Origin of the sequence: Terrimonas ferruginea DSM 30193 (assembly GCF_000425585.1) — a bacterium.
In the GTDB taxonomy this organism is placed as follows: domain Bacteria; phylum Bacteroidota; class Bacteroidia; order Chitinophagales; family Chitinophagaceae; genus Terrimonas; species Terrimonas ferruginea.
In genome coordinates, this window is sequence record NZ_KE384400.1 from 1 (window position 1) to 84,153 (window position 84,153).

An 84,153-nucleotide genomic window follows, 5' to 3' on the forward strand; every position below is an offset into this window, starting at 1 on the left:
TCGCTGTCCAGGATCTTTTGGTAAAAGCTGTTGAGCTCACGCTGTATGGAACGGGAAAGGCCCTGCACTAACAGAACAATCAAATGAACAAAGGTCAGCTTGCGATCACGGACAAATCCATTCCGGCCGGATTCTGTACGGCAGTCGCTAACAAATTGTTCATTATGTAATTTTTGAGTTAATTCATTGAGATAGGTTACTCTAAAAACAGGTTCGCTATTCAATACCCCCCTGTAATCCTATCCTAAAAATAACAAACTTTTTCTCTACTTAACACCTGTCAAAGAACTTCAGCCTTAAGGAAACGACATTGATTCACCATTCACCATTGACTCCCGAGACTTCGGGATGACGGTTCACGATTGACGCCTTTTGAATTTTTACTTTTGACTTTTGAATTAAAAAAAATGCTGCCCCGCTTTTTCCGGAACAGCATTATCCTTTATCTGGCAAGAAAGAAGAGACTTTATAGCGCAAAACCCGCCGACACCTGGAACGCCTGGCTGCGCCATCTGTCCTGGTTGTCGATGTCGTTGATATTATTCAGCCCCACCACATAACGGCCTGTGATACGCAGCGCACTCAACTTCAGTTGCACGCCGCCAAGCAGGGCCAGGTCGCCTTTGGTGAAGGCATCGCCGCCATTTTCCAAAAAGTTTTTGTCCTTATTCATCAATATACTGAATTGCGGACCGGCCTGCAGGTGAATAGGCCCCAGCAGTTTGTAATCGAGCACCAGCGGAATGGAAAGGTAATTGATCTTTACTTTGGATTGATCAGAGTTGAACACCCCTTCGTAAATGTCTTTGTACTCGCTTGACACAGTACCGGTGTATTGATTGAACAATACTTCAGGGTTGATGCTGAACTTACGGCCGACACCTATTTCGGCAAAGCCACCCAGCAGGTATCCGTACTTGAATTCATCTTTGAATGATTTGCCTTCGATCTTGTTGATGTTGGCACCGGCACGAACGCCGATATGAAATTGTGCCATGGCAACTTGTGAACATAACACGGCTGCGAGCAGCGGTAAGAGGAGCTTCGTTTTCATTGTCTGTGTTTTTTTTGTTTGCGTTATCAATACGATACCACCCGTAAGGTTAGCTGATTAAACAACCTTCAACATTTTGCTAAAACAGCAACAGCCTGTTCTTTATTGCGGCCGTTTTGTGAAGAATTATCTAAAAAGCATTCCCGGGTTTGTCACAGGACAATCCAACTTTTGCTTTACCCCTATTTATGTTTGTTAAAAAATCGTTGCAGTGAAACGACTAAGAAAATTCAAGCAGTGTGATCTCTGGAAGAATCCCTACCCGTCCCGGATAACCGATAAATCCGTATCCGCGGTTCACATATAAATGTTGTTTACCCGCTTCATACGTGCCCGCCCATTGCTTGTATACATATTGAACGGGACTCCATTTGAAACCAGGCAACTCCACGCCAAATTGCATACCGTGCGTATGCCCGGAAAGGGTAAGATCGATGTCTTTATAAGAAGGCAGTACTTCGCTTTCCCAATGCGAAGGATCGTGACTCATCAGTATTTTAAATGGTATTGCTTCCGAGCCTGCGTAGGCTTTGGATAAATTTCCATAGGTCTGAAAACTCTTCCTGCCGCTGATATTTTGCACCCCGATCAAGGCAATTTTGTCTTCGCCGCGTTCAAATACCACGTGTTCATCCAACAGCAAACGCCAGCCAAGTTTTGCATGAATTGTTTTCAGTTCATCAAGGTTGGCTTTTTTGGCTTCCGCATTTTCCCACTGCGCATAGTCTCCGTAGTCATGGTTGCCCAAAACGGAATACACGCCCATCGGTGCATGGAGTTTGTCGAACACATCCATGTAATCTTTCATTTCCTCCGCAATATTATTTACCAGGTCGCCGGTGAAAAGGATGAGGTCAGGTTTTAATTCCAGTACTTTTTGTACACCGCGCATGACCGCTTCCTTGTCGGTAAAACTTCCCGAATGAATATCCGACAACTGCACCACGCGCAGGCCACGGAAAGCCTGGGGAAGATTGGCGAAATCGAGCGGCACTTTATGTATCCGGTATTTGTATTTGTTGCCAAAACCATAAATGAGTGTGGCAAAAAGCCCGGAGCCGGCGGCAATGCCAAGCCAGCTCATGAACACTGAACGTGAAATGCCGGTTCCCTCCTGCAACTCTTCACCTTCGGTATTGCGGAACAAAAGCTTGGCAGCGATCCATTGGATGCCGCGGCGGATATCATCGATCAGCAGGAACAGGGCCGCGATTACTTTGGCAAAAAACAGCCCGATGACGATAGCAAAAATGGTGGAGCGGAGAAAACGGCTTTGCTGGGAAAACTGGAAATAGGGCAACAGCAGCAAGACGATCAGCGCCGCCGCAGAAATGCTCCAGTAAGCGGAATAAATGATGAGCCGCGTGCGTTGCCCGGCCGGTTGGGCCAACAGCCGCACCGCCTGGAAAATATAAATGTCCAGCAGGATCATCAGGCCTATCAATATCCACCAGAAAGGAGTGTTGCGCATGGGTCGCTCTTTTAGTTGCTGCCGCAAAAAACAACGATATGCGGCAGATTGTTGGCTTACAGACCGCTAAAAATGATAAAAGATTGCCGCCGGTAAGCCGGAAAGGGACAAAAATAGGCGTATCAGTCAAGGAATTATCCTTTTTTCCCGGTTTCCGGTGGTCCGGTTCACGAAAGCTTGGTCCGGCCCTTTTTTAAGCCCCGGAATCCCATTACATTTGCATTTCATCAATTTCCCATTTTCTGTCTTTAACATCCGCAGGCGGGCAATAGCTTATGGCAAGAATCATCGGCGTAGCAAATCAAAAAGGAGGCGTAGGCAAAACCACTACCGCTATCAATCTGGCGGCTAGTTTTGCCGTACTGGAATACCGGACCCTGCTGGTGGACGGTGACCCTCAGGCCAACAGTACTACCGGCGTAGGCTTCGACCTGCACAACATTACCCAGAGCCTGTACGATTGCATGATCAATCAGGCTACCGCGCGTGATGTGATCCTTAAAACAGAAATTCCCAACCTCGATCTGATCCCTTCGCATATCGACCTGGTAGGTGCCGAGATCGAAATGATCAACTACCCCAACCGGGAAATGGTGCTGAAAAATCTGCTGGAAGCCGTCCGGGAAGATTACGATTTCATCGTGATCGACTGCTCTCCTTCCCTGGGTCTCATTACCGTTAATGCCCTGACTGCTTCGGATTCAGTAGCCGTGCCCGTGCAGTGCGAATTCTTCGCCCTGGAAGGCCTGGGAAAACTGCTCAACACGATCAAGATCGTGCAAAGCCGCCTCAATCCCGCCCTCGTGATCGAAGGTATCCTGATGACGATGTACGATGGCCGCCTCCGCCTCTGCAACCAGGTGGTGAGCGAAGTAAGAAGACATTTCGACGAACTCGTTTTTGATACCATCATCCACCGTAACTCCCGCCTCAGCGAAGCACCCAGCGTGGGTAAACCGGTTATCCTTTACGACGCCAACAGCAAAGGCTCCGTGAACTACCTCAACCTGGCAAAGGAAATATTGCAAAAGAATAACCTGACCAAAATGTCGCAGGAGGAGCGTATCCTGGAACTGTAGACCTTCCCGTTAACACATGACCAAGCCCAAACAAAATAAAGACATGCTCGGCAAAGGGATCCGTTCCCTGTTGCAAGGCATCGATTCAGATCTGAAAACCGGTTCCGGTAACAATGCTGCTTTGAAACCCGCCGCCGTGGAAGCAGCCACCGCTACTTCCCGCGTGCCGGTAGGCGATATCGAAACCAACCCCAAACAGCCCCGTCACGATTTCGACGAACAGGCGCTGAAAGAACTTTCCGAATCGATCAGGCTGCATGACATCATTCAGCCGATCACCGTTTCAAAACTTCCCACGGGCAAATACCGCCTCATCTCTGGTGAACGCCGCTGGCGCGCCTCGCAGATGGCGGGACTGAAAGACGTGCCTGTTTACATCCGCCAGGCCAATGACGTGCAACTGCTCGAACTCGCATTGCTGGAAAACCTGCAGCGGGAAAACCTCAACGCGGTGGAAGTAGCACTCAGCTACAAACGGATGATGGATGAACTCGGTTACACGCAAGAACAAGTGGCAGAACGCATGGGCAAAGACCGCAGCACCGTAGCCAACTTTATCCGCCTGCTGAAACTGCCGCCGGACATTCAACTCGCCGTGCGCCGCAACGAACTGAGCATGGGCCATGCACGCGCGATTATCAACGTAGACACCGTAGACAGACAGCTTTATATCTTCCGCCAGATCCGCGACAACGGATTGTCTGTACGCCAGACGGAAACGCTGGTAAGAAATCTTTACAAAGAGAACGGCACTGTTAAAAAAACGGCAAAAACACAGCTCCCTGCTGCGTATCAGCGGATTCAGGATAAATTAGCATCTCAATTTGAAACAAGAGTGAAAGTGAAACATGCCCGCAACGGAAGCGGACAGATCACCTTCGATTATTATTCGCTGGAAGAGTTCAACAAGTTGCTGAAACACCTGAACATTTCTGCGGACTGATCACCGTCATCATGCGTCTTCGCAGCTTACATCATATTATTTTACTGTGCCTGCTTTTTGCTGTCACTCCGCTTGCGTTGAAGGCGCAAACGCGTGCCGACTCGGCGCGGGCCATGCGTGACTCCACCACACCAGAAGGAGTATTCTCCGGCAAACCTGCAGACGTTGTAGACTCAACCGGTAAAGTGGTAAAGAAAGGACGTATTCCCCGTGTGGCTGCTATCCGCTCTGCTGTACTTCCCGGTCTGGGACAATTGTACAATGGTAAAGTATGGAAAGTGCCTATTGTGTATGCCGCACTCGGCGTTACCGGCGGCATATTTGTTTACAACCTCAGGTGGTATAACCGTACACGTTTCGCTTACAAAATATTACAGGAAGAAGGAACAGGCGCTTATGAAAAAGTAGCTCCCAAGCTACAGGCGCTTGTGCAGAATAACCGCGGTGAAACCCTGCGTTATTACCGCGACTCCTATCGCCGCGATATCGACTACTCCGCCGTATTCTTTCTCATCGCCTGGGGATTGAACGTGGTAGACGCCTCTGTCGACGCGCACCTCAGCACCTTTGACGTATCTCCCGACCTGAGCCTCCGCATCAAACCCGGTTACAGTCAGATGGCAGGTACTACGGGGTTGAGCCTGGTGTTGAACATCCGGTGATAATTAGACAATTTGAAAATTTGATGATTTGATAATTGAATTCAATAAGCGAAGCCATTTTCAAATTATCAAATTTTCAAATCGTCTAATTGTTATTTTTACGCAGTAAAAATAACGCTCAATGAACATCGCACTGATCGGATATGGAAAAATGGGCAAAGCTATTGAAGCCATCGCCCTGGAACGAGGACACCAGATCGTTTTGAAAATAGATGAAACCAATGTTGCCGATCTGAATGCGGAAAAACTCGCCGCCGCCGACGTGGCCATCGAATTTACCGGGCCGCACAGCGCCTTCGGTAACCTGATCAAAACAATTGACGCTAACACACCCGTTATCTGCGGATCTACCGGCTGGACCGAACGCCTCGGCGAAGTGGAAACCAAAGTGAAAGAACACAACGGAAGCTTTCTTTACGCCAGCAATTTCAGTGTAGGTGTCAATCTTTTCTTTGAACTCAACCGCAAACTGGCCTCGCTGATGGCTACTCACCCCGAGTATAGCGTGAGCCTGGAAGAAATTCATCATACGCAGAAAAAAGATGCGCCCAGCGGCACGGCCATTACCCTGGCGGAACAGTTGATCGAAAACCTGGGCGGCAGCAAACAGCAATGGGTCAATGAACCTTCTGATAAACCGGAAGACCTTTTCATCAAAAGTCTCCGCGAAGACCCGGCACCCGGCACACACACAGTACGCTATCAATCCCCTGTCGACGATATTGAAATCATCCATACAGCGCACAACCGTACGGGTTTCGCTACAGGCGCCGTGCTGGCCGCTGAATTCATAAAGGATAAAAAAGGTATCTTTAGCATGAAGGACGTGCTGGGGATCTGAGTAAGGTTTCTCCGGCAGGCCCGGAAACCAAACAGCCATCACCTTGATACCAAAATTGACCTGTGCGCTGCTCTGCAGCCTGCCATTACTCCTGATTGCCCAAAACGCCCGTCCTGTCCTCGACAGCCTCGAAAAAGTGGCTGCCGGTCAGACCGATTCCACGCTCGTTAAAACCTACAACGAACTTACCTGGCAATACCGTAACGTCAACCGCGACAAAGCCATCAATTATGGCCGCAAAGCCCTGACGCTCGCACGTGAGGTCAACTACCAGGCCGGCGTGGCACAGGCGTACAACGATCTCGGTATTCTTTATTTCGACAATGAACAGTACGACAGCGCATTGTTGTTATACAAACAATCCGCCACCATCCGCGAACGCCTCAACGACCGCGCGGGCATGGCCGGACTCTACAATAAGATCGGCATCCTCTACCAGAAACAGGGCATCCTCGACGAAGCACTCGACGCGCAACTAAAGGCACTGAGTCTTTACGAAGCATTAGGCAACAACAAAGGCATTTCTTATTCCCTCACCAATATTGGTATCCTTCAGCAAAACCTTGGCCGCTATGCAGAAGCGATCAGTTACCAGGAACGTGCCGTTGCCCTCAAAGAAAAAACAGGCGATCAATACGGACTAGCCGGCTCATTTGTAAACCTCGCCAACGTTTATGTAATAAAAAAAGAATACACGCGTGCGGAAAGCTATTACCAGAAAGCGCTGGACATCTGTCGCAAACTGGACGACAAAGAATATTTGTCCAGCACACTGAACAACCTCGGCAATCTTTATCTCACCATGAACGAAGGCGGTAAAGCCATTCCGCTGATCAATGAATCGCTGCAGCTTCGCCGTGAAATGAAAGACACCAAGGGCATTGTCAGTTGTCTCAACAACCTTGGCGACATTTACACCACCCAGGGGCAATATGATACGGCTTATGTATTGTTACAGGAAGCGTTGCGCCTTGCACGCCCCGCCGTCAACTGCCGCCCGGAGTTACAAAAAGTATATCTCTCCCTTTCCTCCTGGTACGAGAAAAAAGGCGATCCGGTGAAAGCACTGGAGATGTATAAATACCACGCCGCTTACAAAGACTCTTTATTCTCCGATGACCTCGGCGACCGCTTTGCCGAACTAGAAACAAGATTCCGCATGCTGGAAAAAGAAAAGACTATTCAGCAACAGCACTTCGATTTGCAACAAAAAGAATTTTCGATCACCCGCCGCAACTATTGGATTGCCGGCATTTCGGGTTTGCTGTTGCTGGGCGGACTATTGGCTTATTCAGGATACCGCCGTTACCGGCTTAAGCAAAAAGCCGCCATGCAACAGGCATTGCTGCAACAGCAGGACATTGCCACGCGCGCCGTGATGGAAGCGGAAGAAGAAGAACGTAAACGTATTGCCCGCGACCTGCATGATGGCGTAGGGCAAATGATGAGTGCGGCTAAAATGAATCTCTCCGCATTTGAAGCGGCCATCCCGGAATCGCGTGCCGAACAAAAGCAATCCCTCAACCGCATCATAGGGCTGGTAGACGAAAGCTGCCGCGAGATCCGGCATGTATCACACAACATGATGCCACATGCCCTGCTAAAAAACAACCTCGCCGAAGCCGTGCGCGATTTCGTGGAAAAGATCGACAAAAACAGGTTACAGGTACATCTCTACACCGAAGGATTGGAAGAACGGATAGATGCCAATGTGGAAACCGTTTTTTACCGTGTGCTACAGGAGTGCGTTAACAACGTGATCAAACACGCCGGAGCCACCACGCTTGACATTTCCCTGATCCGCGATAAAGATGGCATCAGCGCCACGATCGAAGACAATGGAAAAGGTTTTGATACCAGCCGCCGCGGCGTATTCGATGGCATCGGTCTGAAGAACATCGTCACACGCGTGGAATACCTGCGCGGCACCGTGGATTTCGACTCCGCACCGGGCCGCGGAACGCTCATTGCCATTCATGTACCTATTGGATAATGACTACCCGTCATCATATCATCCTTTTTTTCATCACCGCCTTTTTTTTCCTGCAAAAAGCAAATGGCCAGTCGCGCACGGCCTATACCGATTCATTGATCCTGCAGAGCCAGCAGGTAAGAAAAACTGATGCCGATGCGGCATTGGAATTGGCAAGAAAGGCACTCGCCGAAGCAGACCGTATCGGTTACAAAAACGGACAGGTACTGGCATTGCAGGCTATCGGCGCGGCCTACAATGTCAATGGCAGCTTTGAACTATCCCGGAAATACTACACACAGGCGTTGGAAGTGATCGGCGATCAAAAAAAAGACACCCTTCGCTCCCGTTCCTTAATGGGCATTTCCACCAGTCTCTGGCACCAGGGAAAATATGCCGAAGCACTGGAATACGGATTCCAGGCACTACGGTTGGCCGAACAACAGGAATACAATGTATTTAATATCGCTTCCGCCAAACTCGGCATCGCCATGGTATACCAGACGCAGGAAAAATTACCGCTTGCCGAGAAATACGTACAGGAAGCATTAGTACTGCTGAAAGAAGACAATGCCCCTGCACTTTTATTGAACGGATTGCACACGCTCGCCAACATCTACGGCATGCAGGGAAAAATCAAAGAGGCATTTGCACTGGACACGGCAGGCATCGGTATTGCCACACGAACCAACAATGACTTTGCCAAATCACTATTCTATGATAACATGGCGAACTGCTACCTGTTTGGTTCTCCACCCGACTATACAAAAGCCAGCGAATACTTCCGCAAAACCCTGGCGATCGATTCGCTTTTCGGGAACCGGAAACAGATGAGCGACAGTTATAAAAACCTGGGAATGGTACTGGTGGCGCAAAAACAACATGCTGCTGCGCTTCCTTATTTCTTCCGTTCTGCAGAACTGGCGCAGGCCGCAGGATTCCGCCAGGGCGCGCAGGAGACCTATAAACAATTGGCCTCGACTTACCAATTATTGGGAAAAGATAAAGAAGCGCTCGGTATGCTGGAACACAGCATGCGCTTAAAAGACAGCCTGATCAATACCGCCAGTGAGAACAGGATTGCAGAACTGCAGGCGTATTATGAAACGGAAAAACAGAAACAGACCATTGCCCTGCAACAGACAGCAATCAGCCGGAAAAATTATCTCATCATTGCCACCTCCCTTGCGCTGTTATTACTTTTGGTGACGGGTTACTCAGTTTACCGTCTTTACCGCCGGCGTCAGAAAGCCGCACTGCAACGGACCTTACTCGAGCAACAGGAATTAGCCATGAAAGCCGTAATGGAAGCCGAAGAAAAAGAGCGGCAACGGATTGCCCGCGACCTGCACGATGGCATCGGACAAATGATGAGTGCCGCCAAAATGAATCTTTCCGCGCTGGAATCGCAACTCAATATTCCCGAGGCTTCACAACAGGCCTCACTGACAACAGTAATGAACCTGGTTGACGACAGTTGCCGCGAACTGCGGCATGTGTCGCACAATATGATGCCGCATGTGCTGATCAAAAACAACCTGGCACTTGCACTTGGCGATTTCACCGGCAAACTGGATAAGAAAGATCTCACGATCAACCTTTATACTGAGGGACTCGAACAACGCCTGGATCCTGCCACCGAAACGGTTTTCTACCGCGTAGTGCAGGAATGTGTGAACAATGTATTGAAACATGCCCATGCCACCAGGCTGGACCTTTCCGTAATCCGCGACCAGGAATCGCTGAGTGCCACCATTGAGGATAACGGACGCGGTTTTGATCCGGGCGATCCCAAAACGGCCGGAGGCATCGGCTTGTCCAACATCCGCAGCCGTATTGCCTACCTGAAAGGAACCGTAGACATCGACAGCAGCCCGGGAAGAGGAACATTGATCGCAATACACATACCTTTAACAAATCAGCAACAGTAATTTTTTTCACCAATGCATCCAGAGAGAGTATTAAGTGATAAGTAGTAAGTTGTAAGTAGACAGCCGGTTTTATGCCAAATGCAAAAGTTAAAAATAGAAGAGAAAACAAATAGCCCTGTCTCACATTCACTTATTCACTCATTGACTTATTGACCTATTCATTCATTGCCCATTGACCACAACACACGCATGAAACAGACCAAAATCACCCTGGCTTTAGTAGACGATCACCAGATCGTGATAGACGGATTGATGTCTTTGCTGAAAGGACATGACCGCTTTCGTTTTGCCTTCGCTACTACGCGTCCCGCAGAAGTGCTGGACCAGCTTTCTTCACAACCCGTGGACATTTTGCTGACCGACGTGATGATGCCCGGATTGCCCGGCAACGAACTGGCACGCCAGGTGAGACAAAAATTTCCGGACACACGCATCCTTGCTTTGTCGATGAGCGGCGAAGGAGATGTGGTCAATGAAATGATCAACGATGCCGATATATCCGGTTATGTACTGAAGAATATCGGCAAACAGGAACTGATCGATGCACTGGAGAAAATTGCCGGCGGCGGTATTTATTTCAGCGATGAAGTGATCGAAGAACTCAAACGCACCAGCGAACGCCGTAAGCAGGAGAAGCAGGTTCACCTGACCGAAAGAGAAATAGAAATTATCCGCCTGATAGAAAAAGAATACAACAACCGCCAGATAGCGGAAGCCTTATTCATCAGCGAACGCACAGTAGAAACACACCGGAAAAATATTTTCCGGAAAACGGATACCAACAGTGTGATCGGGCTGATCAAATATGCTTATGAGCACAAACTGATCTGATACAAATAAGATCAATTACATCCCAGCAGCTCACATAATTTCTTGTTGAGGTCTTCGCCACGCAGGTCTTTGGCCACAATCTTTCCATCAGGGCCGATGAGCAGGTTCTGCGGAATGCTTTGCACCTTGTACATCTTCGCTACTGCATTATCCCATTGTTTAAGATCGCTTACATGTGTCCAGGTAAGATTGTCGGCATGAATAGCATCGACCCAGGATTTCTTCTGGCGATCGAGTGATACGCCCAATACGGTGAAATTTTTGTCGCGGAAACGATTATAGGCCTGCACCACATTGGGATTTTCGAGGCGGCACGGGCGGCACCAACTGGCCCAGAAATCAATCAACACATATTTGCCACGAAAGGAAGAAAGGGTAACAGGATTATCAAGTGTATCGTTTTGTGTAAAATCACGCGCAATGCTGCCGATGGCAGTCGTTTTGCCTTCTTCAATGGTTTGTTTCAGATACGAACCATACATATTATTCATCGCCATCGGCTGCAGGCGATTAACCCTTTGCTCGAGTTGATTGATATCGGGATTGAGGTTGATGGTGGCCAGCAGAATAAAGGCACTCACCGGAGAACCGGGACGTTTTTGTATAAACGCATCGATCTCTTGTTGAATAGCCCCGGTAAGCTGGTTAGCAGATAGCTGCAAACTATCGCTGCGTTCACCGGCCTGCATGCGCATTCCGATTTTATTCAATTGCTCGAAATAAGGAACAAAAGTCGTTTCAAACGCTTTAAATCCGTCCTGCACCGCTGAACCGATAATGCTCCAGGATGCGGGTTTTGTATAATCACCTTTGATGGCTATGGTGCTGTTGTCAAAAAATACATTGGATTTTTTGTCGCTACCCACGCTCAGGATGAGCAATTTGGGCTCAGCTAACTCTCCCTTCAGTACAAACGCGCCTTTCAATGATTTTGCCTTTGCAACGGTATCGTTGGGATTGTTGATATCGGCCAGCCAGATGGGTGTATTGTCTGGCAGGTTGGTCATTTTACCACTAACCGTCATTTTTTTCTGGGCAAATGCTGCGAAGGGCAGCAACAGAAGAAGTGTGAACAGGCTTTTCATATTCATTCAAAAGTCAAAATTAAAAATTCAAAAGTCATTCGCTGAGTCTCAGGAGTGAATGGTCAATCGTGAATCTTTGCGACTTACTTCTTTGCAGCTTCACTTGAGAAAGTCGCTGATTTCACGCAAAGGCACATAAGGAGCAAAGACGCAAAATATAACCTTATACCTTATACCCTACACCTTACACCTTACACCTTATACCTTACGCCTTTTACCTTGTGTGCAAAGATAACTATTTTCCTCCCCCTGCCACCGAGCGGACAAATGCGCGTGTTGTTTCAAGTGAATCTTTCTCTTTTTCAAACGATTGTATAAATGCGGTGCCGATAATCGCGCCGTTGGCGTACGTACAGGCTTTTTCAAATCCCGCTTTGTCGCGGATCCCAAACCCGATCAGTACCGGGTTCTTCAACCGCATTTCTTTCAACTGGCGGAAATAATCTGCCCGTTCATCCAGTGTTGCTTTCTGCCCCGTAGTGGAGGACGACGATACGGCATACAGAAAACCACTGCTCAATTCATCCAGCTTGCGGATACGCTCCGGCGAGGTTTCAGGCGTTACCATAAATACGAAATCCAGGCCGTGACGGTTGAGGATCGCGCTGTATTCTTTTTCAAATTCATAAACCGGCAGGTCGGGAAGAATGAGTCCGTCTACGCCTACGCGCGCAGCTTCTGCACAGAATTTTTCAAATCCGTATTGCAAAACGGGATTCATGTATCCCATTAATACAACGGGTACGGATACGCGGCTGCGGAAATTTTCCAATATTGAAAAAAGCTTCGCGATGGTCATACCGTTTGCGATGGCAACGGATCCGGCTTCCTGGATCACGGGGCCATCAGCCAGCGGATCGCTGTAAGGCATGCCGAGTTCTATCATGTCGGCGCCCGATTGCTCCAGCGCTTCCAGTATATCGACGGTCGTTTCCGGATGCGGGTAACCTGCAGTGCTGTAGATGCTGAGAATATTTGCCGGTTTGCGTTGAAACAGTTCACTGATCCTGCTCATGTTATTCATTTGGGCGACTGTTGCGCCATGTGATCCATATAAGTTTGCATGTCTTTGTCTCCTCTCCCGCTCAGGCATATTACCACGCGGTCAGATGGCTGCCATGTCAATTGTTTCAGCGCCGCCAGTGCATGAGCACTTTCCAATGCGGGAATGATGCCTTCGAGCCTGGCCAGTTCAAACGCTGCTTCCAGCGCTTCTGCGTCTGTTGCACTCAGTGCTGTTGCGCGTCCCGTATCGAAAAGATGAGCGTGCAGCGGGCCGATACCGGGATAATCCAGGCCAGCGGAAATGCTGTGCGGTTCTACTACCTGTCCGTCTTCCGTTTGCATCAGCAGACTCATACTGCCATGTAAAATTCCGGGACGGCCAAGTACGGAAGTAGCGGCTGTTTTGCCTGAATCGATGCCACATCCTGCGGCTTCCACTGCGTATAATTTTACTGCTGCCTCTTCGAGGAAATGATAAAATGCTCCGGCGGCATTGCTTCCGCCACCAACGCAGGCTATCACATGTGTAGGCAATTCGTTTCCTGTTTTTTCCAGTAATTGTTCTCTCACCTCGCGGCTGATCACACTCTGAAAACGCGCCACCATATCAGGATAAGGATGCGGACCTACGACGCTGCCGATGATATAGTGCGTATCAACGGGATTGTTGATCCAGTCGCGGATGGCTTCGTTGGTAGCATCTTTGAGCGTTTTGCTGCCCGATGTGGCAGGGATCACCGTGGCACCGAGCATTTTCATGCGTGCCACATTGGGCGCCTGTCGCTCGATGTCCTTTTCTCCCATATACACAATACACTTCAATCCTTTCAATGCACACACGGTAGCGGTAGCCACGCCATGCTGTCCGGCACCTGTTTCCGCTATGATTCTTTTTTTGCCCAGACGTTCAGCCAGCAATATCTGGCCAATGGTATTGTTGATCTTGTGCGCACCGGTATGACACAAATCTTCTCTTTTGAGGTAGATGGTAGTGCCAAAAGCTTCACTTAACCGTTGCGCATGATAAAGCGGTGTGGGACGGCCTGCGTAGTCATGCAGCAGGAGATCCAGTTCGTCCTGGAATTTTTTATCGTTGAGTACTTCGGTATAGGCTGCCTGTAATTCGGCCACATTGCGGTGCAGCATTTCGGGAATGAAAGCACCTCCGTATCGTCCGTAATAGCCCTGTTGATCGGGAAAAGTATAACGGGCCTGTTCTGCATTTTTTTTCATGTCTGAAATAGTTTTCTTGCTGCACAAATCTTACGCTTCTTTTCGCATGGCCGCGCGGCGCATTTGCGACGCCGTTTCGGGTCCCAGGTATTTTTCGATCCGGTGATGAATGAGGTAAATGACGGGCGTAAGCAATACTGCCACGCAAAATTTATAAATATAATTCCCGATACAAATACTCATGACCAGCCCCAGCGACCAGGGTTGTCCCTGTCCTGCAGATACCCTCGGGCCTATGTAAAAAGCGATAAAGAGCACCACAAAGCTATCTACAAACTGCGAAACAACCGTGGAACCGGTCGCCCGCAGCCAGATATTTTTTTCTCCGGTAAACTCCTTGATCCGGTGAAACACGAATACATCGAGTAATTGTCCTACCAGGAAGGCCACCAGTGAGCCGATGATGATCCAGGAACCCTGCCCGAAAATGGCATGGTAGGCTTTGTCGGCATCGGGTACATTCTGCGCCGCATAATTCCCTACCCAGAAATCGGCCGGTGTCAGGTGGATGGCGCCCTGGAACATCACAAACGCATAAGCGATCAATGCCACCGTGAGCAGCGACAGGAAACGCACGCCTTTCATCCCGTAGTATTCATTGATGATATCGGTCATGATGAATACCACCGGCCACAGCAGCACGCCCGCAGTGAGGTTAAAGGAAAAGTTGTGCCCGAGAATGGAAAGGTCCAGCGGCTGGAAGCCGAATGTTTTTTCCAGGGAAAACAGCTTTACGCCCGCCACTTCGGCAATCAGCGCATTTGCAATAAAAAAACCACCCAAAATGAGAAAGAGCCGCGTGGGTTTATGCTTGATTATAGTATGGATCATTGATATAAAATATGTATACGAAGAGTAAGATCAGGAAAAGAAGGTTGGCAATGACCAGCCAGCGGGGAATAATATCCGTCAGTTTGCGGCGGATCAGCAGCGTACCGGCATAACAGACGATCGTTATGGGCACGATTATCAGCCCCAATACGTAACCGATCATGATGATGGTAGACGTGATCACTTCGTCACCCGACCAGTTGCGGATGAGCAAGGACAGTGAAAAAACAAAGAAAACCCCGCAGATAAACGCTACCCGGGATAAAAATAATAGCCAGCGCATGGGCATTTTTGGTGTAAAATAGCATTATTTTGTCAGCCTGAAAATGAAGACGAGGGATACCTTTGTCACTATGCCGCTGAGGCGTGGTTGCCGGGTCCCCGGTTCAAAAAAACAGCTCATGAAACAACCTCTTGTTAAGAAAGCTCTCCCTCACATCCTTGCGGTCCTTATTTTTTTGCTGGCGGCAGTCATTTTCTGCAAACCGGTTCTTGAAGGTAAAGTGCTCAACCAGCACGATATCGTTGGCTGGAAAGGCATGGCGCAGGATGCACTTCAGTATAAAGAAAAAAACGGGCACTTCCCGCTGTGGAACCCTACCCTGTTCAGCGGTATGCCCAATTACCAGGTAGCCATGGAAGGCAAATCGGTGTTACCTGATTTCAATACCATCTTTTCGCTCGGGTTACCCAAACCCATGAACTATTTCTTCCTGGCGGCCGTATGCTTTTACGTATTGTGTGTGGTATTGGGCGCCAATCCCTGGATCGGTGTGGCCGGTTCGCTGGCTTATGCCTTTTCCACTTACAATCCGATTATCATCGGTGCGGGTCATGAAACGAAAATGCTGGCCATTGCCTATATGCCATTCCTGCTCGCCGGCCTGCTGCTGATTTATCACAGAAAATATTGGCTTGGCCTGGCGCTCACCACCCTGGGAACGATGCTCGAGTTATCATCGAACCATCCGCAGATCAGCTATTATTTCTTCCTGGCAGCGGCGGCGGTCACCGTCGGTTACCTGGTGGTATGGATCAAAAACCGCGATTGGAAACATATCGGTATCGCTTTTTCCATTACAGCCATCGCTGCGGTGGCAGGCGTCAGTATCTGCACCCTGTCCATTCTTACTTCGTCTGAATATGCCAAAGCAACCATGCGCGGTGGTAAAAGTGTAGAGATCAAAGGTGATACGGTAACCGCCGTTAAAACGGCCGGCCTCGATCCGGATTATGCCTTCCGCTACAGCATGAAACCCGCAGAACCGCTGGTAATGCTGATGCCCGGCGCATTTGGCGAAAGCTCCGGTAAACCGGTCGGTGCCGGTTCCAACGTTGCAAAAAAACTCATCTCAGCCGGAGTACCTGAAGGACCTGCCGAGCAGGTATCCGAACAACTGCCCGCTTATTGGGGCGGTATGTCCGGTCCCGGCGAAAGCACTTCCGGCCCGCCCTATGTAGGTGCAATCATTTTCCTGCTGGCCCTTATCGGTTTTGTGGTAGTTAAACATCCGCTGCGCTGGGGACTGCTGGCCGCGTCGATCATTGCCGTTGTACTCGCCTGGGGGCAATTTTTCTATGGCTTTAACCATTTCCTGCTCGAAAACCTGCCGCTGTACAACAAATTCCGTGCTCCGTCGATGGCGCTCGTGATCACTGAACTTACGCTGCCGCTGATGGCCGTGCTTGCCTTGCAGCAACTGTTCTTCACCACCACGCCTGAAGAACTCCGAAAAAAACTCAAACCGATCCTGTATACACTCGGTGGGCTCACGGCACTGCTGGCCATCCTCTACCTGATGATGGACTACAGCGCGCCGATCGACCAGCAACTGCTGGAAAATAAATGGGACAATTCAGGTACCGATGTGGTGGGACGTGCCGTTGTCTCGGGCCTCAAAGCCGATCGCAGCAGCATGTTCGGCGGACAGGTACTGCGCACAATTGGCTTCATGATCCTGGTGTTGGGTGCCTGCTGGTTGTATATGAAAAAAATACTCAAGCCTGTATTTATTGTTGCAACGCTTGGTGTGGCAACCATGATCGACCTGTTTGTGATCGATGGCAGATACCTCAACGACGAGATCAGTTATGTACCAGCGGACGAATTGCAAAGCGCCAACTTCACGCCTACTGCTATCGACAATCAAATACTCCAGGACAAAGATCCTAACTTCCGCGTGTACAACATGCGCGGCGACCGCTGGTTTGAAGCGCAGACATCTTATTTCCATAAATCGATCGGGGGATATCACCCCGCCAAACTGCGTCTGTACCAGGATATCATCGAGCGTTACCTTTCGCAAAGCACGAATCCGGAGATACTGAACATGCTGAATGCGAAATATGTGATTGCCCAGAATCCGCAAAACGGACAGCAAATGCTGATGCCTAATCCGCAGGCCTATGGACATGCCTGGCTGGTGAAGAATGTGAAAACGGTAAAAGACGAAGTGGAGGCCTTGCAGGCCATTGGCAGCACACAACTGAAAGACACGGCTATCGTTATTGCTGATCAGGCTGCAGCCATTCCGCAACCATCATGGGATTCTCTCTCGTCTATCCGTTTGACCAAATACGACAACGATGAAATTGAATACGCAGTGGAGGCCAACGGCCCTCAGTTTGCGGTATTCAGCGAAATCTATTACCCATATGGCTGGAATGCCTATATCGATGGACAGAAAACGGCTGTTGTCCGTACCGATTACCTGCTCAGAGGCGTACCGCTTCCTGCAGGCAAACACACGGTAAAACTGGTATTCGAACCTGAATCTTATAAGAAAGGAGTTAAGATTTCTTATATCGGTTCGTGGCTTATCCTGTTGCTCGTAATTGGTGGGGTATTCCTCCATTTCTGGCAGCAACGCAAACAAAAAACTACAGCTTGATACGGGTAGCATCCCTGGTATCTTATAAAATTTTGCCGGCTAAAACCGGAGGCCAACGCGCAATTACGTTGTTGCTTAGCTATCTGTCGCAACGTGTATCGCTTACCTGTTATGGTACTGACGACAACGAAACAGCACCCGCGCCGCCGTTCACCTTTATCCCGTTTTTCGGCAGCAGCCGTCTGCGCTATATCAATCCGCTTAATTTCTTCCGCATGCGGAAAGAGATACGGCGCACGAAAGCCACTCATATTTTACTCGAACATCCTTATTGGGGATGGCTGGGCATCCTCTTGCAACTATCTACCGGAGCACAGCTTGTGGTACGGTCCCACAACATCGAGTCGCTCCGTTTCCGGAGCATGGGACGTTGGTGGTGGCAGATATTAAAATGGTACGAACGGTTCACTCACCGCAGGGCAAGACTCAACTTCTTCATCACCGAAGAAGACCGGCATTATGCCTTACAACATTTCGGACTCAATCCCGCAAAATGTGTGGTGATCACCTATGGCACCGGGCAAACAGTTCCACCCTCACTGGCTGCGCGCCGGGCAGCAAAAGCTATGATCTGTGCCCGGCATCAACTGAATGCTTCAGCCCCTTTGTTTTTTTATAACGGCACCCTCGATTATCTCCCTAACCGCATTGGGCTGGATATGATCATTGATAAAATAAGTCCGGCGCTTACCGCAAAAGGTTTGGCACACACGGTGCTGGTGTCAGGAAGTAAACTCCCTTCGTCCTACCAGGAAAAAATGCAGCAGGGAAATGTCCGCTACACGGGATTTGTACCGGATATCGAATCCTATTTCCTCGCAGCAGATGTTTTCCTGAACCCGGTGATGGGTGGTGGTGGCATTAAAACAAAATTGGTCGAGGCATTGGCAGCCGGCACTACATCCGTATCGTTCACCAACGGAGCCTTTGGTATTCCGGTTAACATTTGCGGAGAAAAACTGCGGGTTGTCGAAGACGGAAATATTAATGCATTTATTGATGCCGCAGAAGAATCAACGCGGCAGGAAGAACAACTGATGCCGCAACAATTTTATGATCATTTCAGTTGGGAAGCTATTGCAAAAAAAGCAACGGAAAGCCTTCAGAGTACCTTGTAGAAAAAGGGCTTGTTGCTTACGATGCGGGGCATCAGCCTCCACAAACGAAACATATTTCCCGTAAAGCCAGCGGCATCGGAAAAATGCAGGAAAGGATTGCGCAGGCGCAAAAGGTTGTGCAGAAATCCCAGTGGCCAGTACAGCAAAGCAGCGCCACTATAACATATCAGCAAAAATAAAAACCAGCCCGCACCAAACTCTTTCCGCACCCGCAACATGTTTGACACCATCATCTGCAACCCTTTGCGGTTCGACAAATGATAATACCCCTTCTGGGTGTCACCGAATGCCTGACCTGAAGATTGTCCTTCGAGGTGCATCACGCGATATTGACCGAAGAGACAAAGCTTGCCGGTTTTCCGAAGCCTGCTGCACCATTCAGTTTCCTCTGCGTATAGAAAAAAATCTTCGTCGAGTAACCCAGCCTTCGAGATGGCTGCCTTTTTTACCATCAGAAAAGCGCCGTTGATCCAGTCTACTTCTACCACTCCTGTCGCCTCGGGCACATGCGGCTTGGCTACTTTTATACGACCAGCGATCCATTTCAACAGATTACCTACATAAGGCAATGGCAGCAACAGGTTCAATCCGCCTTTCATCGCATAACTTCCCGATATCTGCGGCTGGCCGTTTGCAAAAATCAATTGCACGCCACAGGCAGCATAATTGCTGGCAGAAAAATCAATGTAACATTTCTTAACGGCTTCTTCCAATACCAGGGTATCGGGGTTGAGCAGGAGTACCGCCTCGCCGTTTGCCATGCGGATGCCGGCATTGTTTGCCCTGGCAAAACCGGCATTATAGCCCATATTGATCCAGCGTACTTCGGGAAACGGCAAGGTGATCATTTCCCTGTCCTTATCATTTTCATCGTTGTTCACTACAATGACCTCGAAACTTATACCGCTGGTCTGCGCGTATATGGTCCGCAAACAATCCAGTAAAAGTCCGGAGGACCGGTAATTGACGATAATGATGGAAAGATTCATTGATTGGCGAAGGAAGAGAAGCTCCCATATTTGGGAATAAAACAATTACTTTGCAATAATACCGCAAAAATCATTAGCGCATGCAATTTTCGACGGAGCCGCTTGTGTCGATCATCATCCCCTGTTACAATCACGGAGCTTATATCCGCGATGCATTGCAAAGTATTCTTGATTGCGAAGACAAGCACCTCTGCGAAGTGATCATCATAGACGACGGCAGCACAGATCAGCCAACCATTACCGAACTGGAAAAATTAAAAGCGGAAGGCTGGACCGTGATCTCACAGATCAACCAGGGACTCAGTGCTGCACGTAACACGGGCATCGCGCACGCCAAAGCGCCCTTCATACTCCCACTTGATTCCGATAACAAAATAAGAAATGCCTATCTCCGTGCTGCCGCTATTATGCAGCAGGATAACAAGATCGATGTGATCTATGGAGATGCCTGGTATTTTGGTTTGAAAGATGGCCGCTGGACCAACCTGCCGTGGAGCCTGCAACGCATCATGCTCAGCAACCACATTGATGCCTGCGCGCTTATCCGTGCAAGTACCTTACGCGAAGCAGGCGGATACGATACCAGGCTGCGGTTGGGATACGAAGACTGGGATCTCTGGCTCCGTTTATCTTTCCGCGGATGTGGTTTTTATTACCTGCCTGAGATCTGTTTTGATTACCGCGTGGTAAAGGGATCGATGGTACGCAGGCTTACCGGTAAAAAGGAACGTTCCAACTCGGTACTCGAGCAGATGTACGAGTTGCATAAACCTTACATGGATCCCGCGGCAATAGAAGATTTTATTTTGAAACAATACCGGAAAAACCCGGTAAGCTACAGCTTCAAACTTTTTCTCAAGGCTTACCTTCCGGGAGTTTATGGCTATCTGTATAAAAAGAACCTGGTACGCAAATACTTTTAATGAATGAGTAAGAGTGAAGCCCGCACAGCGCAGTTAAAAAGACTGGATAAATATACTACCAATCTCAACGATCCTTATTACCTGCATTATAAGTTCCTGTTTGCAGATATACAACAGGCTGTAACAACTTATGCCAATGGCAAGGTATTGGACATCGGTTGCGGCAACAAGCCTTACCGGGATATGTTCCAGGGTCGCAGCGAATCCTATACCGGCTGCGATATTGTACAGTCTTCTGCCAATGAAGTGGATATTATCTGTCCCTGTACAGATATACCCGTAGAAGACAACAGCATGGATACGGTTTTCAGTACGCAGGTAATGGAACACGTAGCGGAACACGGCAAGCTGTTGTCAGAAGCATTCCGCATACTCAAACCCGGTGGCCATATCATTCTTACTGCCCCTATGTATTGGGAACATCACGAAGTGCCGTACGACTTTTTCCGCTTCACACGTTACGGCATGGAGCACCTGTTTCGCACAGCAGGTTTCGAGATCGTTGAAATAAAAGCCAATGGAGGAAAATGGGCGCTTACAGGGCAGGCATTACTGAACAATCTCCGTTCGACTTTGTACAGGCCGAACAAATCTTTCAGACGCCGGTTCTTTAAGGGAGTATTTGTGCTGTTTCGTGTTAAATGGCTGATCAACCTGTTCTTCGGCTTCCTCGAAAAAACGGACAAGGACGAACAAACCACGCTCAACTTTCTGGTTGTGGCTCGCAAACCCTGATGGTTGTTCAGTCGAGAAACCTCCTTGCTAAAAGATTATAGGTCGTGTCTTCGCTTTTTATTTTCTCCGGCGTCAGATGTTGCAGGTATTGATCCCATGAGTGCGATTCCCAAAGGTGATGTACATACGCTTTGCTGAAATACCGTTTCTTTTTGAACAGGTAGGTCATGCCCAACCGGTTGTATACGGGATAATGAAATGCATAAGGACCCGCGATCGTCAGTAAGCCGGGATTTTCATCTGCCAGTCGTTGCGGCAGAAATACCGAATGTTCTCCCCAATATTGGTCACGGCCTTTGGAACGGAAACTATGATAACTGTCGAGCCAGCGGTTAACGAATTCGCTGTCCGGTTCGCTCAGCATAACGGCATTACAAAGCCCTTCCACTTTTGCGCCGGTAAAAGCTTCTGCATTCATCCGGCGGAGACCGGTGAGGATACGCAGCAGATGATGATCATAAAAAACGTACTTGGGTTTGAATTGCTGACCGATCACAAAAGAAGCATTCAGAAAGGGAGACAGAGGCCGTACGCAAATCGTGTCGAGATCAAGATAAATGCCGCCATGCTTTTGCAGCATCTGCAACCGCACCACATCACTCTGATGGGCCACATGGTAAAGACGATTGCCGAAAATGGATTGCGGCGCTTCGATCTGGTTAAGCGTGAGAAAAGGTTTGATCTTGTTCCACCACTCGCCTTTCGGCTCGTATTGGTAATGAAAAAAAACAGTCTTGGGCTGGTTGACATCAATGGCGGAACGGATGGCGAGATAATGCACCAATGAAAAAGGTTTGCCGCCAAAGTCCGGCGACATGCCGAATATAAAATGAAAAATTCCTGGGATCATGCTACCGGTTCAAATAAATAATCGATTTCCAATACTCTCGTAATGCGGTATCCGAGTTCCGTCATTAACGGAATAATCTCTTCGTTGAGCATTTTCTTTTCCATGCATTCGATCTGAATGACGGGCCTGAAACGTGTGATCACCTGCCTGGCGCCTTTGATCACTTTGGGTTCAAATCCCTGTACATCCATTTTGATAAAATCAAGTCGCTCCAGTTGGGGCAACAGCAGCGCATCCAGCGTCACTACTTCAAAACTTCCGCTGCTGTCTTCTTTCAAAAACAAACCGCCATAGTTCACCTGTTTCTTCTTTCCGGAAATAACAATATCATCCTGGAAGTCGGCGCTTGCCCGGGAAGGCTGGTCACCCAAAGCATATTTATACGGCACGATCACGTCCTGTGCATTGTTCAAGGTTACATTTTCCTGTAACAAAGCATATATTTTTTCCTGCGGCTCAAAAGAATAAACCCTGGATGCTCCGCATATCCGCGCATAGTATACGGCGTGATTGCCGATATTGGAACCGGCATCGATCACTACACCACCGGCAGGAATCTTATCGCGCAAAGCTTCCAGATCGTGAATATCGAAAAAAGTATTGCGGCTGAGTATCGTGAAAGAAATGAAATCACGCGGGTCGGGCACTTTTATTAAGATGTCTTTCCCTTCATACTTAAACCGGACGATCTGGCTTTGGTGATCAAAACCGGGATTTTTCAACGCCTGCTTTACTTTTTGTTCAAACTTGGATTCCTCAATGCGGTCTTCGAGCGCTTTTTTCAGCGGACGAAGGCTGCGGGCAAGTGAGGTGACTATTTTTTGCAACATAAATTTTCTATAAAATGATTTTCCGCGGATGGCCTTCTTTACGGTACAGGAAATAACGTGCCGGCTCGTAGTGCGCCTTCAGGTTACCCGGCTCCATAAAATGATCGTTGAGGCAATCGTTGCGCACGAAGAAAGCATTTACACCGGCAAGGCTGCACCCTACAAGACTATAGTCTTTCGATGTTGCCAGCCTGTTGAGTGCCGCCAATGAAGCGCCGAAATAGCTGCTGCCGTCCCATGTCTGGTCGGCGGCATAAGGCACTACAAAATCCACGCTCGGCGGAAAGATGGCATTGTATTCCATACAAACAACACGTGGGCGGAATGCTTCGATCGCCTGCCATACATAATAATCATTGCGGTCGATATCTATGGAAAGCAGATCTGGCTCGGCCGGCACACCTGCCTCTGTAAAGAGCGATTGAATATTTTCGGCAGTAATGAAGCGGTTGAGCAAGGTGAGCGCACCATTTTTCAACACATCGCTGAAACTGTGGCGGATAGTAGCGGCGCTTTGCTCATTTCCTTCAATCCACAAACCTTTCCAACCTTTGAATAGCAATAACGAGGAGTTACACTCGATCCCTGTTTCCACGCCAAACTCCACGAAATAGCGGTTGGTGTCACCTATGCGGTTAAAAATTTCCTCCAGAATTCCGTCTTCACCATATTGGGAAAATGCCTGGTATTCAAAACGGGTGAGTTTGCGGGGATCAGTGTATTTCGGATCCTCACGCAACTGACGTGCAATATAATCTTCTATCAGAACAGATCTTACCACCGTGTCACTGCTGGAAAATTCCCTGTTCAGTATTTTTTCAATTTTTTGCTTGATGGCCATTCCGGCTTTTTTAGGGTCCCAAAAATAGGACAAATAGCCTTGCATTCAGACAGGATATCAAATGTGTATGAAAGTGGCTACAGCAGCAGATTCCCGGGATTTACGTAGCTTCGCGAGCAAGCCTTTTTACAGCATCAACCGAGCCAACCACCATCATGCAACGATCCAGTCGCCTGTTTGTCGTACTTTTTTGCCTCAGCTTTTTTGTGCCGTTGTCACCCAAAGCGCAATATGCGGACATGGGTACAGGCGTACTTCGTAACCAGATCTGGTGGATTGACTGGGCCGGATTTACCATGACAGAGGGCGCCACCCGGCAGTTCAGAACCGATGATGGCCTTGATGTAAGTATTCGTTTTACGGCATTGACTAATCCTGTTGTAGTGCCCAATGTGATGAATACCTGGTCGGGATCGGTGCTTCACCTGCTTTACAACTTCAGCAATCCGGCCATATACCCGGCATTGATGAAATACAATCACACCGGACCTATTATTAACAGTGAATGGACCATGGAAATCACCGTTACACGCAACGGGCTTCCGGAGCCCTTTACGCTGGTGGCTGCCGATGCCGAAGCCAGTACGGTGAATGAAGTGACCATCTTCACGACCAACGGCTCTCCATGGACCACGCTTGAATTTTTCCGCAACTCCACACAGACGTCCAATCCGCTGAGCGGTTGTGGTACGCAAGTAGTACGTTCCAGTAATACACATAGCGGCCTGCCGCAGAACGGTCAAAACCCTATCCTGGCAACGCTATCTTCCGCAGGAGGTCAGCTCTCGGTTAAAACAAAAATGGAAAACACGGTAAATGGGGGAATGGCCGTGGCATACGGTATTTTTTCCGCAGTTGACCGTGGTGATCTGCCTGCATCATATGGCTTCGCACAACACCGTATTTCCTACAATGCGGTTAACGGATGTAATTTCATGCCACCCTTTCCCGCCATTATGCCCGGAAATAAGTTGTATATGGGCGCCGTACCGCCGGATGCCGATAATGTGCAGACAGCCGACGATAACACGGTTGGCATGGACGAAGAAGCCGTCGGCACCTTTCCCGTTTACGATGGAAGCGGAAGCTATTCGATCACTATCCCATTGAATAATACGACAGGCGGCACCGCGTATCTTACCGGATGGCTGGACGCCGACCTGAGCGGCAACTTCACGGCAAACGAAGCCGCGACTGCCGTGGTGGCCGCCAACAGTACTTCGGCCACCCTTACCTGGACGGGATTACCCGTACTCATTCCGGATGGCGCCGTTACCCGGTTTGCCTTCAGGTTCCGGCTAACTACCAACCAGGCCGAAAGTCTTTTACCCACCGGCTCCACCGTGGATGGAGAAGTAGAAGATTACCTTATCACACGCAGAGAATTTACCGGAAGCGACTGTACATTGAGTGAAACAGACTTTGGCTTCAGCCAAAGCTTATGCAATCCGCTGGAAATACAATTCAACAGTTATACCGCAGGCAGCGCCACCTGGGATTTTGGCGATGCAACGACAGGCTCGGGCACCAGTCCCACACACCAATTTGCCGATTACGGCACCTACAGTGTAACGCTGGAAATCCGTCCGTCACCAAGCTGTGTTTTGCGTGCACAAAAAAATATCACGGTTGACATTACCCGCGACAGCGTGATCGTGACTAACGACACCGTCTTTTGTGTAAACACGACCGGTCAACTGAATGCATTAGAGGCGCTGGATTATTGTTGGTTTCCGGCGACCGGTCTTTCCGCGACCAATATTGCCAACCCTGTGGCCAGCGCCCCGGCCACTGCCACGACTTACTTCCTGCACGCACGCGTAAAAGGTAATAACCTGATCCGAAACGGTGATTTCGAACAAGGCAATACTGACTTCTATTCGCAATATAATTATGTTACACCCAATACCAGTGAGGGGCAATACTATGTGTCATCGAATCCGCGCAACTGGAATCCGGGATTATCGAATTGTACAGATCATACAACCGGATCGGGCAACATGTTACTGGTAAACGGCTCACCGGCATTGAACCAGGTTGTATGGCAACAAACAGTAACAATTACGCCCAACACCAATTATGCTTTTTCAACCTGGATACAATCGCTCTCCGCTGCGAATCCTGCGCAACTGCGTTTTTCCATTAACGGGCAGATCGTGAGTAACCTGATTGCCGCCGGCACGTTATGTTCATGGAAACAATTTTTCGTAAGCTGGAACTCCGGCGCTAATACATCGGCTATTATTTCTATCGTCAACCAGAATACGATCGCTGCGGGAAATGATTTCGCTTTGGATGACATCAGCTTTGCGCCCGTGCGTATTATCCGCGATTCGATCGTCATTGATACGGAGACCCCATCTGTCACTGCTACCGGCAATGGTACAATTTGTAAAAATGAAAGGACACAGCTTTCGGCAAGCGGCGCTTCCACTTATTTGTGGTCGCCGGCAACAGGACTCGACGATGCCACTATTGCCAACCCTGTAGCAGCGCCCTCAAGCACGACCGTATATTCCGTTATCGGCACAACTGCACGAGGCTGCACTGCCACTGATCAGCTAAGCGTGAATGTATTGACACCACCAGCCATAACTATAACAGCGGATACCACGATCTGTAAAAACACCGCGGTTCAATTGCATGCAAGCGGAGGTGTCACTTATCAATGGACACCGGCGGCCTCATTGACCAATGCACTGTCGCCAGATCCGGTGGCGAGCCCCGGACAACAACCGACACGTTATATAGTGGAAGTAACGGATGCCAATAACTGCAAAAACAAAGACTCGGTAGACGTGAGCATCCGGCCTGACCCTGTATTTGCCATCACAACCCCATCGGTCATTTGCCAGAAAGACACCATATTGCTGACTGCCAGCGGCGGTCATCTATACCAATGGCTACCCGCACATACACTGCAACATTCAGACGAGGCTATTACCAAAGCTTTTCCCTTGACGACCACTCATTATACCGTCAACATAACTGATACGGTCTGTCATGAATCGGCCATGTTATCTACCGTTATTGCCGTAAACAACCTTCCTTCCTTACGACTTGAAAAAAGCAATGATATTGACTGCATACGGGGATCAAGTCAGTTGACTGCAGCAGGCGCCTTTACCTATTCCTGGACACCGGTCAATAGTTTAAGCAATCCTTCATCCGCAAATCCCATTGCCACACCTTTATTATCCACCATGTATGTGGTAAAAGCTACTGATAGAAACAACTGTTCTGCCTACGATTCCATCAAGGTTGATATACGCACGGACGTGGAGGGCATGTACCTGATGCCCACCGCTTTCACGCCCAATGGCGACGGCCTTAATGATTGCTATGGTATAAAATGGTGGGGATTGATTGGCAGCCTGGATTTTTCCGTTTACAATCGTTGGGGAGAGAAGGTCTTTCAAACCAGTCATCCCAATGGTTGCTGGGACGGACGATTCAAAGGTCAACTACAGGCAGGCGGTGTTTATGTATACCAGATCCGCGCGCAAACGTTGTGCGGTACGATTGTCCGGAAAGGAACTTTTGTGCTGATACGTTGAGAAGTGAATGGTCAATGGTGAATAGTGAATGGTGAGTACAGACCGCCCTTCTGGAGCCTCAGGGGCCACCATGTATTTACTTCACACAGCAGTTTTACCTTCTCTTTTGAATTTTGACTTTTGAATTTTGAATTTTTCTACGCTTCCACCGGCTGCTCGTTGTCTTTTTTCAGGTAAGAAAGAAAAAGTTCCAACCCTTTGCGTTTGCGTTCGTCGAGCTGGTAGCTGAGGTTAAGCGTATAATATTTGCGCAGGTCATAGACCGGAAACGGGTTGGCAGCAACAATCTCGTCGATGCGCGGGATGCCCGCCGCATTCGCTTCATTGAAACGTTGCACAAAAGATGCCGGCAAAGATTTCGTACTTACCCACGCCGCAAATACAAACGGCAGCCCTGTGATCGCGCGCCATTCTGCACCCAGGTCGTAAATATAAGTGGAAATAAGCCGCTGCTCAAGCGCGCGGTCGCCGATCACCAATCCCGCCGTAGTGCCTTTTATTTCTTCGCGGTAGGATTCATCTTCCGCCTGAATGATTTCAGGAAAAATGCCCCAGGATTCGCGCATCAGCCATTGCAACAGCGCAACGGATGAGCGGCTTTGATAATCGAGGTACACGCGGGTGATTTCATTGAGCGGCACTTCGCTGAACAAACAAACAGAGGCCACTTCGCCTTCGGTGCCGATGCAGTAGTCGCCGATGATATGATATTCGCCCAGTTGAGGGATCACCGCCACCGGCACGAGCCCCAGATCGATCTCGCCGGTTTTGAGCTTATCGGCCAGCCTGGCCGGAATATCTTCAATCAGTTCGATGTCGTTTGACAAAGCCGTATGTTGCAATCCGTAGATCAACGGACGGGTATTGCGATAACTGACAATACCTACTTTTATCTTCTTGTCCAATTCTGTTATTTTTGCGCTGCAAAGATAAGACAAACCGGAAGCAGGACAGTTCTCCCCGCTTCTGTCGTTAACACAACTAAAATCAAGACCTTGGAACTTTCTCCCCTTACCGCAGTTTCCGCCATCGACGGCCGTTATCGTAACCAGGTACACCACCTGGACGAATATTTTTCCGAATATGCCCTGATGAAATACCGGGTTTGGGTAGAAATAGAATACCTGCTTTTCCTGGAAAAAAAGAAAGTGATCAAACTCGCCGTGCGCACGCAAAAAGCTTTGCGTCAGCTTGCTGCGGATTTTGGTCCCGATGATGCACAGGAAATCAAGCGCATCGAAGCCACCACCAACCACGATGTAAAAGCCGTTGAATATTTTATCAAAGAGCGACTTGAAAAAAATGGCGGAGCAGCCGCCCGCGAGTGGGTACACTTCGGTCTTACTTCGCAGGACATCAACAATACGGCGGTTCCCCTTTCGTGGAAACATGCCCTCGAATACGAATACCTGCCTGCTGTACTGAACCTGCAAACAGCGCTGCGTGTGGTGGCCGATAACTGGCGTGATATTCCGATGCTTGCCCATACGCATGGTCAGCCCGCAAGTCCTACGCGTCTCGGCAAAGAAATCATGGTATTTGTAGAACGCCTCGGCAACCAGATAGAGCAATTGCTGCATATTCCTTTCACCGGAAAATTCGGCGGAGCCACCGGTAACTTCAATGCCCACCATATCGCATTTCCCAAAACCGATTGGGTGAAATGGGGAAATGAATTTGTAGAAAGCCTGGGACTGCAACGCCAGCAGTTCACCACACAAATCGAACACTACGACAACCTCGCCGCACACTTCGATTGCATTAAACGCATCAACAATATCCTGCTCGATTTCTGCCGTGACATCTGGTCGTATGTATCGATGGAATATTTTAAACAGAAGACAAAAAAGGGTGAAGTAGGCTCATCGGCCATGCCACACAAAGTAAACCCGATCGACTTTGAAAATGCCGAAGGCAACCTGGGCATGGCTAATGCCCTGTTTGAACACCTGACGGCCAAACTTCCCGTGTCCCGCCTCCAGCGCGACCTCACCGACTCTACCGTATTGCGCAATATCGGCGTGCCGCTGGCACATACCTTACTGGCTATTAAATCCATCGAAAAAGGATTGAACAAGCTGGTAGTGAATGATGCACGCATCTACCAGGACCTGGAAGACAACTGGCCGGTTGTGGCAGAAGCGATACAAACTGTGTTAAGAAAGGAAAATTTCCCCAATCCTTATGAAGCGTTGAAAGAACTGACACGTGGTAAAGAGAAAATTGATAAAAAGGCTATTCACAGCTTTATAGATGGTTTGAAAGTGACCGCTGAACTGAAAAAGCGGCTGAAAGCCATCACCCCTCATAACTATACCGGTATTACGGCATCTTACTGATTCCACGGGCATACTATTTGAAAGGGTATTGAATAAATACCCCTTTATGAAATGCCTGCTGGTTTTGTTGCTCGGAATTGCTGCGCTGGGATTTTCCTGTGAGAAGGATAATGACCCCAGTGACAACGCCATTGTACCGGGCCGGTATATCGGCACCTTCAGCCGCAGCGGCGGCGACACGGCCAATGTGATCATGGACTTTTCGGCTGAAGGATATTTCCAGGGCAGCAGTAACCAACCGCAATATCCCGCAGTTTGCAGCGGCAGCTACCGTACAGATGGCACCAGCCTTTTCGTAACCGACTCCTGTAGCTGGACTGCCAATTTCGACTGGACGCTCATCTTCAGCGGTGAATACCAGTTTGAGCGCCAGGGCAATCAGTTGCGCATCTGGCGCAGATCCGGCACCATTACCGATGAATACCGGATCGGCATCATGAGCCGTTGAGTTATTTTTTTCCACAAAAAAGCGTTTCCCCTCATTCCCTCGTACATTTACGTAGTTATTTAACGCTACGCATCCAACCCTATACAAAATCTCCCCCATAGCCAGCTAACTCCCCCGTCAGATTATTAAAGTCCTCTATTGTGTCGTTTGTTTTCCTGTAACCGGGAGAAATCGCCGTCCTCTGAACAGACCGGAACGCTGTATCTATTCAAAAACTATATATAACTCATCTATGAAAAGAAATCTACTCTTTGTATTGCTGATGGCTGTCGGTATCGGTAAGGCTTTTGCCCAGCCGTCGCAACCGGTACTTCCCGATTGTGCAGGCACTGGCTATGTAGTGCTCAACCCGCAGACAACTACGCCTTCCAGCACGCTTTATTCCATCAATTCAAGTGGCACCGTAACGGCAATCGGTTCCGGCACCGGAGCGGCTTCATTGAATGCGCTGGGTATGGATGCGCGTCCGGGTAAACGTTACCTGTGGGCGATGAATGCACCGGCTCCCAGCACCAACACCAACGCATCTTTGTACAGAATTGGTGGCGATGGCGTGGCCGCGCTTTGGGGCACGATCAATACCCCTTCGGGAAATGCACTCGCGAAAGCCGTTGTTTCCTTTGCGGCTGACATCAACCCGTTAACCGGCGAATATTTTGTTCCGGCCGTAACGGTAACCAATCTTTTCCCACTGGCCTACACGTTTTATCTCGGTCGCTTCAACATCGACAACGTTCCTTTCGGTGGCAGCATAACCCCCACTTACACACCGATCACGATCAGTGGCGGCTGCAGCGCAGCCTTCAATGCATTTGTTGCGGCAACGGTTGCTTATGCCTTAAATCCGGCCAACACACCCGAACCTTCAGGATTGTTCCAGGACCTGGCGCTGAATCCACAGAAAACTCGTTTGTATTCCTTCTTCGGTGTAGAAAACCAACTCTTCTACATCGATCTGGCAACCAATACAGCGGTTTGTTCCTCTGCTCCGGCTTCCAACATCACGAATGGTTATGCAGGTTGCACCGGTGCCACCACCTGCGAAATGGGTGGGATGTATTTTGGCGGAGACGGTGTGCTGTATGCACTGCAGGTTGACCGCGGACGCACTTATTCAGTAGACATCGCTACAGGCGCACTCACGCTGTTGCCCGGCACTTATGCCGCCGACAGCCGTGGCGATGCAACAGCCTGTGTGGCATCACCCAATGCACCATTGCCTGTTAACTTCACTTCCTTTACCGCTACTCCGCGTCAATGCCGTGCCTTGCTGCAATGGAGCACCGGTTCCGAACAAAACAATGCACTCTTCGAAGTGGAGGCCGGCACCGATGGCATCAACTTTACTTCTGTACAACGTGTAACAGGCGCCGGCAACAGCCAGACCACGCGTCAGTATGAAGCGGATATCCTGCTGCCTGCTGCACAAAGTTTTGTACGCATCCGTCAGGTTGATATCGATGGACGTTCGAGCTACAGCAATACACTGCGTGTGCAGGGCGAATGCGGTAACGACTGGACAGCCAGTCTCGCCGTTTACCCGACAGTAGTAAACCGCAGCAGCGAAATTTCCCTGCGCTTCAACAACAATAACCCGGCCCAGTTCAACGTAACTTTGTCAAATGCGGCAGGTGCGCGCGTGGCAACATGGAGCCGTGCGGTCAATAGCGGCAGCGGACTTATACTGCAATTGCCCATGCCTTCTTCCTTGGCTACAGGTGTATACTATCTGCAAATAGCCGATCAGAACGGTCAGCGCAAGACCGAGAAGCTGATTGTACGGTGATAAGTAGTAAGTAATAAGTTTTAAGTATAACAGCCCGGAGCAATAAAGAAAGAGGTTCGTGTATCACGAACCTCTTTCTTTATGTCATTCACCATTGACGATTCACGATTGACCATTGACGATTGACGATTGACGATTCACCATTGACGATTCACGATTCACCATTCACTCCTGCTTGTGAATCTCACTCGTAAAATGAAACTCAATATCCGGATTGTTGGTACGCTCGGTGTTGAGGAACCACTCGCTTTGCGCCAGGTAAACGATCTGCCCGTCCTTGTCTTCGGCGATATTGGCCAGTTTGAAACGCGCGAAATCTTCGAGCTTTTTCTTGTCATTGCTGGTAAGCCAGCACGCTTTGTAAAACGGAAGACTGTTGAATGTAACAGACGCACCGTATTCATGCAGTAAGCGGTACTGGATCACTTCAAACTGCAGTTCACCCACACAACCGATGATCTTCTTGTTGCCACCGAACTGAGTGAATAACTGCGCCACACCTTCGTCGGTCAACTGCAACAAGCCCTTCTCCAATTGTTTTGTCTTCATCGGGTCTTTGTTCACTACTTCCTTGAATATCTCGGGAGAGAAGGAAGGAATACCGGTGAAATAAAAATCCTCGCCTTCGGTAAGTGTATCACCGATCTTGAAGTTGCCGGTGTCGAACAAACCCACCACATCGCCGGCGTATGCATCTTCGATGATGCTTTTGTCCCGCGCCATGAAGGAGTAAGGATTACTGAAACGCACTTCTTTATCGAGACGAACGTGATGAAAATATTTGTTACGCTCAAACTTACCGGAGCAAACGCGGAAGAACGCGATCCGGTCGCGGTGCTTGGGATCGAGGTTGGCGTGAATTTTAAATACGAAACCGCTAAGTTTGGTTTCTTCCACGTCTACGATGCGTGTGCTGGTTTCGCGGCTGCGCGGGGTAGGTGCAATGCGGATAAATGTATCCAGCATTTCCTTTACCCCAAAGTTGTTGATGGCACTGCCGAAAAACACAGGTGCCACTTTGCCCGCGAGGTATTCTTCTACGTCGAGCTCACCATGTACACCGTCTACCAGTTCCACATCCTCACGGAGTGAAGCCGCATCTGTATCACCAAGTTTCTGATCGAGTACGGCGTCGTTGAGATCGCTGATGGAAAAACTGTCTTCATCGCCGCCTTTGGTGTTGGCCGTGAAAAGCAGGAGGTTTTTATCGTGCAGGTTGTATACACCTTTGAAATCCTTGCCGCTGTTGATGGGCCAGGTCATGGGATGTAAGGAAAGGCTGAGTTCTTTTTCAATTTCTTCCAGCAGGTCAAAGCGGTTCTTGCCGTCGCGGTCCATTTTGTTGACAAACACGATCACGGGTGTATCGCGCATGCGGCACACTTCCATGAGGCGGCGCGTCTGGTCTTCTACGCCATTCACACTGTCCACTACCAGGATAACACTATCCACAGCCGTGAGCGTGCGGTAAGTATCTTCCGCAAAGTCTTTGTGACCCGGCGTATCGAGCAGGTTGATGAGAATGTTATTGTATTCGAAGCTCATTACGGAAGTGGCCACGGAGATACCCCGCTGACGTTCAATTTCCATAAAGTCGCTGGTAGCGTGTTTCTTGATTTTGTTGCTCTTAACGGCACCCGCCACCTGGATGGCACCACCAAAAAGCAGAAACTTTTCTGTCAGCGTTGTTTTACCGGCGTCAGGGTGACTGATGATGGCAAACGTGCGCCTGCGTTGTATTTCGTTGTGATATTTCATAAAAACCGCGCGAAGATACGCAATATGGAATTGTCAATCGTGAAACGTGAATCGTCAATCGTCAATGAGTGATTGCTCAATAAAGAATAAGGCTGTTTTCACCTTAAACCTTATGCCTTATGACTTCACCCTTATACCTTAGGCTTTATGTCTCACACCTTCCTGAAGAGAGCTCCAAAAAGCGTATCCGCTTTATGCGTATAGCCGCTAAACAACCGGCTGTCAACGCATTCCCAGCCGGATTGGGCGTTCATGAAAGCCAGTTTCTCCTCGTTTTCGCGGTGAAAAACAGAGCAGGTGATGTAGAGCAGAAAACCTTCTTTTTTCACCGACGGCATTATTCTTTCCAGGATTTGCTGCTGCCGGGCGGCATAAGCATCGATCAGTTCGGGTTTGAAATAATACAATTGCTCCGGTGTACGCCCCCAGGTACCGCTGCCCGTGCAGGGTACATCGGCCACCACACAGTCAAATTGCTGCGCCGGCAGATTGGCAGATGGATTGGTGAGGTCAGCCACAAAATCGCCGTATTGTTTTATCCCCGCTTCGCGGAAACGCTCGCGCAGGTTGTGCAGAATGGAAGTCCGGATATCGGAAACGGTCAGTTCAATGTTGGGAAAATAATCATGCAGCAGGATCGACTTTCCACCGCTGGCAGCGCAGCAATCCCATACCTGCCGGGGCCGGAATATCTCGATTCCGCGTAGCCAATGCCCTATCTCCTGCGAACTGCGGTCTTGTATCACCACATCGCGGTTGATCTTCAGCAGGTCCTGCAATGCCGAACTATTAGGCAGGGCCAGGCAATCTTCATGTATTACCGCATAAGGCAGGCCTGCGTTGGACAAAACTTGTTCAACAACTTTCTTACGTCCCGGCCGTATGCGGAGGAACAGGTCAGGCTGTACCATGTGTGACGCGGGAAAGGTTTCTTCATCCAGCCCGTTGCTCCATTTCTCCCGCCAGGGAAATATATCTTCCGGATGGAAGGCAGTACCTGTTAACGTGATTTTTTCCGCTAAAGAAACATGTACGTGTGGGGCCCATTCAGGTTTTAATTCAGTGAGCAGTGCATCGGGGGTTGTGACGGAAAAAAAATACGCCGTGAGCAAACGCTCCGTCTCCGGCATTTCGCGCAGCGCATGTCCCAGGCGGAACCACGCATAACAAAGCTGGCCGATCTGGCGCCGGTCCCGCGACCCGTATTTTTTCTGTTTGGAAAAAAACTTCTTCAGGAAGGACGCAAAAGGCTCCCCGCCGTCGTATTGACGCAGGATATCAACCGAAGTATTGATATAGGAATAATAGCGACTCATCGCGGGCTATGACCGTCTCAGAGCTCGAGCAGCGTGCGTACCGGATCTTTGCCGAACAACAACAGCTCGGGATTCTCCAGCAATTCCTTCACGCGTACCAGGAAGCTCACCGATTCGCGGCCGTCGATAATACGGTGATCGTAGCTCAGTGCGATATACATCATCGGACGTACCACCACCTGGCCATTGATCGCCATCGGACGCTCCTGGATCTTGTGCATACCGAGGATCGCAGATTGAGGAATGTTGATGATCGGCGTACTCATCAGCGAACCAAATACACCACCATTGGTGATGGTGAAAGTGCCACCGGTAAGTTCTTCCGCAGTGAGCTTGCTGTCGCGGGCTTTGTTCGCCATCTCGATCACTTTCTTCTCAATGTCTGCCATGCTCAGGCTTTCCACATTGCGGATCACCGGTACGGTCAAACCGCGGGGTGTGCTCACCGCAATGCTGATGTCGGCATAATCGTGATAGATCAGTTGATCGCCGTCGATATAAGCATTCACAGCGGGCCACTCGGAAAGAGCAACTGCACAGGCTTTGGCGAAGAAGCTCATGAAGCCTAGGCCAACGCCGTGTGATTCTTTGAATTTGTCTTTGTATTTGGTGCGGATTTCCATGATGCGGCCCATGTCCACCTCGTTGAAAGTGGTGAGCATCGCAGTGGTATTTTTTGCATCTACCAGGCGGCGGCTGATGGTTTTGCGCAGGTTGCTCATCTTTTCCGTGCGGGTGTTGCGCGTGAAAAGTTCGCCTCCGTCAAATGATTTGCGCCCGGGATTGGACAATGCGGCCAGTACGTCGTCTTTCAGGATTTTTCCTCCGGCTCCTGAGGCAGATATGGTAGAAGGATTTACTTTTTTGTCGGCAATGATGGCAGAAGCTACCGGGGTAGCTTTTACATCGGCGGGCTTGGCAGCAGGCTGTTCAGCCTGTTGTGGCCTGGACGCTTCAGTTGCTTTGGGTGCTTCAGCAGGTTTTGCAGCGGGCGCCTCTTCCTTTTTTTCTGGTTTGGCAGCAGTTTCGTCGATAGTCGCCAGCAGATCCCCGATTTTGAGGGTATCACCTTCCTGGGCGCCGGTTTTCAATACACCAGCCTGTTCCGCATTTACCTCAAAAGTGGCTTTTTCACTTTCCAGCTCCGCAATCACTTCATCGCGCTCCACATAATCGCCGTCTTTTTTGGTCCATTTGAGCAGGGTTACTTCGCTGATCGATTCACCAACCGTAGGAACTTTTATTTCTATCGCCATACTTACTGTTTTGAATGCGGCAAATTTCGTTAAAAAAAGTGAACGAACGCACTTTCTTATGAAATCCTTATTTTTAAGTTCAGCGTTCAGATTCAGCTCTGTATATGACCAAAACACCTATCCTGCTCTTGTTGTTCATTTCCCTGCTTTTTGCAGGCGGTTTGCATGGCCAGCAGTACGGGTTTCAGAACTACGCTTTCAGAAACGGCCTGCCCAACAACGTGGTCAAGTCCATCGGCCAGGATAATCTCGGTTTTCTTTACTTCGGCACCAACAGCGGTCTTTGCGTATACGATGGCAGTACGCTCCTGCCCGTCAATCTTCCCGGCTCCGGCGACCTGCAGCCGGTGTTCCGCATCAAACCGCTGGGACCTGCCCAGTTGTGGATCAATCATACCGGCAACAAACACCTGCTGATGGCGGAAAAGGGCAACCTTCATCAGACTATCCTGAAAAACAGGGTAGACGTCAACAACATCTACACCGACCTTGGACGTGATACGATTCTCTGCACCGATGCCGGTCTGTACAAACTGCGGGGCACACAAACCGAGGCCATTGTTACCGGCCTTGCCGACAAGGCACGCATCGTGCATTTCCTGCTGCCGGTTGGCAATAACCTGCTCGTGGGCCGCAAAGGTTTTCCGGTAGGGCTCATCGATCGACAGCATTTCAACAAACTCGACGAAACCGTCGAGTCCATTTCGGTTACCGATATGGCTCCTGCTGCCGACGGCGATGTATGGCTGGGCACCGACTCCAGGGGTTTCTGCCGCCTCGACGGCAAGGCGCTGGCTGCCGGTAAAATCGTTTTCAAAGCGCTTCCCCCTTCCATCGCATTCCTGGCGAACGAAGATATTTTTTGTCTCACCACCAATCCGGCCGACGGCAGCCTGCTGATCGGCACTACACACTATGGCATCGTCATTTATCACCGCGATGGCAGCTCTTCCATGATCAACCGGCAGAATGGACTGTCGGCCAATGCTGTCCGTTGCGTGTTCATCGACCGCGATCAGAACTGGTGGGTGGGGACCAATTTCGGGGTAGACAAACTCAACAATACCGACCTCATCGTTTATGGCCGCAACAACGGTATCGAAGCTGGTAACATTCACTATACCTGTCCCGACGCCACGGGACGCATCTGGTTTTTTGGCCGGGAAAAATTGTATTACATGGATGGCGACACTGCCCGCGTGGTCAACTATCCTGCCGGGGTTGAAACTATTCCGCTTGGCGTTGCCGTGATGCCGCAACAAATCTGGGTCAGCACACCGGAGCATATTTTTACGATACGTACCAATGGTGTCAAACCTTCTGTTACACCTGCCCGCAAAGTTCCCGAAACCTATCACCGCATGATTACCTGGGACGACCGCACCGTCATTCTGGGCGGCCGCCATTCACTTGCGTTGATGCACGACGAACAAATCGTTCCATTGAGCGACACCATCGAAGACGTACGCTCACTGATGAAAGACCGCTTCGACCGCTTGTGGGTTGGTACGTTCTCCGATGGCATTTACCGTATTGCCCTGGAAAAAAAGAACAATAAATACGAAGCCCGTTTACTAAAACGCATTCTCGACTCCACGAGTTCTTACAACCGTTTCCTCACCATTATGCAGAGCCGCGAAGGCGATGTGTATGCGGGAACACGCTTCGAAGGTTTGTATATTTTCGGCATCACACCGGATAGCGTCACACGTAAAGCCGTGTTGACCACGCGTGAAGGATTAAGCAATAATTTCATCACCTGCATCGCCCAATCTGCCGACGGCAGCGTATGGGTGGGAACCAATACGGGATTCAACCGCATCAGACCATTGGCAAAAACCTACAGGGTGAGTAATGTGAGCAAACATTACAGTTTCAATAATCACATCAGCAGCATGTTTACCCAGGACGGTTTTTTATGGGCTGCAACCGATGTTGGCGGAGTGAAAATGAAAATGCATGAAGAGAAGAGATATGATCTGGATATCTATATCAAGGAAATCACTTTTCCCGACAGCATCATCAGTATTTATGCGCGGGACACTTCGTTAACATTTAGCCCGCAACGCAATTCATTCAGTGTATCCTTTACGGCTCCTTTTTATATTAACGAGCAACAGACCGGTTACCTGTACCGTTTGCTGCGCAATGGCAAAGGCGACTGGATGCGGCTGCATGGCAATCACAGTATTAACTTCACCTCACTGGAATCCGGTGACTATGTGCTGGAATTGCGGCCGGTTTCTTTTGCCGATCAACCGTCGAGACATACGGCGCGTCTCGCGTTCAGGATACAAACCCCTTTTCACCGAACGGGTTGGTTTATCGGCATGGTAGCGCTGGTGATCTTATTGCTGGCATATGCCTTCTACCGTTATCGTATCCGCGGGTTGAAAAAACTATATGAAGTGCGGGATCATATTTCCCGCAACCTGCACGACGAGATCGGTGCCACGCTCAGCAGCATCAATATTTACAGCGATGTGGCTCGGAAAAAAGTAGAAGCGGAAAGTGAAGCACGTTCGTTGCTCGACCGGATTTACAAAGGATCGTCGCAGGTGATGGAAAGCATGAACGATATTGTGTGGTATGTAAACCCGCAACACGACTCATGGGATGACATCATCGTGCGCATGCGTGAGTTTGCCATACCGGTGCTGGAAGCGCGTGAAATAGATGTAAGATTTGAAGCCGATGAAAAATTGCTGACGCAAAAATTATCGATGGAGCAACGGAAAAATGTTTACTTCATTTTCAAAGAAGCTGTCAACAACATCGTAAAATATTCCGGCACTGCCGAAGTGGACATCCGTTTGTTCCGCCAGGCACAGGCCATTCATCTGGCGATCCGCGACTATGGCAAAGGCTTCGATATGCAAACGCGTTCATCGGGCAATGGTCTCAGAAACATGCGGCAACGTGCGGCCGACATGAAAGGTGAGATCAATATCGACAGCAAACCCGGCGAAGGCACTACTATTGACCTGGTTGTACCACTCACTTGAATTAGGGATAGTATGTGACAGGTCAATCATCTATTTTTGAAAGACATGAACCAGCAAATCATCCAGGTTGTCGTGTATGACGACAATGAATTCCGGAGAGAGAGTCTAGCACTGCTCATCAATGGAACAGAGCATATCCGTTGTACGGGTACGTTCCCGGATTGCAGCAATGTGGTTCGTGATATTGAACATCTTCAGCCGCATATAGTGTTGATGGATATCGATATGCCGGGTGTGGACGGCATCGAAGGTGTGCGGTTGATCCGGTTGCATTTCCCGCATATCCAGATACTGATGCAAACGGTATTTGATGATGATGAAAAGATATTCGCGTCGATCTGTGCCGGCGCTTCTGGTTATATTTTAAAGAAATCCACCCCGCAGCAGATACTGCAGGCGATTGAAGACGTACACAATGGCGGTGCGGCCATGACGGCCTCCGTGGCGCGCCAGGTGATCCGGGCATTCCGGGAAAACACCTTTATTGAAAACAACGAGCGCATTGACCTCTCTCCCCGCGAGCGCGAAATACTCGGCTGCCTGGTGAAAGGGCTAAGCCATAAAATGATTGCTGCGCAATGTTTTATCAGCATTCATACGGTTAACAGCCATATCAAAAAGATCTACGAAAAATTACATGTTAATTCGGTGGCGGAAGCGGTGGCTAAGGCGTTGAGACAGCGGCTGGTGTGAGGTGAATCGTGAATATACAGCCCGGCTGTTAACTTAATACTTATTACTTAATACTTACAACGGCTGTTTAACTTCCCCAATATCCCCTGTTCACGCGATTGTCTGCAGCAACGGCAATTGTTACCTTACACCCTACTTCGGCAACCCTTAACCATTCTTATCCGGCCGGCGGGACTTATTCCCGGGTAACCAACATCAACATTCTGGCAAACTCAACGGAACGTTTATTGCCAGTCCTCCGTCGGCCGTTTCCTTGTACTTGTAATTCATATCCCGTGCGGTATCCCACATGGTCTTGATCACGGCATCCAGCGACACTTTCGCAAAATCAGGTGTGCTTTGCAAAGCCAGTTGTGAGGCCGTAATGGCTTTGATGGCTCCCATGGTGTTGCGCTCGATGCACGGTACCTGCACCAGTCCGCCAATGGGATCGCAGGTCATACCCAGGTGATGCTCCATGGCAATTTCGGCGGCCATCATCGCCTGACGCTGCGTGCCGCCCATCGCTTCCGTGAGCGCCGCCGCCGCCATCGACGACGATACGCCGATCTCTGCCTGGCACCCGCCCATGGCGGCAGAAATGGTTGCTTCTTTTTTGAAAATGCTTCCGATCTCGGAGGCCGTAAGGAGAAAGCGAAGAATTTTACCATTGATATCGGCATCATCCTTTCGTTCGCAGAAGATAAGGTAGTATTGCAACACGGCGGGGATTACGCCGGCCGCACCATTGGTGGGCGCGGTGACCACGCGGCCGAAAGAAGCATTTTCTTCATTCACCGCCAGGGCAAAACAACTCACCCAATCGAGGATATAACCAAAGTTGTTGCCGCCTTCGCGAATGGCGTCTGCCCAGCTTTCATAATCTGCATAGCTTTTCCCTTTCAGCAATCTTTTGTTTAAACCCGCAGCTCTGCGTTTTACCTGCAGTCCGCCCGGCAACACACCTTCGGTATGGCAACCGCGATACATGCATGACCGCATCACGTCCCATATCTGTATCAATCCGGCGCGGGTTTGTTCTTCCGGGCGCCAACTGTTCTCATTTTCAGCTACCACTTCGTGAATGGCCATGCCGGTCTTGATGCACCAGTGCAGCAGATCTTTGCCATTGTTGATGGGAAACGGTGGTTGCGAACGGCGTTGTGCGGAGGCAGTTTCATTTTCTTTTACCACAAACCCGCCACCGATAGAGTAGAAAGTGGAGGAACGTTGTTCGCCGTTTTCCAGCGTAACGAGGAAACTAAGCGCATTGGAATGAAAAGGAAGGACTTCCGTATAGAGGAATTCTATGGCAATGGGAGGATTAAAACCAATTTCCTGCACACCTCCCAACAGCAATCGCCTGCTGCCGGCAATGTCATTGATCTTTGGCTGGATCTGCTCCACGTCGATGGTAACGGGATCCTCGTCCATCAGGCCGAGTTGCACGGCAATGTCGGTACCGTGTCCGACCCCGGTTTTTGCCAGGGAACCATACAATAAAACGCGGAGATCGGTTACCTGCCGGAGAACGCCGTCTGACCGCAATTCCTCTACAAATTGCTGGGCAGCGCGCCAGGGTCCAAGTGTATGGGAACTCGAAGGCCCCACACCTATCTTGAACATATCGAATACTGAGATAGGCTCGTATGACAAGTTGTTGATTTAAAGAACGAAGTTACAACAAACCTGTCGCCGCCGGCGAAAGCTTTCCGGAGATTATTGAACGTTGATCAGGCTGATATCGAAGAACAACGGAGCATCGGGAGGTATAACGCCTACCTGTGAGCAACCGTATGCCTGTGCCGAAGGAATGATCAGGCGGATGCGGCCACCGGCTTTGATCAGCGGCACACCAATACGCCAGCCTTCGATGAGGTTGGCCAGATACCAGGGTTCAGTATTGGGAGATGTCATCTGATCAAAAACATAACCGTCGAGCAGTTCGCCGCGGTAAGTGATCGTGATGCGTGAATTATCGGTAGGGATTGCGCCGGTACCCGGATCCAGGATCTCGTAGTAAAGACCGGAAGAATGCTTGATTACATTGAAGCCTTTCAAGGTTGCATAAGCTTCAATCTGAGGGGCTTCGCTTTGAACAGAGCGAGGCCTGCACGATTTGTCTTTCAGACAACCTGAAAAAGAAACAGCGATCAACACAACGGCAAGGAATACATATACTTTTCTCAAAGCAATTTTTTTTAAGGGTGTAACAGGGATAAAGACAACTGCTTGTCCAAATGCGCTGCAAGAATACAAAAAAATCAATTCTCCCGCTGCTTCAGTTCCAGGTAGCGTTGTTCATTGATATCCCAGCGGTGCCTGGCAGAAAAAACGGAGAAAAACACGACGATCAGCACAGAGGCCACCAACAATACCATGATCAGGGAGGAATCGGTATTAAGCACCATATCGGCCCTTTTGTACCAACCCGAAAAGAAATTGGCAAAAATGGCAATCACCAACAGCAGCCCAAGCGGCAATCCGACGGCCATGTTCCGCACCACTTTCTTTTTTCGCAGGCGGTTTTCTTCCCAGTAGCGGATAAATTTCTTTTCCTCGTCCGTAAGCATGCCGCAAAAGTAGCACAATCCCTCTTTGGGCTTGCGTTACCCGCACAAATTATCTATATTGTGGCACCAATCTGAAAAACTGTGAAGATTACCCCTCTACTGGCTCAATACCTTTATGCCCACAAGCAATTGAACTTACCTGGCATCGGCACTTTTATCCTCGATCCCCAGGCAGTGACTGAGCCCGAAAACAGCAAACGCCCACAGCCACTCACGCATATTCATTTTGAGAACAATCCTTCCCTGCGCGATCTCGATCCTGAACTGATCAGTTATGTGTCGCTCAATACGGGAAAAATGAAATCGCTTGCACAATCGGATCTCGAATCACATATCGAACTGGCATTGCAGTTCCTGAACATGGGCAAACCTTTCCTGTTCGAAGGCATCGGCACACTTCTGCGCCTTCGTCCGGGAGAATATTCTTTTACACCCGGTATCGCCATCAGCGAACGCATACCCGAGCGCACGCAACGGGAAGAAAACGCCAAACCGGAATCAGAAAAAACGGAAACATACAGCGGTTCCTTTTTCACGGAGAAAAAACGCAAGCCCGCTTACCTGCGTCCATTAATCGGCATTCTGTTGCTGAGCGGACTGGGTATAGCCATCTACGGAGGATACCGCCTGTCGAAAAACAAACGCAACATTTCCGTAATGGAAATGCATACCGACAGCGTAGTTACAAAGGATACCACCACACAACAAGCGCCTTCACCTGACACCGCTGCCATCATTCCCCCAGGAACAGCAACACCTGCGGCACAAATCGATGCAGGCGGCACATACAAATATGTGGTGGAAAAAGCCGGCGGCAAACGTGCATTCGACCGGTACAACAAACTCAAAAGTTATCAGTGGCCGATACAAATGGAAACACGCGACTCTGTCGTCTATACCTTGTTTTTACGTATACCTACCGCAGGTGCCGATACCACCCGTATCCTGGATTCACTGACAGCTCTCAACGGTAAACGCGTTTATATTGAACCTTGATCTTGAACCTTTCCAACGGTATTCTGCGGAATACTGGATCGACCGGCTTGCACTCGAGCCGCATGTCGAAGGCGGCTACTATCGCGAAGTATACCGCTCAACCACCGAAGTAAAACCCGGCTTCTCCTCTACACCCCGCTCTGCGGCTACGCATATTTATTTCTTATTAACCGGCGACGCCTTCTCCGCTTTTCATCGTATCACCGCAGATGAGCTCTGGCATTTTTATGAAGGAGATGCAGTAGCTGTTTATGAGATATTGGCAGACGGTACACTGCTTACCCATTTGCTGGGCACCGATGCGACGAAAGGACAAATGCCTTTCTGCGTGATCCGCGAAGGAAGCTGGTTTGGATCCAGACTTACCGGCGAAGGGTCCTACGGATTGGTCGGTTGTACCGTTGCACCGGGATTTTTATTTACTGACCTGGAATTAGCCGATCGCACCACACTCATCGCACAGTATCCGCAACACGAGACACTGATCGAGTCATTAACGCGCTGATCTTCCGCCACCGCCATTACCTCCGCCGCCATTGCGTCGATTCTCTCCGCTGCCGCGCGGTCTTTCAGTGGAACCATTACGCTGACGATTGTTACCGCCTGCAAACTTTTGCAAACGGATATTAAGCGAGAGTAAAAAATAACGCGCGAGCCGAAGCGAGCGGCTTTCGATGATGGTAGTTTCCGACACATCACGGCTGATACCCGTATTCTGATTAAACAGATCGAATCCCTGCAGGCGCACGGTTGCAATTTTATTTTTAAGGAACCGATATTCCGTGTACACATTCACCACAATCGGATTGCTGTTGACGCTGCGGCTGAAACCATAGTTGAAGATCTGCGTTACATCATATCCCAACGTAAAGTCTTTGAAGAAATAATTACGGCCATTCAATCCGAGATTCAGCGTACGCGCTTTGGTCACATTCGTAAAGGCCGTATAACGGGTAGTGGTCTGGCTCACCGAATAACTGACATTCAGCGATGCATCGATAATATTTTCCAGGTCTACGCGGAAGTTTGCCGATGGCCTCACCGACCAGTTGTTGCCACGGTTGCGCAGATTGTCGGTGAAAGAAATATTGTTATTATACTGGCCGTTCACGCTTACACCAGCTGTATATTTTCGTTTGTTAAACGGACGTGTATAAGAGGCATTGCCCGACAACATATAAAAACCATCCGCATTCAGGTAAGTAGTTGTACGCCCCGTACCATTCGTACTATTGAAGCGGTTGCTCACGATCTTGTTATTGGTCTGATCAAAAGATACGTTGGCAAAAAGCGAGTTGCCACTCTTTGAATCAAACTTATTGTATTGAAGGGTAAACCGGTTGTTTTGTTCCGCTTCCAGATCAGGATTACCGATCACGATATTATTGAGATTGGAACTGTCGGCCACCGGTTGCAGTTGCATGAAACCGGGCTGCCGCGCCTGACCACCATAGGTAGCCGTCAGTGTATTGCTTCTGGAAAAATTATACACGAAACGCGCTACCGGTATCACATTGAAGTTGCTGTACCTTGTCCGGATCTCTTTTCCTACCGATTCGCCTTCCAGCAGGATCGGCTGCAATGTAACGCCGGCCACATAGTTAAACTTAATACCCGATCCTTTCAGACTGGTACCGATGCGGTTGGTGATAAATGAATAATCGAAATAGTTGCTCTGGTCGGGATTGAAAGCTTTGATATTGGTAAACGGATCATTATCGATTACGGTGCGGTCATTACGCGTAACAGATCTGTTCCAGTCGTAACTGAGTTCGAGCACGAGGCGTGTCATCAGGGGCTGCGTATAACTGGCTTTCAGGTTTGTTTGCGTGTTGACGTTGTGCAGGTTGATGGACTGCTGCTGAATGGTATCGGTCTCCAGCACAGGAACATAAGTGGAATCCGTATTCTGATAACGGTTATGCTGCTCCTGGTCCTGGTTGCGGTAAGAATAATTGAACTCCCCCGAGATATTAAGACTGCGGGCTTTGTTCTTAAACCGGCGGCTGTAAGAAAAGTTACCGCCGGTATTGATAGAAGAAGACTCGTTCGCATTGCGGCTGTTCTGCAATGTTTGATACAGGGGCCGCTGGATCAGCGATTGACTGCGTCCTTCTTGTTCAGATTTGCTATGAGAGAAGTAAGGCGACACTTTTATAAACGTCATGGTATCGGGCCTGTACTCTGCATTCAGGGTAAGCCGCTGGTTGAGCGAACTGCCTTCACTGTTGCTGCTCCTGTTGGTGCTGCGGATATTGAGTGGGTTAATGTCCTGGGAGAAAGAAGTAGACTCATTGCGGCTGCTCGATGAGGTAAAACTGTAGCTGCCGTAAACCGATAACTTTTTGCCCCATTGATCCCTGAAATTGAGACCGGCCGAACGCATGGTGGTGATACCGCCGCCGAATCCGCCGCCGGTATTAAAATTCATGCCGCGCATGCCACCGCCTCTTCCGCCACCGCCGAAATTGAAAGTGGGCGTGTTGGTATTATTGATTGAAGCCAGCAGTGACAATTGTTGCTCGTCTCTGAAACGGTTTGCGCTGATCCCTCCGGTAAAGCGGCCTTCTGTTCCACCGGCGACGGTAGCGTTACCGAACAAACCGCGATTACGGTCTTTGCGGATATTGATATTGAGAATTTTTTCCGGCTCGCCGGATTTGATGCCGGTAAGATTTGCCTGATCGCCATAATCGTCGATGATCTGGATATTGTCGACTATATCTGCGGGAAGATTACGTGTGGCGGTCTGCACATCACCACCGAAAAAATCTTTTCCGTTGACGCGGACACGGCTGACCGGTTTGCCTTGCGCCGTTATTTGTCCATCTTTATCCACCGTGATGTCGGGCATTTTTTTAATGGCATCTTCTATCGGTGCGCCTTCTCTTACTTTGTAAGCAGAGGCTTTGTATTCGATAGTATCTTCTTTAACGGTGATCGGATTAACGGAAGTGACGATGATCTCGCCCAATACCGATGCATCGGGGGTTAATGATAAAGTGCCCCAAGAAAGGGCAGCTTCCGCAGCAGACCATTTTTTCGTTCTGTCATAAGCCTGGTAACCAACGGCCGACACGACCAGCCGGACCGAATCCTTTATTGCCAATTGTAAACTGAATATCCCGTTGTCGTCAGTAATGCCGGTAGTGCTGTCTGTTGCGGAGAAGGCTTTTACCGTAACGGAAGGTAAGGGAGCACCGTTCGAATCGGTAACGTTACCGCGCAATGCTGTTTTGTGCTGTGCCTGAAGCAGGCAGGGCCAGAATGCGGCAAAAATGACCAGGCAGACAAGTCGTTTCAAAATAAGGCAGTTGATGGTGGAATGTGGTTTTGATTAAGACGGCAAATACGACAAAAACCTGCTGCCGGTAAATTAATTTTAGCCGAACGTCTGTTAGTAATGCAGGACGGCAATGGGCTGATTAGGCAATTTGAAAATTTGATAATCAGAGCAACAGCCGGTAATAAGTATTAAGTTTTAATTAAGCCTTTGCGTGAACGCTGCGTCTTTTCACATTTTTGACTTTTGAATTTTGACTTTTGACTTTTGAAAGATTTCCCCATTATGTGCCGAAACCCTTGACTGGCATAGTTTTTACAGACAGATAAGCAAAACACCCTATGCCTGCCGCAGGTACTTCAAAGGAAACCAAGCGCCTGGTTCTCGATTTTGTTCAGGCTGAAATTCAACTCAAGGAAGAAGGTCGCTTCCTGCTGGAGTTGGTTGCTTTCAGCAAAAAACAGGCGGAATTGCAAACATTCCTTCTTCAATATTTATACGACTCCAGCGTGGAACTCACACCCGGCTGGGATTTCAAAATCAACTAATCACTCATCCGGTTGTTTGTAACTTTGCAAAAATTCCGGACATGAGTTTACTTGAATGGCTCCGGCAGCCATGGCCCTGGTATATAGCCGGACCGCTGCTTGGACTGACGGTGCCCGTATTATTACTGCTGGGCAACAAATCATTTGGCATCAGTTCTTCGCTGCGGCACATTTGTGCAGCGTGCCTGCCTGCCAACATTCCTTTTTTTCAATACAACTGGAAAAGTGAAGCCTGGAATCTTTTCTTCGTGAGCGGCATTTTCATCGGGGCTGTTATTGCCACTACGCTATTAGCCGATCCATCACCGGTAAAAGTAGTACCGGCCCTGCAAACCGAGTTGGCCACTTATAACATTTACGACTATCATCATCTTGTGCCGGCGGATCTGTTTAACTGGCCCGCGCTCGCCACAACAAAAGGACTGCTCATGATGGTGGGTGGAGGATTTCTCGTGGGCTTCGGCACCCGGTATGCCGGCGGCTGCACAAGTGGCCATGCGATTATGGGTTTGTCTACCCTGCAATGGCCTTCGCTGGTGGCCACTTGCTGTTTTATGGCCGGAGGACTGATCATGGCCAATCTTATTTTACCTTATATACTGAAGCTCTGATGAAAGAAAGAATACGCGATACAGATGGTGAAATGCCTTCGCAGATGGAAGCTGCTACTGCACAAAGATGGTATCAGCTCATCAAATATGCAGTGGTCGGAATCTTCTTCGGAATATTGTTTGTAAAAGCCGAAGTAATCAGTTGGTTCCGTATACAGGAAATGTTCCGGTTACAATCTTTTCACATGTACGGCATTATTGGCAGCGCGATTGTGGTGGGAATGTTATCGGTATGGCTGATAAAAAAATTCAACATCAAAACACTTGACGGAGAAACCGTACGTATTCATCCGAAAAAATTCAGTAAAGGCCAGGTATATGGCGGATTGTTATTTGGATTGGGCTGGGCAATAACAGGCGCCTGCCCGGGTCCGTTGTTTGCACAGATCGGTACAGGCGCCACCGTGATAGTGGTTACGTTATTGAGTGCCATTGCCGGCACATGGGTATATGGAAGAATAAGGGAAAAACTACCGCACTGAAAAGCAAAAGACTTATGCGTAAACTTCGTTCGTGGATCATCCCGTTATTATTGTTGTTCCTGGTCTTGTATCCGGATACCCGCGTATGGATCTTGCGTGGCCTGATGAAAGTGGGTTTGTTTTCACCTTCGGTGAAAGCGCCGGAAGCCACTGCAGACGATTTCTCCTCGGTCGCTTTCAGCAATGAAAAAGGCGAAGTGGTTACATTAGGATCATTGAAGGGAAAGGTGGTCGTTATCAATTTCTGGGCAACCTGGTGTCCGCCCTGCCGCGCGGAAATGCCGTCGTTACAGGCCATGTATGAAAGATGGAAAGAGCATCCCGGTTTTGTCTTTCTCGCGGTCGATGCAGACCATCAATTGGAAAAAGCGAATACATTTCTTCAGAAAAATGACTACACTTTTCGGGCCTATCAACAGGTTTCGCCTGTTCCTGCCAGCCTGGCCGGTAATACTTTACCCGAAACGGTAGTACTCGACAAGGACGGCAAGCTGGTGTTTCGTCATGTTGGCATGGCGAACTATGATAGCGGTGACTTTCATGGGTTGATGGAGAAGTTGCTGGCGCGGTGATATACGAATCATTGAGAAATCCCAGGTTTTTTCGGTTTACCCGCCGGATCTCCGGCCGCGCCTGGCAGCCGGAACCGGGGAAGGGTTGATGGCGGTAAAAGGGTTAATGGTTCAGTTGGCGAGATCGTTGAGCACGGCAACGGGTGCATTTCTTTTCACCGAAGCGATGCCGTTTTCGCGGCCGGCGGCGCTTTGATACACTTCGCTGCGACCAATGGTTTCGCCATTACCGGCTTTGAGGGTAAAAGAAAAACCGGCAGCGGTTTCCTTGCGTGCATAGTTACCGTCCTGCTGGCTGTGGGTTCTTACCAGCGCGATGGCTGCTTCGGCAGAAGATTTTTGTTTGTAGCCTTCGCTGGCGAGAATGATCTCGTTGTTACCGGCTCTGAGATTGAAATAGAATTCCTGGTTCTTGTCACTTTTGAAAATGGTGAACTTTGCATTACTCATATCGATGGTTTTTGATTAAAAAATTTAATTGTCCCAGGCAACGCGGAAGCCGATGTAGATTTCGGCTCTTTCCGGGTCCGCCTGCCCCCTGGCACTTGTCAGCAGGTCTGCGGCAGGACTGGCATAGTATCCTCCTTTTACTACTTTGGTTCGTGAAGGACCGGGCTGCGTAACAACACTTGTGAATGCCTGGCAGCTATCATAGTACCAGTCCGCACACCACTCGGCTACATTGCCGGTCATATTAAAGAGTCCGTATGCATTGTGGCTCATTGACCCAACAGGCAACGGCGAATATCCATACGCCGCTACCTGCCTCGCATTGTTACCTCCACTGTATTTGTGATTTTTTCCGGCCCGTGCTGCGGCTTCCCATTCGGCTTCGGTGGGCAGACGCCCGCCTGCCCAATTACAATAAGCTAAAGCATCCTCCCAGGTTACATTGACTACCGGGTGCTGCCCCGTCGATTTATAAGGCTGGGGAGGCATAGGATAACCTTTCGAATTACTGAACAGTTGATACTCATCTACCGTTACTTCCGTAACGCTCATGCGAAAAGCCCTGGTCTTTATAAATTTCTTATCAGGGCAGCCTCGCCATACGGCAGGGAAAAAACGCGAAGCCCTTACTCTGCCCTCGTTGTTTCCACCACACAAGAGATACGCGATATATAACAGCAAAAGCAATAGAGGCGTTCCGAAAACAGCACTGTTTTTTAACCTGACGCGTCTGTACCAGTTGGCCCGCACACGAAGTCTTTTTTTTATTTGTGCCGCTATCGCTTCTGCATTATTATGCCACTCCATGTACACATACTCGGGACGTGGCACGAGTACATCCCCAACTTTCAGAAATAATACATTATTGCCCCAAGGCTTTTGTGCTATATCCGCAATATGGCTTTCAATCTGTGACCAGTATGCACCCTGAGAGTGTGCTGAACGAATAAGCAATACTACCTTGGCAGGCTTATAGTATTTCAGCGTAAGTGCCATCAATGACTCTCCGGCGTTGAGATGTTCATCATAGATGTAACACTTAACCCTCTTTCCCAAGGCATTCCGTATACTACGTCCTATCTCCAGATCTGCCGCTGCCAGCGACAAGGCCACATCAAATCTTTTTTTGAACATAGCGGTTAGATTCGGTTGTCAGCAATCAGTTGCCAGTAGTAGCGACCCAATCGCGTAAGTCTGCACGACTTACTACGCATGGCCGTCCAATACATATAGTCTTCTTCCACCGGTTCCAATAGCCCTGCACGATAAAGCGATTGCAGTTGTTGAAATATCCTGACATTGTTCGCGTCGGCTGTTTCTGATGTATGCTCGTAAGAAGGGTTAAGCTGAAGCAGAGCATCGGGTCGGTTAAAATGCTGAACGATGCTCTGCAACTCTTTCAAAGGCACGGGAGGATTCACTTTACGCAAGCTCACAAACCTGGAAATATTTGTTTTGAAAACCGGCCGTTGTCCCCAATAGCCGAGCGCTTTGTCTACATAACTATAAATGCTGCCGGGAGTAACGTGTCCGCCGAGATCTGCGGCGCCACCTTCCAATGCCTCTGCTACAAGTTTGGTAAAAATGCCCTGACCGTTTCTTTCCATTGCCGGTTCGAAATAACGGCTGGCAGTGAGAATCGTTACACCATTGGCAAGCATCGTTGCACCGTTATTCATCACAGCCGGCGTTCCCATTGCACCGGAATGGCAACAATCCAGTATGATCACTTTATTGATAAAAGCAGACCTGTTGGCAAGATTAAGGATGTAGTCCATCGTGATTCCTTCTTCACCGGGGCGATAGTCCGGTGTTACAATGACGCCACCGGTATCGGAGAGCATACCATGACCGGAAAAATAAAAGACCGCCAGTTCGCCTTCGCCGGAGAACAACTCCGTTATTAAATCCCGCAAAACGGCTTTTTCACGTACATGTCTTTGTAACGACACATGAAAATTGACAGCACCATCTTCATGACGTTCCAGTAGTCTTGCCATCCGCGTAGCATCGGCTACGCAACCAAATAAAGGACTTCCGGGATATTCATCAATACCGACAACGAGGGCTCTTGGCATAACAGTAGTTTTAGTTTCGGCCAAAATTGATATGCGGCCTTTTTGGAAAAAACCCCCTCGACCGGGGAAAAACCCCCTTTTTCCAAAAGAGCTGTTTCTTCCCGCATGCAGCGGGGGGATTTTTCCTGTATCTGCCGCCCGATGATTTTTTTGCGAATGCAAGCCACTAGTTTAGCAACCGGACCTGCAGGCCATCATTTTTCACCATTTAAAAAACCTTTCATGTCAACACAAACAACCCCTAAACCTATTCCCGGCTTTTTTGTAGGGAAACTCGTAACGCAAGAACGCATCGACAACTACATCAACCAGAAGCACGGCCTTCTGAGCGATGCCCTGGGTAAACCCGAAACACAAAGTATCTGGTATTCGAGAGATCACTTCGCCGAGTTGCTGGAAGAGATCGACTACGCCAGCGGTGATGGCGTACGCATCCACTTCGGTATGTATGAAGAAGGTCATGAATTCGAAGGCCAGCTCTGCCTGCTGTTCACCTCCACCCGCGAAGTACTCGACGGAGAGATCGTGACGCACCAGAACGTGCTGCTCGAAGATGAAGCAGACTGGGAAGACCGTTCCACAGCGGCAAGAGGCAACCCCAACGTGGCAAACGAAGGCCGTAAAAAAGATTTCAACTACGGATCGCCCTGTCCTCCACGCTGCCCCGGCTTTACCGGAGGTATTGCTTATCCATGATTTTTTGTAATTTGTCCAGATGCATCGTTTCGCACAACCATACTTCATCTACCTTATCCCCATGCTGCTTGCTGCAGTATTGAGCCTGCGCGTGTTTATTGAAAAATGGCCCGCACCTTACCGGATATTCTCTGCTTTGTTATTTGCAACATTGGTCATAGAGTTTGGCGCAATAATCTGGATGTGGGACTGGCATTATATATTTGGTTGGAACTATAGCGATTCAAATATCTGGCTATACAACGCCGGGCTATTAGTCCGGCTTATACTCACAGTTTGGTTTTACCATAATATCATAGAATCACCAAGAGTACGAAAACTGATCCGCTGGATCGGTGGCCTGGCGTTGTTATTACTAATTGCAGTCTATATTGGCTGGCCTCATAACACATTTGTCGGTTACTTTCTTTTATTTAACACAGTCTCAATTTTGTTAGCCGTGCTTTATTTCAGACAACTCTTAAAAAACGACGAAGTAATCAGATTAGAAAAAGATCCTGGCGTATGGATATCTATCGGTACCCTGATTTACAGCATGGCTAACCTCCCGGTTTTTACTTTTATCGACTACCTCGTTAAGACCAATACGAAAGCAGCATTAGACAGTCTTTATTACAACGATGCGCTCAACATTCTCTCTTATACCTTATTCCTAATTGCCTTTTTATGCAAACCGCAACCGAAACCACTGCCCTCGTCATCCTCATCACCACATTACTGATCTTATTTGTATGCGCCGCCGGTGTATACTTTTTATTCCTGTACCAGAAAAAACGATTCCGGCATCAGCGGGAAGTTCTTGAACTTCGCGAAGCTTTTGGCCAGACGCTCCTGCAATCCAAGTTGGAGATTCAGGAGCAAACACTCGATCATATTTCCAAAGAATTACACGCCAATATCAGCCACCTGGTGTCGCTGATCAATATCAATCTCTCAGAAATTTTACCACAAACACCCCAGGCCACCAAGGAAAACATCCTGGAAACAAAATCACTGGCCAAACAATTGATGGGCGAGCTGAAGGCTTTGAGCGCAAGTCTCAACACCGATCATATCATGCACATCGGTTTTTCCAAAGCTTTCGAGAACGAACTCAACCGCGTTACCAAAGCCAAAAAGTACCAGCTCACTGCTGTTAAAAACGGGTCTGAATACCGCCTGCCGGCAGAACACGAGATCATTCTCTATCGTCTCTGCCAGGAAGTGCTGAACAACGTGGTGAAGTATTCAAAAGCCACGCAACTCTCTGCCACCATTGATTACGACCGGGATTGCTTCCGATTGCGCATTTCCGACAACGGCATCGGTTTCAATCCTGCCGAAGCGCTGGAAGAAAGTGCCGACCGCAAAAGCACCGGTCTCATCAACATGCGCAAACGCGCCAGCCTGATCCATGCAGCGTTCGAACTCAAAAGCCAGCCTGATCAGGGCACCACCGTTGAAATAACTATTGCTCATCCCAAGATCCTGAACGCATGAACATTCATCCCTTCTCACCTATCAAAATCGCCATCGTAGACGACCATAACCTTTTCCGCAAAGGTCTTATCAAACTCATCAATCTCGGTGATACGCATCGCCGTTACAGTGTTTTATTCGAAGCGGAAAGCGGTCTCGACCTGAAAGAAAAATTGAACAAGCGCACCATTCCCGATATCATGCTGATGGACATCGACATGCCAGACATGGACGGTTATGAGACCGTTTCCTGGCTGAGACAGTTTCATCCCGGCATCCGCATCCTGGTGATCTCCATGTTTGAAAACGAAGAAGCCATATTGCGCATGCTGCAATTGGGCGTACGCGGTTATTTGTCCAAAGACATTGAAGTGGAAGATATCCATCACGCGCTGGAAGCCATCAGCAGCGGTGGCTATTACTATTCCGAACGCGCCACCGAAGTGCGAGACCAGAGACTGAATAATAGTTCTGCAGGACAACAGGCACAAAACATGTCCGAACGCGAGAGGGAATTCCTGAAGCTCGCGTGTACAGACATGACTTATGTGCAAATCGCAGATGTGATGAATGTCAGTGTCAAAACCATCGACGGTTACCGCGAAGAACTGTTCAAAAGATTCGGTTTCAAAAACCGTGTGACAATGGCTATGTATGCAGTAAAAATCGGCCTTTATACTCCGTAAAAATCATTTATGAATCTGAACTCTTCACCACCGCTAATGCAAGCCATCCTGCAAACCCTGCAACAGATGAATAAACCGCTCAGCGTGGAAGAACTTTCGTTCCGCACACGCAGCACAGACACACTTGTTTTGCATTCAGTCAACCAATTGCTGGAAGCAAAGGTGGTGGTAAAAGAAGGGGAACTTATCAGCCTCAACCACCGGGAACAAGATTATCAACTCAAACGAATGCTGTATTAATCTTTTCTTATGGGCACGTTCTGGCTATGCTTCACAGCATTTACAACTTCTTTTGTTTTTACCTATATCAGTGTGTGGAACAGCAAACGTTTCAGTAATTATTTTTTCCTGGTACGTTACTCGACAGTGGTGCTTACCTATTGTCTTTTCTATGGTGTGTTGGCTGCGAGTTTATACCTCTTGCTGGCACCCGGGAAACTAACCATTGAAGACCAGTTGCTGCAGCTACCGGGTGAATGGGCGCTGGCTATCGGCGTAGGAATGGTCACGCATGGCGTAGCCGATCTGAACTTCTTCAATATCCGCCATGCCGGAGAATCATTTCCGGTTGGGCTGCGGAGTTTCTCGCGTTATGCGGAAGCATATTTCGAACGGCAATGCGATTCGGTTTGCTTTGATCGCTTTATCCTTTTCATTGCACCATACAGAAATAAATACCGCGATGCCGATCTCAATACGTTTAAGGAACAGGTGGTTCAGCTGCTATCAGCACATCCTTCACCCGAAAAAGTTGCAGCTTTTACCTCGGAAGTAATGGCGCCTGCCAACTCAGCCAAAGAGATCATTGACGGCATCCTCCGGGAGTTTGGCAGAGATACACTGCAAACTATCGACAGAAATATGCAAGCCCTGCCGGCTTCAACTATTGTGGCGTAACAGTCGCCACACCAAATAATTTCCGGAACGCCATCGCCGCTTTATGTACCTCCTCCGTCCAGTCTGCACCTGCGGTTTCGTCGGCACCATCAGTTATATATTTCAGGCAGAGGAAAGGAATATTCTCCTGCTTCGCAATATAAGCCAGCGGATAGGCTTCCATATCCACCACGTCATAATCTTCAGTAAGATGTTGCATTTCAAAACTGTCACCCGTGCCACAGATTCCCTGTGGTAAAGCCTCAATGCACAAACCATATTCCAGCAACGGCCCATGATCCGAGAACGGTGTTTCGTATAATTGAAATCCGAGACCGCGCACATCCATATCACGTTGTATAAAACGATTGCAGCACACCACTTCCCCTCTTGCAAAACGGCTGCTGCCGGCAGAACCGAGGTTGATGATGATACCGGGACGGTGCTGATGCAGGTATTTGGAAAGACCAATGGCCGCATTTACCTTTCCTACCCCAACGATAAGCGGATTATATTGAATAAACTGCTCGGCCTCTTCGGATGCCAAAGCAAAAACAAAAAGAGGATCGTTCAGGTAAACGGAAAGATCAAGGCTATTTCCCATACTGCTTGTTGGCATTAATTAATCGCCGAATATACAACGGATTTTATTGAACAAAAAGAGCCTGCGGCATACGCCACAGGCTCCGGTATACAGCAAGGTCAGTATTATTCCTCTTCTTCCGCCGCGCCGATAAATCCGCTGCGCAACTGGATCTGGTTACCAAAATAGATCGCATTCAGCAAAAGACGGTCTGTGCCATGCCAGTAGCTGCGGTAAGTAGGGTCATCCGCAAATGAAATAATCTTCCCGCTACCCTCCTGGCTTACAAGAATGGCCGCCGTGTTATTGATACGTCCGATGTTTTTCTTTGATACATATCCGCCAATATAAGACGCGGCATCATATTTGGCCACCGTTGCGTATTTGTTGCGGGATGACAACAAGATCGTCTGACTGTTTTTGGTAAAAAATATTTTACGGTTGCTCAGTCCGAATGCAATGGGATGGGAAATATCGATGTCTGCGGAAAACACACCGCCATTGATCCTGCGGGCCGCTTCGGTTGCTTCCTGGCTGGCATAATCGAGCCGCTCTGACACCTTGCTTTCACTGCTGTCTACGGCCAGGCGTTCTTTTAAAATCTCCTGTTGAATGGCCCAGTCGATTGCGTTTTTAAACAAGATCAACGTGCCGCCATCGGCTACCCAGGTTTTCAGTTTTGCGACGGTTGCTTTATCCAGTGTATTATAACTTCCGCTTGGCAGGATAATGGTATTGTAACGGTTGATGCCCGCACGTGGCAAAGTGCCGATATCAAGTTTGGTCGGCGCTACGCCCACCTGCTGATTCAATAAAAACCATACCTGGCCGGCTTCTTCATAGTTTACACCTGTACCAAATATCACCGCAATCGCCGGTTTGCGCACCGCTTTGATATTGTTGCTGCCAAGATCGATTCCTTCCAGGCTGAAGCCGGTGGAAACGGGAACGATATCTACTTTCGCCAGGGCTGCCGCTGTTTTCAACAAGCGGTACAAACTATCCGGTGTTATGCGTTGCGAAGCCGTAGGTATAACCAATGAACCGTAACTGAATGCCAATTGTCCATTGTCTTTTTTAATGGTAAAAGGACGGTGCGCGCTTTTCACCACGATATCCTTATCCAGCAAAAGCTGCAATAATTTCGAAGCATCATACTCCGACCAGCTCACGACATACCCTACGCCACTTTGCGCGCCGGTAACGCTGCCACTGCGTTGCGGCACCGTTGTTACACGGTTACCGCGGTTACCTGCCGCGGTTTGTTTGGCATATTGCAGTCCGTAAGCGTGGATAAGCGACCAGGATGTATTGTCATAAAACTGGCTGTCGGCCAGTGGCGCGGTTTCTTCAAAGATCGAATGCACGATACGGAAATTAGGCTGATCGGCGGGAACCACATAAGCTTTCCCTTTGTCAAATGTTTTCCCGGCAGTTACTACACGGTCGCTGACTTCATACACTTCCACCTGGTGCTGCAACAGCAGGTCAAGAAAATGATTGGTCAACGATTGATCTTTCGCATCGCCGAATACCCATTGTTTCACCGGATAAGCTTTCCCCTGGGTCAGGGCCGATTGGAAAAATTCCTTTTGCAGTTTAAACAGGCCGGTCTTCTCGGCTACCGCTCCGCGCACAGTAGCCAGACCGGTAAGAAATTGATTGCGGATCGTAAAAGCAAAACTCAAAAGACCAGTCTCCGTTTCTGTGAGCAAACCGCGGCTGCTGGCTTGTTCGAACGTAACGCCAACTGCCCCAAAGAAATCCGGGTACGTAGAGCCGTAGATGGGAGAAAGATTATCAAATTGTTCTTTGGTAAAATAAAGTGAACCGATTTTGTCCAATGCATCCGCATGATACCTTGCCAAGGTTGTATTGAAATCATATGAAGCCTGCGGCACGATCGGGCTTTGTGTTCTTTTGGGTGATGGTTCAAAATAATACGTGCTGTTAGCGCCCATTTCGTGGAAGTCGATGTGCACATTCGGATACCAGCGGTGAAAGAACTTCAGGCGGTTCTGGCTCTCGATCTGTGTGGCGCTTAACCAGTCGCGGTTGAGGTTGGCGAGGTAATGATTGGATCTTCCATTAGGCCATCCTTCCACATGTTCTTTGTCCAGCGGATCGGAGGAGTAGGGTTCGGAATGATAGGAATTGTGCCAGTTGGCGGCGCGGTCGCGGCCATCGGGGTTTAGTGACGGATCAAGCAGCACTACGGATTCGGATAACCATTTCTTTGTTTCCTCACTTTGGCTGGCGGCCAGGTAATAAGCGGTAAGGATACCGGCTTCCCCACTCGATGTTTCGTTGCCGTGTACGCTGTAACCGAGTAATACCACTACCGGAGCGCTGGCGGTCAGCGCGGGTTTTGCGGGGTCCGCCTGCGCGAGATGCGCGGTGCGGATCGATTCGATGTTACGGTAGTTTTCGGGAGAAGTGATGGTGAGGATTACCTGCTCACGTTGTTCGTATGTTTTTCCGATCACTTCCAGGTGCACCCTGTCGGATACGCTTGCCAATTCTTTCAAATAGGCTATCAATTGATCATGACGCGTATAGAAGGTACCGATGTCATAACCCAGGAAAGATTCCGGTGTCGGCACTTTCGGATCAAAAGGACCGCCATCTGCAAAAAAATATTTTTGTTGCGAACGCGATGCAAAAGGCACCAGCAATGCAAGTGCAATGATGAGTTTGGATAATTGTATTCTTTTCATGTTTGAGAATTGTGAATAGTGAATAGTGAATCGTGAATCGTCAATGGTGAATGGCGAATCGTCAATGGTGAATCGTGAATCGTCAATGGTGAATGGCGATCGTGAATAAGTGGTTGCTTGCAAATAGGCAAATGTGGAAATCAAACAGCCTTTTCGGATAATAGAGCGTTCATTTCACATTTACACATGGCCCCCGCCGCAGGCGGGGCACATTTGCACATTTATGTCTTCAGTAGCCGGGATTATTCTGTCCATTGAGATCGGGGTCAGAAAGCACATCGGATAAGGGAAGCGGGAAGAGCCAATAATTTTCATTGGTCAATCCCAACACCTCTCCTGCCCTGCGGGTACGTACCAGGTCAAACCAGCGGTGTGCTTCGAATGCAAATTCAATCCCGTTCTCCTCTTCGATTGCCAATAATACCTGCTCCTTGGTGACGGCTGTTGTATTACCCACACCTGCACGGCTTCTCACGGCATTGAGATCATTCCGCGCTTCGTTCAGGAATTCCTGCTGCGCGCGCGCTTCTGCACGGATAAGATATAACTCGGCGATGCGGATGAGATAAGACGGATCGGTGCTTACACCAACGGTATTATACAATACACCATAAACATTGTTACCCGTTCCCGCGATCAATGTGCTTCGTGTGCCGCCGATAGCCGGGTTATTTACTTTAGCAATAAAAGAAGCGGAAGGTTTGAGGGTGTATTGTCCTCCCGATGAACTCGGATACCAGAGATTCCAGAATGTGTTGCGGTCATTGTTGGAATACGCAAGTTCCAATACCGACTCTCTTGTTTGAAATGGTGTAGTAAAAAAGGTTTTATAAGGCGTCACCAACTGGTACTTGGGATTGTCGATCACCTGTGTAGCGTACAACTCCGCATCGCGCCATTGTCTGCGGTAGAGATGTAATCTGGCACGCAAGGCGCGGGCCGTGCTCTTCTGTGCGCGATTCCTGGTGCTGGCATCTTCCGGTAATAGCCGTTCGGCTTCGATCAGGTCATTCAGCACCTGATCATACGTTTGTTCCAGCGTGCTTCTCCTGACGCCTTTGATGCCGGAAATATTTGCCGTAGGCGTCAACTGCAGTTGCACGCCTCCCCATCCCCTGGCCAGGTCGAAGTAACCAAGCGCGCGAATGAAATAGGCTTCACCCAGTATCTTATCTTTTTCTGCAGCCGGCAACGATGGATCGGTCAACCCGGGTACATAGGCAATTACACTGTTAGCTGAATTGATAGTGCGGTAAATACCTTGGTAAGCCGCCACGGTAGTAACGTTGTCGGCGGGTATCGCATTCTGATCCAGTTGCAGGTACTGACTCAGGGTACCGTTGAATACAACCTGGTCTGCAGTGATGGTGCCAAGAGTCGGATAGGAACCGGCATAATAGCTCTGCACGCCATCGTAAGCGCCGATGATCGCCGCTCTTGCCGATCCTGCGTCTACGATCGCCACTTCAGAAGGGATCTGGTTATTGGGATTCTCCGTCAGAAATTTCTTGCAGGAACTGAATACCGCAACTACGGAAAGAGATAAAAGAAAATAGTTTGTTTTCATACATGAAGACTTTTAAAATGAAACATTTAATCCAACCTGGATCGTACGCGGCTGCGGTACGGTGGCCCAGTCGTATCCAGCGGTATTCTGGTTGCCACTCTGCGAGCTCACCTCCGGATCAAGTCCCGAATACTTCGAGATAGTAAAGAGATTGGTCACCTGCACGTAGGCGCGCAGCGAACTCAGGCGAAGCCGGTTGATTACCTGGGAAGGAAATTGATAGCTCAGTGATACATTCCGCAGGCGGATAAAAGAAGCATCCTCCAGGTACCGGCTGCTGAGATTGGCCACATTGCCGCCATAGTTATTCGCAGCACCGCCATTCTCCGCTGGATTGCCGCTGTAAGTGGTCAGTCTCGGAATATCGGTGATGTCTCCGGGCCGCTGCCAGCGCTCCAACTGGATCGGCAAAAAGCCGATGTTGGCCTGCGTGCCTCCATGCACCAGGAAGAAATTCTGCATATTCAGGATCTTGTTTCCCTGGGTAAAAAAGAAGAAAAAGTTGAGCTCGAAATTTTTATAGTTCAGTGTATTGTTCAACCCTCCGTAATAATTGGGATTGGCATTGCCCACAATCTGCCGGTCGGCGGCCGTAATGATGCCATCTTTATTCAGGTCTTCATACACGGCGTTGCCGGTTTGCGGATCGACGTATAATTGTTTATAGAGATAAAATGAATTCACGGGATGGCCTTCACGCAGAATAGAAGTATTGCGGCCTGAAGCACCGAGTGTAATATCGGAGGCTAGCTTTTCTATGCGGTTGGTATTCCAGGATATATTGAAATCGGTGGTCCAGCTAAAATCGGCGGTACTGATATTGTTCGTATGCAAACTCAATTCCCATCCTTTGTTTCTCACGGCGCCAAAGTTTTGCAGGTAGGTAGTAAATCCGGAACGGTAAGGCACCGGCACATTCAGCAACAGGTCATACGTATACTTGTTATAATAATCCAATGTAACGGTTAACCGCTTATTGAGAATGGTAAACTCGGTTCCGATATCCACCTGCCGGGTCGTTTCCCAGGTGAGATCGGGATTTGCCAATTGTGCGGGAGCGGTGCCTGGCTGATCGAGGTAATTATAACCGGTAGACCACAGCCCCGGAGCCGCATAAGCATCAATACCATTTTGTGTACCGGACAAACCAATACTTCCGCGAATTTTCAGGTCATCAAAGAAATCCAGTCGCTGAATAAAATCTTCCTGTGACAAGCGCCAGGTAAACCCACCGGAAGGAAAATAACCCCATCTTTTATTTACACCAAAACGTGAAGAAGCGTCCGCACGGATGCTTCCGTCGAATGTGTATTTGTTGTCAAATGTGTAGCTGCCTTTGGCGAAAAAGGAAACCAGTTTTGCCAATGAACGGGAAGAAGAACCGGAACGGTTGGCCGCGGCAGAGATGGCTTTTATACTATTGGAAGGGAAGCCCGTGCCCGTGGCATTCGTATTTTGAAATAAAACCGTATTAATCGAATTACCAATGAGCGCATTCACCGAATGACGACGGCCGATGTTTTTGATATACGTCAGTACCTGGTCTGCGGTGAACACGGTATTCTTTGTTTCATTGGAAGTGGCAGAACCGTTAGAGGCGATGCCTGCACTGATTAGTGTATTCGCATAGTTGTTCTCATACATGCTGTTGTAATCGAGGCTGTAGCTGGTGCGGAACTTCAATTCTTTCAGCAAGGCAATTTCGGCAAACACATTCCCGATGGTGCGCCAGCCCACGGCATTGTTGTCGAGGTTTTCGATCAGGGCTATGTGATTGTCGAAACTACCATACCGCGCATAAGTGCCGTTTGCATTATAAATGGGCAGAAATGAACGGGGAAAAATAGCCGAGTTGATCACGCCTGTGGGACTATTATCGTTTACGCTCACATTGCGATACGTACGGCTGATATTGACACTGGTGCCGGCTTTAAGAATACGGTTGATCTGGTTGTCGTAATTAAGTCTTGTGGCAAAACGTTCAAAATTGGAAGGTCGAACGATGCCTTCCTGTTTGAGATAACTGAAGCTGGCGTAGTAGGTACTTCTTTCGCTGCCACCTTGCAAGCCGAGTTCGTAGTTCTGTGTCCTGGCCGTGCGGAACAATCCGCTGATGCGGTCGTAGGTCTGCAACGTGTCGGGATTATAGGGCAGGGTGATCGTAGACGGATCGATGCCCTGATCGATGGCCGTGTTGATGCGGGATTCATTGACCAGTAAACCATTCTCCGGACCCGTCACAAGTTTGAACTTCTTCGGCGCGTCGGACCATCCCTGTGATACATGTAAAGAAACCTTACCCGCGCTGTTTTGCCGGCCGCGTTTGGTGGTCACGATTACAACACCGTTGGCGCCTTGCGAACCGTAGATCGCCGTGGCGTTGGCATCTTTTAAAATCTGGATACTCTGTATATCGGCGGGATTGATATCCGCAAGCGGATTAGACTGCTGCTGGTTACCGAGGCTTGTCCTGATAAGATCGGTATTGCTGACGATCACCCCGTCGATAATATAAAGCGGGTCAGCGGAAGCATTGATGGAATTATTACCGCGCACGCGAAACGTAACGCCACCTCCGGGTACGCCGGAATTGGCAGTAACCTGTACACCGGCGGCCTTGCCCTGCAACAACTGATTGAAACCGGCAGCCGGAATGTTTTTGATATCATCGGCTGAAATACTGGCGATAGAACCGGCAATGAACCGTTTATTCTGCGTGCTATAGCCGGTTACGATCACATCATCGAGTTGTTTACTGGCAGACTGCAGCGTTACATTATACGAAGAGGCGGAACTAAGTTTTACCTCCTGCAACGTAAAACTGCTGTGCGTGATGGTCAGCGTGTGGGTGTTGCCCGCCACTTCGATCTGGAAACTTCCGTCCTTGCGGGAAACGGTCTGGTTTCTTCCGGCGGAGATCGTGGCACCTTCCACCGGCGTGTTGGTTTCAGCTTGCGTGATGATCCCGGAGACGGTCCTGGCAGGCAACTGGGCATGTAGCTGCGCGGCAAGGCCGGTCAATACCAGGAGCAAAACGCTCATGAATTGTCTTCTCATTAAATGTGGTTTAAAAATGATAAATCAAAGCCAGGCAGGCAGTCGTCGGGGAATTGTCATAGTGAAGGCGCGGGAAAGACTAACAACAACAGCAGTTGAAGTCCGGCATCATGCGCATACAACAAACAGGACCAGTACACATTCGTACCGGAGGCAACTGCTGGTGATGTTGGAAAGAAAAGCGCATGATTTAGTTTATTAGTCTATTCGATTGGTGGACAAATATAAAACATCGGTTCAAATAAAAAAGAATATTAGTCTATTATTTTTATAGACTAAATAAATCCGAACGGCCGGTTGCACGGAAAATGGCGCGATACCGGTAACCGGTACAGAGATAAGGTAGTCTAAGGTTGTTATGAGAATACTCCTGCTTATTTTTCTACTCCTTGCCGGAAAAACGAATGCCCAGTCTGAGCAAAGGTTGCACGCCATCGTAAATGCCTATTACCAGATAGGACTGTTTAACGGCAACGTACATATTACAGAAAAAGGAAAGACTATTTTTATGAGATCGTATGGCTATGCCGATATGAGTGCCGGAAGAAAGAATACAGCGGCGACGAGGTTCAATGCGTATTCCATCACCAAACCGGTTACGGCAACGGTACTACTGAAGCTGGTGGCTGAAGGGAAACTGAACCTCCACCAGCGGCTCTCCTCTTTTTATCCCTCCCTGCCCGGCAGTGACAGTATAACGATCAGGCACCTGCTTTCGCACACATCCGGTATTTACAATTATAATAACGACTTCTCGATGCCGGTGGGCAGTGAAAAAGAAATGATCGACTGGCTGGAGGAAAAGCCGTTGGACTTCAAGCCGGGTTCACAATTCAGGTACAGTAATACGGGATATTTTCTACTGGGTTTCATCATCGAAAAAGTGACGGGTATCTCGTACGAGGCGGCTGTCCGGCAATACGTACTATCGCCCGCAGGAATGCATGAAAGCGGATTTGACCTCAGGACGGTCAGCGATGGCAAAAAAGCAAAAGGTTATATCTATATAAATGGAAAAAAAAGTGAGGAGGCACCAGTGTGGGATTACCGTGAATTGTATTCCGCCGGTGGCATGTATACGACGACAGCGGATCTGCAGCGCTTTCACCGTGTTCTGCAGGATGGAAAAATCCTTCCTGACTCATTGATGCAACTGAGTTATACGGCTTATCAAAAAAACTATGGACTGGGTTGGTTTGTGGATTCAATTGCCGGCAAAAAAATCGTGAGCCATAGTGGCGGGGCAACCGGTTTCCGGAGTTACCTCATTCGCGATGTCGCAAATGATATTTGCATTGTTTTATTATCCAACAGCGAAATGAGCGACATCGTTGTGTTGAGAAATAAGTTACTGGCGGAGTTAAACGGGCAGCCTTATGACTTACCAAAAAACATTAAACGTTTACAGCAAAACTTCTATAAATATGAAGGTGCGTACAACATAACAAACTCGTTGACGTTGTATCTTCACCGAGCGAAAAGCATGCTGATGGCAACGACCAATAAAGGCAGATCATCTGTGTTATTGCCTGCGGGAAAAGATGCCATGATGATTGAAGCGATCGGTGCGTACTTATCATTTAAAAACGATTCGCTCATCTTCAGCCAGAAAGGTGAAACAGTGACCGTACCACGCTTGAAAGCCGGTTGGGGCATAACCGGTAGTGCAACGGAAAATGGATGGGGAGGCCGGGATGTGGAAATGCAACGTGAAGGGAAAAAATGGATTGCCCGGAAGGTGATATTGAAAAAAGGCGTGATCAAGTTCAGGTATAACAATGACTGGGTATTGAACTACGGTCAGAGCAACGCGCTTTATTTATGCAAAGATGGAAAGGATATTAAAGTGGCGCCGGGAACATATAAGATTGTGTTGGATTTGACAGATGAAGATAAAGTGCAGCTTCATTTATTGAAAGAATAATCACAGAAAAGCTGCGTGAAAAACACATTGTAAAGGTGTTGGTGGAAGATAGTTTTGTGTCAAATGATACAGACACCAACATACGAGTTTTATACGAACGGTTCGGGTAACGATTATGAGTTCACCAGTGCGGGTCCGAACGGATTAATCAATAAGATTGCCCGTTTTACCGAAATAAACAGAAACGTTTATAACCTGGCTTTCGGAGATGTTATTGACAACAAAATGTCCGATAAAGTCGTCAGCAACAACGGTGACAAAGACTTAATCCTGTCGACAATGGGACAGATCGTTGCCGACTTCACCAACGGGATACCCGAAGCCTTTGTCTTTGCCAGAGGCGTCGATCCGCGCAGAACGCGCTTATACCAGCAGGGAATAAACAGGCACTGGGATAACATCGGCCCATTTTTTGAAATATGGGGACTGCTGAATGGCAAATGGTTACCGTTTGAAAAAGGAATAAACTACCAGGCTTTTGTAGGACGTCGGCATTGGTTATTTACCGGTAGGCCGAAGTTGTCTGGTTCTCCATAATGCTCTTAATTTAAAAAATATATGAAAAAGAAAAAACTTGTACCTGTACTACAGGTAAAGCAGGCAATCATTTCCGACAAGGTGGGGAATTATGAAAATCACCCTGTAGTTGTTGAAAAGACAAGAGCGGCAAAAGAAATTATTGCAAAATACGGACTACCGAAAGAGGTGGAGGAGTCCCTTGCAAAACAAACAAAATAGCCGGGCAAAAGCCATCCGATCCGGGTGGCTTTTTTATATAGCTATCTCGCAACTTTCTGAAGAAGAAAATGATCCGTTCGTCGATAATATAAGCGTTAAAACTAAACGACGCATAATTTCACGTGAACAAGAAGCGGTAGCAGAAAACCGTTCATTAAACTTGTATGCTGGCATGAACCAAAAAAGGTTATTATTTCTGTTCGCAGGCTTGTTACCCTTAACAAGCAAGGCTCAACTCCCCACGGTAAGGATTGATTCGGCGATGAAAGTCGCTTATGATTACGGCATCTTCAATGGCAATATCCTGATAGCCAAAAGCAATACCGTCCTCTATCAAAAGTCCTTTGGTTTTGCTGACAACAGGAAAGACCGGGCATTAACTCCCGACACTAAATTTGACATCGGCTCCATCAGCAAAGAATTTAACGGAGCGGGCATCATGATACTGAAAGAAAAAGGCTTATTAACGCTCGAAACTTCCGTAGCCGAACTTTTCCCGGAATTTGCGGCCTGGGCAAAAAAAGTGAAGATTAAACACCTGATCAACTACACCAGCGGTATTCCCAAGCTTTCCTGGAATTCACCCGCCGGAAACGATTCGCTTTTATATGTTGATTTAAAAAAATTGCAGGCACTAGATTTTGAACCGGGCACCCGCTATGATTATAATTACATAAACGTTTACCTCCAACATCGCATCATCGAGCGATTGAGTAAATCGTCGTATGCCGCTTTTATTAAAGACAATATTTTCATTCCTGCCGGTATGAAACAGGCAATCGTAGACCATCCCACTACATCGGCAGACATGGCCAGGGCATTCGATAACGACGGTATAGCCACCTCCTACCCGGACAATTTTAAAGGTTGGGTACGATTGACTGCACTGGATCTTTACCTGTGGGAAAAAGCATTGTGGAACAGGAAAATTATCGCAGAGCAATCATTGAAAGAGCTGGCCGTGGCATTTGGCAGCGGAGAATCCAGTCTCGGCAGAGTTGTAACAACAGACGGACGATTCGAAAGGCATTCGCACCAGGGATCCAACTTTAATTATGAAGCGGTGGTATCGAACTCGTTCAGCGACAGCATTACGATCGTTTTGATGACCAACAGCCAGCAAATGAAAGTGCAGGCACTAAACGCGATGCTGTTACATATACTGCGGAATGAGCCCTTCACCGTTCCGAAAAAATCCCTGTACCTGTCCATCCGCAGTAAGTTGTTGGAAAACACAGAGGCCGGGTTGAAATATTACCAGGAACTGAAAGCCAACCAGTCCGACAGATATGATTTCTCCAGCGAAATACCGGACCTGCTCAATGCCGGCAAATATCTCCAAAGAAGAAAAAAACTACAAGAAGCGATCCGGGTATACCAAGTGGCGCTGCAACTCGACGGCCGCAAAGAAGACCTTTCCTACGCCCAGGAGTTGATGGGTGATGCTTTTGACGAATTGGGAGATAAAGCAAACGCCTTAATCCATTATCAAAAAGCAACTGAACTCGATCCGAAAAACAAAAACGCGGAAAGCAAGTATAAAAGCCTTCAGGGAAATTAATCCGGACTATACGGTCTGCGGTCTGTTGAACTTATACGTATACCGTATGCAGATCAGTAACCCGGTCAATGTCATGGCCACTCCCACCAGGGATGGATACTGATAAGATAGTCCGAATGTCAATGGCAACCCTCCAAAATAAGCACCTGAGGCGTTAGCTGTATTAAAAGCTGCCTGCATAAAAGCAGCCGACATCATTTCTGAATCCGGCGCGGCTTTCAGCATCATGATATTAACGGGCGCGCCCAATGCCATGGACAAAATGCCACAGAGGAAAGTCAATACCAACGAGGTTGGTGCATGGGAAGAAAAGAAAAACACGCACAAAAGGGCCATCATCATCAGGGAAAGAAACAACATGCTCGCCTTGAAAACACCGATCTTATCGGTAAGATAACCTCCCAGCAAATTGCCGATCACCATGCCGCCGCCGGCCAGGATCATCACATAAGCCACACTGCTGCTCCCAATCCGGGAAACCTCCGTCATCAAGGGGGAAATATAGCTCAACCAGGTAAACAAACCGCCAAAGCCGATCGCGGTTATCAATAAGACATACCAGCTCTGCGACTTTTTCAGAAAATTGAGTTGGGTCAGGTAGCTGGTACGATTCTTCACTTCCATATCGGGCAGCCAAAGTGAGATCATGAAAATAGTGAGTAGTCCTATGGCGCTTACCATCACAAAACACCAGCTCCAATGAAAAGTATGACCGATATAGGTAACCAACGGCACCATGGCAAGGTTGGCGAGTGTGAGTCCGGCAAAAACAAAAGAGATGTACCGGGCTTCCTTACCTGGTACAGCCAGTCGTTTCGCCACTACGGTACTTACACCGAAGAAAGCGCCGTGCGGCAGACCCGACAGCAGCCTGGTGATGATCATGATGGTATAATTGGGAGCGATCGCCGACAGCAGGTTGAAGAAGGTAAACAGCACCATCAGCCAGATCAGCACTTTCTTTGGCGGAAATTTGATGGAAAAACCCACTATCAGGGGCGCGCCGATCACCACGCCAAGTGCGTAAGCCGAAATGAAATGTCCTGCCTGCGGAATATCAACGTGAAGCGATTGAGCGATATCGGGCAATAAACCCATGATAGCGAACTCCGTAGTGCCAATTCCCAAACCGCCCATTGCCAGCGGTACTATTCTTTTGTCCATCCTGATTTTTAGTGCTTAGACAGGGATAACAGTTTGGGAGGGGGAAGGTTTGGAGGGTGATATTTTTAAGCTTACGTGATAGTATTGCTCATCTGTATTTTTATAGCAAGTTCTATGATTTACTCATTTAGATCACTTATGTAACGGTCTTCAATTAAGTCAACAAATGAGCAATAAACTTCTGACTCAGAACAACTCGGCCTTTTTTACTTGTTAAGACCAATCTAGAAAGAGAGGGCCTTCGGCTCTTCAACACTTCTTCCCGGTACTATACTATGCTAGGCAAGTGTCAACTCATATGGATTTGCTATTGTCCTCTTCCCGAATCGCTTCAATAACTCAACTTCGTCGTTCTTATCGATCTTTTCCTGCTCCAATATCTCCTGAACAAACGGTTGTTTCAAGCCTGGTATTCGGATACGAAAGAAAGGCCAAAGTTCTTCACTCTTGTAAACCTTGTCGAACTCGGAGAAGCCTGTTATCAAGTTATAATCCTGATGCTGCTGGAATTCTTTTGTATAACTGAAGTACCACTCTCCCTCCTTAGATAATAGGTATCCTACATCGATACCATCGATTTTCAACAAAAAACGAGCGTCCTTATCCTTCGGTAAGGATACTACCGTGTCATTGTCTCCTTTGCTGAACCAAGACTTTAATTTCTTATATAACATAAAACATCTCCTTCACAGTTTTCTTATTCTCGTAAATCTCTCCATCAATATTATAGATAATAATTCCTGCCTTGACTTCTCAAACATAGGAAAAAAATCCTTCTTCAACATCTTGGCGATTTTCCGTTCCTTATCTACTGATGATAATTCGTTGACTATCGCTGCATATTCCGGCCTAATTCTCTTCACAAAATCGATCAATTCAAAATGATTAGCCGCTTTATTGTCCTCAATACTAATGCGAGGGGCCGCCTCCTCAATATAATTCACAACTTTTTTGCCAGATCGTATATCCGACGATTTGACATACTGTTGGTAACCACTAAGAGCATTTGAAATGTTCTTATCGCTTAAATTCCATAAAAGGCCTCTAGCTGAGTCATAGAGCGGCGCAAAGATAGGACGACGATTTGACTTTTTAACTGTGTTTATAACGCCCCAGTTATAAAAATGACGATCATTGTTTCCTACAAGTCCGTCAAAAACAATCATTTTCACCAAGTCGCATAATATCTCTTCAAAATCATCTGGAAAAACGGTTCGAATAGCATCGCGGATGAATTCGAAAGTAAATAAATCCCTGGCTGTATCCTTGTTTTGGGCAATTTCCCTAGCAAACGGCATATCATCTAGGTACTGTCCACATATCTCTGCTCCATGTATTAACTTTTCGTCCTTTCGAAGAAAAAAACGGCTTAAAAAGCGAATTTGTTTATTTGCTACGACCAGCTTAACGTCATTCATGCGTAGGCCTAGTTCTTGGCCTATCCGGTTGATCATATACTCTATGACAGATTCATGTGGATACCATTTTTCAGCTGTCTTAGCGATATATGCTGGCCAAGATGATCTATTAGTTCTTCTTATACTGGAATTCGCTTCAAAAAAATATGCTTTGATAAATTGTTTTGGAGCATCCCCATCGAGTGCATAGTCCTTGGTATAATAGTCGCTCTCCTTTAGTAGAGGGATAAGACCCAAAAGAAAGATTTTTCCTGATGTATTCATTGATTTTTCAATACGCAGTCCGTTCATATTGTAAAGTTACACACTTTGGAATATTGAGATTTTTATACCCTACTATAATATCTCTCTTGGCAGACTGTTCTCAATTTCAGAAATAATATGCAAACAACTTCAGCCCTGCTCAGCGGATTATATATCCTTGGGATGGCCTAAAGTCAAAACAAGGATGCCCTCGCCTGCAGCGAGTGTCATTTTTCACGTGTTGGCCTTGCTTCAAGCAAGCTTGGCAAGTCCCCCACATGAAAAATGCCCACCTAAAGGTGGGCATCCTTGCTTATTGAGGTCCCGAGCGGATTCGAACCGCTGTAGGAGCTTTTGCAGAGCTCTGCCTAGCCACTCGGCCACAGGACCCTCTTCTTCCCCCTCAACAAACCTGATCATCAATTTGTTAAGCAGAATATCCGTTTTTGACGGACTGCGAAAATAGGATATTTTTGATTCCTAACAAAAACACGCCGTATGAGTCGTATAGCAGAATCTGAACTGATCATCAATGACCGCGGAGCCGTTTACCACCTCGACCTCCGCCCCGAAGAAATCGCCGGTACCGTTATCACAGTCGGCGACCCCGACCGCGTTAAAGAAGTGAGCAAATATTTCGATGCCATCGAAGTGAAACGACAGCACCGCGAGTTTATCACCCATACCGGCCGCATCGGCAGTAAACGCATCACCGTCCTTTCCTCCGGTATCGGCCCCGACAACATCGATATCGTGATGAACGAACTCGACGCACTCGTTAATATCGATTTCGACACCCGCGAGATCAAGAAACAACTCGGCTCGATCAATATCGTCCGCATCGGCACCTCCGGTTCCCTTCAGGCCGATATACCAGTCGACAGCTTCGTAGCCTCCACACACGGCCTGGGCATCGACAACCTGCTCAATTTCTACCGCTACGAACAGAACGAAGAGGATAACGAACTCATCCAGTCCTTCGTCACCCATACCCAGTTGCACGGACAAATGAGCCACCCCTATATCACGGGCGCTGCTCCTTCCCTGCTAAAGAACTTCGTTACCGGTTTTCACCAGGGCATCACGGTCACCTGCCCCGGCTTCTACGGACCCCAGGGCCGTATTCTCCGCCTCGGTATACGTAACCCCGAACTGATCAAACGGCTCACTGATTTCCGGTTCGGCCAGCACCGCATTACCAATTTCGAAATGGAAACCTCCGCCATCTACGGCCTCGGTCGCCTGCTCGGACATAATTGCCTTGCCGTGAACGCCATCGTGGCCAACCGGATCAAAAAGGAGTTTTCCAAAGACGGTAAAGCCGCCGTGGAAAACCTCATCCGCAAATTCCTGGAAATTTTTGCAGCACATATCTGACCGGATAAGCTAATTTGCCGGTGAAATTGTTTCGCGAAGCAGTATAACATGAACCTATGATTCTCTTTTTTTTCAAATACCAGGGCACCGGCAACGATTTTATCCTGCTGGACAACCGGGAAGGTATTTATAACACACTTTCGACCGAACAGATCCGCCACCTCTGCGACCGGCGCTTCGGCATCGGCGCCGACGGCCTCATGCTGCTCAATAACCACGAAGGCTACGATTTTGAGATGAAGTATTTCAACGCCGACGGCCGCGAGGGCAGCATGTGCGGCAATGGCGGTCGATGCCTCGTCCGTTTTGCCTACCACCTCGGCATCCACCGCAATGAATACAAGTTCCTGGCCGTTGACGGCGATCACGAAGCAGAGATCGATACCGATGGCATCGTTTCCCTGAAGATGAAAGACGTGGATAAGATCCGCCGGCAGAACGGTGATTCTATCCTCAACACCGGTTCCCCGCATTACGTAAAAGTGGTGTCTGATGTGATGGATATGGACGTTTACAAAAAAGGCCGCGATATCCGTTACAGCAAAGAATACGAACAGGAAGGCATTAATGTGAATTTCGTTGAACAAACAGGAGAAGATAAGATCATCGTCCGCACTTACGAGCGCGGTGTGGAAGATGAAACCTATTCCTGCGGCACCGGCGTTACCGCCGCCGCCATGGTTTGTTACCACAACGAAAACGGTTTCAACGATGTGCAGGTCAAAACCCTGGGAGGTAAATTGAATGTTGAATTCGACCGCATAGAGGAACATTATATCAACGTCTGGCTTTCCGGACCCGCCGAAAAAGTATACGAAGGAAAAATAGAACTGCGCGACTAACCACCGAAAAACTCAGCCGCTTTGATACAGTATTTTAAAAACATCAACCACCAGACCATTGCGGTCGACAAACCTGAAGACGGAGTTTGGGTAAATGTATTGCCCCCTCTCCGCCAGGAAGAGTTTTCCAATCTTTCGGAGGAACTGGATATTCCCATCGACTTCCTCACCGACTCACTGGATATCGATGAACGAAGCCGCTTCGAAGAAGACGACAACGTACGCCTCATCGTTATCAAAACACCCACAGAGAATAATTCCTTCAACGAAAGCGACGCCTATTATATCACCATTCCGATCTGTATCATTTTAACCCACAACCAGATCGTTACCGTCAACTCATTTGAAAATCCCGCGATCAAAAAATTCCTGAACTCTTTTCAAAACCGCCATCCTGATAAAAAGAACATGATGGTGCTGAAGATCATTGAAAAGATCGTTCAGAATTTTCTCGAATACCTCAAACAGATCAACCAGCAGCGCAACATCCTCGAACAAAAATTATACGATTCCAGCCGCAACGAACACCTGCTGCAGATGATGCGCATCCAGAAAAGCCTGGTGTATTTTGTCACGGCCCTGCGTTCAAATGAATTGCTGCTGATGAAATTAGAGCGATCCAGTTTTCTTTCTTTGAACGAAGACGAGAAAGAATACCTGAATGACCTGATCGTAGATAATTCGCAGGCCCTGGAGATGGCGAACATCTACACCAACATCCTCAGCAGTACGCTCGATGCATTTGCCAGTATCATTGCCAACAACCAGAACGAAGTGCTGAAGCGTCTCGCCGTGATTACGATCGTGCTCAGCTTTCCCGTATTGATCGCGAGCATATTCGGCATGAATGTGCCGAGCGGTTTCGAACATTCCCCCTATGCCTTTTATATCGTGGTATTTGTATCATTACTGATCTCGCTGGCTATCGGCTGGTTGTTTTTACGTAAAAAAATATTCTGATGCCGAATTTCAATCTCCGCGTATATGGCATCCTGGTCAATGAACAACGCCAGGTATTGGTGAGTGATGAGTTGATCAGGGGAGGTTATTTTACAAAATTCCCCGGAGGCGGATTGGAGTTTGGCGAAGGCACACGCGAATGCCTGGCCCGCGAGTTTAAAGAAGAAATGGATCTCGCCGTAGAAGTGACGGAGCATATTTATACCACAGACTTTTTCCAATTGTCTGCATTCAGACCCGATGATCAGATCATTTCCATTTATTATTTCGCCAAAGCCATGGAACCGATCCGTGCGCCGCTTCGCGATAAACCATTTGATTTTGATGAGGAGCAATTGCGTTTGTACGGAGAAAGAAAAGAGATAGAAACTTTCCGCTTTCTGAATTGGGAAGATTTTTCGCCGGAAGCATTGACGCTTCCCATCGACAAACTCGTAGCAGCCATGCTGAAAGAAAAAGGGATTGCAGCCCTTCCTTTCTAAGCTTTCATTTCCTGTATAAATTTTTTCACGCGGTCCATATCTTTCACTCCCGGGCTGAACTCGAATTTACTGTTGATATCGAGCGCAAATAATTTGCGGGCTGCCTCTTCTTTTGCAAAGGCTTTTAATTTTTCTTCGTCACCCGGTTCGATACCGCCGCTCAGTAAAAAAAGTTTATCGATCACGGCATCACTCAACACTTTCCAGTCAAATTTTTTACCGGTGCCGCCGTACCCGGCACCGAGCGTATCAAACATGTACATGTCGCTTGCATCATGGAAAGGGCGTACCATCCATTCAAGCGGATCATTATCGGAAAGCCGGAAGGCTTTGATCACGGTAACGTAGTTGGCCACCTTTTCGCAGAAGATGGGCGATTCATCGCCGTGAAGCTGAACGATATCGAGGCGATAACTTTCTACGGTCTGCAGCAGTTCTTCATAGGGCGTATTGACAAACACACCGACCTTGCCGATGCCGCCGCCAATCTTTTTCATTTTTTCAGGGGAAAGTTTATTTCCTACAAACCGGGGTGATTTGGAATAAAAAATAAAACCGGCCAGGTCTGCTCCCATTTCGGCCAGCGCATTCACCTGTTCGGGAAGCGTCATGCCACAGACTTTAATCCTCATACGCTTATTGCTTTTAGTCGTTCAATGAATTCGGCAAAAGCAATCGCGGGATCGGGCTCTTTCATAAAAGTTTCGCCGATCAGGAAACCTTTAAAACCAGCTTGTTTTAAAGTTACGATAGTTTCCGGATTAGCAATACCACTTTCTGCGACGGCGGGTTTATTTTTTGGCAATTGACCGATCAGCGAGAGCGAGGTTTCAATACTTACTTCGAATGTGTGCAGGTTGCGGTTGTTGACTCCAATCATGCTTACCTCGTCGCAGATATGGTCCAGTTCTTCTTCGTTGTGTATTTCCAGCAATACTTCCAGGTTGATGGACCTTGCATAAGCAGCCAGCTCCTTCACCTGCTGCGGCGTAAGGCAGGCAGCGATCAGCAGGATCACGTCTGCACCAAATGCTTTTGCTTCCGCAATCTGCCAGGGATCCACGATAAAATCTTTTCGAAGAATGGGAATATCCGTCACCACTTTGGTTTGTATCAGGTCGTCGAGATCACCACCGAAATATTCGGTATCGGTCAACACCGAAATGCCGGCGGCTCCACCGTCATTGTATTGACGCACTACTTTCTCCACTTCCAGTTCTTTTGTCTTGAACCAGCCACGGCTGGGGCTTTTGCGCTTGAATTCAGCAATGATGCCCAGGCTTCCGGGGAATTCCAGTCTCTCGACTAAGGAGCGGTTACTGAATTGCCAGAAGAACCCTTCGCGTTCGAACCGTTCGATGCTGCTCTTGGGTTTGAAGCGCGCTACCTCCGCTTTTTTTGTTTCAACGATTTTATCCAGTATTGTACTCATTGTAAGGCGATTAATTTGTCCAGACATTGTTTTGCTTTCCCGCTTTCCAGGCTGTCAACCGCGGCCTGGTAAGCCGTTTCATAGTTGGCATATTTGCCGGTGCTTTGCAAAGCCATGGCCGCATTGGCCAATACCACGGCATTCTGCGCCCAGCTTCCATTGCCGTTGATGATGGTACGGAAGATAGCCGCTGCTTCGTCGACGGATTGTCCGCCTGTAATATCACGGGCATCCACATTCCGTTTGCCTAATTGGATGGCAGAAAACACCTGCTCCCCATTTTGCGTAATCACTTTCGTGTCGTTGGTCAGCGATATTTCATCGTAGCCATCGAGACCATGAATAATGGTAAAAGGTTTGCCCGTACGTTGCAGCAGGTAATTATAAATCCTGGCCATTTCCAGGTTGAAAACACCCACCAGTTGATAATCCGGGTTGGCCGGATTCACCATCGGTCCGAGCATATTAAAGAAAGTACGCATTGCCAGGTTTTTGCGGATCGGGCCTACGGCCTTCAAGGCCGGATGAAACAACGGCGCATGCAAAAAACAAATGCCCGCTTTCTCCAATTCATTTTGCAAAGCGCTGCTGTCGTTCTTGAATTGGTAGCCTAGTTTTTCCATTACATTGGAAGCACCGCTAACCGATGAAGCGCCATAGTTGCCATGCTTCGCCACATGCTGACCGGCACCTGCCACGATGAAACAACTCAGCGTGGAGATATTGAATGTATTCTTTCCATCACCACCGGTGCCGACAATATCGATAACGGGTACGTCACCGAGGTCGACGGGTACGCAGAGTTCGAGCAGCGCATCCTGGAAGCCTTCCAATTCTTCAATGGTAATGCTGCGCATCAGGTAAACGGTCATAAAGGCCGTCACCTCATGTTCGTTGCAGGCCTGTTTGCCGATATTGACAAGCACGTCTTTTGCCTGTTGCCGGCTCAGTGTTTTGTGTTCGAAAAGATGTTGCAGCGTATTTTTCAAAGTAGTAAGTTGTAAGTATTAAGTTTTAAGTAAATCGTGTATCTGCTATTTATGCCGCTTTGCGTGAACCGGTGCCGTTTTCACGCAGAGGCGCAAAGGAGCTAAGACGCAAAGACTCTCCTTATTGACTATTGACCATTCACTATTGACCATTGACCATTCACCATTGCTCCCTTTTTGACTTTTGAATTATCCCCTCAGCCAATTCCTCAATATCGTCTCTCCCTCCGGCGTCAACACACTTTCCGGATGGAACTGCACACCCTGCAGGTCATAGTTTTTATGTTGCAGGGCCATGATATAACCATTATCGTCACGGGCGGTGATCTCCAGCTCTTCGGGAAAATCCTTATCGTCTACTATCCAGGAATGATAACGGCCTACGCGGAACACATCAGACATGCCGTCAAACAATGGCGACGCAACGGTTGTCAGCCGGCAATCGGTGGCGATGCCATGATACACGGTAGACAAATTCGATAGCGTGCCACCAAATGCCTCACCAATGGCCTGATGCCCCAGACACACGCCCAGTATGGATTTCGTAGCCGCGTATTCTTTGATCAATGGCAGTAACAATCCTGCTTCCTCCGGGATGCCCGGCCCGGGCGAAAGAATGATCTTGTCATACACCGCTACATCCTCCAAGGGCAACTGATCGTTGCGGATCACATCGACTTTTTGGTTCAATATCTTTTCCACGATATGAACCAGGTTATAAGTAAATGAATCGTAATTATCGAAAACAAGGACTTTCATGGCTTGTATTGTTTGAGGACTATTGAATATGTTCTGCTGCTTCAATGGCTTTCTTCAATGCCCCTAGTTTGTTATTGACTTCCTGTAATTCATTTTCAGGTTTGCTGGCGGCCACTACACCTGCTCCCGCCTGGTAAGTCAGTTTATTGTGGCGGCTGAGCAGTGTGCGGATCATGATGGCATGGTTAAAACTTCCATCCATTCCAATGAAACCGATGGCGCCACCGTAATAGCCGCGGTCCGTGGGTTCCAGTCCACTGATCAATTCCATTGCTTTGATCTTGGGCGCGCCGCTCAACGTACCGGCAGGAAAAGATTTGGCAAAAAGCTGGTACGGATTTTTTCCCTGCGGAACCTGTCCGCTTACTTCACTCACCATGTGAATGACATGGGAGAAATATTGCACCTCCTTGTAATGATTCACCTGCACATCCGAACATTCACGACTGAGGTCATTGCGTGCCAGGTCAACCAGCATTACATGTTCGGCATTTTCTTTTTCATCGGCGAGCAAAGAAGCCGCGGCCTGCCTGTCCTGCTCTGCATCGCCTGTGCGTTTCACCGTACCGGCAATCGGATGCACCACGGCCCTGTTGTGCCGGATGATGAGTTGCGACTCGGGAGACGAGCCCATCAGTTTATAATCACCATAATCAAAAAAGAACAAATAAGGCGAAGGATTGATGCTGCGCAAAGCACGGTATACATTGAATTCATCACCGGAAAAAGGTTGTTCAAAACGACGGCTCAACACGATCTGGAAAACATCACCGCGCAAACAACTTTTGATACCCGAGGCTACCATTTCACGGTAATGTTCATCAGTCATGTTGGACTTTTCATCGCCTTTTTTGCTGAAGGGATAAACCGGTACGTCCTTGCTTCTGATCAGTGATTCCAAAAGGCCCAGTTCGGACGGCACACCGTCGATCTGGTTTTCGCAGATGAATAACTCATCGCGGAAATGATTAATGGCAATGATGTATTGATAAAGGCGGTAACGGATCAGCGGAATCGCATTTTCTCCGGGATGTGTTTGTAGATGGATGCGATCGAAGAACGCTACTGCTTCATAGGAAGTGTAACCATAAAGCCCCTGTGCGAAAGCTGTTTCTTTGCCTCCGGATGAGGAGGTTTCAAATTGTGCGGTATACGACAACAGCAGATCCGGAATAGCGGTACCTGCGTTGATCTCTTTCTTTTCCGGTGGCATGCCTGGCCATTTGATGTCGGCCTGCCGCGGGTTCCTGATCTCGATGCCCCCTATCGCATTTACGCAGATAAAGGACCAACTGTCGCTGGCAGCGTGGTGATCGGTGCTTTCCAGCAGGTTGGTATCACGAAAACGGTCGCGTAGCCGCAGGTAGATGCCCACCGGAGTGTGTACGTCGGCGAGCATGCGTTTGGTGACGGTATGTATCCTGATCTTCTTCATTTGTTCAATTTGCCTGTATAGTCTGAAAAAACAAATCCCCACGTATTGTGGGGACTGAATGCGTTTATTGCAATTATGACAACGACATTACATAACCCCGGAAGAGTTTGTCTGCCACCACCAAATAATATTGCATTGTTGAATCATGGAGCAAAGATACAAGGCTAAATATAGCCGCCAAATTTTTCTTACAGGAATGGTTCCCGCTGCTGGTATGAATTCGTTAGTTTTGAATAAACCCTCTCTCATGGAAATCCTCTTTCAACAGGACGGTACCAAAGGCAGCTTTTATATTGATGGCGATGGCAACGAACCGCTCGCCGAACTCACCTTCAGTATGGCAGGTACCGATAAAATGATCCTCGATCATACCGGCGTAACCGACGCGCTCCGCGGTAAAAATGCCGGCGCTGCGATGGTTGCCAAAGCCGTAGAATATGCCCGCGCCAATAACATCCGTATTATTCCCCTATGCCCTTTTGCCCGTGCCCAGTTTGATAAACACCCCGAATACAACGATACCAGATCCTGATCCATTCTTCTTCATTTAAAAAGAAATGAACCATGCGTTATCTGCTTTTCCTGTTTTCCCTGTTAATGACAGCTACCCTGCATGCGCAGGACGATATTGCCTACCAGACGCCACCCAAACTGATCAGCGACCTGGTACTGGCTCCACCCACGCCTTCCATCAGTTTAAGTAAAAAAGGTGACTGGCTGTTATTGTTGCAGCGATCCAGTTATCCTTCCGTGGAAGAACTGGCCCAGCCAGAATTAAAGATCGCCGGTCTTCGCATCAATCCGGCCAACTTCGCACCAAGCCGTCAGACATTTATTAATAGCCTGGTGTTGCGCCAGGTGAACAGTGGCAAAGATTTTACCATCACCGGTCTGCCCTCACCCCTGTTTGCCAGCCAGGTGAGCTGGAGCCCTGACGAAAAAAAGATTGCATTGCTGCATACCAGTGCATCACGTGTGGACCTGTATGTAATCGATGTGGCTACACGCCGTGCCGCCAAAGTAAACAAGACTGCCCTGAACTCCATCATGGTGGATTACGATTGGATCGATAACCAACGCCTGCTCTATGCCGTTACTACAAAAACGGCGGCACAGGCACCCAAACGTTCTTTGTTACCCAAAGGGCCCGCTACCCAGGAAAATCTTGGTAAAGCCTCTCCGCGTCCTACTTACCAGGACATGATCAAATCGCCGCACGACGAAGACCTGTTTGCTTTTTATACAACCGTACAATTAATCCAAAATACCAATGGCGCAGAACAAAAGATCGGTCAGCCTGCTATCTATTCACGGGTGAGCATTTCTCCCGATAAAAAATACATGCTTACGCAGACCATCAAAAAACCTTTTTCCTACCTGGTACCTGCCTCCGGATTTGCCTCTGCAGTCAGCATCACCGACATCACGGGAAAACTCATCAAAAAGATAACCGATCTGCCTTCCTCCGAAACGGCACCCAGCGGGTACGACAACGTGCAACCCACACCGCGTGGTTACGGATGGCGCAACGATCAGCCGGCGTCGCTTACCTGGTGTGAGCCACTCGACAGCGGTCTTATCAAAAAGCCGGCAGAATACCGGGATGCAGTGTATCAATTAGCAGCGCCTTTCAGCGGCAAAGCTGAGCAACTGTTCCGCACCAGGATGCGCTTCAGCTATGTCTTATGGGGAAATGATCAGGCGGCGTTGGTATCGGAAGGTCTGCGCAGCAGGCAGCAAACACAACTCAACCGTTACAGTCCCATTACCGGTGATCTTGAAAAACTATTTTCCCGTAACACAACGGATGCCTACAGCAATCCGGGGCAGCCGGTGACCGCTCCGAATCAATGGGACAAACAAACCCTGTTGTTACTGGACAAAGGCAACAAAATCTTACTCAACAATATAACAGGCAGTTCACCCAAAGGTGATCTTCCCTTCCTGTTATCATTTGACCTGCATACCAAAAAAGCAGACACCCTGTGGCGTTGCCAGGAAGGAACCTATGAATACGTGGCCCAGGTATCCGATCCTGAAAAGCTGGTGCTGATCACCCGCCGCGAAACAGAAAATGAAGTACCGAACTATTGGCTGAAAAATCTGCGGCTGCGTATTGCCGATCGTGCACTTACTGCATTCAAGGATCCTTATCCTGCTATGAAAGGTGTACAAAAACAAAAAATAAAATACCAGCGTGCTGATGGAGTAACCTTAACCGGCGACCTCTATACGCCGGCGGGTTATACACCGGGGAAAGATGCGCCCCTGCCCGTGTTCATCTGGGCCTATCCTGCAGAATACAGTTCTGTGGCGGATGCTGCGCAGATCCGTGGCAGCGAACATCGCTTCACCACGCTCAGTTGGGGATCGCCTGTGTTTTATGTAACGCAGGGATATGCGGTGCTCAACAATGCAGAAATGCCGATCGTGGCAACAGATACGGCGCGTAAGCCGAATGATAATTTCATCGAACAACTGCGCCTCAATGCCGAAGCCGCTATCCGCAAACTGTCCGACATGAAAGTGGGCGACAGCAATCGCATAGCGGTAGGAGGTCATAGTTATGGTGCTTTCATGACGGCCAACCTTCTTGCGCATACCAAACTCTTCAAAGCCGGCATAGCGCGAAGCGGTGCCTACAACCGCACACTAACGCCCTTTGGCTTTCAGAATGAAGACCGCACCTACTGGCAGGCACCGGAGCTGTATCATGACATGAGTCCGTTCAGCTATGCTAATCAGATCAAAACACCTTTGTTGCTGATTCACGGTGATGCCGACAACAATACCGGCACCTATCCTATCCAGAGTGAGCGCTTGTTCAATGCGATCAAAGGACATGGAGGCGTGGTACGCTATATCAGTCTTCCTTATGAAAGCCACGGCTATCAGGGAAAAGAGAACATTCTTCACTTACTCACCGAGCAGCTCAACTGGCTGGATAAATATGTAAAAAACGCACGCTGATGATCCGTAAAATAATCTGTCTGGCCTTGTATTGTTCGGTGGCAACGATGTTGTATGCGCAACCGATAACTACTGTATTTGAAAAATCGAAAGGAGCAGAAACACCGGCCTATCATGAAATCATTGACTGGTGGAAAGCATTGGATAAACGATCGGCATTGGTGCAGATGCGGGCAATGGGTCCGACAGATGCGGGATATCCCCTGCACCTGATCACGGTATCGGCAAACGGGGAACATGGTATAGCGGCTGCGCGAAAAAAAGGGAGCACGATCATCCTGGTCAACAATGGCATTCATCCCGGAGAACCGGATGGTATTGATGCCAGCATGTTGCTGGTGCGTGATATCGTGGAGAAAAAATATACACTGCCACCGGGTGTATTGTTGTGCATCGTGCCGGTTTATAATATCGGTGGATGCCTGAACAGAAGTCCGGACTATCGTGTAGACCAGAATGGTCCTGCGGAATTTGGATCAAGGGGAAACTCGCAGAACCTCGATCTCAATCGTGACTTCATAAAAGCCGACAGTAAAGAAGCTTTATCGTTTGCGGCACTTTTCCGGCTGACCGATCCGGACATATTTGTCGACAACCACGTAAGCAATGGGGCGGATTACCAGCATGTGATGACTTTGTTGAGCAGCCAGCACAACCGTATTGGCGGAGCGATGGGTGAATACCTGCAGGAAAAATTTGAGCCGGCACTTTATGCGTTGATGAAGCAAAAAGGATTCGACCTCGTGCCGTATGTCAATCACTGGAGTGATAAAAAAGTAGAAGAAGGCTGGCAGCAATTCTGGGATTCACCGCGCTATGGCAGTGGATACGGAACGCTGTGGTCGAGTTTTTCTTTTGTACCGGAAACGCATATGCTCAAGCCTTATCCGCAACGTGTGGCGGCCACGCGTGCGCTGATGGAATCATTTATCAGTTATGCCGCACAGCACGGAACGGAGATTCGGCGGTTAAGGGCTGCGGTGCGAGAAGAAAATAAAAAAGCTGCTTACTTTCCCATCCGCTGGCAATGGGATTCGACAAAACAAAGCAGTATACGGTTTCTGGGTTATGAATCGGGTTATAAAAAAAGTGAAGTATCGGGATTGCCGCGACTGTACTATGACCGGAACAAACCTTATGAACGGCAGATACCTTTTTACAACTCGTATTACCCGGTTGACTCGGTTAAAGCGCCGTTGGCTTATGTGTTACCACAAGGTTGGTGGAAAGTGGTGGAGCGTTTAAAAGCGAACAATGTAGTGATGCGGCCACTGCAGCGTGATACGATTATAGAAGTGGAAGTATACCGGATCGCACAATACCAGGCAGGAGGACTATATGAAGGACACTATCCGTTGGGTAAGGTGGAAATCAAAACAAGTCGCCAGAAAATATCTTTCAGAAAGGGCGACTGGTATATACCGATGAACCAGGAGGCGGCGCGTTTTCTGATAGAAACGTTGGAGCCGCAGGCAGAGGACTCGTACTTTACCTGGAACTTCTTTGATCCTATTCTCCGGCAGAAAGAAGGATTTTCGGACTATGCGTTTGAAGACATTGCCGCCGAATATTTGCGGCAGCATCCCGAGGCGGGCAGGCAACTGGAGGAAGCCAGACAGAAGGATGAAAAGCTGGCAAAAAGTGCCTACTTACAACTTCAATATGTATTTCGCCAGTCGCCTTACCTGGAGCCGGGTTATATGCGTTACCCGGTGTACCGGGTAACAAAATAATTACTGGATACGGAAGCCATTCTCTTTGGCAAACTCCCGTTGTTCGTTCTGGAGGTTCGTGATCTCCTGGTTTTTACCGTTGACGATTTTCATCATGTCTTCGGCAACCTTTTGTTTAGCTTCTTCTGTCGGGGCTTCTCCGTATTTCCGGTAAGAAGTGTAGATATTCTTCATGTATTCGAAATAATGAAGACATGCTTTTTTGAATTCTTCGCCGCGGGAGATTCCTTTCACGGAGCGGCCTTCGATGTCTTTGATTTTAGCATCGATCAATCCTTCCATTCTGGAAGAGCTTTTGATAACGGCGTCGTTATCGCCTTTTTCGATGGCTTGTTCAACTTCTGTTTCTGTTTTTTCGATCTCCGGGGTAAGTTCAGTTTCCATTTTCACGATGTCTTCGCTGAATTGGAAAGCTTTCTTTTTGGAACCGCAGGCGGTAAGCAGGAGAACGAAGAGGAATGCGGGGAGTAGTTTGTAGAATTTCATCCGGTAAAAATTTGGTTTTGGGAGAAAGTTTGAGATGAAGCTAACTAAAATCGTGCAAATGTTGGTGAAAGTATTAAGTTGTAAGTATTAAGTTATAAGTATTTAAGGCGGAAGCCCGAAGTCTCGGGCCGAAGGCGGAAGGCCGAAGGCGGAAG

At 48.5% G+C, this 84,153-nt stretch carries 76 protein-coding genes and 1 tRNA gene; 40 read left to right on the top strand and 37 right to left on the bottom strand.

Annotation, left to right across the window (positions count from 1 at the left end; all coding sequences use genetic code 11):
• The 3 genes from H608_RS24680 to H608_RS0116545 all read right to left on the bottom strand — a co-directional run.
• Positions 1-224, bottom strand: a 224-nt coding sequence (locus H608_RS24680; protein WP_028787378.1) for a hypothetical protein, incomplete at its 3' end; no start/stop codon positions are given.
• Positions 225-466: 242 nt separating this feature from the next.
• Complete coding sequence (locus H608_RS0116540; RefSeq protein WP_051268398.1) at positions 467-1,054, bottom strand: porin family protein; 588 nt, start codon at positions 1,052-1,054, stop codon at positions 467-469.
• 220 nt (positions 1,055-1,274) lie between these two features.
• A complete protein-coding gene (locus tag H608_RS0116545; protein ID WP_028788658.1) occupies positions 1,275-2,525 on the bottom strand; it encodes a metallophosphoesterase in 1,251 nt (416 codons plus the stop codon).
• A gap of 275 nt (positions 2,526-2,800) precedes the next feature.
• Between H608_RS0116545 and H608_RS0116550 the strand changes: the two genes are divergently transcribed.
• The 7 genes from H608_RS0116550 (at position 2,801) to H608_RS0116580 (ending at position 10,784) form a co-directional block, all read left to right on the top strand.
• Entirely contained in the window at positions 2,801-3,604 is an 804-nt protein-coding gene (locus H608_RS0116550) for a ParA family protein (RefSeq protein ID WP_028788659.1), read from the top strand.
• Between the two features lie 16 nt (positions 3,605-3,620).
• A complete protein-coding gene (locus H608_RS0116555) occupies positions 3,621-4,547 on the top strand; it encodes a ParB/RepB/Spo0J family partition protein (protein ID WP_028788660.1) in 927 nt (308 codons plus the stop codon).
• Positions 4,548-4,558: 11 nt separating this feature from the next.
• Positions 4,559-5,209: a DUF5683 domain-containing protein gene (locus H608_RS0116560; protein WP_038008863.1), complete on the top strand. Its 651-nt coding sequence runs from the start codon at positions 4,559-4,561 to the stop codon at positions 5,207-5,209.
• A gap of 121 nt (positions 5,210-5,330) precedes the next feature.
• On the top strand, positions 5,331-6,050 hold the full coding sequence (gene dapB / locus H608_RS0116565; protein WP_028788662.1) for a 4-hydroxy-tetrahydrodipicolinate reductase: 720 nt from the start codon (positions 5,331-5,333) through the stop codon (positions 6,048-6,050).
• A gap of 43 nt (positions 6,051-6,093) precedes the next feature.
• On the top strand, positions 6,094-8,043 hold the full coding sequence (locus H608_RS0116570) for an ATP-binding protein (RefSeq protein ID WP_081658925.1): 1,950 nt from the start codon (positions 6,094-6,096) through the stop codon (positions 8,041-8,043).
• Entirely contained in the window at positions 8,043-9,953 is a 1,911-nt protein-coding gene (locus H608_RS0116575) for a tetratricopeptide repeat-containing sensor histidine kinase (protein WP_028788664.1), read from the top strand. Before H608_RS0116570 ends, H608_RS0116575 begins: the two co-directional genes overlap by 1 nt.
• A 189-nt stretch (positions 9,954-10,142) precedes the next feature.
• Positions 10,143-10,784: a response regulator gene (locus H608_RS0116580; protein ID WP_051268400.1), complete on the top strand. Its 642-nt coding sequence runs from the start codon at positions 10,143-10,145 to the stop codon at positions 10,782-10,784.
• A gap of 11 nt (positions 10,785-10,795) precedes the next feature.
• Here H608_RS0116580 and H608_RS0116585 read toward each other — a convergent pair whose 3' ends face one another.
• The 5 genes from H608_RS0116585 to H608_RS0116605 all read right to left on the bottom strand — a co-directional run bounded on the left by H608_RS0116585 (position 10,796) and on the right by H608_RS0116605 (position 15,221).
• Positions 10,796-11,869, bottom strand: a complete 1,074-nt coding sequence (locus tag H608_RS0116585) for a TlpA disulfide reductase family protein (RefSeq protein WP_038008950.1) — start codon at positions 11,867-11,869, stop codon at positions 10,796-10,798.
• A gap of 235 nt (positions 11,870-12,104) precedes the next feature.
• Positions 12,105-12,884, bottom strand: a complete 780-nt coding sequence (gene trpA, locus H608_RS0116590) for a tryptophan synthase subunit alpha (RefSeq protein WP_028788667.1) — start codon at positions 12,882-12,884, stop codon at positions 12,105-12,107.
• A 5-nt stretch (positions 12,885-12,889) separates the two neighbouring features.
• Positions 12,890-14,107: a tryptophan synthase subunit beta gene (gene trpB, locus H608_RS22715; protein WP_038008864.1), complete on the bottom strand. Its 1,218-nt coding sequence runs from the start codon at positions 14,105-14,107 to the stop codon at positions 12,890-12,892.
• A 30-nt stretch (positions 14,108-14,137) separates the two neighbouring features.
• Entirely contained in the window at positions 14,138-14,938 is an 801-nt protein-coding gene (locus tag H608_RS0116600) for a queuosine precursor transporter (protein ID WP_028788668.1), read from the bottom strand.
• Entirely contained in the window at positions 14,913-15,221 is a 309-nt protein-coding gene (locus tag H608_RS0116605) for a hypothetical protein (protein WP_028788669.1), read from the bottom strand. The genes H608_RS0116600 and H608_RS0116605 overlap by 26 nt, the downstream gene beginning before the upstream one ends.
• Before the next feature lie 118 nt (positions 15,222-15,339).
• On the opposite strand from H608_RS0116605, the gene H608_RS0116610 reads away from it, so the two are divergent.
• Together H608_RS0116610 and H608_RS0116615 are read left to right on the top strand one after the other, a co-directional pair.
• Positions 15,340-17,829, top strand: a complete 2,490-nt coding sequence (locus H608_RS0116610) for a YfhO family protein (RefSeq protein WP_028788670.1) — start codon at positions 15,340-15,342, stop codon at positions 17,827-17,829.
• Positions 17,826-18,947 (top strand): glycosyltransferase family 4 protein, encoded by a 1,122-nt coding sequence (locus H608_RS0116615; protein ID WP_028788671.1) that lies wholly within the window; start codon positions 17,826-17,828, stop codon positions 18,945-18,947. The genes H608_RS0116610 and H608_RS0116615 overlap by 4 nt, the downstream gene beginning before the upstream one ends.
• Here the strand turns inward: H608_RS0116615 and H608_RS0116620 are convergent.
• Positions 18,932-19,936 carry a glycosyltransferase family 2 protein gene (locus H608_RS0116620; protein ID WP_028788672.1) on the bottom strand — a complete coding sequence of 335 codons (1,005 nt, stop codon included), beginning with the start codon at positions 19,934-19,936 and terminating at the stop codon, positions 18,932-18,934. The two genes, H608_RS0116615 and H608_RS0116620, sit on opposite strands and share 16 nt — an antisense overlap.
• Positions 19,937-20,016: 80 nt before the next feature.
• Between H608_RS0116620 and H608_RS22720 the strand changes: the two genes are divergently transcribed.
• Both H608_RS22720 and H608_RS0116630 read left to right on the top strand, forming a co-directional pair.
• The gene (locus tag H608_RS22720; RefSeq protein ID WP_051268401.1) at positions 20,017-20,859 is read left to right on the top strand and encodes a glycosyltransferase family 2 protein; all 843 of its coding nucleotides are present in this window, start codon (positions 20,017-20,019) and stop codon (positions 20,857-20,859) included.
• Positions 20,860-20,862: 3 nt separating this feature from the next.
• The gene (locus H608_RS0116630; RefSeq protein WP_028788673.1) at positions 20,863-21,594 is read left to right on the top strand and encodes a class I SAM-dependent methyltransferase; all 732 of its coding nucleotides are present in this window, start codon (positions 20,863-20,865) and stop codon (positions 21,592-21,594) included.
• Between the two features lie 7 nt (positions 21,595-21,601).
• Here the strand turns inward: H608_RS0116630 and H608_RS0116635 are convergent, their stop codons facing one another.
• Genes H608_RS0116635 through H608_RS0116645 form a run of 3 tightly spaced genes read right to left on the bottom strand, consistent with a single transcriptional unit; the run spans position 21,602 to position 24,115 of the window.
• Positions 21,602-22,444, bottom strand: coding sequence for a glycosyltransferase (locus H608_RS0116635; RefSeq protein ID WP_028788674.1), 843 nt, complete (start codon positions 22,442-22,444; stop codon positions 21,602-21,604).
• Complete coding sequence (locus tag H608_RS0116640; RefSeq protein WP_028788675.1) at positions 22,441-23,274, bottom strand: FkbM family methyltransferase; 834 nt, start codon at positions 23,272-23,274, stop codon at positions 22,441-22,443. Before H608_RS0116640 ends, H608_RS0116635 begins: the two co-directional genes overlap by 4 nt.
• Positions 23,275-23,281: 7 nt before the next feature.
• On the bottom strand, positions 23,282-24,115 hold the full coding sequence (locus tag H608_RS0116645; protein WP_155990215.1) for a hypothetical protein: 834 nt from the start codon (positions 24,113-24,115) through the stop codon (positions 23,282-23,284).
• Positions 24,116-24,270: 155 nt separating this feature from the next.
• On the opposite strand from H608_RS0116645, the gene H608_RS0116650 reads away from it, so the two are divergent.
• Positions 24,271-27,672: a CshA/CshB family fibrillar adhesin-related protein gene (locus H608_RS0116650; protein ID WP_038008868.1), complete on the top strand. Its 3,402-nt coding sequence runs from the start codon at positions 24,271-24,273 to the stop codon at positions 27,670-27,672.
• Between the two features lie 137 nt (positions 27,673-27,809).
• On the opposite strand, the gene H608_RS22725 is transcribed toward H608_RS0116650, so the two are convergent.
• On the bottom strand, positions 27,810-28,577 hold the full coding sequence (locus tag H608_RS22725; protein ID WP_038008870.1) for a menaquinone biosynthetic enzyme MqnA/MqnD family protein: 768 nt from the start codon (positions 28,575-28,577) through the stop codon (positions 27,810-27,812).
• A 90-nt stretch (positions 28,578-28,667) separates the two neighbouring features.
• Between H608_RS22725 and purB the strand changes: the two genes are divergently transcribed.
• The 3 genes from purB to H608_RS0116670 all read left to right on the top strand — a co-directional run bounded on the left by purB (position 28,668) and on the right by H608_RS0116670 (position 32,245).
• Entirely contained in the window at positions 28,668-30,011 is a 1,344-nt protein-coding gene (gene purB / locus H608_RS0116660; RefSeq protein ID WP_028788678.1) for an adenylosuccinate lyase, read from the top strand.
• Positions 30,012-30,057: 46 nt separating this feature from the next.
• Positions 30,058-30,459, top strand: coding sequence for a hypothetical protein (locus H608_RS0116665; RefSeq protein ID WP_028788679.1), 402 nt, complete (start codon positions 30,058-30,060; stop codon positions 30,457-30,459).
• A gap of 232 nt (positions 30,460-30,691) precedes the next feature.
• Complete coding sequence (locus H608_RS0116670) at positions 30,692-32,245, top strand: T9SS type A sorting domain-containing protein (RefSeq protein WP_081658927.1); 1,554 nt, start codon at positions 30,692-30,694, stop codon at positions 32,243-32,245.
• Positions 32,246-32,410: 165 nt separating this feature from the next.
• Here the strand turns inward: H608_RS0116670 and H608_RS0116675 are convergent, their stop codons facing one another.
• From H608_RS0116675 to odhB, 3 genes are all read right to left on the bottom strand, one after another.
• Positions 32,411-34,003 (bottom strand): peptide chain release factor 3, encoded by a 1,593-nt coding sequence (locus H608_RS0116675; RefSeq protein WP_028788681.1) that lies wholly within the window; start codon positions 34,001-34,003, stop codon positions 32,411-32,413.
• A 152-nt stretch (positions 34,004-34,155) separates the two neighbouring features.
• Entirely contained in the window at positions 34,156-35,319 is a 1,164-nt protein-coding gene (locus H608_RS0116680) for an RsmB/NOP family class I SAM-dependent RNA methyltransferase (RefSeq protein ID WP_038008874.1), read from the bottom strand.
• A gap of 17 nt (positions 35,320-35,336) precedes the next feature.
• On the bottom strand, positions 35,337-36,575 hold the full coding sequence (odhB, locus tag H608_RS0116685) for a 2-oxoglutarate dehydrogenase complex dihydrolipoyllysine-residue succinyltransferase (RefSeq protein ID WP_028788683.1): 1,239 nt from the start codon (positions 36,573-36,575) through the stop codon (positions 35,337-35,339).
• A gap of 104 nt (positions 36,576-36,679) precedes the next feature.
• Between odhB and H608_RS0116690 the strand changes: the two genes are divergently transcribed.
• Both H608_RS0116690 and H608_RS0116695 read left to right on the top strand, forming a co-directional pair.
• Positions 36,680-39,580, top strand: a complete 2,901-nt coding sequence (locus H608_RS0116690) for a sensor histidine kinase (protein ID WP_028788684.1) — start codon at positions 36,680-36,682, stop codon at positions 39,578-39,580.
• A gap of 45 nt (positions 39,581-39,625) precedes the next feature.
• Entirely contained in the window at positions 39,626-40,273 is a 648-nt protein-coding gene (locus H608_RS0116695) for a response regulator transcription factor (RefSeq protein WP_028788685.1), read from the top strand.
• Between the two features lie 195 nt (positions 40,274-40,468).
• Here H608_RS0116695 and H608_RS0116700 read toward each other — a convergent pair whose 3' ends face one another.
• The 3 genes from H608_RS0116700 to H608_RS0116710 form a co-directional block, all read right to left on the bottom strand.
• The gene (locus tag H608_RS0116700) at positions 40,469-41,908 is read right to left on the bottom strand and encodes an L-serine ammonia-lyase (protein WP_028788686.1); all 1,440 of its coding nucleotides are present in this window, start codon (positions 41,906-41,908) and stop codon (positions 40,469-40,471) included.
• A gap of 63 nt (positions 41,909-41,971) precedes the next feature.
• On the bottom strand, positions 41,972-42,442 hold the full coding sequence (locus H608_RS22730) for an FKBP-type peptidyl-prolyl cis-trans isomerase (RefSeq protein WP_051268402.1): 471 nt from the start codon (positions 42,440-42,442) through the stop codon (positions 41,972-41,974).
• A 74-nt stretch (positions 42,443-42,516) separates the two neighbouring features.
• Positions 42,517-42,825: a hypothetical protein gene (locus H608_RS0116710; RefSeq protein WP_028788687.1), complete on the bottom strand. Its 309-nt coding sequence runs from the start codon at positions 42,823-42,825 to the stop codon at positions 42,517-42,519.
• 81 nt (positions 42,826-42,906) lie between these two features.
• On the opposite strand from H608_RS0116710, the gene H608_RS0116715 reads away from it, so the two are divergent.
• Entirely contained in the window at positions 42,907-43,821 is a 915-nt protein-coding gene (locus H608_RS0116715) for a hypothetical protein (RefSeq protein ID WP_155990216.1), read from the top strand.
• Positions 43,811-44,326, top strand: a complete 516-nt coding sequence (locus tag H608_RS0116720; RefSeq protein WP_051268403.1) for a cupin domain-containing protein — start codon at positions 43,811-43,813, stop codon at positions 44,324-44,326. The genes H608_RS0116715 and H608_RS0116720 overlap by 11 nt, the downstream gene beginning before the upstream one ends.
• On the opposite strand, the gene H608_RS0116725 is transcribed toward H608_RS0116720, so the two are convergent.
• Positions 44,315-47,125 (bottom strand): TonB-dependent receptor, encoded by a 2,811-nt coding sequence (locus H608_RS0116725; RefSeq protein WP_028788690.1) that lies wholly within the window; start codon positions 47,123-47,125, stop codon positions 44,315-44,317. The two genes, H608_RS0116720 and H608_RS0116725, sit on opposite strands and share 12 nt — an antisense overlap.
• A 320-nt stretch (positions 47,126-47,445) precedes the next feature.
• Between H608_RS0116725 and H608_RS0116730 the strand changes: the two genes are divergently transcribed.
• The 4 genes from H608_RS0116730 to H608_RS0116745 are packed head-to-tail and all read left to right on the top strand — an operon-like array spanning position 47,446 to position 49,317.
• A complete protein-coding gene (locus H608_RS0116730) occupies positions 47,446-47,652 on the top strand; it encodes a hypothetical protein (protein WP_028788691.1) in 207 nt (68 codons plus the stop codon).
• 41 nt (positions 47,653-47,693) lie between these two features.
• Positions 47,694-48,263: a YeeE/YedE family protein gene (locus H608_RS0116735; protein ID WP_028788692.1), complete on the top strand. Its 570-nt coding sequence runs from the start codon at positions 47,694-47,696 to the stop codon at positions 48,261-48,263.
• Positions 48,263-48,745 carry a DUF6691 family protein gene (locus H608_RS0116740; protein WP_155990217.1) on the top strand — a complete coding sequence of 161 codons (483 nt, stop codon included), beginning with the start codon at positions 48,263-48,265 and terminating at the stop codon, positions 48,743-48,745. The genes H608_RS0116735 and H608_RS0116740 overlap by 1 nt, the downstream gene beginning before the upstream one ends.
• A 14-nt stretch (positions 48,746-48,759) precedes the next feature.
• A complete protein-coding gene (locus tag H608_RS0116745; protein WP_038008956.1) occupies positions 48,760-49,317 on the top strand; it encodes a TlpA family protein disulfide reductase in 558 nt (185 codons plus the stop codon).
• 111 nt (positions 49,318-49,428) lie between these two features.
• On the opposite strand, the gene H608_RS0116750 is transcribed toward H608_RS0116745, so the two are convergent.
• From H608_RS0116750 to H608_RS0116760, 3 genes are read right to left on the bottom strand one after another with little or no spacing between them, the layout of a single operon-like run.
• Entirely contained in the window at positions 49,429-49,767 is a 339-nt protein-coding gene (locus tag H608_RS0116750; protein ID WP_038008882.1) for a YegP family protein, read from the bottom strand.
• Between the two features lie 24 nt (positions 49,768-49,791).
• Positions 49,792-50,901: an SUMF1/EgtB/PvdO family nonheme iron enzyme gene (locus H608_RS23800; RefSeq protein ID WP_051268405.1), complete on the bottom strand. Its 1,110-nt coding sequence runs from the start codon at positions 50,899-50,901 to the stop codon at positions 49,792-49,794.
• A gap of 5 nt (positions 50,902-50,906) precedes the next feature.
• Positions 50,907-51,845, bottom strand: a complete 939-nt coding sequence (locus H608_RS0116760; protein WP_028788696.1) for a caspase family protein — start codon at positions 51,843-51,845, stop codon at positions 50,907-50,909.
• Positions 51,846-52,067: 222 nt separating this feature from the next.
• On the opposite strand from H608_RS0116760, the gene H608_RS0116765 reads away from it, so the two are divergent.
• The 6 genes from H608_RS0116765 to H608_RS0116790 are packed head-to-tail and all read left to right on the top strand — an operon-like array spanning position 52,068 to position 55,582.
• Complete coding sequence (locus H608_RS0116765) at positions 52,068-52,541, top strand: hypothetical protein (RefSeq protein ID WP_028788697.1); 474 nt, start codon at positions 52,068-52,070, stop codon at positions 52,539-52,541.
• Positions 52,542-52,560: 19 nt separating this feature from the next.
• Positions 52,561-53,262 (top strand): hypothetical protein, encoded by a 702-nt coding sequence (locus tag H608_RS0116770; RefSeq protein ID WP_028788698.1) that lies wholly within the window; start codon positions 52,561-52,563, stop codon positions 53,260-53,262.
• Positions 53,208-54,020 carry a sensor histidine kinase gene (locus H608_RS0116775; RefSeq protein ID WP_028788699.1) on the top strand — a complete coding sequence of 271 codons (813 nt, stop codon included), beginning with the start codon at positions 53,208-53,210 and terminating at the stop codon, positions 54,018-54,020. The genes H608_RS0116770 and H608_RS0116775 overlap by 55 nt, the downstream gene beginning before the upstream one ends.
• Positions 54,017-54,685 carry a response regulator transcription factor gene (locus H608_RS0116780; protein WP_028788700.1) on the top strand — a complete coding sequence of 223 codons (669 nt, stop codon included), beginning with the start codon at positions 54,017-54,019 and terminating at the stop codon, positions 54,683-54,685. The genes H608_RS0116775 and H608_RS0116780 overlap by 4 nt, the downstream gene beginning before the upstream one ends.
• 9 nt (positions 54,686-54,694) lie before the next feature.
• A complete protein-coding gene (locus tag H608_RS0116785) occupies positions 54,695-54,925 on the top strand; it encodes a hypothetical protein (protein ID WP_155990218.1) in 231 nt (76 codons plus the stop codon).
• 9 nt (positions 54,926-54,934) lie between these two features.
• The gene (locus H608_RS0116790; RefSeq protein ID WP_028788702.1) at positions 54,935-55,582 is read left to right on the top strand and encodes a hypothetical protein; all 648 of its coding nucleotides are present in this window, start codon (positions 54,935-54,937) and stop codon (positions 55,580-55,582) included.
• Here H608_RS0116790 and H608_RS0116795 read toward each other — a convergent pair.
• From H608_RS0116795 to H608_RS0116810, 4 genes are all read right to left on the bottom strand, one after another.
• Positions 55,569-56,165, bottom strand: coding sequence for a 5'-methylthioadenosine/S-adenosylhomocysteine nucleosidase family protein (locus H608_RS0116795; protein WP_028788703.1), 597 nt, complete (start codon positions 56,163-56,165; stop codon positions 55,569-55,571). The two genes, H608_RS0116790 and H608_RS0116795, sit on opposite strands and share 14 nt — an antisense overlap.
• A 104-nt stretch (positions 56,166-56,269) precedes the next feature.
• The gene (locus H608_RS0116800; RefSeq protein ID WP_028788704.1) at positions 56,270-58,861 is read right to left on the bottom strand and encodes a M14 family zinc carboxypeptidase; all 2,592 of its coding nucleotides are present in this window, start codon (positions 58,859-58,861) and stop codon (positions 56,270-56,272) included.
• Between the two features lie 229 nt (positions 58,862-59,090).
• Entirely contained in the window at positions 59,091-60,428 is a 1,338-nt protein-coding gene (locus tag H608_RS0116805) for a RagB/SusD family nutrient uptake outer membrane protein (protein ID WP_028788705.1), read from the bottom strand.
• Positions 60,429-60,440: 12 nt separating this feature from the next.
• Positions 60,441-63,485, bottom strand: coding sequence for a SusC/RagA family TonB-linked outer membrane protein (locus H608_RS0116810; RefSeq protein WP_028788706.1), 3,045 nt, complete (start codon positions 63,483-63,485; stop codon positions 60,441-60,443).
• A 358-nt stretch (positions 63,486-63,843) separates the two neighbouring features.
• Here H608_RS0116810 and H608_RS0116815 point away from each other — a divergent pair, with 358 nt between their 5' ends.
• The 4 genes from H608_RS0116815 to H608_RS0116830 all read left to right on the top strand — a co-directional run bounded on the left by H608_RS0116815 (position 63,844) and on the right by H608_RS0116830 (position 67,708).
• Positions 63,844-65,409: a serine hydrolase gene (locus H608_RS0116815; protein WP_081658929.1), complete on the top strand. Its 1,566-nt coding sequence runs from the start codon at positions 63,844-63,846 to the stop codon at positions 65,407-65,409.
• Between the two features lie 63 nt (positions 65,410-65,472).
• Positions 65,473-65,946 (top strand): DUF6934 family protein, encoded by a 474-nt coding sequence (locus H608_RS0116820; RefSeq protein ID WP_038008888.1) that lies wholly within the window; start codon positions 65,473-65,475, stop codon positions 65,944-65,946.
• A gap of 21 nt (positions 65,947-65,967) precedes the next feature.
• Positions 65,968-66,147 (top strand): hypothetical protein, encoded by a 180-nt coding sequence (locus H608_RS0116825; protein WP_028788709.1) that lies wholly within the window; start codon positions 65,968-65,970, stop codon positions 66,145-66,147.
• Between the two features lie 262 nt (positions 66,148-66,409).
• A complete protein-coding gene (locus tag H608_RS0116830; protein ID WP_028788710.1) occupies positions 66,410-67,708 on the top strand; it encodes a serine hydrolase in 1,299 nt (432 codons plus the stop codon).
• A 6-nt stretch (positions 67,709-67,714) separates the two neighbouring features.
• On the opposite strand, the gene H608_RS0116835 is transcribed toward H608_RS0116830, so the two are convergent.
• The 4 genes from H608_RS0116835 to H608_RS0116850 form a co-directional block, all read right to left on the bottom strand.
• Positions 67,715-68,872, bottom strand: a complete 1,158-nt coding sequence (locus H608_RS0116835) for an MFS transporter (protein ID WP_028788711.1) — start codon at positions 68,870-68,872, stop codon at positions 67,715-67,717.
• 278 nt (positions 68,873-69,150) lie between these two features.
• Positions 69,151-69,546 carry a HipA N-terminal domain-containing protein gene (locus tag H608_RS24970; RefSeq protein ID WP_028788712.1) on the bottom strand — a complete coding sequence of 132 codons (396 nt, stop codon included), beginning with the start codon at positions 69,544-69,546 and terminating at the stop codon, positions 69,151-69,153.
• Between the two features lie 12 nt (positions 69,547-69,558).
• On the bottom strand, positions 69,559-70,581 hold the full coding sequence (locus H608_RS0116845) for a HipA domain-containing protein (RefSeq protein ID WP_028788713.1): 1,023 nt from the start codon (positions 70,579-70,581) through the stop codon (positions 69,559-69,561).
• A 271-nt stretch (positions 70,582-70,852) separates the two neighbouring features.
• Positions 70,853-70,923: transfer RNA gene (locus H608_RS0116850), tRNA-Cys, on the bottom strand.
• 108 nt (positions 70,924-71,031) lie between these two features.
• On the opposite strand from H608_RS0116850, the gene H608_RS0116855 reads away from it, so the two are divergent.
• The 4 genes from H608_RS0116855 to H608_RS0116870 are packed head-to-tail and all read left to right on the top strand — an operon-like array spanning position 71,032 to position 74,194.
• Positions 71,032-71,910: a nucleoside phosphorylase gene (locus H608_RS0116855; protein WP_028788714.1), complete on the top strand. Its 879-nt coding sequence runs from the start codon at positions 71,032-71,034 to the stop codon at positions 71,908-71,910.
• A 56-nt stretch (positions 71,911-71,966) separates the two neighbouring features.
• Positions 71,967-72,752, top strand: a complete 786-nt coding sequence (gene dapF, locus H608_RS0116860) for a diaminopimelate epimerase (RefSeq protein ID WP_211227077.1) — start codon at positions 71,967-71,969, stop codon at positions 72,750-72,752.
• A 21-nt stretch (positions 72,753-72,773) separates the two neighbouring features.
• Positions 72,774-73,712 (top strand): magnesium transporter CorA family protein, encoded by a 939-nt coding sequence (locus H608_RS0116865; RefSeq protein WP_028788716.1) that lies wholly within the window; start codon positions 72,774-72,776, stop codon positions 73,710-73,712.
• Positions 73,712-74,194, top strand: coding sequence for an NUDIX domain-containing protein (locus H608_RS0116870; RefSeq protein ID WP_038008892.1), 483 nt, complete (start codon positions 73,712-73,714; stop codon positions 74,192-74,194). The genes H608_RS0116865 and H608_RS0116870 overlap by 1 nt, the downstream gene beginning before the upstream one ends.
• On the opposite strand, the gene H608_RS0116875 is transcribed toward H608_RS0116870, so the two are convergent.
• The 5 genes from H608_RS0116875 to H608_RS0116895 form a co-directional block, all read right to left on the bottom strand.
• Positions 74,191-74,826 (bottom strand): phosphoribosylanthranilate isomerase, encoded by a 636-nt coding sequence (locus tag H608_RS0116875; protein ID WP_028788718.1) that lies wholly within the window; start codon positions 74,824-74,826, stop codon positions 74,191-74,193. The two genes, H608_RS0116870 and H608_RS0116875, sit on opposite strands and share 4 nt — an antisense overlap.
• Entirely contained in the window at positions 74,823-75,626 is an 804-nt protein-coding gene (gene trpC, locus H608_RS0116880) for an indole-3-glycerol phosphate synthase TrpC (protein WP_028788719.1), read from the bottom strand. Before trpC ends, H608_RS0116875 begins: the two co-directional genes overlap by 4 nt.
• Positions 75,623-76,615, bottom strand: a complete 993-nt coding sequence (gene trpD / locus H608_RS0116885; protein WP_028788720.1) for an anthranilate phosphoribosyltransferase — start codon at positions 76,613-76,615, stop codon at positions 75,623-75,625. Before trpD ends, trpC begins: the two co-directional genes overlap by 4 nt.
• 189 nt (positions 76,616-76,804) lie before the next feature.
• A complete protein-coding gene (locus H608_RS0116890; protein WP_028788721.1) occupies positions 76,805-77,374 on the bottom strand; it encodes an anthranilate synthase component II in 570 nt (189 codons plus the stop codon).
• 19 nt (positions 77,375-77,393) lie between these two features.
• Positions 77,394-78,809 carry an anthranilate synthase component I family protein gene (locus H608_RS0116895; RefSeq protein ID WP_028788722.1) on the bottom strand — a complete coding sequence of 472 codons (1,416 nt, stop codon included), beginning with the start codon at positions 78,807-78,809 and terminating at the stop codon, positions 77,394-77,396.
• A 247-nt stretch (positions 78,810-79,056) separates the two neighbouring features.
• Here H608_RS0116895 and H608_RS0116900 point away from each other — a divergent pair, with 247 nt between their 5' ends.
• The 3 genes from H608_RS0116900 to H608_RS0116910 are packed head-to-tail and all read left to right on the top strand — an operon-like array spanning position 79,057 to position 83,512.
• On the top strand, positions 79,057-79,341 hold the full coding sequence (locus H608_RS0116900) for a GNAT family N-acetyltransferase (RefSeq protein WP_028788723.1): 285 nt from the start codon (positions 79,057-79,059) through the stop codon (positions 79,339-79,341).
• A 32-nt stretch (positions 79,342-79,373) separates the two neighbouring features.
• The gene (locus H608_RS0116905) at positions 79,374-81,779 is read left to right on the top strand and encodes a S9 family peptidase (RefSeq protein ID WP_028788724.1); all 2,406 of its coding nucleotides are present in this window, start codon (positions 79,374-79,376) and stop codon (positions 81,777-81,779) included.
• Positions 81,779-83,512 carry a M14 family zinc carboxypeptidase gene (locus H608_RS0116910; protein ID WP_071836970.1) on the top strand — a complete coding sequence of 578 codons (1,734 nt, stop codon included), beginning with the start codon at positions 81,779-81,781 and terminating at the stop codon, positions 83,510-83,512. Before H608_RS0116905 ends, H608_RS0116910 begins: the two co-directional genes overlap by 1 nt.
• On the opposite strand, the gene H608_RS0116915 is transcribed toward H608_RS0116910, so the two are convergent.
• Entirely contained in the window at positions 83,513-83,998 is a 486-nt protein-coding gene (locus tag H608_RS0116915; protein WP_028788726.1) for a hypothetical protein, read from the bottom strand.
• Positions 83,999-84,153: the final 155 nt, after the last annotated feature.

What these genes read in the sequence shown, in the direction of transcription:
- H608_RS0116605 (WP_028788669.1), bottom strand. Translation starts at nt 15,221, where the DNA reads ATGCGCTGGCTATTATTTTTATCCCGGGTAGCGTTTATCTGCGGGGTT.
- H608_RS0116915 (WP_028788726.1), bottom strand. Translation starts at nt 83,998, where the DNA reads ATGAAATTCTACAAACTACTCCCCGCATTCCTCTTCGTTCTCCTGCTT.
- H608_RS0116675 (WP_028788681.1), bottom strand. Translation starts at nt 34,003, where the DNA reads ATGAAATATCACAACGAAATACAACGCAGGCGCACGTTTGCCATCATC.
- H608_RS0116835 (WP_028788711.1), bottom strand. Translation starts at nt 68,872, where the DNA reads ATGGACAAAAGAATAGTACCGCTGGCAATGGGCGGTTTGGGAATTGGC.
- H608_RS0116875 (WP_028788718.1), bottom strand. Translation starts at nt 74,826, where the DNA reads ATGAGGATTAAAGTCTGTGGCATGACGCTTCCCGAACAGGTGAATGCG.
- H608_RS0116555 (WP_028788660.1), top strand. Translation starts at nt 3,621, where the DNA reads ATGACCAAGCCCAAACAAAATAAAGACATGCTCGGCAAAGGGATCCGT.
- H608_RS0116805 (WP_028788705.1), bottom strand. Translation starts at nt 60,428, where the DNA reads ATGAAAACAAACTATTTTCTTTTATCTCTTTCCGTAGTTGCGGTATTC.
- trpC (WP_028788719.1), bottom strand. Translation starts at nt 75,626, where the DNA reads ATGAGTACAATACTGGATAAAATCGTTGAAACAAAAAAAGCGGAGGTA.
- H608_RS0116785 (WP_155990218.1), top strand. Translation starts at nt 54,695, where the DNA reads ATGAATCTGAACTCTTCACCACCGCTAATGCAAGCCATCCTGCAAACC.
- H608_RS0116820 (WP_038008888.1), top strand. Translation starts at nt 65,473, where the DNA reads ATGATACAGACACCAACATACGAGTTTTATACGAACGGTTCGGGTAAC.
- H608_RS0116830 (WP_028788710.1), top strand. Translation starts at nt 66,410, where the DNA reads ATGAAAGTCGCTTATGATTACGGCATCTTCAATGGCAATATCCTGATA.
- H608_RS0116890 (WP_028788721.1), bottom strand. Translation starts at nt 77,374, where the DNA reads ATGAAAGTCCTTGTTTTCGATAATTACGATTCATTTACTTATAACCTG.
- H608_RS0116775 (WP_028788699.1), top strand. Translation starts at nt 53,208, where the DNA reads ATGCAAACCGCAACCGAAACCACTGCCCTCGTCATCCTCATCACCACA.
- H608_RS0116670 (WP_081658927.1), top strand. Translation starts at nt 30,692, where the DNA reads ATGAAAAGAAATCTACTCTTTGTATTGCTGATGGCTGTCGGTATCGGT.
- H608_RS0116645 (WP_155990215.1), bottom strand. Translation starts at nt 24,115, where the DNA reads ATGGCCATCAAGCAAAAAATTGAAAAAATACTGAACAGGGAATTTTCC.
- H608_RS0116550 (WP_028788659.1), top strand. Translation starts at nt 2,801, where the DNA reads ATGGCAAGAATCATCGGCGTAGCAAATCAAAAAGGAGGCGTAGGCAAA.
- H608_RS0116710 (WP_028788687.1), bottom strand. Translation starts at nt 42,825, where the DNA reads ATGCTTACGGACGAGGAAAAGAAATTTATCCGCTACTGGGAAGAAAAC.
- H608_RS0116585 (WP_038008950.1), bottom strand. Translation starts at nt 11,869, where the DNA reads ATGAAAAGCCTGTTCACACTTCTTCTGTTGCTGCCCTTCGCAGCATTT.
- H608_RS0116650 (WP_038008868.1), top strand. Translation starts at nt 24,271, where the DNA reads ATGCAACGATCCAGTCGCCTGTTTGTCGTACTTTTTTGCCTCAGCTTT.
- H608_RS0116740 (WP_155990217.1), top strand. Translation starts at nt 48,263, where the DNA reads ATGAAAGAAAGAATACGCGATACAGATGGTGAAATGCCTTCGCAGATG.
- H608_RS0116575 (WP_028788664.1), top strand. Translation starts at nt 8,043, where the DNA reads ATGACTACCCGTCATCATATCATCCTTTTTTTCATCACCGCCTTTTTT.
- H608_RS23800 (WP_051268405.1), bottom strand. Translation starts at nt 50,901, where the DNA reads ATGTTCAAAAAAAGATTTGATGTGGCCTTGTCGCTGGCAGCGGCAGAT.
- H608_RS0116765 (WP_028788697.1), top strand. Translation starts at nt 52,068, where the DNA reads ATGTCAACACAAACAACCCCTAAACCTATTCCCGGCTTTTTTGTAGGG.
- H608_RS0116815 (WP_081658929.1), top strand. Translation starts at nt 63,844, where the DNA reads ATGAGAATACTCCTGCTTATTTTTCTACTCCTTGCCGGAAAAACGAAT.
- H608_RS0116560 (WP_038008863.1), top strand. Translation starts at nt 4,559, where the DNA reads ATGCGTCTTCGCAGCTTACATCATATTATTTTACTGTGCCTGCTTTTT.
- H608_RS0116620 (WP_028788672.1), bottom strand. Translation starts at nt 19,936, where the DNA reads ATGAATCTTTCCATCATTATCGTCAATTACCGGTCCTCCGGACTTTTA.
- dapB (WP_028788662.1), top strand. Translation starts at nt 5,331, where the DNA reads ATGAACATCGCACTGATCGGATATGGAAAAATGGGCAAAGCTATTGAA.
- H608_RS0116640 (WP_028788675.1), bottom strand. Translation starts at nt 23,274, where the DNA reads ATGTTGCAAAAAATAGTCACCTCACTTGCCCGCAGCCTTCGTCCGCTG.
- H608_RS22720 (WP_051268401.1), top strand. Translation starts at nt 20,017, where the DNA reads ATGCAATTTTCGACGGAGCCGCTTGTGTCGATCATCATCCCCTGTTAC.
- H608_RS0116900 (WP_028788723.1), top strand. Translation starts at nt 79,057, where the DNA reads ATGGAAATCCTCTTTCAACAGGACGGTACCAAAGGCAGCTTTTATATT.
- H608_RS0116845 (WP_028788713.1), bottom strand. Translation starts at nt 70,581, where the DNA reads ATGAACGGACTGCGTATTGAAAAATCAATGAATACATCAGGAAAAATC.
- H608_RS0116680 (WP_038008874.1), bottom strand. Translation starts at nt 35,319, where the DNA reads ATGAGTCGCTATTATTCCTATATCAATACTTCGGTTGATATCCTGCGT.
- H608_RS0116610 (WP_028788670.1), top strand. Translation starts at nt 15,340, where the DNA reads ATGAAACAACCTCTTGTTAAGAAAGCTCTCCCTCACATCCTTGCGGTC.
- trpB (WP_038008864.1), bottom strand. Translation starts at nt 14,107, where the DNA reads ATGAAAAAAAATGCAGAACAGGCCCGTTATACTTTTCCCGATCAACAG.
- H608_RS0116665 (WP_028788679.1), top strand. Translation starts at nt 30,058, where the DNA reads ATGAAATGCCTGCTGGTTTTGTTGCTCGGAATTGCTGCGCTGGGATTT.
- H608_RS0116690 (WP_028788684.1), top strand. Translation starts at nt 36,680, where the DNA reads ATGACCAAAACACCTATCCTGCTCTTGTTGTTCATTTCCCTGCTTTTT.
- H608_RS0116870 (WP_038008892.1), top strand. Translation starts at nt 73,712, where the DNA reads ATGCCGAATTTCAATCTCCGCGTATATGGCATCCTGGTCAATGAACAA.
- H608_RS0116750 (WP_038008882.1), bottom strand. Translation starts at nt 49,767, where the DNA reads ATGAGTAATGCAAAGTTCACCATTTTCAAAAGTGACAAGAACCAGGAA.
- H608_RS0116540 (WP_051268398.1), bottom strand. Translation starts at nt 1,054, where the DNA reads ATGAAAACGAAGCTCCTCTTACCGCTGCTCGCAGCCGTGTTATGTTCA.
- H608_RS0116735 (WP_028788692.1), top strand. Translation starts at nt 47,694, where the DNA reads ATGAGTTTACTTGAATGGCTCCGGCAGCCATGGCCCTGGTATATAGCC.
- H608_RS0116895 (WP_028788722.1), bottom strand. Translation starts at nt 78,809, where the DNA reads ATGAAGAAGATCAGGATACATACCGTCACCAAACGCATGCTCGCCGAC.
- H608_RS0116695 (WP_028788685.1), top strand. Translation starts at nt 39,626, where the DNA reads ATGAACCAGCAAATCATCCAGGTTGTCGTGTATGACGACAATGAATTC.
- H608_RS0116545 (WP_028788658.1), bottom strand. Translation starts at nt 2,525, where the DNA reads ATGCGCAACACTCCTTTCTGGTGGATATTGATAGGCCTGATGATCCTG.
- odhB (WP_028788683.1), bottom strand. Translation starts at nt 36,575, where the DNA reads ATGGCGATAGAAATAAAAGTTCCTACGGTTGGTGAATCGATCAGCGAA.
- H608_RS0116910 (WP_071836970.1), top strand. Translation starts at nt 81,779, where the DNA reads ATGATCCGTAAAATAATCTGTCTGGCCTTGTATTGTTCGGTGGCAACG.
- H608_RS0116810 (WP_028788706.1), bottom strand. Translation starts at nt 63,485, where the DNA reads ATGAGAAGACAATTCATGAGCGTTTTGCTCCTGGTATTGACCGGCCTT.
- H608_RS0116745 (WP_038008956.1), top strand. Translation starts at nt 48,760, where the DNA reads ATGCGTAAACTTCGTTCGTGGATCATCCCGTTATTATTGTTGTTCCTG.
- H608_RS0116855 (WP_028788714.1), top strand. Translation starts at nt 71,032, where the DNA reads ATGAGTCGTATAGCAGAATCTGAACTGATCATCAATGACCGCGGAGCC.
- H608_RS0116905 (WP_028788724.1), top strand. Translation starts at nt 79,374, where the DNA reads ATGCGTTATCTGCTTTTCCTGTTTTCCCTGTTAATGACAGCTACCCTG.
- H608_RS0116630 (WP_028788673.1), top strand. Translation starts at nt 20,863, where the DNA reads ATGAGTAAGAGTGAAGCCCGCACAGCGCAGTTAAAAAGACTGGATAAA.
- H608_RS24970 (WP_028788712.1), bottom strand. Translation starts at nt 69,546, where the DNA reads ATGTTATATAAGAAATTAAAGTCTTGGTTCAGCAAAGGAGACAATGAC.
- H608_RS0116760 (WP_028788696.1), bottom strand. Translation starts at nt 51,845, where the DNA reads ATGCCAAGAGCCCTCGTTGTCGGTATTGATGAATATCCCGGAAGTCCT.
- H608_RS0116770 (WP_028788698.1), top strand. Translation starts at nt 52,561, where the DNA reads ATGCATCGTTTCGCACAACCATACTTCATCTACCTTATCCCCATGCTG.
- H608_RS0116730 (WP_028788691.1), top strand. Translation starts at nt 47,446, where the DNA reads ATGCCTGCCGCAGGTACTTCAAAGGAAACCAAGCGCCTGGTTCTCGAT.
- H608_RS0116795 (WP_028788703.1), bottom strand. Translation starts at nt 56,165, where the DNA reads ATGGGAAATAGCCTTGATCTTTCCGTTTACCTGAACGATCCTCTTTTT.
- H608_RS0116600 (WP_028788668.1), bottom strand. Translation starts at nt 14,938, where the DNA reads ATGATCCATACTATAATCAAGCATAAACCCACGCGGCTCTTTCTCATT.
- H608_RS0116790 (WP_028788702.1), top strand. Translation starts at nt 54,935, where the DNA reads ATGGGCACGTTCTGGCTATGCTTCACAGCATTTACAACTTCTTTTGTT.
- H608_RS0116580 (WP_051268400.1), top strand. Translation starts at nt 10,143, where the DNA reads ATGAAACAGACCAAAATCACCCTGGCTTTAGTAGACGATCACCAGATC.
- H608_RS0116800 (WP_028788704.1), bottom strand. Translation starts at nt 58,861, where the DNA reads ATGAAAAGAATACAATTATCCAAACTCATCATTGCACTTGCATTGCTG.
- trpA (WP_028788667.1), bottom strand. Translation starts at nt 12,884, where the DNA reads ATGAGCAGGATCAGTGAACTGTTTCAACGCAAACCGGCAAATATTCTC.
- H608_RS0116825 (WP_028788709.1), top strand. Translation starts at nt 65,968, where the DNA reads ATGAAAAAGAAAAAACTTGTACCTGTACTACAGGTAAAGCAGGCAATC.
- dapF (WP_211227077.1), top strand. Translation starts at nt 71,967, where the DNA reads ATGATTCTCTTTTTTTTCAAATACCAGGGCACCGGCAACGATTTTATC.
- H608_RS0116780 (WP_028788700.1), top strand. Translation starts at nt 54,017, where the DNA reads ATGAACATTCATCCCTTCTCACCTATCAAAATCGCCATCGTAGACGAC.
- H608_RS0116635 (WP_028788674.1), bottom strand. Translation starts at nt 22,444, where the DNA reads ATGATCCCAGGAATTTTTCATTTTATATTCGGCATGTCGCCGGACTTT.